The sequence below is a fragment of the Rugosimonospora acidiphila genome (assembly GCF_039543385.1).
Taxonomy (GTDB): Bacteria; Actinomycetota; Actinomycetes; order Mycobacteriales; family Micromonosporaceae; genus Rugosimonospora; species Rugosimonospora acidiphila.
On the sequence record NZ_BAABJQ010000012.1, the window covers coordinates 1 to 115,343 of the forward strand.

103 protein-coding genes, 2 tRNA genes and 2 pseudogenes (1 of these 107 running past the window's edge) are annotated in these 115,343 nt (G+C 70.9%); 44 read left to right on the forward strand and 63 right to left on the reverse strand.

What is annotated here, in order from left to right; translation table 11 throughout:
- Positions 1–271: hypothetical protein (locus tag ABEA87_RS20390; protein ID WP_345631747.1), on the forward strand; the 271-nt coding region annotated here is incomplete at its 5' end.
- Positions 272–386: 115 nt separating this feature from the next.
- On the opposite strand, the gene ABEA87_RS20395 is transcribed toward ABEA87_RS20390, so the two are convergent.
- Positions 387–1,307: a PASTA domain-containing protein gene (locus ABEA87_RS20395; RefSeq protein ID WP_345631748.1), complete on the reverse strand. Its 921-nt coding sequence runs from the start codon at positions 1,305–1,307 to the stop codon at positions 387–389.
- Positions 1,308–1,397: 90 nt separating this feature from the next.
- On the opposite strand from ABEA87_RS20395, the gene ABEA87_RS20400 reads away from it, so the two are divergent.
- Positions 1,398–2,594: a hypothetical protein gene (locus ABEA87_RS20400; RefSeq protein ID WP_345631749.1), complete on the forward strand. Its 1,197-nt coding sequence runs from the start codon at positions 1,398–1,400 to the stop codon at positions 2,592–2,594.
- 15 nt (positions 2,595–2,609) lie between these two features.
- Here ABEA87_RS20400 and ABEA87_RS20405 read toward each other — a convergent pair whose 3' ends face one another.
- Together ABEA87_RS20405 and ABEA87_RS20410 are read right to left on the reverse strand one after the other, a co-directional pair.
- Positions 2,610–4,088 (reverse strand): glutamate--cysteine ligase, encoded by a 1,479-nt coding sequence (locus ABEA87_RS20405; RefSeq protein ID WP_345631751.1) that lies wholly within the window; start codon positions 4,086–4,088, stop codon positions 2,610–2,612.
- 209 nt (positions 4,089–4,297) lie between these two features.
- Complete coding sequence (locus ABEA87_RS20410; protein WP_345631753.1) at positions 4,298–4,885, reverse strand: YceI family protein; 588 nt, start codon at positions 4,883–4,885, stop codon at positions 4,298–4,300.
- A 100-nt stretch (positions 4,886–4,985) separates the two neighbouring features.
- Between ABEA87_RS20410 and ABEA87_RS20415 the strand changes: the two genes are divergently transcribed.
- Positions 4,986–5,468 (forward strand): MarR family winged helix-turn-helix transcriptional regulator, encoded by a 483-nt coding sequence (locus tag ABEA87_RS20415; RefSeq protein ID WP_345631755.1) that lies wholly within the window; start codon positions 4,986–4,988, stop codon positions 5,466–5,468.
- A 51-nt stretch (positions 5,469–5,519) separates the two neighbouring features.
- Here ABEA87_RS20415 and ABEA87_RS20420 read toward each other — a convergent pair whose 3' ends face one another.
- Complete coding sequence (locus ABEA87_RS20420) at positions 5,520–6,443, reverse strand: alpha/beta hydrolase family protein (RefSeq protein ID WP_425570930.1); 924 nt, start codon at positions 6,441–6,443, stop codon at positions 5,520–5,522.
- Positions 6,444–6,689: 246 nt separating this feature from the next.
- On the opposite strand from ABEA87_RS20420, the gene ABEA87_RS20425 reads away from it, so the two are divergent.
- Positions 6,690–7,310: a TetR/AcrR family transcriptional regulator gene (locus tag ABEA87_RS20425; RefSeq protein WP_345631759.1), complete on the forward strand. Its 621-nt coding sequence runs from the start codon at positions 6,690–6,692 to the stop codon at positions 7,308–7,310.
- Positions 7,311–7,477: 167 nt separating this feature from the next.
- On the opposite strand, the gene ABEA87_RS20430 is transcribed toward ABEA87_RS20425, so the two are convergent.
- From ABEA87_RS20430 to ABEA87_RS20475, 10 genes are all read right to left on the reverse strand, one after another.
- The gene (locus ABEA87_RS20430; RefSeq protein WP_345631761.1) at positions 7,478–9,880 is read right to left on the reverse strand and encodes an ATP-binding protein; all 2,403 of its coding nucleotides are present in this window, start codon (positions 9,878–9,880) and stop codon (positions 7,478–7,480) included.
- Positions 9,881–9,975: 95 nt separating this feature from the next.
- Complete coding sequence (locus ABEA87_RS20435) at positions 9,976–11,124, reverse strand: acyl-CoA dehydrogenase family protein (RefSeq protein WP_345632125.1); 1,149 nt, start codon at positions 11,122–11,124, stop codon at positions 9,976–9,978.
- Between the two features lie 13 nt (positions 11,125–11,137).
- Entirely contained in the window at positions 11,138–12,667 is a 1,530-nt protein-coding gene (locus ABEA87_RS20440) for an acyl-CoA carboxylase subunit beta (protein ID WP_345631763.1), read from the reverse strand.
- A gap of 222 nt (positions 12,668–12,889) precedes the next feature.
- Positions 12,890–13,786 (reverse strand): hydroxymethylglutaryl-CoA lyase, encoded by an 897-nt coding sequence (locus ABEA87_RS20445; protein WP_345631765.1) that lies wholly within the window; start codon positions 13,784–13,786, stop codon positions 12,890–12,892.
- A gap of 2 nt (positions 13,787–13,788) precedes the next feature.
- Complete coding sequence (locus tag ABEA87_RS20450) at positions 13,789–15,132, reverse strand: acetyl-CoA carboxylase biotin carboxylase subunit (protein WP_345631766.1); 1,344 nt, start codon at positions 15,130–15,132, stop codon at positions 13,789–13,791.
- Between the two features lie 197 nt (positions 15,133–15,329).
- On the reverse strand, positions 15,330–15,914 hold the full coding sequence (locus tag ABEA87_RS20455; RefSeq protein ID WP_345631767.1) for a TetR/AcrR family transcriptional regulator: 585 nt from the start codon (positions 15,912–15,914) through the stop codon (positions 15,330–15,332).
- Between the two features lie 98 nt (positions 15,915–16,012).
- Positions 16,013–19,012: a tetratricopeptide repeat protein gene (locus ABEA87_RS20460; protein WP_345631769.1), complete on the reverse strand. Its 3,000-nt coding sequence runs from the start codon at positions 19,010–19,012 to the stop codon at positions 16,013–16,015.
- Positions 19,009–20,784 (reverse strand): HSP90 family protein, encoded by a 1,776-nt coding sequence (locus tag ABEA87_RS20465; protein WP_345631771.1) that lies wholly within the window; start codon positions 20,782–20,784, stop codon positions 19,009–19,011. The genes ABEA87_RS20460 and ABEA87_RS20465 overlap by 4 nt, the downstream gene beginning before the upstream one ends.
- Positions 20,785–20,851: 67 nt before the next feature.
- Entirely contained in the window at positions 20,852–21,760 is a 909-nt protein-coding gene (locus ABEA87_RS20470; RefSeq protein ID WP_345631773.1) for a sulfurtransferase, read from the reverse strand.
- A gap of 282 nt (positions 21,761–22,042) precedes the next feature.
- Positions 22,043–22,807, reverse strand: a complete 765-nt coding sequence (locus tag ABEA87_RS20475; RefSeq protein ID WP_345631775.1) for an SGNH/GDSL hydrolase family protein — start codon at positions 22,805–22,807, stop codon at positions 22,043–22,045.
- A 186-nt stretch (positions 22,808–22,993) separates the two neighbouring features.
- On the opposite strand from ABEA87_RS20475, the gene ABEA87_RS20480 reads away from it, so the two are divergent.
- On the forward strand, positions 22,994–23,422 hold the full coding sequence (locus ABEA87_RS20480; protein WP_345631777.1) for a SufE family protein: 429 nt from the start codon (positions 22,994–22,996) through the stop codon (positions 23,420–23,422).
- Positions 23,419–24,249 (forward strand): aldo/keto reductase, encoded by an 831-nt coding sequence (locus ABEA87_RS20485; RefSeq protein WP_345631778.1) that lies wholly within the window; start codon positions 23,419–23,421, stop codon positions 24,247–24,249. The genes ABEA87_RS20480 and ABEA87_RS20485 overlap by 4 nt, the downstream gene beginning before the upstream one ends.
- Before the next feature lie 28 nt (positions 24,250–24,277).
- Here the strand turns inward: ABEA87_RS20485 and ABEA87_RS20490 are convergent, their stop codons facing one another.
- On the reverse strand, positions 24,278–24,811 hold the full coding sequence (locus ABEA87_RS20490) for a YbaK/EbsC family protein (protein WP_345632127.1): 534 nt from the start codon (positions 24,809–24,811) through the stop codon (positions 24,278–24,280).
- A gap of 580 nt (positions 24,812–25,391) precedes the next feature.
- Complete coding sequence (locus tag ABEA87_RS20495; protein ID WP_345631779.1) at positions 25,392–25,592, reverse strand: hypothetical protein; 201 nt, start codon at positions 25,590–25,592, stop codon at positions 25,392–25,394.
- Between the two features lie 636 nt (positions 25,593–26,228).
- Between ABEA87_RS20495 and ABEA87_RS20500 the strand changes: the two genes are divergently transcribed.
- A complete protein-coding gene (locus ABEA87_RS20500) occupies positions 26,229–26,654 on the forward strand; it encodes an NUDIX hydrolase (protein WP_345631780.1) in 426 nt (141 codons plus the stop codon).
- A gap of 196 nt (positions 26,655–26,850) precedes the next feature.
- Here the strand turns inward: ABEA87_RS20500 and ABEA87_RS20505 are convergent.
- From ABEA87_RS20505 to gyrB, 6 genes are all read right to left on the reverse strand, one after another.
- Positions 26,851–26,923: transfer RNA gene (locus ABEA87_RS20505), tRNA-Ala, on the reverse strand.
- A gap of 19 nt (positions 26,924–26,942) precedes the next feature.
- Complete coding sequence (locus tag ABEA87_RS20510) at positions 26,943–27,071, reverse strand: DLW-39 family protein (RefSeq protein ID WP_345631781.1); 129 nt, start codon at positions 27,069–27,071, stop codon at positions 26,943–26,945.
- Between the two features lie 63 nt (positions 27,072–27,134).
- A tRNA-Ile gene (locus ABEA87_RS20515) sits at positions 27,135–27,208 on the reverse strand.
- Between the two features lie 107 nt (positions 27,209–27,315).
- The gene (locus ABEA87_RS20520) at positions 27,316–28,233 is read right to left on the reverse strand and encodes a DUF3566 domain-containing protein (RefSeq protein ID WP_345631782.1); all 918 of its coding nucleotides are present in this window, start codon (positions 28,231–28,233) and stop codon (positions 27,316–27,318) included.
- Between the two features lie 3 nt (positions 28,234–28,236).
- Positions 28,237–30,762: a DNA gyrase subunit A gene (gene gyrA, locus ABEA87_RS20525; protein ID WP_425570921.1), complete on the reverse strand. Its 2,526-nt coding sequence runs from the start codon at positions 30,760–30,762 to the stop codon at positions 28,237–28,239.
- Between the two features lie 111 nt (positions 30,763–30,873).
- Positions 30,874–32,820, reverse strand: coding sequence for a DNA topoisomerase (ATP-hydrolyzing) subunit B (gyrB, locus tag ABEA87_RS20530; RefSeq protein WP_345631783.1), 1,947 nt, complete (start codon positions 32,818–32,820; stop codon positions 30,874–30,876).
- A gap of 416 nt (positions 32,821–33,236) precedes the next feature.
- On the opposite strand from gyrB, the gene ABEA87_RS20535 reads away from it, so the two are divergent.
- Both ABEA87_RS20535 and ABEA87_RS20540 read left to right on the forward strand, forming a co-directional pair.
- A complete protein-coding gene (locus ABEA87_RS20535; RefSeq protein ID WP_345631784.1) occupies positions 33,237–33,794 on the forward strand; it encodes a hypothetical protein in 558 nt (185 codons plus the stop codon).
- 235 nt (positions 33,795–34,029) lie between these two features.
- Entirely contained in the window at positions 34,030–35,514 is a 1,485-nt protein-coding gene (locus tag ABEA87_RS20540; RefSeq protein WP_345631786.1) for an MFS transporter, read from the forward strand.
- Here ABEA87_RS20540 and ABEA87_RS20545 read toward each other — a convergent pair.
- The 5 genes from ABEA87_RS20545 to dnaA all read right to left on the reverse strand — a co-directional run bounded on the left by ABEA87_RS20545 (position 35,511) and on the right by dnaA (position 41,811).
- On the reverse strand, positions 35,511–36,140 hold the full coding sequence (locus tag ABEA87_RS20545) for a DciA family protein (RefSeq protein ID WP_425570922.1): 630 nt from the start codon (positions 36,138–36,140) through the stop codon (positions 35,511–35,513). The two genes, ABEA87_RS20540 and ABEA87_RS20545, sit on opposite strands and share 4 nt — an antisense overlap.
- On the reverse strand, positions 36,133–37,254 hold the full coding sequence (gene recF / locus ABEA87_RS20550) for a DNA replication/repair protein RecF (protein WP_345632133.1): 1,122 nt from the start codon (positions 37,252–37,254) through the stop codon (positions 36,133–36,135). The genes ABEA87_RS20545 and recF overlap by 8 nt, the downstream gene beginning before the upstream one ends.
- Before the next feature lie 97 nt (positions 37,255–37,351).
- On the reverse strand, positions 37,352–38,230 hold the full coding sequence (gene gnd / locus ABEA87_RS20555) for a phosphogluconate dehydrogenase (NAD(+)-dependent, decarboxylating) (RefSeq protein WP_345631788.1): 879 nt from the start codon (positions 38,228–38,230) through the stop codon (positions 37,352–37,354).
- A gap of 29 nt (positions 38,231–38,259) precedes the next feature.
- Positions 38,260–39,390 (reverse strand): DNA polymerase III subunit beta, encoded by a 1,131-nt coding sequence (gene dnaN, locus ABEA87_RS20560; RefSeq protein WP_345631790.1) that lies wholly within the window; start codon positions 39,388–39,390, stop codon positions 38,260–38,262.
- 756 nt (positions 39,391–40,146) lie between these two features.
- Positions 40,147–41,811, reverse strand: a complete 1,665-nt coding sequence (dnaA, locus tag ABEA87_RS20565) for a chromosomal replication initiator protein DnaA (protein WP_345631791.1) — start codon at positions 41,809–41,811, stop codon at positions 40,147–40,149.
- 564 nt (positions 41,812–42,375) lie between these two features.
- Here dnaA and rpmH point away from each other — a divergent pair.
- From rpmH to ABEA87_RS20615, 10 genes are all read left to right on the forward strand, one after another.
- Positions 42,376–42,513 (forward strand): 50S ribosomal protein L34, encoded by a 138-nt coding sequence (gene rpmH / locus ABEA87_RS20570; protein WP_344085791.1) that lies wholly within the window; start codon positions 42,376–42,378, stop codon positions 42,511–42,513.
- Between the two features lie 19 nt (positions 42,514–42,532).
- Positions 42,533–42,898 carry a ribonuclease P protein component gene (rnpA, locus tag ABEA87_RS20575; protein WP_345631792.1) on the forward strand — a complete coding sequence of 122 codons (366 nt, stop codon included), beginning with the start codon at positions 42,533–42,535 and terminating at the stop codon, positions 42,896–42,898.
- A gap of 11 nt (positions 42,899–42,909) precedes the next feature.
- The gene (gene yidD, locus ABEA87_RS20580) at positions 42,910–43,161 is read left to right on the forward strand and encodes a membrane protein insertion efficiency factor YidD (protein WP_345631793.1); all 252 of its coding nucleotides are present in this window, start codon (positions 42,910–42,912) and stop codon (positions 43,159–43,161) included.
- An 18-nt stretch (positions 43,162–43,179) separates the two neighbouring features.
- Positions 43,180–44,430, forward strand: coding sequence for a membrane protein insertase YidC (gene yidC, locus ABEA87_RS20585; protein ID WP_345631795.1), 1,251 nt, complete (start codon positions 43,180–43,182; stop codon positions 44,428–44,430).
- Positions 44,431–44,557: 127 nt separating this feature from the next.
- Positions 44,558–45,118, forward strand: a complete 561-nt coding sequence (locus ABEA87_RS20590; protein WP_345631796.1) for a Jag family protein — start codon at positions 44,558–44,560, stop codon at positions 45,116–45,118.
- A 3-nt stretch (positions 45,119–45,121) separates the two neighbouring features.
- Positions 45,122–45,892: a 16S rRNA (guanine(527)-N(7))-methyltransferase RsmG gene (gene rsmG / locus ABEA87_RS20595; protein ID WP_345631798.1), complete on the forward strand. Its 771-nt coding sequence runs from the start codon at positions 45,122–45,124 to the stop codon at positions 45,890–45,892.
- Between the two features lie 384 nt (positions 45,893–46,276).
- Positions 46,277–47,338 (forward strand): ParA family protein, encoded by a 1,062-nt coding sequence (locus ABEA87_RS20600; RefSeq protein WP_425570931.1) that lies wholly within the window; start codon positions 46,277–46,279, stop codon positions 47,336–47,338.
- Positions 47,335–48,384 carry a ParB/RepB/Spo0J family partition protein gene (locus ABEA87_RS20605; protein ID WP_345631800.1) on the forward strand — a complete coding sequence of 350 codons (1,050 nt, stop codon included), beginning with the start codon at positions 47,335–47,337 and terminating at the stop codon, positions 48,382–48,384. Before ABEA87_RS20600 ends, ABEA87_RS20605 begins: the two co-directional genes overlap by 4 nt.
- A 144-nt stretch (positions 48,385–48,528) precedes the next feature.
- Positions 48,529–49,293: a GNAT family N-acetyltransferase gene (locus tag ABEA87_RS20610; RefSeq protein WP_345631802.1), complete on the forward strand. Its 765-nt coding sequence runs from the start codon at positions 48,529–48,531 to the stop codon at positions 49,291–49,293.
- Between the two features lie 34 nt (positions 49,294–49,327).
- Complete coding sequence (locus tag ABEA87_RS20615; RefSeq protein WP_345631804.1) at positions 49,328–50,221, forward strand: hypothetical protein; 894 nt, start codon at positions 49,328–49,330, stop codon at positions 50,219–50,221.
- An 849-nt stretch (positions 50,222–51,070) separates the two neighbouring features.
- Here ABEA87_RS20615 and ABEA87_RS20620 read toward each other — a convergent pair.
- Positions 51,071–52,030, reverse strand: a complete 960-nt coding sequence (locus tag ABEA87_RS20620) for a D-alanine--D-alanine ligase family protein (protein ID WP_345631805.1) — start codon at positions 52,028–52,030, stop codon at positions 51,071–51,073.
- Between the two features lie 67 nt (positions 52,031–52,097).
- Entirely contained in the window at positions 52,098–53,441 is a 1,344-nt protein-coding gene (locus tag ABEA87_RS20625; protein ID WP_345631807.1) for an aminotransferase-like domain-containing protein, read from the reverse strand.
- Positions 53,442–53,637: 196 nt separating this feature from the next.
- On the opposite strand from ABEA87_RS20625, the gene ABEA87_RS20630 reads away from it, so the two are divergent.
- Entirely contained in the window at positions 53,638–54,297 is a 660-nt protein-coding gene (locus ABEA87_RS20630) for a GNAT family N-acetyltransferase (RefSeq protein WP_345631809.1), read from the forward strand.
- 56 nt (positions 54,298–54,353) lie between these two features.
- On the opposite strand, the gene ABEA87_RS20635 is transcribed toward ABEA87_RS20630, so the two are convergent.
- The 7 genes from ABEA87_RS20635 to ABEA87_RS20665 all read right to left on the reverse strand — a co-directional run bounded on the left by ABEA87_RS20635 (position 54,354) and on the right by ABEA87_RS20665 (position 61,706).
- Entirely contained in the window at positions 54,354–55,514 is a 1,161-nt protein-coding gene (locus ABEA87_RS20635; protein ID WP_345631811.1) for an N-acetylmuramoyl-L-alanine amidase, read from the reverse strand.
- 325 nt (positions 55,515–55,839) lie between these two features.
- Positions 55,840–56,163: a thioredoxin gene (gene trxA, locus ABEA87_RS20640; RefSeq protein WP_345631813.1), complete on the reverse strand. Its 324-nt coding sequence runs from the start codon at positions 56,161–56,163 to the stop codon at positions 55,840–55,842.
- 97 nt (positions 56,164–56,260) lie between these two features.
- A complete protein-coding gene (trxB, locus tag ABEA87_RS20645) occupies positions 56,261–57,193 on the reverse strand; it encodes a thioredoxin-disulfide reductase (protein WP_345631815.1) in 933 nt (310 codons plus the stop codon).
- A 112-nt stretch (positions 57,194–57,305) separates the two neighbouring features.
- Entirely contained in the window at positions 57,306–58,310 is a 1,005-nt protein-coding gene (locus ABEA87_RS20650; RefSeq protein WP_345631817.1) for a hypothetical protein, read from the reverse strand.
- Entirely contained in the window at positions 58,307–58,930 is a 624-nt protein-coding gene (gene sigM / locus ABEA87_RS20655) for an RNA polymerase sigma factor SigM (protein WP_345631819.1), read from the reverse strand. Before sigM ends, ABEA87_RS20650 begins: the two co-directional genes overlap by 4 nt.
- Positions 58,931–58,975: 45 nt before the next feature.
- A complete protein-coding gene (locus tag ABEA87_RS20660) occupies positions 58,976–60,517 on the reverse strand; it encodes a protein kinase family protein (protein ID WP_345631821.1) in 1,542 nt (513 codons plus the stop codon).
- Positions 60,518–60,935: 418 nt separating this feature from the next.
- Positions 60,936–61,706: a DeoR/GlpR family DNA-binding transcription regulator gene (locus ABEA87_RS20665; RefSeq protein ID WP_345631823.1), complete on the reverse strand. Its 771-nt coding sequence runs from the start codon at positions 61,704–61,706 to the stop codon at positions 60,936–60,938.
- Positions 61,707–62,106: 400 nt separating this feature from the next.
- Here ABEA87_RS20665 and ABEA87_RS20670 point away from each other — a divergent pair, with 400 nt between their 5' ends.
- From ABEA87_RS20670 to ABEA87_RS20690, 5 genes are all read left to right on the forward strand, one after another.
- Positions 62,107–63,444, forward strand: a complete 1,338-nt coding sequence (locus ABEA87_RS20670; protein ID WP_345631825.1) for an ABC transporter substrate-binding protein — start codon at positions 62,107–62,109, stop codon at positions 63,442–63,444.
- Between the two features lie 9 nt (positions 63,445–63,453).
- Entirely contained in the window at positions 63,454–64,395 is a 942-nt protein-coding gene (locus tag ABEA87_RS20675) for a carbohydrate ABC transporter permease (protein WP_345631827.1), read from the forward strand.
- Positions 64,392–65,321 (forward strand): carbohydrate ABC transporter permease, encoded by a 930-nt coding sequence (locus tag ABEA87_RS20680; protein WP_345631829.1) that lies wholly within the window; start codon positions 64,392–64,394, stop codon positions 65,319–65,321. Before ABEA87_RS20675 ends, ABEA87_RS20680 begins: the two co-directional genes overlap by 4 nt.
- 152 nt (positions 65,322–65,473) lie before the next feature.
- Positions 65,474–66,949, forward strand: coding sequence for a CCA tRNA nucleotidyltransferase (locus tag ABEA87_RS20685; protein ID WP_345631831.1), 1,476 nt, complete (start codon positions 65,474–65,476; stop codon positions 66,947–66,949).
- The gene (locus tag ABEA87_RS20690; protein ID WP_425570923.1) at positions 66,906–67,682 is read left to right on the forward strand and encodes an FAD:protein FMN transferase; all 777 of its coding nucleotides are present in this window, start codon (positions 66,906–66,908) and stop codon (positions 67,680–67,682) included. Before ABEA87_RS20685 ends, ABEA87_RS20690 begins: the two co-directional genes overlap by 44 nt.
- A gap of 27 nt (positions 67,683–67,709) precedes the next feature.
- Here the strand turns inward: ABEA87_RS20690 and ABEA87_RS20695 are convergent, their stop codons facing one another.
- The gene (locus ABEA87_RS20695; protein WP_345631833.1) at positions 67,710–68,978 is read right to left on the reverse strand and encodes an MFS transporter; all 1,269 of its coding nucleotides are present in this window, start codon (positions 68,976–68,978) and stop codon (positions 67,710–67,712) included.
- Positions 68,979–69,138: 160 nt separating this feature from the next.
- Here ABEA87_RS20695 and ABEA87_RS20700 point away from each other — a divergent pair, with 160 nt between their 5' ends.
- Entirely contained in the window at positions 69,139–69,687 is a 549-nt protein-coding gene (locus tag ABEA87_RS20700) for a methylated-DNA--[protein]-cysteine S-methyltransferase (RefSeq protein WP_345631835.1), read from the forward strand.
- 67 nt (positions 69,688–69,754) lie between these two features.
- On the opposite strand, the gene ABEA87_RS20705 is transcribed toward ABEA87_RS20700, so the two are convergent.
- The 4 genes and pseudogenes from ABEA87_RS20705 to ABEA87_RS20720 all read right to left on the reverse strand — a co-directional run bounded on the left by ABEA87_RS20705 (position 69,755) and on the right by ABEA87_RS20720 (position 72,595).
- Positions 69,755–70,258, reverse strand: a complete 504-nt coding sequence (locus tag ABEA87_RS20705) for a DUF6584 family protein (protein ID WP_345631837.1) — start codon at positions 70,256–70,258, stop codon at positions 69,755–69,757.
- Positions 70,259–70,310: 52 nt separating this feature from the next.
- Positions 70,311–70,643 (reverse strand): hypothetical protein, encoded by a 333-nt coding sequence (locus ABEA87_RS20710; protein ID WP_345631839.1) that lies wholly within the window; start codon positions 70,641–70,643, stop codon positions 70,311–70,313.
- A 194-nt stretch (positions 70,644–70,837) separates the two neighbouring features.
- Positions 70,838–71,917: an inositol-3-phosphate synthase gene (locus tag ABEA87_RS20715; RefSeq protein WP_345631841.1), complete on the reverse strand. Its 1,080-nt coding sequence runs from the start codon at positions 71,915–71,917 to the stop codon at positions 70,838–70,840.
- Positions 71,918–71,921: 4 nt separating this feature from the next.
- Positions 71,922–72,595, reverse strand: a pseudogene (locus ABEA87_RS20720) (PadR family transcriptional regulator).
- 141 nt (positions 72,596–72,736) lie between these two features.
- On the opposite strand from ABEA87_RS20720, the gene ABEA87_RS20725 reads away from it, so the two are divergent.
- The 3 genes from ABEA87_RS20725 (at position 72,737) to ABEA87_RS20735 (ending at position 78,055) form a co-directional block, all read left to right on the forward strand.
- Positions 72,737–73,165 carry a DUF5318 domain-containing protein gene (locus tag ABEA87_RS20725; RefSeq protein WP_345631843.1) on the forward strand — a complete coding sequence of 143 codons (429 nt, stop codon included), beginning with the start codon at positions 72,737–72,739 and terminating at the stop codon, positions 73,163–73,165.
- A gap of 779 nt (positions 73,166–73,944) precedes the next feature.
- Entirely contained in the window at positions 73,945–76,371 is a 2,427-nt protein-coding gene (locus tag ABEA87_RS20730; RefSeq protein ID WP_345631845.1) for a transglycosylase domain-containing protein, read from the forward strand.
- 223 nt (positions 76,372–76,594) lie between these two features.
- Positions 76,595–78,055, forward strand: a complete 1,461-nt coding sequence (locus ABEA87_RS20735; RefSeq protein ID WP_345632137.1) for a glycosyltransferase family 87 protein — start codon at positions 76,595–76,597, stop codon at positions 78,053–78,055.
- Positions 78,056–78,367: 312 nt separating this feature from the next.
- Here the strand turns inward: ABEA87_RS20735 and ABEA87_RS20740 are convergent, their stop codons facing one another.
- The 4 genes from ABEA87_RS20740 to ABEA87_RS20755 form a co-directional block, all read right to left on the reverse strand.
- Positions 78,368–80,923 (reverse strand): hypothetical protein, encoded by a 2,556-nt coding sequence (locus ABEA87_RS20740; RefSeq protein ID WP_345631847.1) that lies wholly within the window; start codon positions 80,921–80,923, stop codon positions 78,368–78,370.
- Positions 80,920–81,696 carry a deoxyribonuclease IV gene (locus ABEA87_RS20745; protein ID WP_345631849.1) on the reverse strand — a complete coding sequence of 259 codons (777 nt, stop codon included), beginning with the start codon at positions 81,694–81,696 and terminating at the stop codon, positions 80,920–80,922. The genes ABEA87_RS20740 and ABEA87_RS20745 overlap by 4 nt, the downstream gene beginning before the upstream one ends.
- 89 nt (positions 81,697–81,785) lie before the next feature.
- Positions 81,786–82,088, reverse strand: a complete 303-nt coding sequence (locus ABEA87_RS20750; RefSeq protein WP_345631851.1) for a hypothetical protein — start codon at positions 82,086–82,088, stop codon at positions 81,786–81,788.
- A gap of 30 nt (positions 82,089–82,118) precedes the next feature.
- Positions 82,119–82,484 (reverse strand): hypothetical protein, encoded by a 366-nt coding sequence (locus ABEA87_RS20755; RefSeq protein ID WP_345631853.1) that lies wholly within the window; start codon positions 82,482–82,484, stop codon positions 82,119–82,121.
- A gap of 377 nt (positions 82,485–82,861) precedes the next feature.
- Between ABEA87_RS20755 and rpsF the strand changes: the two genes are divergently transcribed.
- From rpsF to rplI, 4 genes are all read left to right on the forward strand, one after another.
- Complete coding sequence (gene rpsF, locus ABEA87_RS20760; RefSeq protein ID WP_203916861.1) at positions 82,862–83,152, forward strand: 30S ribosomal protein S6; 291 nt, start codon at positions 82,862–82,864, stop codon at positions 83,150–83,152.
- A gap of 114 nt (positions 83,153–83,266) precedes the next feature.
- Positions 83,267–83,791: a single-stranded DNA-binding protein gene (locus tag ABEA87_RS20765; protein WP_345631859.1), complete on the forward strand. Its 525-nt coding sequence runs from the start codon at positions 83,267–83,269 to the stop codon at positions 83,789–83,791.
- A 20-nt stretch (positions 83,792–83,811) separates the two neighbouring features.
- Positions 83,812–84,051, forward strand: coding sequence for a 30S ribosomal protein S18 (rpsR, locus tag ABEA87_RS20770; RefSeq protein WP_203916859.1), 240 nt, complete (start codon positions 83,812–83,814; stop codon positions 84,049–84,051).
- A 14-nt stretch (positions 84,052–84,065) separates the two neighbouring features.
- A complete protein-coding gene (gene rplI, locus ABEA87_RS20775; protein WP_345631862.1) occupies positions 84,066–84,515 on the forward strand; it encodes a 50S ribosomal protein L9 in 450 nt (149 codons plus the stop codon).
- A gap of 123 nt (positions 84,516–84,638) precedes the next feature.
- Here rplI and ABEA87_RS20780 read toward each other — a convergent pair whose 3' ends face one another.
- The gene (locus ABEA87_RS20780; RefSeq protein ID WP_345631864.1) at positions 84,639–85,130 is read right to left on the reverse strand and encodes a hypothetical protein; all 492 of its coding nucleotides are present in this window, start codon (positions 85,128–85,130) and stop codon (positions 84,639–84,641) included.
- A 340-nt stretch (positions 85,131–85,470) separates the two neighbouring features.
- On the opposite strand from ABEA87_RS20780, the gene dnaB reads away from it, so the two are divergent.
- The gene (dnaB, locus tag ABEA87_RS20785) at positions 85,471–86,952 is read left to right on the forward strand and encodes a replicative DNA helicase (RefSeq protein ID WP_345631866.1); all 1,482 of its coding nucleotides are present in this window, start codon (positions 85,471–85,473) and stop codon (positions 86,950–86,952) included.
- Between the two features lie 5 nt (positions 86,953–86,957).
- Here the strand turns inward: dnaB and ABEA87_RS20790 are convergent, their stop codons facing one another.
- From ABEA87_RS20790 to ABEA87_RS20800, 3 genes are read right to left on the reverse strand one after another with little or no spacing between them, the layout of a single operon-like run.
- A complete protein-coding gene (locus ABEA87_RS20790) occupies positions 86,958–87,581 on the reverse strand; it encodes a phosphoribosyltransferase (protein ID WP_345631867.1) in 624 nt (207 codons plus the stop codon).
- Positions 87,578–88,849: a glycosyltransferase 87 family protein gene (locus ABEA87_RS20795; RefSeq protein WP_345631868.1), complete on the reverse strand. Its 1,272-nt coding sequence runs from the start codon at positions 88,847–88,849 to the stop codon at positions 87,578–87,580. The genes ABEA87_RS20790 and ABEA87_RS20795 overlap by 4 nt, the downstream gene beginning before the upstream one ends.
- Positions 88,850–88,893: 44 nt before the next feature.
- On the reverse strand, positions 88,894–91,416 hold the full coding sequence (locus ABEA87_RS20800) for a putative bifunctional diguanylate cyclase/phosphodiesterase (protein ID WP_425570924.1): 2,523 nt from the start codon (positions 91,414–91,416) through the stop codon (positions 88,894–88,896).
- Positions 91,417–91,961: 545 nt separating this feature from the next.
- Here ABEA87_RS20800 and moaC point away from each other — a divergent pair.
- The 4 genes from moaC to ABEA87_RS20820 all read left to right on the forward strand — a co-directional run bounded on the left by moaC (position 91,962) and on the right by ABEA87_RS20820 (position 94,657).
- Positions 91,962–92,438: a cyclic pyranopterin monophosphate synthase MoaC gene (moaC, locus tag ABEA87_RS20805; RefSeq protein WP_425570925.1), complete on the forward strand. Its 477-nt coding sequence runs from the start codon at positions 91,962–91,964 to the stop codon at positions 92,436–92,438.
- On the forward strand, positions 92,435–92,917 hold the full coding sequence (locus ABEA87_RS20810) for a MogA/MoaB family molybdenum cofactor biosynthesis protein (protein ID WP_345631872.1): 483 nt from the start codon (positions 92,435–92,437) through the stop codon (positions 92,915–92,917). The genes moaC and ABEA87_RS20810 overlap by 4 nt, the downstream gene beginning before the upstream one ends.
- 97 nt (positions 92,918–93,014) lie before the next feature.
- Positions 93,015–94,250, forward strand: coding sequence for a molybdopterin molybdotransferase MoeA (locus tag ABEA87_RS20815; RefSeq protein WP_425570926.1), 1,236 nt, complete (start codon positions 93,015–93,017; stop codon positions 94,248–94,250).
- Positions 94,247–94,657: a molybdenum cofactor biosynthesis protein MoaE gene (locus tag ABEA87_RS20820; RefSeq protein ID WP_345631874.1), complete on the forward strand. Its 411-nt coding sequence runs from the start codon at positions 94,247–94,249 to the stop codon at positions 94,655–94,657. Before ABEA87_RS20815 ends, ABEA87_RS20820 begins: the two co-directional genes overlap by 4 nt.
- Before the next feature lie 110 nt (positions 94,658–94,767).
- On the opposite strand, the gene ABEA87_RS20825 is transcribed toward ABEA87_RS20820, so the two are convergent.
- From ABEA87_RS20825 to ABEA87_RS20840, 4 genes are all read right to left on the reverse strand, one after another.
- Complete coding sequence (locus ABEA87_RS20825; RefSeq protein WP_345631876.1) at positions 94,768–96,120, reverse strand: glycosyltransferase 87 family protein; 1,353 nt, start codon at positions 96,118–96,120, stop codon at positions 94,768–94,770.
- Positions 96,121–96,502: 382 nt separating this feature from the next.
- Complete coding sequence (locus ABEA87_RS20830) at positions 96,503–97,045, reverse strand: DoxX family protein (RefSeq protein WP_345631878.1); 543 nt, start codon at positions 97,043–97,045, stop codon at positions 96,503–96,505.
- A gap of 98 nt (positions 97,046–97,143) precedes the next feature.
- The gene (locus ABEA87_RS20835; protein ID WP_345631880.1) at positions 97,144–98,340 is read right to left on the reverse strand and encodes an ATP-binding protein; all 1,197 of its coding nucleotides are present in this window, start codon (positions 98,338–98,340) and stop codon (positions 97,144–97,146) included.
- A 101-nt stretch (positions 98,341–98,441) separates the two neighbouring features.
- Complete coding sequence (locus ABEA87_RS20840) at positions 98,442–98,813, reverse strand: LppU/SCO3897 family protein (RefSeq protein ID WP_345631882.1); 372 nt, start codon at positions 98,811–98,813, stop codon at positions 98,442–98,444.
- Positions 98,814–99,189: 376 nt separating this feature from the next.
- Between ABEA87_RS20840 and ABEA87_RS20845 the strand changes: the two genes are divergently transcribed.
- Positions 99,190–99,870, forward strand: a complete 681-nt coding sequence (locus ABEA87_RS20845) for an A24 family peptidase (RefSeq protein WP_345631884.1) — start codon at positions 99,190–99,192, stop codon at positions 99,868–99,870.
- Here the strand turns inward: ABEA87_RS20845 and ABEA87_RS20850 are convergent.
- From ABEA87_RS20850 to ABEA87_RS20875, 6 genes are read right to left on the reverse strand one after another with little or no spacing between them, the layout of a single operon-like run.
- Positions 99,863–103,162: a UvrD-helicase domain-containing protein gene (locus ABEA87_RS20850; RefSeq protein ID WP_425570927.1), complete on the reverse strand. Its 3,300-nt coding sequence runs from the start codon at positions 103,160–103,162 to the stop codon at positions 99,863–99,865. The genes ABEA87_RS20845 and ABEA87_RS20850 overlap by 8 nt on opposite strands.
- 29 nt (positions 103,163–103,191) lie before the next feature.
- Positions 103,192–103,896 carry an HAD family hydrolase gene (locus ABEA87_RS20855; RefSeq protein WP_345631887.1) on the reverse strand — a complete coding sequence of 235 codons (705 nt, stop codon included), beginning with the start codon at positions 103,894–103,896 and terminating at the stop codon, positions 103,192–103,194.
- The gene (locus ABEA87_RS20860) at positions 103,893–104,186 is read right to left on the reverse strand and encodes an MTH1187 family thiamine-binding protein (RefSeq protein WP_345631889.1); all 294 of its coding nucleotides are present in this window, start codon (positions 104,184–104,186) and stop codon (positions 103,893–103,895) included. The genes ABEA87_RS20855 and ABEA87_RS20860 overlap by 4 nt, the downstream gene beginning before the upstream one ends.
- Positions 104,187–104,190: 4 nt before the next feature.
- A complete protein-coding gene (locus tag ABEA87_RS20865) occupies positions 104,191–104,430 on the reverse strand; it encodes a MoaD/ThiS family protein (RefSeq protein WP_345631890.1) in 240 nt (79 codons plus the stop codon).
- A gap of 1 nt (position 104,431) precedes the next feature.
- Positions 104,432–105,436: a GTP 3',8-cyclase MoaA gene (gene moaA / locus ABEA87_RS20870; protein WP_345631892.1), complete on the reverse strand. Its 1,005-nt coding sequence runs from the start codon at positions 105,434–105,436 to the stop codon at positions 104,432–104,434.
- Positions 105,433–106,392 (reverse strand): fructosamine kinase family protein, encoded by a 960-nt coding sequence (locus ABEA87_RS20875; protein ID WP_345631894.1) that lies wholly within the window; start codon positions 106,390–106,392, stop codon positions 105,433–105,435. The genes moaA and ABEA87_RS20875 overlap by 4 nt, the downstream gene beginning before the upstream one ends.
- Before the next feature lie 273 nt (positions 106,393–106,665).
- Between ABEA87_RS20875 and ABEA87_RS20880 the strand changes: the two genes are divergently transcribed.
- Positions 106,666–107,652, forward strand: coding sequence for a DUF4192 domain-containing protein (locus tag ABEA87_RS20880; protein WP_345631896.1), 987 nt, complete (start codon positions 106,666–106,668; stop codon positions 107,650–107,652).
- On the opposite strand, the gene fdhD is transcribed toward ABEA87_RS20880, so the two are convergent.
- Positions 107,625–108,449: a formate dehydrogenase accessory sulfurtransferase FdhD gene (gene fdhD, locus ABEA87_RS20885; protein ID WP_345631898.1), complete on the reverse strand. Its 825-nt coding sequence runs from the start codon at positions 108,447–108,449 to the stop codon at positions 107,625–107,627. The genes ABEA87_RS20880 and fdhD overlap by 28 nt on opposite strands.
- A gap of 229 nt (positions 108,450–108,678) precedes the next feature.
- Here fdhD and mobA point away from each other — a divergent pair, with 229 nt between their 5' ends.
- On the forward strand, positions 108,679–109,413 hold the full coding sequence (gene mobA, locus ABEA87_RS20890) for a molybdenum cofactor guanylyltransferase (protein ID WP_425570932.1): 735 nt from the start codon (positions 108,679–108,681) through the stop codon (positions 109,411–109,413).
- Positions 109,413–109,640, forward strand: coding sequence for a DUF6457 domain-containing protein (locus ABEA87_RS20895; protein WP_345631901.1), 228 nt, complete (start codon positions 109,413–109,415; stop codon positions 109,638–109,640). Before mobA ends, ABEA87_RS20895 begins: the two co-directional genes overlap by 1 nt.
- On the opposite strand, the gene ABEA87_RS20900 is transcribed toward ABEA87_RS20895, so the two are convergent.
- Positions 109,551–110,807, reverse strand: coding sequence for an MFS transporter (locus ABEA87_RS20900; RefSeq protein ID WP_345631903.1), 1,257 nt, complete (start codon positions 110,805–110,807; stop codon positions 109,551–109,553). The two genes, ABEA87_RS20895 and ABEA87_RS20900, sit on opposite strands and share 90 nt — an antisense overlap.
- Positions 110,804–113,164, reverse strand: a complete 2,361-nt coding sequence (locus ABEA87_RS20905; RefSeq protein ID WP_345631905.1) for an FdhF/YdeP family oxidoreductase — start codon at positions 113,162–113,164, stop codon at positions 110,804–110,806. The genes ABEA87_RS20900 and ABEA87_RS20905 overlap by 4 nt, the downstream gene beginning before the upstream one ends.
- A 190-nt stretch (positions 113,165–113,354) precedes the next feature.
- Here ABEA87_RS20905 and ABEA87_RS20910 point away from each other — a divergent pair, with 190 nt between their 5' ends.
- Complete coding sequence (locus tag ABEA87_RS20910; protein ID WP_345631907.1) at positions 113,355–114,497, forward strand: T3SS (YopN, CesT) and YbjN peptide-binding chaperone 1; 1,143 nt, start codon at positions 113,355–113,357, stop codon at positions 114,495–114,497.
- A gap of 110 nt (positions 114,498–114,607) precedes the next feature.
- Here the strand turns inward: ABEA87_RS20910 and ABEA87_RS20915 are convergent.
- A pseudogene (locus tag ABEA87_RS20915) lies at positions 114,608–115,078 on the reverse strand (Lrp/AsnC family transcriptional regulator); the annotation flags it as partial.
- Between the two features lie 67 nt (positions 115,079–115,145).
- Between ABEA87_RS20915 and ddaH the strand changes: the two are divergent.
- On the forward strand, positions 115,146–115,343 hold the 5' portion of the coding sequence (gene ddaH / locus ABEA87_RS20920) for a dimethylargininase (RefSeq protein ID WP_345631908.1). Its footprint extends 645 nt past the window's final position; only the first 198 of its 843 coding nucleotides appear in the window; the start codon lies at positions 115,146–115,148; its stop codon lies beyond the right edge, outside the window.

The window sequence follows — 115,343 nt, forward strand, 5'->3', positions numbered from 1 at the left end:
GGGTCCGGGCCTACCCGACGCCGGCCGGGCCGGGACGGCGGCCGACCGCGGCAGCGTCGACGGCGGGGCCACCGCGTCGACGTCCGGTGCCCCGGCGGCCGACCAGCCGCTGCCCGACCCGCCGACGCCCCAGTGGCGCGGCGCGGCGAAGCCGGTCGCCGACGATCTGGTCGGGGTCGTGCCGGAGGCGCTCATCGTCTCCGGGCTGGCCAGCCTGATCATCTCCGCCGCCGGGCTGCTGATCGTGGCCCGCCTGCGCCGGCAGTGGTGAGCCGCGCCGGCCAGCCCGCGCACCGGCGCCTCGCGGCCCGCCGGGGACCGGCCCGCAGGGGACCGGCCCGCAGGGGACCGGCCCGGCCGGGGAACGGCCCGCCGGGAACGGCCGGTCAGGAGGGGGCCGGGCTGGCCGTGGGCGGTCCCACGCTGAACGACGGTGAGGGGGACGGGGGCGGGGCCGAGGCCACAATCACGACCACCGTGCTGCCGGCCGGCACCTGTGTGCCGCCGTCCGGCTGGGTACTCACCACGGAGCCGAGCGGCACCGTGTCGTCCGGCTGGGGCTGCAGCTGGACCTTGAGACCGAGGCCCTCCAACGCCTGCTGCGCGTCGGCCGCAGGCACGCCGCGCAGCGAGGGCAGCATGACCAGGGCCGGCGGCGGGCTCGGCGAGGGTGAGGGCGGGGTGGGAGACGGCGTGGGGGACGGCGAGGGCGCCGGGCTGGGCGACGAGGCGCTCGGGCTGCTGGTCGGGCCCGGTGCCGGCGGCGTACCGCCGTTGCCTCCCAGGCCCAGCCAGAGCCCCAGGCCGATCAGGCCGAGCAGGATCAGGATGAGCAGACCGATCAGGATCGGCATCCACCAGGCCCCGCCCCGGACCTCCTCCACCGCCAGCCACTCCTGCCGCGAGCCCTCCCGCGACCCGGTCGGCGGCACCCCGGCCCGCGCCGACCAGCGCCGCGCCGGGTCCTCGGGCCCGCCGGCCGGCGGCATTACCGAGGTCGCGTTCGGATCCAGTGGCGGCAACGCGCTGGTCTCCTCCGGCGCCGCCGGATGGATCACGGTCTGGTCGCCGCCCGACCACGGATCCTGGGCCTCGCCGGCCTCGGCCCCGGCCCACCATGGGCCGGTCGGCTGTTGCTGAGGGCTGGTGGTCTCCTCCCACGGCCCGACGGGCTGCTCGGGTGTGGGTTGGTCCGCCGCGGCAGGGCTGTTCTCGTCGGGCTGGCCCGACGAGGGCGGCCAGGCATTCTCCGGCCGCTGTTCCTGTCGCCGCTCATCCGGATCAGACCGGCCAGCATCATCGACCACACGACCATCTCACCATGCCGGCGCCGCACCCCCGGTCAACCTCGCCCGCTGGACTCGCCCGGCCGCATGGATGGCGTTAGGCTGCGCGACATGGCCGTACGTGGCTGGGGAGGATCGGTCGCACTCGCGGTCGGGGTTGCCGCTGGCAGCGCCGCCGCCCAGCTGGGCCTGGGCTACGGCCTGGGCGTCCTGGTCTGGACGTCGGCCACCGACACGACCGGCGTAAGCGCCTGGCTCGCCAGTCTCGCGTGGACCACCTGGATCGCGGCGACCTCCACGGTGCTCGGTGCGGTCGCCGCCGACCGGCTGTCCGCGCCCCGGCCCGGACCGGCGGCGCCGGTGCACCGCTCGACCGCCGATGATCGGGCCCGGCCCGGACTGATCGCCACCACCGCCTGGCGGCTGGCGCTCGCGCTCACCGCGGCGGTCGGCAGCCTGATCACCGTGCCGCTGGTCGCGGTGCCGGCCCGTGCCGCGCACCGGCCCGACACGTTCTCGCCGCAGACGATCGCGGGCGGGTACGCGATCGTCGGGGTGGCGGTCGGGCTCCTCGTGGCGGTCGCGGCCCTGTCGTCCCGGGCGGTCGCCACGAACGTGATGGCCACCACCACCTGGCTGTGGGCGCTGGCCGTCGCCTCGGCGCTGTACGGGATCGCCGGCGCGCAGGGCTCGACCACCGCCCAGCTCGGGGTCTGGCGGTTCGGCGGCAGGTACTTCCTCGAGAAGATCTTCTCGCTGCCCGGGGCGGCGCTGATGATGGGCGTGGCGCTGGTCATCGGGGTGCTCGCCGCGCTGCCGGCCGGCCGGCGTGGCGACAACCGGGTAGGTGTCGCGGTGTCCGGCGCCGCGGGGCCGCTCATGGTCGCCGCCGCGTATTTCCTCGCCGCCCCGAGGCTGGTCGGGGTGCGGGCGGACGAGCAGCTTTCGGCGTACCTCATCGCGCCGTACGCGGTGATCGCCGGGCTCGCCGGTTCGGTCCTGCTCTCCGGCGTCATCGCGCATCGAGAGCAGCGACGGGCGCCCGGGGCAGAAGTCATCGTGCCGCGCCAGCCCGACCCACCGCCCGTTGGCGTGGCCTGGCTCGGCGAGGGCCCTGCCCACGCGCAGCGTGACGGCGGGGCGCCGGCGCCGGTCGCGCGGCCGACCGCCGATCTGCCAGTGATCGGGCGGGTTCCGGCCTGGCCAGGTGGCGCCGACGAGCCGGAGACCGTGCGGATGACCGAGGTGCGGATGACCGGCCCGGACGCGGCCGCCGGCCCGGCCGCCAGGAGCGGCAGCCTCGGCTGATCCGCTCGGTGGCGCTCAGTCCAGGGGCCAGGTGTGCACCGGGGCGTTGCCCGCGAACAGCTCTGCGTACCTGCGCAGCATCTCCCGCAGCGCGGCCGGCCGGTCCAACCCCCGGTCGTTCTCCAGGCGCTCGACCACCGACGTCTGCCACGACGCGCCGTTGATGCCGGTCCGGCACCGATCCTCGATGATGCCCAACAGCCGGTCGCGGATCCGTGACGGCACGCCGAACCGCTCCAGGCCGCCGTGCGCCAGCGGCAGCAGCCAGTCGAGCACCAGGTCGGTGGCCGGCAGCGCGCCCAGGCGCGGCCAGAACAGCTGCGCGGAAAGCCCATCCCGGGCCGCCATGTGGAAGTTCTCCTCGGCCTGACCGAAGGTGAGCTGCGTCCACACCGGACGGTCCGCCTCGACCAGTTCCCGGACCAGCCCGAAGTAGAACGCGGCGTTGGCCAGCAGATCCAGCACGGTCGGCCCGGCGGGCAGCACCCGGTTCTCCACGCGCAGGTGCGGCCGGCCGTTCATGATGTCGTAGACCGGCCGGTTCCACCGGTAGATGGTGCCGTTGTGCAGCCGCAGTTCGGGCAGCCGGGGAACCCCGCCGGAGTGCAGCACCTCGACCGGGTCCTCGTCCGCCATGATGGGCAGCAGGGCCGGGAAGTAGCGGACGTTCTCCTCGAAGAGGTCGAAGATCGAGGTGATCCAGCGCTCGCCGAACCACACCCGGGGCCGGACGCCCTGGGTCTTCAACTCCTCCGGCCGGGTGTCGGTGGCCTGCTCGAACAGGGCGATCCGGGTCTCCGCCCAGAGCCGCTTGCCGAACAGAAACGGGGAGTTGGCGCCGACCGCGAGCTGCGCGGCCGCGACGGCCTGCGACGCGTTCCAGTAGTTGGCGAACTCCTCCGGCGCCACCTGAAGATGAAACTGGGCGCTGGTACACGCCGCCTCGGGCGCGATCGAATCGGTGATCAGTTGCAGGTGCTCCGCACCCCGGATGTCCAGCACGAACGACTCGCCCCGGGCGCTGGCCAGTTGCTCGTTGAGCACCCGGTAGCGCGAGTCGGTGGACATGTTGTCGAGTACCGCGTGGCGCTGAGTGATGGTGGGCAGGATGCCGATCAGGATGACCCTCGCGTCGGCCTTGGCGGCCCGGTCCTCCGCGCGTGCGAGTTGGTCGGTCAGCTCCGCCTCGTACTGGTCGAAGCCGGCGCCCGCGAGCAGCCGCGGCGCCCCGTTGATCTCAAGGTTGAACTGCCCCAACTCGGTCTGGAACGACGGATCCGCAAGCTCGGCCAGCACCTCGGCGTTGCGCATCGCCGGTGCGCCATCCTTGTCGATCAGGTTGAGCTCCAATTCGAGGCCGGTCATCGGCCTATCCGCGTCGAACCGGAGGTCGTTGAGCATCAGGGCGAAGACGTCCAGGCATTGGCGGACCTTGTACCTGTACCGCACTCGGTCCTCGCGCGTGAACTCGGAGAGGGACACATCCTTGCCCATGGGTCCTTCCCGTCCAGCGTTTCGTTGCAGGTTCGCGTGAGCACGCGGAAGCACACTGCGATTGAGACTCCACGTTATGTGGGGTCAGGCACTTCAGGCTAGGGACAAAGCAGGCGGGTTGAAAGCGCTATGTGAGGGAAAACGCACGGTAGGTATGACATTGGCCCCCACCTCGTGAGTGGGGGCCAATGCGGCGAAACTGGTCGAGGTCAGTCCTCCTTGAGGGCCTCTCCCTCGATCTCGATCTTGATGTTCTTGCTGATCATGACGCCGCCGGCCTCAAGCGCCATGTTGTAGGTCAGGCCGAACGCCTCACGGTCGATCTCGGCGGTCGCGCTGAACCCGAAGACGGGCTTGCCGTAGGGGTTGGTGGTCACACCCTCCAGCTCGACCTTCAGGTCGACCGGCACGGTCACGTCCTTGATGGTCAGCTCGCCGGTGAGGAGGAACTCGGTGCCGTTGAAGGACTTCACGCCGGTGCTGCGGTACTCCAGGGTGGGGTACTTCTCCACCTCGAGGAAGTCGCCGCTCTTGAGGTGGCCGTCGCGCTGCTCCTGGCCGCTGGTGATGCTCCCGGCCTGGATGGTGGCGGAGACCGAAGACTCCAGCGGGTTCTCGGCGACGGTGATGGTCGCGCTCGCCTCACCGAACCCGCCGCGGACCTTGCTCACCATCATGTGCCGGGCGACGAAGCCCACGCGCTTGTGTGCCTGGTCGAGCGTGTACGTACCGGCGGCGGGAATCTGGACACCGTTGTGGTCCCGGGACGCGAGTGATGAGCTGGTCGTGTCGGTCATCGGAGGAGGTCCTTCCAAGGTGTGTGGTTATTCAGATGTCTGCTCGAACAACTATAGACCTGTCAATTATTTCCGTGTCAAGCTCTGGTAGGATAGAGGTGTGACTGAAGATCTAGTGCGGGACGAGCGGATCACCGCGATCGGCCTGCTGAGCGAGGTGCTCAGCGGGCTGACGGCTCAGTTCTCCGCGCAGATCGCCGAGCACGGGCTGGCACTCATCGAGTTCGAGGTGCTGATCCGGCTAGCCCGGTCGTCCGACTGTCGGCTGCGCATGACCGACCTCTCCGCCCAGACCAGTCTCACCACCAGCGGCGTGACCCGGGTCGTCGACCGGCTGGAACGCGACGGCTTCGTCTGCCGCACCGCCTGCCCGACCGACCGACGCAGTTCCTACGCCGTGCTCACCGAGGCCGGCCGGGAGCGGCTGGGCGCCATCCTGCCGGGCCACCTGGAGACGATCGACCGCCTGTTCACGGGCCTGCTCCCGGCGGAGCAACTCGGGCCGATGATGGCCGGCCTGCGGACCATCCGCGACGCGGTGCGCCCGGGAGCGACCGCCGGCGCGACCTCGACCGCGGCCTGATCCGTCACTACCGCGCGGAGCCGAATCCCTCCCCAGGAGCGCCCATGCGCCCTACTTGCTCCGTACCTGCCCCAGCGGCCGCGGGTCCTCCTCGAGCGCGGCTCGCGCCGCTGACCAACTGGGATCCTCGGGGTGCAGAGCACTGCGCAGGAATGCCCAGCTGAGCCGCTGGATGAGGGCGACCCGTTCGGGGCTCTCGTCGGTCGTCTCCGTCACGCTGTAGCCGGGGATCCCGCCGAGCGAATGCTCCGCCCCGTACAGGGTCAGCAGGCTCTTGGCTCCCGGGCTCAGGAAGTACGGGTCGGTGAACCAGTCGGGACCCCGGACGGACAGGGCAGACTGGTCCCGGTCCCCCGCGACCACGAGGGCCGGCGCGGTCATGCCGTCGAAGGACGGGTTCATGAACGGAAAGTGCTCGGCCGCGAACGGGGACAGGTCGGCGCCCCCCGGCCCCGGCAAGGCCAACAGCACGCCGGCCGCGACCCGGGGGTCGGACATGTCCTCCCCAGGTACGCCCTCGGAGTCGAGCACGCGCGCGCCCAGCAGCATGCTCGCCGTCTGGGCTCCCCACGAGTGCCCGGCCACCGCTATGCGACTGGAATCGAAACGCCCGGCCAGGCCCGGCACGGCGGCTTCCAGGAGGTCGAGCCGGTCGAGGACGCGCTTCAGATCCTCGACCCGATGACGCCAGATCAGCGGCGTACGGGGGTCGTCGGCGGGAAGATCGAGCGTCCTCGAATCGAGGTGGGTGGGCCGCACGACCACGAAGCCGCGGGCGGCCCAGAAGTCCGCCAGCGGTGCGTAGCCGTCCATCGACCAGCCATAGCCGTGCGAGAAGACGATGATGGGCAGGTCGCGCCCTGTCGTGGGCGCCGACACGCGGACTTCTAGATCCGCACCACGGCCCGGGGCGGGCAGGGCGATCGGCTTCACGGACACGACCGGAGACGGCGTGGTCCCGGTCGGGTAGGTCATCACGCTGGTTGATTCGGACATGAAAGTGCCTTCTGTTCTGTTGTTCCGAGTCTGCTTGGGCGCCCCGCGAGCGACCGCCGGGCGCCTGGCCATGCCATCCGTCGCCCGTCTACCATCGAGGCAAGACGGAACAACGTTCCGGATAACCATAGCGGAACAATGTTCCGTTTGCCAACGCCGAGACACCGGAGGCCGAGGTGTCAAAGCCGAGGAGGGGACGCTGTGGAAGGCGACGAGGTGACGGACATGGCGGAGCGACCGCCCCGGCGGCGGGCCGATGCCCAACGCAACGAGAAGACCCTGCTCGACGCCGCCGCGGCGGCGTTCGTCGCCTCGGGGATCGAGGCGCCGGTGCGCGACATCGCGGCCAGGGCGGGTGTCGGGGTGGGCACCGTCTACCGCCACTTCCCGACGCGAGCGGACCTCGTCGTCGCCGTGTACCGGCATCAGGTCGAGGCCTGCGCCGAGGCCGGCCCGGCCTGCCTCGCCAACGCGACCACCCCGTACGCCGCGCTGGCCCGGTGGATCGACCTGTTCGTCGACCTCCTGGTGACCAAGCACGGGCTGGCCGCCGCGCTGCGGTCGGACGACACCCAGTTCGACGCCCTGCACTCCTACTTTCTCGATCGGCTCCTGCCCGTGTGCAGCCAGTTGCTCGACGCCGCGGCCGGCTCGGGCGAGATCCAAGCCGATCTGGCTGCCTACGAGCTCCTGCGCGGCGTCGGGAACCTCTGCATAGGCGCGGAGAGCGATCCCCGCTACGACGCGCGCCGACTGGTCGGGCTCCTCATCGCCGGCCTGCGCCAACCCGGCGGACCGGCAGAAGTACCGGCAGAACCAGGCCAGCAGGCGGACAAACCAGGTTGATCAAGGCAAGCCCCGGCCGGGTACGCGACTAATCTCCAGCGCAGGGGAGGCGCCGGTCACGGGTTCGCGACGGGCGGAGGAAGGTGGGGCGTTACGGGGGACTTCGCCCACCGGGCCCTCAGCCGTGGTGGTGGCGGCATGGTCGCCGCCACCACGGCCGGCGGTAATCACCCGCCGAGCAGGGCCCTTTCCCGGGCCAGCAGGCTGACCGCACTGCGCTGACACAGGTCGTCCAGTTCGGTCAGTGCCTGGCGGCGGCGCTTCGGGTCATCGGTACTCGACGCGACGCCGACCAGCGCCTCCACCACATCGCGGACGTCGTGGCGGCCGGCCAGCGTCTCGGCCGCCATCGAGAACCGCTCGGTGGCGGCCGTCCGGTCGCCCTCGGCCAGGGTCAGGTACGCCTCGATCAGCTCGACCACCGGCGGGTCGCCCACCTCGACCATCGTCTCCCGGGCCTCGGCCACCCGTCCCGACTGCGCGAGCGCAAGCGCGACGCACCCGAGTACCCGCCACTTGTGCCGGGGATCGCCGAGCTGGTCTACCTGCGACAGGGCGCGCCGGCCGATGGCGACCGCCTCCGCGTACCTGCCGTCGAGCCGGGCCACCTCGGCGAGGTTGGCGTGGGCCAGCGCGCGCAGCCGGTCCTCGCCGACCCCGGCGGCCAGCCGCTGCACGGTGACCAGTCGCCGGCGCGCGCCGGCCAGGTCGCCGACCCGGATGTCGTGCCAGGTCAGGTTGTTCTCGGCGACGACCACGTCGCGGGTACGCCCGTACCGGGTGGCCAGGCGCAGTACCGCCTCCCCGTGCTCACGGGCGGCCTCGTAGTCGCCGTTGGCCTGGTGCAGGATGCACAGCTGGGTACGGGCGGCGAGCTGCCCGGTGACCCGACCGAGCCGGGTGAAAGTGGCGAGCGCGGCCTCGACCCCGCCCAGTTCGGCCAGCCCGTCGCCGTGCTCCGCGGCGAGCTGGGCCAGGCCCAATCCCGCCCACGCCCGGGTGGTCGGGTCCGCGCGCTGGTTGTCCGGGTGGTCGAGCAGCCGGCGCAGCCAGCCGCGGCCCTCCCGGTCGTTGCCGCGCAGCCGCCACCACCGGGGCAGCTTCGAAGCCAGGTACAGCGCGGTCCGGGGATCACGCTCCCCGGCCCAGACCAGCGCGGAGCGCAGGTCGCTGTTGAAGTCGTCAAGCCGCGTGGCGGCCTCGCGCAACGCCCCTCCGACCAGCTCGGGCGCGGTCCGGGCGGCGTACCGGGCCATCACGACCGCGTGCCGGTCGCGGAAGCTCGCCAGTTCGCCCTCGCCCTCGCTCTGCTCGACCGCGAAGTCCCGCACCATGTCGAGCATGCGGAACCGGGTGGGCCCGGTGCCCCGCACACTGACCAGCCCCAGTTCGACCAGCCGATCCAGCAGCGCCACCACGTCGCGTTCGCCGCCGGGATCCGGTTGCGGGTGGTTGTCGGCGAACAGCTGCTCGGCCAGCTCCACCGACCACCGGTGGTGGAACTGGGCCAGCAGCCGCAGCGCCGCGCGCTCGGCCGGTTCGAGCAGCCGGTAGCTGCCCGCGATCGCCTCGCGCAGCGTGGTCGCCTCGCCGTCCCGGGGCTCTCGGCGCAGGTCCAGGACCCGGTCGCCGTACCGGTCGAGGATCTCGCTCACCTCGAGAATCCGGCCGCGGGCCGCACCCAGTTCGAGGGCCAGCGGCAGGCCGGCCAGCCGCCGTACCAGCTCACCGACCGTGGCGGCATCGGCCGGCGCCACGTCGGCGTGGCCGACCCCGCGCAGCCGCTCCAGGAACAGCTCGGCGGCCGGATAACCGGCGATCTCCGGCAGCTCGATGAGGCCGGGCGGCGGGCACTCCAGGGGCATCACCGGCCATACGTACTCGCCGGCGACCCCGCTCGGACGCCGGCTGGTCGCGATGATCCGCAGGCTCGGCGTGTTGTTGCGCAGCCACAGCATCGCGGTGACGGCCGATTCGGCGGATCGCTCCACCGCGTCGACCAGCAGCAGCGCGGGGCGACCGGCGAAGCGTGCGGGCAGGTCGCTGGCCCGGCCGACGCCGAACACGCCGGCCACGGTGGCGAGGGTGTCGGCCTCGGTGGACACCTCGGTGACCACGATCCCGGCCACGCCGCCCGGGTGCCGGGCCGCCACCCGGTGCGCCGCGGCCCAGGCCAGGCTGGTCTTGCCGACCCCGGCGACGCCGACCAGGGTGACCACCGCCGCGTGCCGCAGCACCGTGGCCAGGTTGGTCAGCTCCGGCTCGCGCCCGATCAGCACGGGGGCCGGCGGCAGGTTGATCCCGGAAGGGTCCGGCTCGCCGGACTCGCCGCGGCGCGCCGCGGCGAGGAACTCGTCCCGCGCGGCGCCCCGCAACCCGAGCGCGGCGACCAGTAGGTCGACCGTCGCACGCTGCGGCCGCGACCGGCCCCGCTCCAGGTCCCGCAGGGTACGCACGCCCACCCCGGCCTTGGCGGCGAATTCGGCCTGGGTCAGCCCGTTGCGGCGCCGGTGCTCACGCAGCAGCACCGCGAATGTGCTGCCCGATACCGCACCGACCGGCCGAGCCATGGTCACGAAGGTTAGGCGGTGGCGGCGTCCTGCGCGAGAAACGAGTCAAGATCACGACGGGAGTTGGGCCGATCTACGACAGTGGGTGAGCCGTCTCACACACCCAGGTCGCGGGCGATGATCATGCGCTGGATCTCGGAGGTCCCCTCGCCGATCTCCAGGATCTTGGCGTCCCGCCAGAACCTCGCGACCGGCGTCTCGTTCATGAACCCGTACCCGCCGTGCACCTGGGTGGCCTCCCGCGCGTTGGTCACCGCTATCTCGCTGGCGTGCAGCTTGGCGATGGCCGCCTGCCGCTTGAAGTCGGCGCCGGCGAGCATCCGCGCGGCCGCGTCGTAGTACGCCAGCCGGGCGGTGTGAGCCCGCGTCTCCATGTCTGCGATCTTGAACTGGATCGCCTGGAAGTTGCCGATCGGCTGGCCGAAGGCGTGCCGGTCGTGGGCGTACCGCACGGACTCGTCCACGCAGCCCTGCGCCAACCCGGTCGCCAGCGCCGCGATCGCGATCCGCCCCTCGTCGAGGATCCGCAGGAACTGGGCGAAGCCCCGCCCCCGCTCGCCGAGCTGGTTGGCCGCTGGTACCCGGACGTCGTCGAGGTGCAGCTCGTGGGTGTCCGAGGCGCACCAGCCGACCTTCGAGTACCCGGGCGCGACGGTGAAGCCCGGCGTACCCGACGGCACGATGATGGCGGTGATCTCGGGCGAGCCGTCCGGCCGGGTACCGGTGCGCGCCGTGACCGTGACGAAGGCGGTGATGTCCGTACCCGAGTTGGTGATGAACGCCTTGCTGCCGTTGATGACCCACTCGTCCCCGTCCAGGACGGCGCGGGTCTGCGTCCCGCCCGCGTCCGACCCGAAGCCCGGCTCGGTGAGGCCGAATCCGGCCAGGGCCTCGCCGCTGGTCAGCCGCGGCAGCCAGGTGGCCTTCTGCTCGGGGGTGCCGAACCGGTGGATGGGCATGGCGCCGAGGCTGATGGCGGCCTCCAGCGTGATCGCCACCGACGAGTCCACCCGGGCCAGCTCTTCCAGGGCGACGCACAGCGCGAAATAGTCGCCGCCCATGCCGCCGTACTCCTCCGGGAAGGGCAGTCCGAACAGGCCCATCTTGCCCATCTGCCGGATGATCTCGTACGGGAACGTGTGGCGCTCGTAGTGCTCGAAGGCGGCCGGCGCGATGACCTCCCGGGCGAACTCCCGGACCGTGTCGCGCAGCGCGGCGTGCTCCTCGTCCAGCGCAAAGCTCACCATTTCGGCCCCCTCAGACGGGCGTGACGCCGTGCCGGCGCCGGGAGAAGTGACGATCCTTGCCGGCCGCCGCCGCGAACCTGATGACCAGCTCGGCGCGCAGCGCCGACGGTTCGACGATGGTGTCCACGACCAGCTCGCTGGCCAGCCGCACGATGTCGATGTCGCGCTCGTACTCGGCGCGCTTGTCGGCCACGAACGCCGCCCGGGCCTCGTCGTCCGGCAGAGCGGCAATCTTGTTCGCGTAGACGGCGTTGACCGCGGCCTCGGCGCCCATGACGGCGATCTTCGCGGTGGGCAGCGCGATGGTGGCGTCCGGAGCGAAGCCCGGCCCGGCCATCGCGTACAGCCCGGCGCCGTACGCCTTGCGCACCACCACGCAGATCTTCGGCACCGTCGCCTCGCTGATGGCAGTGATCATCTTGGCGCCGTGCCGGATGATGCCCTGCCGCTCCACCGCGCTGCCCACCATGAAGCCGGGCACGTCGGACAGGAACAGCAGCGGCACGTTGAATGCGTCGCACAGCTGCACGAACCGGGTCGCCTTGTCCGCCGAGTCGACGAACAGCACGCCGCCCTTGTGCAGCGAGTTGTTGGCCACCACGCCGATCGGCGCCCCGTCGAGCCGGCCGAAACCGACCGTCACCTCGCGCGCCCACAACGCCTGGATCTCGAAGAACTCACCGCCGTCGAGCAGCGCGCGGACGACCTTGCGCATGTCGAAGGCCTGCCGCTCGCTGGCCGGAATCAGGGCGGCGACGTCCACCTCCGGTGCCGGCACCGCCTCGGTGACCGGGGGCGCCGACTGCCAGTTCGAGGGCAGGAACGACAGGTACCGGCGGATCGTCTCGATCGCCTCGGCCTCGGTCTTGCACAGGAAGTGCCCGACCCCGGACTCCGCGCAGTGCACCCGCGCGCCGCCCATCGCCTCCAGCGTGGTCTTCTCGCCGGTGACCATCTCGACCATCCGGTCGCTGCCCAGGTACATGCTCGCGTTGCCTTCGACCATGGCGACCACGTCGCAGAACGCCGGGATGTAGGCGCCGCCCGCGGCGGACGGCCCGAACAGCGCGCAGGCCTGGGGAATGCTGCCGGACGCCCGGACCTGGTTGTAGAAGATGTTTCCGGCGCCGCGCCGGCCGGGGAACAGGTCGACCTGGTCGGTGATGCGGGCGCCGGCCGAGTCGACCAGGTACACCATGGGCACGCCGGTGGCGTAGGCGCGCTCGATGATGCGGATGATCTTCTCGACGGTACGGGCGCCCCACGATCCCGCCTTGACCGTGGAGTCGTTGGCCATCAGGCAGATCCGGCGCCCGTCGACCTCGGCGACACCGGTGATCACACCATCGGCGGGCAGCCCCTCGGCCTGGGCGTTGGCGTACCGGCCATCCTCCACAAAGGACCCCTGATCCACCAGCAGGGCGATCCGGTCGCGGGCGAACAGCTTGCCCTTGGCCGCGTTGGCGGCGTGGTAGCGCTCGGCACCGCCGACCTGGACGCGCTTGCTCAACTGCTCCAGTGACTCGTGGTCAAGGCTCACCGCGGCTCCCGTTGGTCTGAGGTCTGCGATTCCAGGCTACTTAACGATCGTTAGGCTACCACGCCGGATCGCACCTTGATCGGCTCAGAACTTCCCCGGGCGTCGACCCTCCACGCCCGCCGATGGTGGCGCGGTGCCGGCGGGCGGACGCGTCGTGAACGGTCCGCCGCCGGTACCGGGGGCCGGCGGCGGACCTGCCTGGCGGCGGTCGGTATCCGCGGGTCAGCTCGCGGCGACCAGCCGGGTACGTGGGCCGGCGCGCAGCACGCCGGAGGGCAGGGTACGGCCGACGATCCGCTCGGCGAGCTCGGCCGCCTCCAGCAGGGCGTCCAGGTCGATGCCGGTCTCCACGCCCATGTCGTGCAGCATGTGCACCACCTCCTCGGTCGCCACGTTGCCGCTGGCGCCCGGGGCGTACGGGCAGCCACCGAGGCCGCCGATGCTCGCGTCGAACTCGCTGATCCCCAGCTCGAGCGCGGTCAGGATGTTGGCCAGGCCGGTGCCCCTGGTGTTGTGGAAGTGCAGCAGGATCGGCGCCTTGCGCGACACCACGCCGAGCAGCTCGGTGACCCGGCGGGGGGTGGCCATGCCCGTGGTGTCGCCGAAGGCCACCCGATCGGCGCCGTCGGCGAGCACGCGATCCACGATCGTGGCGACCCGGCGCGGATCGACGTCTCCCTCGTACGGGCACCCGAAGCTGGTCGCCACGATGACCTCGACGGTCCCGCCGGCCCGGTGAACCTCGTCAATGAGCGCCGAGATGTCCTCCAGCGACTCGGCCGTCGACCGGTTCAGGTTCTTCCGGTTGTGCGTATCGCTGGCGGAGACCACCACCTCGATTTCGGTGAAGCCCGCCGCCAGGGCGCGCCGCGCGCCGCGCGAATTGGGGACCAGGGCCGAGTAGCGCACCCCGGGCGCCTTGGTGGCCGCCGCCCACACCTCGTCCGCGTCCGCCATCTGCGGGATTGCCCTGGGATGCACGAACGACACCGCCTCGATGCGCCGCACTCCCGTGCGGGACAGCGCGTCGAGCAGCCGCACCTTGTCGGAGGCCGGAACCGGATCCTCGTTCTGCAGGCCGTCGCGCGGCCCGACCTCACGGATCGAGACGTTCGCCATGTTCACCGCCCCCGCATCCGGCCGATGATGCCGGTGTCGTAGTCACCGGTCACGAACTCCGGGTTGTCCAGCAGCTCCGCGAAGAACGGCAGGTTGCACTTGGGGCCGGCGATCTCGAACTCGGCGACCGCCCGACGGGCCCGCTCCAGGGCCGTGGCCCGATCGGGGCCGAAGATCACCAGCTTGGCCATGAGCGAGTCGTAGTGCGGGGTCACCGTCATGCCGGCCGCGTACCCGGCGTCGACCCGTACCCCCTCGCCGGCCGGCTCCACCCAGGTGCCGATGACGCCCGGGCCCGGCAGGAACCGCTTGGGGTCCTCGGCGTTGATCCGCAGCTCGACCGCGTGCCCGGACGGGCGCAGCGCGTCGGGGTCGAAGTTCGGCGGCTCGCCGGAGGCGACGCGCAGCTGCTCCTCGACCAGGTCCACCCCGTACACGCACTCGGTGATCGGGTGCTCGACCTGCAGGCGGGTGTTCATCTCCAGGAAGAAGAAGTCGTTGGTGGTCGGGTCCAGCAGGCACTCCACCGTGCCGGCGTTGCGGTACCCGACCGCCTCGCCGGCGCGTACCGCCGCGGCGCACAGCCGCTCGCGCAGCTCGGGCGAGACCGCGGGGGACGGCGACTCCTCCAGTACCTTCTGGTTGCGCCGCTGCACCGAGCACTCCCGCTCGCCCAGCGCGACGACCCGCCCGTCGGCGAGCCCGAGGATCTGCACCTCGATGTGGCGCACTCGGGGGAAGTAGCGCTCGATCAGCACCGATTCGTCGCCGAACATCCGCCCGGCGAACGCGTGCACCTTTTCGTACTCGGTGCGCAGCGCGGCCTCGTCACCGGCCGCCGCCATGCCCATGCCGCCGCCGCCGGCCGCGGCCTTGACCATCACCGGGTACCCGATCCGCTCCGCCTCGGCGATCGCGGCCCCCACGGTGGCGGCCGGGTCGGTGGTGCCGGGCGCGACCGGTACCCCGGCCGCCGCCATCAGGTTCCGAGCGTTGATCTTGTCGCCCATCGCGCCGATCGCGTCCGGGCCGGGCCCGACCCAGATGATGCCCTGATCGACGACCGCGCGGGCGAAATCCGCGTTCTCCGACAGGAACCCGTACCCGGGGTGGATCGCCTGCGCCCCGGTCGCCTTCGCGGCGGTCAGGATGGCGTCGGCGTTCCGGTACGACTGGGCGGGGTTGGCCGGGCCGATCAGCACGGATTCGTCCGCCTCCGCGACGAACGGGAGGTTCGCGTCGGCGTCCGAGTACACCGCGACGGTGCGGACGCCCAGCCGGCGCGCGGTACGGATGACCCTCCGGGCGATCTCGCCTCGGTTGGCGACCAGCAGCGATTCGATCATAGATGTCCTCCCAACCGTACTGAACGATCGTTAGGCTACTCGACCCCTGCCGGCACGGGAACAGGCCCGGGCGGGGAGCGGACCTGGCGACTGTCCGGATCGCCGGGCGACGTCAGCCCCGCCGAGCCAGCCTGGTCGGCGGCTGGTCCGGTCGTCGCGTGGCGTCAGCCCCGCCGAGCCGGACCAGTCGAGGTGGATCAGCCGAGCAGTGCGGCGAGCGTGGCGGCGCGCAGCAGGTCGGACCGGCGCTCCCGGTCCACCTCTCCGCCGGAGAACGGCGTCGAGTTCATCAGGCCGAACGCGGCGTGGGCCAGCACCCGCGCCTCCGCCGGAGCCAACTCCTCACGCAGCGTGGTCAGGGTCTGCACCCAGACCTCGACGTAAAGCCGCTGCAGGCGACGAATGTGCCGGCGGGGCTCCTCGGGGAGGCGGTCCAGCTCATGCAGGTGCAGCGCGATCACGACCGGGTTCGCCAGCGCGAACGCCACGTGGAACTCGACCAGGGACTCCAGCGCGGCCTTCGCCTCGTCCGGGTGCTCGGCGACCCGGGCCCGGCCGCCGGCGAGCAGGCCCTCGCTGACCGGGTTGAGCGCCGCGACCAGCATCGCCTCCTTGCCGGCGAAGTGGTGGTACAGGGCCGGACCGGTGACCCCCGCGGCGGCTCCGATGTCGTCCATGGAGACACCGTGATACCCCCGCGCGGCGAACAGGCCCATGGCGATCTCGAGGATCTCGTCCCGCCTGCTGCGCCGTCGTGTCCGCTCTCGCTGCTCCACCGCCATTCGGCCATGCTACTCAGCGGTTATCCCGCCGCTCACCATCGGTTCACCTAGCGAGATCGACTTCTACCGCTCCGGGCCGCCCGCCGAGCCCGGCCGCCTCACTGACCTGGCCCGCCTTCCCGGACCGCCCTCGCCTCGTCCGTCCGGCCCTGCGCGTCGAGCGCGGCGGCGAGCAGCCCGCTCATCCACTGGCGGTGGTCGGCGTCGCCCGATGACATGATCGCCTCGCGCGCGGCCCGCTCCGCCTCCGGCGGCCGGCCGGCGTCCAGCAGTATCTGTCCCCGCAGCCGCTCCACCTGCTCCCGCGGGAGCACGGCACCCAGCCGCCCGAACGCGGCGATCGCCCGCGCGGCGCGGTCGAGAGCGTCGTCGATCCGGCCGGCACCGTTGCACACCCGCGCCGCGTCGTAGTCCAGCGTCGCCCGCTCCCAGGCGACCGGGTCGCCCTGCCCCTCGGCCCCACTGGAGCCCTCGGCCTCACTGGAGCCCTCGGCCCCACTGCGACCCTGCGCGCCGCCGTCCGGGAGCTCGGCCGCCAGCCGGTCGACCTCGGCCAGCCGGTCGACCGCCGTGCCCGCGTCGCCGGCCCACATCAGCGACATGCACTGCCGCCGCCGCGCCCGTACCTCGTCCAACCGCAGCCCGGCGGCGCGGTACGCGTCGGCCGCGGCACCGAACCGGCGGGCCGCCGCGGCGTCATGGTCCCGCTGGTCGAGCACGACCGCGATCTCCTCCGCGAAGCGCCCGGCGGCCGCCTGGTCACCCCGCTCGACGCAGTCCGCCTCGATCGCCTCCAGGCAGGCGATCACCTCACCCGGCTGGTCGAGCCGGCGGTACGCCTCGGCCAGCGCGTGGCGCACCTGCATGGCGGGCGGCCCGGTGAGCACGGCGAGGGCGTCCTCACCGGCCTCGGCCGCGTCGACCGGGCGGCCGGCGTTCAGGTAGGCGACCATGAGGTGGTACCTGGCCTCGGCCGCGTCCTCGTCGCGCCCGGACGCGGTGAACCGGGCCACCCACTCCACCAACTCGTCGATGGCCTCGGTGGCCCGGCTCGAGGCGGCGAGCAGGTTGGCCCGCATCCGCCGGGCATCGTCCCGTAGCTGGTCGATCGGGGCGTGCGCGATCACTTCGTCGTACGCCGCCAACGCAGCCTCGTCGTCGCCGAGCATCAAGGCCGCGCTGGCGGTCATCCAGGCGGCGGTCGACAGGGTCAGATGATCGTCGTCGGCACACAGCCGCCGGGCCTCCCGCGCGGCGGCCAGGGACTGCTCCAGCGCGCCGGCCTCACCGAGCATCCGAGCCCGGGTCAGCGCCAGCTTCACCGGGCGCGCGCCCCGCGGTTCGCCGGCCTCCGCCGAATACAGGGCGCCGATCTGGTCGAGCGCGCCGAGCGCGTCGGGGAACCTGCGCAGCGTGCGGTAGGTGAAAGCCAGCCGGAGCAGGGCGCTCTCCTGGTCGTCGCGCTCGTCGTTGGCCAGCGCGTACTCGGTCGAGGAGCGGACCAGCGGCAGCCCCACCTCGGCCTCGCCGAGTTGGCAGTGCGCCTGACCGAGCCGACCGAGTGCACGCTGGCGGCGCCGCTCGTCTCCGGCCTGCGCGTACCCCTCGATCGCCTGGCGCCACAAGTCCACGGCGGCCCGCGGATCGTTGTTGTTGGCCCTCTCCACACCGCTGCCGTCCGCCCGGCGCGCACGCTGGAGCACCGTCAGGTCGGCCGGGCCGTACCGCTCGTCGAACGCCTGCCACGCGGCGAACGCGCCGGTCACGTCCTCGGCCCGGTACCGGGTCGAGGCCAGGTCGAGCAGTTCGTCGGGGCCGGCCGTCTCCGGCACCTCAGCGGGTCGCTGGGTCGGGGGCACCGGGCCACCGGCCGACGGGGTCGCGGCCTCCGCCGGCTCGACGGGTTCGACCGGCTCTACCCGATCGGCCCCCGGTGCCGGCGTGGTCGGAGGGGTCCGTGGGGTCGGCACCGCGCGCCGGCTCGGCGTCGCCGTCAACGGCAGGTAGTCGACCAGCGGCTCCGCGGCGATGATCTCCTCGATCAGCTGGCCCTGCCGCTGCGTGCCGTTGCGCGCGTCGAAGCGCGCCGCGATCGACCGGGCCTGGGCGGCCAGCTCGGCGGCGAGCGCGTCGACGCGGGGCGCGGCGGCCGGCCGATCCTGGTGGGCCGGGCGCCGGATGGTCGCGTCGGCGTACCCCGCGCCGGCCGCCCGGTCGAGCGCGAGCGCCGCGCCGGCCGCGAACATCATGCCGGCGTACGGCGACGGGGCGCGGTCCAGCCAGGACAGATGCCGCTCGATGATCTCGAGGGCGCGGGCGTGGTTGCCGGTACGCGCGCAGAACCGGATGTGCTCGCCGATGCTCGACAGGTCCGCCAGGTTGGGCCGGTGGCGCAGGTACGCCTGCCGGTGCGCGTCGCGCGCCTGCTCGAGCCGGCCGGTGCGCAGGTACGGGACGAGCAGGGTGGTGAGCATTTCCTGCGGCTGCTCGCTGCAGGTCAGCCGGCCCGCGAGCACCGGTTCGGCCAGCGCCACGGCCTCCTCGTCACGGCCGACCGTGGACAGCCACGACGCCTGCGAGCTCGGGTCGCAGCCCACGCAGTCGGACAGGTCGTCGCGGGGCGTGGCGCGCCACTTGTCGAACCATTCCTGGGCCGCACCCAGGTCGCCCAGGTGCTCGGCCAGGTGGTGCCGGTACGCGTAGATGGCGTGCGGCCCGTACCCGGCGTCGCTCCACCGGCGCGCCATGTCGTCCAGGATCGGCCGCACCCGCTCCAGCGGTACCTCGGGGAACTGCTGCACGTTGCTGACCATGTACTTGAAGTGCCACAGCAGGTCGGGGTAGGCGCTCTGGTACCGGCTGGGGTCCCGGTCGAACTCGGCCAGGCACCAGGAGAAGGTCACGAACGACCTGACCGGCTCGCCGCCGTACTGGTACGCCGTGGTGGCGATCATTCGGGCGTGGAACGGCAGGTCCCCGGCCCGCTTCGCGTCGGCCTCCGACATGATCGTCTCCGCCAGCGCGATCTGGGCCGTCCCGAAGGGCATGTTCGATGCCTCGCGCAGCAGGTCCCACAGCTCGTCCGCGGTGTGACTCACGACGTCTCCTCCCCTGGTACGGCGTGGTTGAGCAGGCCAAGGAACGACCTGTTGAGCAGGGCCGCGTCCGCCGGGCGGATCGGGTGGTACCCGAGCAGCAGCGCCTGCCCGTAGAGCGCCTCGACGGCGGTGCCGACCAGCGCCGCGCTGCCCAGCGCGGTGATCCGCCGCACCAGCGGGTTGCGGTGGTTGAGCACGAGCTGCGGGCGCACGTCCCCGCCGCCCTCGTCCAGCGCGGACAGCACCCCGGCCCACACCGGGTCGGCCCGCTCCTTGGTCGCGCGCAGCTCGCCCCGGAACGCCGTGGCGCGGTCGACCAGGTACAGCGCGGGGAGCCCGGACGGTTCGAACCCGCGCAGCACCACCTCGCAGCCGAGCGGGTCCAGGGCGCGCTGCGCGGTGGCCACGAACGACCGCAGGCTCAGCTCGATGCCGGGGTCGAGCCCCTCGAACCGGGCCGCGAGGTCGGTCGGCTCCAGCCGCTCCACCCGGATCTCGGGGTCCAGCACCGGCAGCCGCTCGATGATCTCGCTGTCGTACGTGTACCCGCCGTTGACCAGCGCCACGTTCTGCGCCGCCGCCACCGCGGCGAGCTGGCGGAACTCGTCCACCTTCGCGGTGTAGCGCACCACGCCGTGGCGCTGCCGGAACTCGGCCAGCGTCATCCGGCCGACGTTCGTCTCCATCTGCCACCAGCGCTCGACCAGCCGCAGCATCTCGTCGTCGTGCAGGGCCAGCGCCTTGACGCCGAGGTGGTGCACGTCGAGGAACTCGGCCAGCCGCCGCGGCTGCTGGGTGGCCAGCCGCACCAGCCAGCCGCGCAACTGGTCGCCGAGCGCCTCCCGCACCTCGTCGAGCAGGCCGTCCTGGTACAGGGCCTCCCGGCTGGCGGTCGGGCGCAGTTCGGTGGCGTCGACCACGCACCGGGCGAAGAACGCCCAGTCCGGCAGCAGCCCCTCGGCGTTCTCGGCCAGCAGCATGCGCTTGAGGTAGACCCGGTGGCCGGCGTGCGCGACCGGGTTCGCCGGCACGGGAAGCACCATCGCGACGCCGGTCAGCCCGGCCGCCGGCACCCGCAGGTCGACGACCGCGAACGGCTCGAAGCCCAGAATCTCTCGGGCGTAGCGCCGCACGCTGCCCTCCGGGTCGGAGCTGTGCCACGGCGGCGGACCGGAGGTGACCGTGACCTCGCCGACCCGCACCTCCACGGGCAGCAGGGAGCCGTACAGCCGGGCGAGTTCGGTCAGGGTCGGGCCGGCCAGCCAGTGCTCAGTGCCGCGACGCGGCACCAGCGTGACGGTGGTACCGATACCCGGGCGCTGCTCGGCCGGCAGCGTCACCGCGTACCGGCCGTCGGCGTACCCGGTCCACGCCACGGTCGGCGAGTCCTCGGCCCTGGTGAGCACCCGGATCTCGTCCGCGACCATGAAGCACGACAGCAGCCCGATGCCGAACTGGCCGAGGAACTCGTGCCGGGCGAACCCCAGCTCGTCCCGCTTGGAGCTGCGCCCGATGGTGGCCAGCAACTCGTGCACCTGGGCTTCGGTCAGCCCGATGCCGCTGTCGTGTACCCGCAGCGTGCCGTCGCCGGTCTGCTCCGCCGGCTCGAACCGGACCTCGCCCGGTGCCAGCGGATCGTCGACCCGCCGAGCGGTGATCGCGTCGACCGCGTTCTGGAGCAGCTCCCGCACGTAGACCCGAGGGCTGCCGTACAAGTGGTGACTGAGCAGGTCGACGACGCCGCGCAGGTCAACCTGAAAGGTGTTGTCCATCGCCGGAGAACGCTACCGGCGAGGCCGGACTCGCGTCGCCCCCGTTATGGCCGGCGTCCGGCGTCGGTCAGCTCGCCGGGGTGATGCCGCCGGGCTCCGGACCCCGGGCGACCGGCGCGCGCACCAGGTTGCCCCACTCGGTCCACGAACCGTCGTAGTTGCGCACCTGGCCGAAGCCGAGCAGGTGGGTCAGCACGAACCAGGTGTGCGACGAGCGCTCGCCGATGCGGCAGTACGCGATCACGTCGTCGCCCGTCGAGAGGCCCAGCTCGTCCTGGTAGATCACGCGCAGGTCGCCGGCCGGCTTGAACGAGCCGTCATCCTGGGCGGCCTGCTTCCACGGCTTGCTGACCGCGCCCGGGATGTGCCCGCCGCGCAGCGCGCCCTCCTGCGGATAGTCCGGCATGGACAGCATCTCGCCGGTGTACTCGCCGGGCGAGCGCACGTCGACCAGCGGCCGGCCCGCCGCGATGTGCGCCATGACCTGGTCGCGGTACGCCCGGATCGGGGTGTCATTGCGCTCGACGAGCGGATAGCGGGTGGCCGCGCGGGACGGGCGGTCCCGGGTCAGCTCACGCCCCTCGGCCGCCCACTTCTGCCGGCCGCCGTCGAGCAGCCGGACGTCGCCGTGCCCGAACAGGGAGAAGACCCAGAGGGCGTACGCGGCCCACCAGTTGAAGTTGTCGCCGTAGAACACGATCGTGTCGTCGCGCGCGATGCCCTTGGCCGAGCACAGCTCGGCGAAGCCGGCGCCGGTGAGGTAGTCCCGGGTCACCTGGTCGTTGAGCTCGGTGTGCCAGTCGACCTTGACCGCGCCGGGGATGTGGCCGGTGTCGTAGAGGAGCACGTCCTCGTCGGACTCCACCACGACCAGCCCGGGCTCGCCCAGGTGCTCCACGAGCCAGCCGGCGGTGACCAGGCGCTCGGGGTGGGCGTACTGCTGGAGGGCTGGCGCTGGGTCGGGACCTACCGGCATGCCATCACGCTAGTGCACGCCACCCGACACGCGGGTTGACTGGGCAGGTGATCACTGTCGCCAGTCCGACTTCCCGGCCGCGTTTCGACCATCACGCGACGGGCCGTGTGCCCGATCGTCCCTCCAACGCCGATCGTCCCCTCGGCCGCGCTTCGGCCACGCCGGGTCGGGACGGCACCGGATGGCTGGGACGGGGCGGCCCGAGGGGAGTCGGCCGGCCGGGGCGGACGGGTTGAGGCAGGGGCGGTCGGGGCGGCTGCGCCGGTCCCGACGGGTGCGGGGTCAGTCGAGTGGGGTGAGCGTGGGCCGCTTGGCGACGACATGGTCGCCGGACGACCGTCCGGTGAGCCGCCGCCTGACCCACGGCGCGAAATGCTGGCGCGCCCAGCGGGCGTCGGCCGCGCGCCGCGCCGCCCAGGACTGCACGGGACCGGCCAGGGGCTCGACCCACCAGTCCGGGTCCGGCTTCACGTCCAGCGCGGTGAGCACGTGCGCGGCCACCCGCCGATGGCCCAATTCGTTGAGATGCAAGCGATCCACGCTCCACAGCAGCGGGCTGTAGAACTCCTCGTCGGCCCACAGGTCGACCAGCTTGGCGCCGTGCCGCCGCGCGCTGACACCGATGGCGTCGTTGAGCGCCTGGGCCCTGGGCAGGACGAGGCGCCGGCCCGGCAGCCGGCGCGTCACGTCCGCGAACCGGAACACGATCACGTCCGCGCCGGTGGCGCGCAGGGTGCGCACGACGTCATCGAGGCGCTTGGTCAGCGCCGGCCCGTCGAAGCCGCGCCGCAGCGCGTCGTTGCCGCCGGCCGCGAAGCTGACCAGATCCGGCCCCACCCGCAGGGCCATCGGTACCTGCTCGTCCACGATCCGGTCGAACAGCCGCCCGCGCACGGCCAGGTTGGCGTACGTGAACCCCGGCTCGTCCTCGGCCAGCCGCTGGGCCACCAGATCGGCCCAGCCCCGGTACACGGTGCCGTCCGGATACAGATCGTCCATTCCCTCGGTGAAGCTGTCCCCGATAGCGACGAAACTGCGCCAGCCCATGCGTTCTCCCGTGCCGTTGTCCAGCTAACGGAAAACTACTCATCAAGGTCGGACAACGAAAGTCGCGCACGGCAAAAGGTGGCGCAGGCAACGGCGGAGGCACCCGCCCGAGCGGGCAAGATTTCGGTACCCGCCGCCGTCGCGGTCGGCCGCGGAGCCGCCGGGCGGCCGGATAGTGTCGAACCGATGGATATGCCACCGAGGCTCGCGGAGATCGTCGAGGAGTTCGCGTCGGCGCCGCGCGAGGTAGTTCTGGAAATGCTGCTGGAGTACTCCGACGCGGTGCCACCGCTGCCGGAGGAGTTGGCCGGGCACACCGGGATGGAACAGGTACCCGAGTGCCAAACACCGTTCTTCCTGCGCGCCACCGTCGCCGCGGACGGGACCGTCGCTACCTGGTTCGACTGCCCGCCCGAGTCGCCGACGACCCGGGCGTTCGCGGGGATCCTCGCCGAGGGACTGGCCGGCGCGACCGCCGACGAGATCCTCGCGGTGCCGGACGACCTCTACCAGAGGATGGGGCTGGCCGGCGCGATCAGTCCATTGCGGGTTCGCGGGGGCAACGCCATCCTGGCCCGCCTCAAGCGCCAGATCAGAGAGGCGACACGAGAATGACAGCCCCGCTATTCGCCCTGGGCGGCGACCTGAACGTCAACCGGTTGGGCTTCGGCGCGATGCAGCTGACCGGCCCGGGCATCTGGGGTGAGCCGCGCGACCGCGACGAGGCGCTCCGGGTGCTGCGCCGGGCGGTCGAGCTTGGCGTGAACCTCATCGACACCGCCGACTCGTACGGCCCGGTGGTGAGCGAACAGCTCATCCACGAAGCCCTGCACCCGTACCCCGAGGGCCTGGTCATCGCCACCAAGGCCGGCCTGGTCCGCACCGGACCCGGCGAATGGCACCCGGTCGGCCGCCCGGAGTACCTGCGCCAGCAGGCCGAGCTGAGCCTGCGCCGGCTCGGCGTGGAGCGCATCGACCTGTTCCAGCTGCACCGGCCCGACCCGCAGGTGCCGCTCGCCGACTCGGTCGGCGCGCTGGTCGAACTTCAGCGCGAGGGCAAGGTCCGACACCTCGGCCTGTCCAACGTGACGGTCGAACAGATCAGGCAGGCCCGCGAGCACGCCACGATCGTGAGCGTGCAAAACCTGTACAACCTGGCCAACCGGGAGCACGAGGAGGTCCTCGACTACTGCGCGGCGGAGGGCATCGCCTTCATCCCGTGGTTCCCGATCGCCACCGGTGAGCTGGCCCGGCCGGGCGGCCCGCTGGACGTGCTCGCCCGGGAGACCAACGCCACTCCGGCTCAGCTCGCCATCGCCTGGCTGCTGCACCGGTCGCCGGTGACGCTGCCGATTCCGGGTACCTCGTCGGTGGCGCACCTAGAGGAGAACCTGGCCGCCGCGTCGGTGCGGCTGACGGAGGAGCAGTTCAGCCGGCTGTGACGGTTGGTTGCACGTGAAACAACATCGATCAGCTTGGTATCCCCAGGCCCTCGATCACCAGCGCGCCCGGCAGGTCCGCCAGGGACTTTCCGGGCAGCGCGATCTTGCTGCCCCGGATCCCCGACCCGATGATCACGTTCGGCGTGGCTGCCACGGCGGCGTCGACCAGGATGGGCCAGGCCCCGGGTAGCCCGATCGGCGTGATGCCGCCGTACTCCATGCCGGTCTCGCTGGTCGCCGCGTCCATCGGCGCGAAGCTGGCCTTGCGCACGTCAAGCTGCCGGCGCGCCACACCGTTGACGTCGGCCCGGGTGGTGGCCAGGACCAGGCACGCCGCGTACCGGACGACACCCTCCCGCTTACCGGCGATCACCACGCAGTTCGCGCTGACGTCCAGCCCCACCTGGTACGCCTCGCAGAACGCGGCGGTGTCGGCCAGCCCCGCGTCGATCGGCGCCACATATACCTCGCCAGCCCGGTCCCAGCCGCGCAGCGCCTCCAGCACGGGTGCGGCGAGCAACTCCGGGTGATCGAGGGCCGGCGCGGTCTGCAGAGTACCCATCATGGAAGCCATCCTGCCCCATCCGCCCGCACCCCCGGCCGCCCGCACCCCGGACCCCACAGGGGCTCAGCGATACCCGCCGCACCCCCGCCCGAGGGCCCGCGGCGTGCGGCCTGAACACCGAGCCCGGGAGGCAGGCGCGGCCCGGCACGGGGCCGCCGGCTCCGGGGCGATCCGGCAGCTCAGCCGGCCCCTGGGCATCGCCCCGGCCGGCACGTGGGGCCATCACCCGCCAGGGGGATCCCGGGACTCCACGCACCCCTATACCCCTATGTCCGGGGCTGCCCCCGCGAATTCCGTTGCCGCCACCGTGATCGCGTGGTTAGTGTGGTGGTACACGGGAAGGGAGGTGGTCCGAAGTTGTATAAGCGTTGGACTCGTGAGGTGACTGTCCGCTAGCCGTTGTCCGCCTGGACTCGCATCGCCGAGACCGCACAGCGGCCCAGCGAATACGAGGCAGTTACCCGACCCTCGGGGTGCCGGCTTAGTCCAGCCGGTTCGCGCTCACCGCGCGAAAACCCCGGGGGTCGTTCCTATTCCGGGGCCTTCTCCCCGACCGGGCCGGCCACCACCGGAATTGTCAGGCGAGTACCTGATCGAGCAGCGCGGCGACCGCCACCGCGGCCGTGATGGCCGGTACCAGGCCGGCGACGCTGTTCACAGAGAATCCGACCAGCCCGACGGCGATCATGATCACCGCCCAGCGCAGCGGCAGGGGCGATCGGCCGTCCTCCCGCCGCTCGGGGACCAGGCTGCGGGGGCGGCGTCTTACGCTGTGCATGGTTCCGGCTGCCTTTCGTGCGCATCGTCCCGGTCGGGGGCCGACCGGCGGATCGAGCCGGACGCCCTCGGGTGGCGCCAAAGCGGACACGCCGACAAGTTCCGGCATCTCCGACTCCCTCCGCTCTGTAATCCTCCGAGGCTTGTGGCCCGATTAGACCTCCGGCCGGGGGCCCATACAATCCCCGATCCGAGCGACACGAGACCCCTCGGACCTGTGGATTCTCGCGCTCCCGGGGACAAAACGGCGCACGCATCCGATGCGGAGGGCGCCGTCACCCGGCCTGGCCCGGCCGCGCCCGGCGCCGACGCGAGTACCACCGCCAGGCCCACCTCAGCAGCGCCAGGCCCGCCGTGAAGGCGACCCGTCTCAACAGCCACAACACGGACCACAGGTACCCAGCGGCCCGCCGACGATGCCGTCGCCCGACTCCGGAGGTGCACGGCGGTAGGTTCCGCGGCGGTGTGCGGTGTGTGAGGTCGGCCGGTGTGTGAGGTTGGCCGGTCGCGGTTGCGGGCGGTGGGCGGTTCCGCGGCGGTCGGCGGTTGGCGGTTGGCGGGGTCGGGAGGCGACCGGGTCCGGCGCGGGCCGGAATCTGGGATTCCGGTCTCACCGGCACTCGGTTAACGTCGATGCGTGCCCTCGATCCGCCCCCTTGCCCTGGCGGTGCCGCGCCGCGGCGAGGATCTGCTCGTCTTCGAGGGCCACGACCCGACGAAGGGCAGCACCTTCTACCGCCCGCTGGGCGGCGGTATCGAGTTCGGTGAGACCGCCGAGGAGGCCCTGCACCGCGAGCTGTGGGAAGAACTCGCCGCCGAACTTCTCGACGTACGGCGGCTGGGCGTGCTGGAGAATATCTTTCACGCCTTCGGCGGGCCGGGGCACGAACTCGTGTTCGTCTTCGGCTGCCGGCTGGCCGACGAGACTCTTTACCAGCGGGATCTCGTGGGCGAGGTTCTCGACGACCCCGGTACGAAGGTGATGTGGCGACCGCTGAGCGGCTTCAGCGCCGATCGCCCGCTGTACCCGGCCGGCCTCGGCGACCTGCTCCGCAGCGGCTGAGGCCGCGCGATCGGCCCGATCGCGCCACTCGGCCCGGCGAGAGCGTCATTTCCATCGGGTGGAGCCGCGGGAACTCGTGGAGTCGGCTCTCACCGCAGCGTTCCGGTCATTCAGCACGGGACCGAAGCAGAGTCACGCCCGATCCGTCCCCCGATGGTCTTGCCCGGACGGACCTATCAATCAGACGCCCAAAAAGTGGAGACGAGGGGACTTGAACCCCTAACCCCTGCCTTGCAAAGGCAGTGCTCTGCCAGTTGAGCTACGCCCCCCGGCCGGGAAGGCCAGGAACTAACGGAGGTCCTGCGAGGTGGTTGCCTCGTGCCACAGCGACCGCTCGTCGTTGGCGTCCTTGACCTTCTTCGCAACGTATACAGCGGCGCCGAGCACACCGGCGAGGATCAGCAGCTTCTTCACCATCGGACAGGCCCCTTCGTGATCGGGCTTGGTGGCCGCCAGCCTGGCGGCCCAGGTTTTGTTAAGTGGGGCTAGATGGAATCGAACCATCGACCTCAGAGTTATCAGCTCTGCGCTCTAACCGACTGAGCTATAGCCCCGTAACGCGACGAGCAAGGTTATCGCACCGGGTCCGCTTCGCTCAAACCGGTACCCCCGGACATGAGGTTGGCCCGCGAGATCGCGGGCCAACCAGGCGATTCGACCGTCAGTCCTTCTCCGACAGGGTGACCTCGATGCCACCCACCAGGTCGGCGCAGACGTTGTAAATGAACGCGGACAGGGTGGCGAGGGCCGTGAACAGCACCACGTTGACCAGGCCCAACACGCCCGCCGCACCGATCACAGCGCCAGCGGTGATCTTGAAGCCGGACTTGCCGCCGTTGCCGATCATGTCCGCCAGCGCCTTGTTCACGCTGTCCCACACGCCCATGGCGTCCAGCGCCAGGTAGAGCACCGCAGTCGCCACGATCGCGACGAAGAAGAGCACGAAGGCGACCGCGAACGAGAACTTCATCACGGACCACGGGTCGATCCGCTTGACGAACAGCCGGGCCCGGCGCGGACCGCGGGCCGCCGCGGAGGACACGGTCGCCCGGGCCGCACGAACCGCCTCGGCGACCCGGCCGCCGGCGATACCCGCGCCACGTGCCGCGGCCGCCCCTGTGCCGGCCGCGGCAGCCGAGCCGCCCGTCCTGCCCGCCGCCGCGTCGTTCGGCGCCGCGCGACCGTTGGGGACGGTCGGCGCAGCCGGCTTGGCCGAGCCGCGGATGCTGGACGGCACCGATGCACGGCCGGTGCTCACCTGCGGGGAGCCGATGCCGCCGGGCGCCGTGCCGATCGTCGCCGTCGCGCCGCCGAAATCGGGCATCGCGGCCGTCTTGTTCGACTCCGCGCCGGCGTCGCCGTCCTGCTTCTGCTCGGTCGGCGCCTCGGGCGGCGGTGGCATGCCGGGCGCCCTGGTGTACTTGGGAGCCGGCGTCTCGCCGGGGACGCTCGCGCGGCCGACGACCGCCCGACCCGCTGCGGAGCCGTTGCCTGCGCCCTCGGCGCCCTCGGCGGCCTCGCCATCGGTCGGGGAGGTCGAGGTCGCGGCGGACCCCGACGTCGCCTGTGTCTCCGTCATCAACTAGTCCTGTTCGTCAGGCTCGTCGGCGTTGCGAGCAATGGCCACGAGGGTCACGCCCTCCGGAAGGTCCATGAGCTTGACACCCATTGTGTTCCGATCTCGCGTTCGGCGTACAGGCTTCACCGGAGTCCGGATAACGCCTCCGTTAGACGTGATCGCGAATAGTTCATCGTCGGGACTGATCACGACCGCACCTACCAGTCCACCACGTCGTTCCGTGATTTTCGCGGTGAGTACGCCCTTGCCGCCCCGGCCCTGAACAGGGTACTCGTCGATGGGCGTGCGCTTGGCATAGCCACCGTTGGTAGCTACCAGTACGTCCATTTCCTCGCGCACAACCTCCATGGCCAGCAGCTCATCGCCCTCCGTGAAACGCATCCCGATCACGCCGGACGTGGCCCGGCCCATCGGCCGCAGTGCGTCATCCGTGGCATTGAACCGGATGGCCTGGGCGCTCTTGGACACCAGAAGAAGGTCATCCTCCGGCCCGATCAGGGACGCACCGACGAGTTCGTCGTCCTCTCGCAGGTTAATGGCAATGATTCCCCCGGCCCGGTTCGAGTCAAACTCCTCCAACCTGGTCTTTTTCACCAGGCCGTTCTTCGTCGCCAGGACGAGGTACGGGCTCACCTGGTAGTCGGCGATCTGGATCACCTGGGCGATGTGCTCGTCCGGCTGGAAGGCGAGCAGGTTGGCCACGTGCTGTCCCTTGGCCGCGCGACTGGCCTCAGGCAGCTCGTAGGCCTTGGCGCGGTATACCCGCCCCTTGTTGGTGAAAAACAGGATCCAGTCGTGGGTGGAACTCACGAAGAAGTGGCTGACGATGTCGTCCTGGCGCAAAGTGGCACCGGAGATCCCCTTACCGCCACGCTTCTGGGACCGGTACAGGTCGGTCCGGGTGCGCTTGGCGTAGCCGGTACGGGTGATGGTGACCACAACGTCTTCCCGGGCGATGAGGTCCTCCATCGAGACCTCGCCGTCGAACGGGACGATCTTCGTGCGCCGCTCGTCGCCCCACTTCTCGACGATCGCGGCCAGCTCCTCGGAGATGATCCTCCGCTGCCGCTCCGGCTTGGCCAGGATGTCCCGCAGATCGGCGATGTCGACCTCGATCTTGGCCAGTTCGTCGATGATCTTCTGGCGCTCCAGTGCGGCGAGCCGGCGCAGCTGCATGTCCAGGATCGCGGTCGCCTGGATCTCGTCGATCTGCAGCAGCTCGATCAGGCCGGTACGGGCCTCCTCGACCGTGGGTGAGCGCCGGATCAGGGCGATCACCTCGTCCAGGGCGTCCAGCGCCTTGACCAGACCGCGCAGGATGTGCGCGCGCTCCTCGGCCTTGCGCAGGCGGTACGCGGTGCGCCGGACGATGACCTCGATCTGGTGCGCCACGTAGTAACGCAGGAACTGGGCCAGGTTCAGGGTGCGGGGCACCCCGTCGACCAGGGCCAGCATGTTGGCGCCGAAGGTCTCCTGGAGCTGGGTGTGCTTGTACAGGTTGTTCAGTACGACCTTGGCCACCGCGTCGCGCTTGAGCACCAGCATCAGCCGCATGCCGGTCCGGCCGGAGGACTCGTCGCGGATGTCCGCGATACCGGTGAGCTTGCCCTCCTTGACCAGCTCGGCGATGCGCTCGGCCAGATTGTCGGGGTTGACCTGGTACGGCAGCTCGCTGACCACCAGGCTGGTGCGGCCGCGGTTGTCCTCCTCGGCCTCGACCACCGCCCGCATCCGGATCGAGCCGCGCCCGGTCCGGTACGCGTCCTGGATCCCCGCCATCCCCACGATCAGGCCGGCGGTCGGGAAGTCCGGGCCCTTGACGATCTTGATGAGCTCGTCCAGCGTGGTCGCCTCGTCGAGCTCCGGGTTGGCCAGGCACCACTGGACGGCTTCGGCGATCTCGCGCAGGTTGTGCGGCGGGATCTTGGTGGCCATGCCGACCGCGATGCCGTCCGAGCCGTTGATCAGCAGGTTGGGAATGCGCGCCGGCAGGATGTTGGGCTCCTGCGCCCGGCCGTCGTAGTTGGGCACGAAGTCGACGGTGTCCTCGTCGATGTCGCGCAGCATCTCCATGGCCAGCGGATCGAGCTTGGACTCCGTGTACCGCATAGCGGCGGCCGGGTCGTTGCCGGGCGAGCCGAAGTTGCCGTTGCCGTCGATGAGCGGGTACCGCAGCGACCAGTTCTGGGCCATCCGGACCAGGCTGTCGTAGATGGCCGCGTCGCCGTGCGGGTGGAACTGACCCATGACGTCGCCGACGACCCGGGAGCACTTGACGTACCCGCGGTCGGGCCGGTACCCGGAGTCGTACATCGCGTACAGGATCTTGCGGTGCACCGGCTTGAGCCCGTCCCGCACGTCGGGAAGCGCCCGCCCGACGATCACGCTCATCGCGTAGTCGAGGTACGAGCGCTGCATCTCGACCTCAAGGCCGACGGGTTCTACCCGACCGCCCACGTGCAGTTCTATCGGTTCGTCCTGCCCGGCGCCCGAGTCGCCACCCGGGTTGACCTCCGGATTGTCAGTCACAGTGAGCCCTCATGAGTTGTGGAAAAACCTGTGGATGCTGGGGATAACCTGCGAACCTCCGGCCGGCGCTGGTCAGCGCCTGCCGGGGCCCGACCGGCGGGGGTGGCGCTGTCAGATGTCCAGGAATCGCACGTCCTTCGCGTTTCGCTGGATGAACGAGCGCCGGGCTTCCACGTCCTCACCCATAAGGACGCTGAACAACTCGTCCGCGGTTGCCGCGTCGTCCAGACTGACCTGACGCAGGGTCCGGGTCCCCGGGTTCATCGTGGTCTCCCACAGCTCCGGGTAGTTCATCTCGCCGAGACCCTTGAACCGCTGGATGTCGTCGGGCTTGGCGTTGGGCTTGGACTCCTGGCGCAGCCGGATCAGCCCGTCGCGCTCCCGGTCGGAGTACGCGTACTGCGCGTCGTCGCCCTTCTTGTTCCACTTGATCTTGTACAGCGGCGGTGCGGCCAGGTACACGTGGCCCAGCTCGACCAGCGGCCGCATGAACCGGAACAGCAGAGTGAGCAGCAGCGTCTGGATGTGCTGGCCGTCCACGTCCGCGTCGGCCATCAGGACGATCTTGTGGTACCGCAGCTTCTCGATGTCGAAGTCGTCGTGGATGCCGGTACCCAGGGCGGTGATCAGCGCCTGGACCTCGTTGTTCTTCAGCACCCGGTCGATGCGGGCCTTCTCGACGTTGAGGATCTTGCCGCGGATCGGCAGGATTGCCTGCACCCGCGGGTCGCGACCCTGCTTGGCCGAGCCGCCGGCCGAGTCACCCTCGACGATGAAGACCTCGGACTCGCGAGGGTCGGTGGACTGGCAGTCGGCCAGCTTGCCCGGCATCGAGCCGGACTCCAGCAGCGACTTGCGGCGGGCGAGCTTGCGTGCCTGGGCCGCGGCGATACGGGCCCGGGCCGCCTGGGACGCCTTGGTGATGATCACCTTGGCCTCGCTCGGGTTGCGCTCCAGCCAGTCGGCCAGCCACTCGTTGCAGACCCGCTGCACGAAGCTCTTCATGTCGGTGTTGCCGAGCTTGGTCTTGGTCTGGCCCTCGAACTGCGGGTTGGCCAGCTTGACCGAGATGATCGCGGCCAGGCCCTCCCGGATGTCCTCGCCGGAGAGCCGCTCGTCGCCCTTGAGGACCTTCTTGTCGGCGCCGTACTTGTTGATCACGCTGGTCAGCGCGGCGCGGAAGCCCTCCTCGTGGGTGCCGCCCTCGTGCGTGTTGATCAAGTTGGCGAAGGTGTAGACCGACTCGCCGTAGGACTCGTTCCACTGCATGGCGATCTCCACCGCCATGCCCTCGCCCTCGGCGTCAAAGTCGATGACCGACTTGTGGATCGGGGTCTTGGTCTGGTTCAGGTGCCGAACGAAGTCGGAGATGCCGGCCTTGTAGAGGAAGGTCACCTCGCGCTTCTCGGCGGTCGCCTCGGCGCGCTCGTCACGCAGCACGATGGTCAGGCCCCGGCTGAGGAACGCGTGCTCCTGCAGCCGCCGGTACACCGTCTCGTAGGAGAACTCGACGGTCTCGAAGATCGAGGCGTCCGGCCAGAAGGTGACGGTGGTACCGGTCTCCTGGGTGGACTCGCCCTTCTCCAGCGGGGTGGGGTTGGAGTTGTGGTACGACTGCCGCCAGACGTACCCGTCCTTCTTGATCTCAAGGTCGACCCGGGTGGAGAGCGCGTTGACCACCGAGATGCCGACGCCGTGCAGGCCGCCGGAGACCGCGTACGCCCCGCCGCCGAACTTGCCGCCGGCGTGCAGCATGGTCATGACCACCTCGACGGTCGGCCGCTTCTCCACCGGGTGCATGTCGACCGGGATGCCCCGGCCGTTGTCCACGACCCGCACCGCGCCGTCGGCCCTGAGGATGACCTCGATCGCGTCGCAGAAGCCGGCCAGCGCCTCATCGACCGCGTTGTCCACGACCTCCCAGATCAGATGGTGCAGACCCCGCTCGCCGGTCGTACCGATGTACATACCGGGACGCTTGCGGACGGCCTCCAGGCCCTCAAGGACGGTGATGGACGACGCGTTGTAGTCGCCCGGCTGCTGCTTCGGCGCTGCCACTTCCCTCGATCGCTTTCTCGTCCGGCGCGCGAGCCCTGGACGGGGTCAGGCGGTGTCACCCAGGCACGGGGCACGCCACGGCCCGCACGCCTGGCGGGGCGAGGAATGGCGCGCCGGTCTCCTTGGGGGCCCGCTGGTCGTGATCGGCTGATCTGTTCCGTCGTCAATCCTACTGCGCCGGAGCCATAGAAGCCGCCCGCGGCACCCCCTCAAATCGCCGTAGCCAGGAGAATCGGACCGGGCGCAACCTCCCCCACACGCCCAGCGCGGCTGGCGCTGCCTTCACGCCGAGGGGGGCTTTAGATCTTGCTGGGCCGGGATCGACCGGCTTCGCCGGCCCAGGGGTCGCGCCGGCACCCCTTCGTGCCGTACCCTCTCCGCCGCATTCGCTTATCCATACCAGGAATGGGGCAAAGATGGGCCTGGACAACGTCGCCGTACAGTGGCCGCGTACGGGCCGCTTCTACGAGCCGGTCGCGCCCGCCGAGTTCGTCGACTTCGCCGAGGTAGGGCGGCAGGTGCCCAGGATCGCCGGACCGGCCGCGGCGCTCGCCGAGCACATCGCCCAGACCGGCACGGTCCGCGCCACCGGCTACACCGCACTCGTCGATCTACTGCTCGGGCTCGATGGTGTGCTGTACGCCACTGACGCCAATGCCGAGGACGAGGACCCGGTGATCGACCCGGACGGCTGCGCGTGGGTCGCGGGTGGGCTGGAGCGGTTCGTCGTCGGGCACCGGGAGTACGGCGAGGAGGTCACCTTCGACTCGGTCACCGACGTCCTGCGCAAGGCGATCTCCGCGGGCCGCCTCGCCGACCAGCAGCTGCGCTGGCTGGACGGCCGCCTCGCGGCGCTGCGCGACGAGGACGGCTTGGCGCCGCAGTGGAGCTTCACCCTCACCGAACTGGCGGTGCTGGCGAGCTTCTACCGGCGGTGCGCGGAGCGCGGCTTCGCCGTCTACGCCGACTTCTAAGGCCGGCGGCGGCGCTCACGGTGACGTCTTGCGGCCCGGCCGGTACCGGGCGACCGGGACCGCGGGCATCACTATCGGTGATCAGATCTAGCCGTTGCGTGAATCACCTCACGATCCGTGACGATCGCCTTGAGCAGAAGCGACACTTGGCGAGGTCAGCTGACAGTCGCTGACCTCGGGCAAGGCGGTGTCCACCCCCATCGGGCTGCCGTCAGCGATCGAGGAGACGGTAACCGTGCGCAGCACTTTCGCTGCCCTACGGCAACGCAATTTCCGCATCTGGATCTGTGCGGACCTGGTGTCGGTCACCGGCAGGTGGATGCAGACCCTCGCCATCAGCTGGTTCGTACTCCAGCTGACTGGCTCGACCACCCAGCTGGGCTTCAACCTACTGCTGCAGGCGCTGCCGGTACTGCTGCTCAGCTCCTGGGCGGGCGCGCTGGCCGACCGGTTCCCCGGTCGTCGGCTCCTGGTCTGGACCCAGTCGGCCCACGCCCTGTTGTCCGTCTGCCTGGCCATGTGCGCCTGGCACCACGTCGGCGGCATGTCGATGATCTACGTGGTCTCGGTACTCGCCGGGGTGGTCAGCGCCATCGAGGGACCGGCCCTGGGCAGGTTCACCTCCTCGACCGTGGACGCGAAGACCCTGGGCAACGCCCTGTCGTTGGGCTCGCTGTCCAACTCGGCCGGCCGGATCATCGGGACGAGCCTCGGCGGCGTGGCCGTCGCGATACTCGGCCCGGCGCCCCTGTTCGCCGGCAACGCGGCGGGCTTCGTAGCGGTGATCATCGCGCTGTTCCTCATCCGTACCCACGAGCCCGTCGACGTCGACCCGGCCGTGCCGGAGAAGCGGGGGGTACGCGAGGGCTTCAGCTACCTGTTCCGGCAGCCGATAGTCTTGATCACCCTCGCGCTGGCCACCGTGCTGGGCAGCATCGGCCGCAACTATCAGGTGACCATGGCAGCCATGGCCGACGGGCCGCTGCACTCCGGGGCCGCCGGGTACGGCATGCTCTCCACGGTCTTCGCCGTCGGTACCGTCTTCGGCGGATTCATGGCCGCCCGGCAGCGCCGGCTCGGGTACCCGACCCTGATCGTCGCCGGTGTCGTGGGCAGCGGCCTTCAACTGTTCGCCGGCCTCTCCGGCGGCCTGTGGACCTTCGCCGCCGCGATCCTGCCGATCGCGGCCGCCGCCGTGCTGATCGACACCACCGTGTCCACCCGGGTGCAGCTGGACACCCGCGCCGACATGCGCGGCCGGGTGCTGGCCGCGCTCGCCATGACCAGTTCACTGTCCAGCGCCCTGGGCGCCCAGCTGCTCGGCTGGATGTCGGAGGCCGTGGGTCCGCGCACCACGCTGGTGATGGCCGGCACCGTGACCACGGCCGCCTGCGCTGTCGCCGCCATTGTGCTGTCCCGCCGCGCGGAGAAGCCGCTGTCCTCGGCCGGCACGGCGCGCGGCCTGCTCACCGGGGTACGCGGGTCGGCGGCGCGCGGCGTGGCGGTACCGCGCCGGCTGGCCGTGTCCGGGCGCCTGGCGATGTCCCGCGCGCTGGTCTCCCGGGAGCACCCGGCCACGGCTCGGCCGGGCCCCACGCCCGCACACCCGGCGGTACCGGGCCAGCGGGCCAACCGGCCGGTCGGCCACCCGACGGCGGGCCGCTCCGTGCCACACCCGGCGACCCGGCAGCCCGAGGACGCCGGGGCGCCGCTCAACTAGCCGTAGGTGTCGCGCGGCCCCCGGCCGCGTACCCGGCGGGTGCCGCGGGTCCACGACGGGGCCGCCGGGCCGTGGATGTGCAGCTTGGTCACCACGTTGTGGCCGACCTTGGCACCGATGCCCGCCAGCAGCCGACCGGAGAGCAGCCTCAGCTGCGTCGCCCACGCGGTGGACTCGGCCTCGATGGTCAGCTCGCCGTCCTCCAGCTTGGTCGGGCGGCAGTGTGCGGCGATGTCCTCGCCGACCACCTTGGGCCAGTCCCCGAACACCGTGGCCTCGGCCGCCGGCCGCTGCCAGCCGCGGCTGCGGACCAGCTTGGCCAGTACCGAGCCGAACGGCTGCGGGTCGCGCGGGTCCGGCCCCGGCCCCGAGTACCCGCGCAGCCGCCGGGTCACCGGCCGGCCCTGTTCGTCAACGGGGCGGGGCCGGCGCGCCGACCGGGCCGCCTCCCGGCGCACCTTGGCCGCGTCGAGCACCGCCCGCGCCAGCTCGGGTCCGTTCACCGCCTGGCCGTCCGGCTCGGCTCCCGCCGGTGCCCCGGCGTCCGGTCCGGTCGGGGCCGGCTTCCCGGCGCTCTGGTCGGGGGCCTGCTCGCCGCGTGGCCGCGGGGACCGCCTGTCAGGCACGGTGCACCTCACCCTCGCTGACCTCATACCGGGCGCCCCGCAGCGCCGCCGGCACATCCTCCGCCACCGCACAGGTGATCAGCAGCTGCCCGGCCGAGCCGACCAGCCCGGCGAGCCGCTCCCGGCGCCCGGCGTCCAGTTCGGCGAACACGTCGTCCAGTGCCAGGACCGGCTCGATGCCCTCGGTGCGCAGCAGCTCGTACGCCGCCAGCCGCAGCGCCAGCGCCATCGACCAGGACTCGCCATGGCTCGCGTACCCCTTGGCCGGCAGCTCGCCCAGGGTCAGCAGGACATCGTCGCGGTGCGGCCCGACCAGCGTCACGCCCCGCTCGATCTCGCTGGGCCGGGACTCGACCAGCGCGGCGGTCAGCCCCGCCGACAACGACTCGCGGTCGATCGCCCCGATCGGGATCCTCGACCGGTACGCGATGCCGGCACCGCCGCGCCCCGCGGCCACCGCGTCGTACGCCTTCGCGACGTGCGGCCCGAGCGCGGCGCACAGCTCCAGCCGCGCGGCCAGCAGCTCCGCCCCGTGCGAGGCGAGGTGCACGTCCCAGACGTCGAGAGTGGACAGGTCACGCGCCCCGGCACCGGTCTTGCGAGCCAGGTACGCGGTGCGCAGCAGGGCGTTGCGCTGCTTGAGTACCCGTTCGTAGTCGGCGCGGACTCCGGCGTACCGGGGCTGCCGGGCGACCAGAAGGTGGTCGAGGTAGTCGCGGCGCTCGGCCGGATCGCCGCGTACCAGCGCCAGGTCCTCGGGGGCGAACAGCACCATCCGCAGCGCACCCAGCACGTCACGGGCCCGCCGGACCGGCGAGCCGCCGAGCCGGGCCCGGTTGGCCTTGCCCGGCTCGATGGCCAGCTCGACCGACAGGGATCTGCCCTCGTGCACGATCTCGGACCTGATCACGGCCGAGGTGGCGCCGGCCCGCACCAGGGGCGCGTCGGTGGCCACCCGGTGGCTGTCCAGCGTGGACACGTAGCCGAGCGCCTCGACCAGGTTGGTCTTACCTACCCCGTTCGGGCCGACCAGCACGCTGCACCCGGGGTCGAACTCGACGACGCACCGCGAGTACGAGCGGAAGTCGACGAGTTCGAGCCGCCTGACGTACAAAATCACCCCCGAGCCGCAGCCGCCCGCCCGCGGCACCCTGTCCTTCACCGGCACCGCCGGTGGGCCGACCTTGGCGGCGCCACCGGCGGTCGGCGGGTTAGCGGGTTTCCTTCTTGACGGCGTGGCCGCCGAACTCGTTGCGCAGGGCGGCGACCGCCTTCATCGCCGGCGAATCCTCCTGCCGCGAGGCGAACCGGGCGAACAGCGAGGCGCTGATGACGTTCAGCGGCACGGCGAGCCGGATCGCCTCCTCGACGGTCCACCGGCCCTCGCCGGTGTCCTCGGCGTAGCCCCGCAGCGCGTCCAGCTTCGGGTCGGCCTCGAGCGCCCGGTCCAGCAGGTCCAGCAGCCAGGACCGGATGACCGTGCCCGAGCGCCAGGACTTGATCACGGCCGGCACGTCGGTGACGTACTCCGCCGCCTCCAGCAGCTCGTACCCCTCCGCGTAGGCGTGCATCAGCCCGTACTCGATGCCGTTGTGCACCATCTTGGCGTAGTGCCCGGCGCCCACCGGGCCGGCGTGCGCGAAGCCGAAGTCACCCTCGGGCTTGAGCGCGTCGAAAATCGGCTGAGCCTTCGCGACGTCCTCGTCGGAGCCGCCGACCATCAGCCCGTACCCGTTCTCCAGGCCCCAGACGCCGCCGGAAACGCCGACGTCGAGGTACCCGATGCCGTGGCCGGCCAGCCGCTGCGCCCGGGGCTTGTCGTCGACGAACTTCGAGTTCCCGCCATCGATGATCAGGTCGCCTTCGTGCAGCAACTCGATCAGCTTGTCGATCGTGTCCTCGGTGACCTGCTGCGGCACCATGATCCAGATGACCCGGGGCATGGTCAGTTTCGCCACCATGTCGGCCAGTCCTGGAACATCGCTCCTCTGCGGGTCCGGGTCGTAACCGATGACCTCATGCCCGGCGCGGCGAAGCCGCTCGCGCATGTTGCCGCCCATCCGGCCGAGGCCAACCAGGCCAAGCTGCATGGCGTGTTCTCCCTTGTTGCGTTGTTGGACTAAGCACCGATCCGAATCGGCATGATCAGATACCGGTACCCGGGGATGATCTCCCCATTCTCACTGGCCGGCGCCAGCACCGCAGGCTTGCGGGGGTCGGTAAGGGAGAGCACCGCGGTCGGCCCGTCCAGCGCGCCGAGCCCCTCCAGAAGGTACCCGGGGTTGAACGCGACCTGCATCGCCTCGCCCTCGTACGTGCAGTCCATCGCCTCACTGGCCCGCGCGTCCTCGGTGCCGCCCGCCTCGACGACCAGCCCGTCCTCGCTGAACGACAGCCGCACCGGAGTGGTCCGCTCGGCCACCAGCGCGACCCGGCGGACCACCTCGACCAGCGCCGAGACCTGGAACCGGGCCTGCGCGCTGTGGTGATCGGGCAGCAGGTTGCGCACCTTGGGGAACTCGCCGTCGAGCAGCCGGCTGGTGCTGCGGCGGGCGCCACCGACGAAGCCGATCATGCCCTCGCCCATCCCGCCCCGGGCCAGCGCGACCGTCACCTCGCCGCCGATGGGGCCGAGGGTCTTCGCCGTGTCGGCCAGCGTCTTGGCCGGCACCAGCGCCTGGAGGCTGGCGTCGGAGGTGTCCGGACGCCACTCCAACTCCTTGATCGCCAGCCGGTACCGGTCGGTGGCCAGCAGCGTCATCGTGGAGCCCTCGAGCTCGACCCGGACGCCGGTCAGCAGCGGCAGCGTGTCGTCACGGCCGGCGGCGACGGCCACCTGAGCCACGGCCGAGGCGAAGGCAGCGGCGTCCACGGTGCCGGCGGTGGCCGGCATCTCCGGCAGCGTCGGGTAGTCCTCCACGGGCATGGTCGGCAGGGTGAACCGGGCGCTGCCGCACACCAGCTCCAGGTGCGCGCCGACCGCGGCCACGTCGACCGGCTTGGCCGGCAGCGCCTTGGTGATCTCGGCGAGCAGCCGGCCGGAGACCAGGGCGGCGCCGTCCGCATCCGGCGCGACCTCGACCGAGACCTGCGTGGAAACCTCGTAGTCGAAGCCGGACACGACCAGCTGGCCGCCGGCCACCCGCAGCATCACTCCGGCGAGCACCGGGACGGAGGGGCGGCTGGGCAGGCTCTTCGCGGTCCACGCGACCGCGTCGGCGAGCGCGTCGCGCTCGACTCGGAACTTCATCTCGTGCCCTCCCGATCCAGGCTGGCGGCATGGTGGTCAGCGGCGGCCGGGGCCGCCCTGCGGTTGAACTCCATCGTTTGCCCTTCGCACTGTATGGCGAACCGACTTCGGGCGTGCACCGACCCCGGCAACTTTGGCACCCGGTCCTTTCCACACGCTGATGATTGTTTTTGGTTTTCTTAGAAGATCTAATTCATAGTCTTCTTCGGTCCTGTGCGTTCTGTGGAGAAGTGCCGTTCCTGCTGTTCAGACGTTGTTTCCACACGTGAGGAACTTGTGGAACAAGGGTGTTGAGAACGCCTACTTGTCCCCAAGGCGGCCACCTCGGTCGAGGTTGTCCACGGCTGTCCACCGGTTGTCCACCGGTTATGCCCAGGATTTACCCCCAGCTGTGGGGAAACGTCGTGCACAAGCCGTCCACCGGTAATCGGACACGTCCACATGACGTCCACACCATGTCCCCAGGGTCGGTCCACAGTCTGTGGACGAGCGTGGCTCATTGTGGATGGCAACGCACAGGGTGTGGATTAGTTACGACACCTGTTGACGCCGTCCGGGGCGTCCGGCCGGGACGCCCCACCGGCCGTGGACGCACGTTGCCCGTTCGTGCGGTCGCACATCGTGTCGCGTCCCGCCGCCGCCGCGTCGGCAGAGGCCGTCGGAAGGAGAGCCGACGGCGACCGCTAGAGAGAAACAAGTACGCCCGGACGCGGGCCGCCACGGCGACTCCCCGCGGGGCCGCGTCCCGGAGGCTCGTCAGGGAGTCTGCTTGATCCGATTGGTTAGCTCTGCGATCTGGTTGTACAACGACCGCCGCTCGGCCATCTGTTGGCGGATCTTCCGGTCGGCGTGCATCACCGTCGTGTGGTCGCGCCCGCCGAACGCCTGGCCGATGCGCGGCAGCGACAGGTCGGTGAGCTCCCGGCACAGGTACATCGCGACCTGGCGGGCGTTGACCAGGACCCGGGAACGGGAGTGCCCGCGCAGGTCCTCGAGGCTGACCCCGAAGTAGTCGGCGGTCGAGGCCATGATCTGGTCGGCGTTGATTTCCGGGCTGGTCCCGTCCGGGATGAAGTCGCGCAGCACCTCCTCCGCCAGGGAGAGCTGGACCGGCGAGCGGGTCAGGCTCGCGAACGCGGTGACCCGGATGAGCGCGCCCTCGAGCTCCCGGATCGAGTTGGAGATCCGTGACGCGATGAACTCCAGCACGTCCGCGGGGGCGGACAGCCGCTCCTGGGCCGCCTTCTTCTGAAGGATCGCGATACGCGTCTCCAGGTCCGGCGGTTGGATGTCGGCCAGCAGGCCCCACTCGAAGCGGGTGCGCAGCCGGTCCTCCAGGGTCGCCAGCTGCTTGGGGGACCGGTCCGACGTGATGACCAGCTGCTTGTTGGAGTTGTGCAGGGTGTTGAAGGTGTGGAAGAACTCCTCCTGGGTGCGCTCCCTGGTCTCCAGGAACTGGATGTCGTCGATCAGGAGGATGTCGACGTCCCGGTACCGGCGCTGGAACGCCTGGGTCTTGTCGTCGCGTAGGGAGTTGATGAAGTCGTTCGTGAACTCCTCGGTCGACACGTAGCGCACCGACTTCGCGGTACCCAGCGTCGTGGCGTAGTGCCCGATCGCGTGCAGCAGGTGGGTCTTGCCGAGCCCGGAGCTGCCGTAGATGAACAGCGGGTTGTACGCCTTCGCCGGAGACTCGGCGACCGCGACGCTGGCCGCGTGTGCGAACCGGTTCGAGGACCCGATGACGAACGTCTCGAACATGTACTTCGGGTTGAGCCGGTTGCCACCGTCGCTCGACGGGATCGGGGAACGCCGGTCGTCCCGGCCGGTACCGCCTCCTCCCGACGTCAGGGCGGGCGGATGCATCGGCACCGACGGACTGGTCGGGGCGCGCTGCATCGGTGGGGCGGGCGCCAGGCTCTGGTACGAGTTGGGCTGCGCCGGCAGGGGTCGCCCATACCTCTGGTCGTACCCGAGCTCGTATCCGCTGCGCGGCGGTGGGATCGAGGCCTCTTCGGTGAGCTCTCCGCCGATCCCCGGGTCGCGCAGCAGCGCCGCGTCGAACAGGGTCGGCTCGGAGACCCGAGCCGTCGGTACCTGCTGGACGTACGCCGGTACCTCGGGTACCGGCGCGGGCATCGGCACCGGTTGGGGCGCCGGGCGCGGCGGCTCCTCGGGGGCCCGCACGGTGACCGCGACCTGGATCGCGCGCCCGAGCCGCCGGGACAGCGCCTCGGTGATGGCGGGCCGCAGCTTGGACTCGATGACGTCGCGGGTGAACGCGTCCGGCACGGCCACCAGGGCAGTGTCCTCGACAATCGCGCGCAGCCGAGTCAGACGCAGGTAAGCACGGTGCTGAGCCGAGACGATCTCATCCGTCGCCGCCGCCCACACAGCACCGAGGTCATCTGCATCCGCCACTGCTGAACCCCCTGTTATCCCCACGCCAATCCCCCACGGCCTTACACATCGCGTCCACAGTTCACGCGAGTCGTCCACAGCTTTTCCACAGGCTGTGAATCGACTTACCAGCAGCGTGGAGAGCGATCTCCCCGGCCGTTCAAATCTGATCGCCGCACCCGTCGTCGCCGCGCCTACCTGGGCGATTCCTCATTCGTCCGGCTCAGTCTCCGCTCGGCGCGGGCCATGCCTCGTCGACATCACCGGCAAGCGGGCAGGTTAACAGCGTTGTCCACACCCACTCAACCGTTGTCCACATGCTTGTGTCACGCTTGTCCACACCTGGGGGCTATGCGGGTGCGCCAAGTTGTGCAGGACACACCGTTCGTTTTTGCCCGGTTACCGGACGTATGGGCGGCCGTCGCGGTACGCGGCCCGGCCGGGGTACCGTTTGGGCTGATCAGGGGTGCGGCTGGTACGCTGACTCAGAAGCGTGCCCGCAAGTCGGTCACGCCGAATTGTTTCTGCACCTTACGGACTCCGTCCGGCGACGTGTCGCCGGACAGCCTTGAGACGGAGCTCGACGTGAGCAAGCGCACGTACCAGCCGAACAACCGCCGGCGCGCGAAGACCCACGGCTTCCGGCTGCGCATGCGCACCCGCGCCGGGCGCGCGATCCTCTCGGCGCGCCGGTCTAAGGGCCGCGCCCGCCTTTCGGCCTGAGGGCCGCTAGGAGCATTGGGTGTTGGCCGCCGCCCAGCGGCTCCGCCGCCACGGTGAATTCACCGCGACGGTTCGGGGTGGTGGGCGCGCGGGACGCGGCGCGATCGTCGTGCACCTGATGCACCCGGAGGTCGGCAATGAACCGGTGCGCCCGGCGCGTGCCGGTTTTGTCGTGTCCAAGGCCGTCGGCATCGCCGTTGTCCGGAATCGCGTGAAGCGGCGACTGCGGGATTTGGTCCGTGAGCGGATCGGCGACCTGCAACCCGGAACAGACCTTGTAGTGCGGGCGTTACCCGGAGTGGCCACCCGTTCGTATTCGCAGCTAGCGGCGGACCTGGACGGCGCACTCGCCGCCGCCAGTGCCCGCGGGAAGGTGCGACGATGACCGTCCACCACATGCCTGCGAGATCAGGGCGGACCAGGCTCGGTGCGAAGGTGCTGACAGTACCCATCGTCGCGTACCGTCGTTGGATAAGCCCGGCACTGCCGGCCCGCTGTCGGTTCTACCCATCTTGCAGCGCGTACGCCCTTGAGGCGATCGCGACACACGGTGCGCTGCGTGGACTCCGGTTGGCGACCTGGCGGCTGCTGCGGTGTCAACCGTTTAACCCCGGCGGGTACGACCCGGTGCCGCCGATCCGACATTGACGTAACTGGAGTATCGACGTGCTGGATCCGCTCTACAGGGCGATCTCCTGGATTCTGCTGGAGTGGCATGCTCTGTGGAACCTGGTGTTCCACGGCAGCTCCTTCCTGGGCACAACCTGGGAATGGGTGCTGGCGGTCGTCTTCCTGGTGCTGACGATCCGGGGCATCCTCTTCCCGGTCTTCGTCAAGCAGATCAAGTCTCAGCGCGCGATGCAGGCCCTGGCCCCGCAGATCAAGGAGCTGCAGGCCAAGCACAAGGGCGACCGGGAGACGCTCCAGCGGGAAATGATGGAGCTGTACCGCAAGGAGAAGGCCAACCCCCTGATGGGCTGCCTTCCGATGGTGGTCCAGATCCCGGTCTTCATCTCGCTGTTCCACGTCCTGCGGCACGTCAAGCCGTCCATGCCGGTGGCGCTGCAGACCCTGTACGGATGGAGCGTCTCGCAGTTCCAGAGCGCCTCGCACGCGAAGCTGTTCGGCGCACCGATCGCCGCGTCGTTCCGGTCCAGCCACTCCGACCTGATTGCGATGCACGCCAACGGCACGACGGTCAAGCTCGTGGCCGGCGTCCTGATCGCCACCATGATCGTGACGACGTTCATGACGAGCCGTCAGATGATCCTGAAGACGGGCTGGTCCGAGGATCCCCAGCAGAAGATGATCCAGCGACTGATGCTCTTCGGCATCCCGGTCTCGCTGTTGATCTCCGGCACCCTGTTCCCCATCGGTGTCGTCATCTACTGGACCACCACCAACCTCTTCTCGCTCGGCCAGCAGTTCTGGGTGCTGCGCAAGTACCCGCCGCCGCCGAACGCCAGCAAGGCGGCGGCGGCTGCTGGTAAGCCGGGCGCGGCCAAGACCGCCAAGCCGGGCGTGAAGACCGTGCCGACGGCGGCGGCCAAGGCGCTGGCCCCGAAGCCGGGCGCGAAGCCGATGGCGAAGAAGGCGGGCACCCCCGGGGTGAAGAAGGCCGCCGTGCCGGCCCCCGCCGACAAGGTCGACACCCCCGTGGACACGCCGGTCGACACGCCCGCGGTCAAGAAGACCGGTACGCCGAGCGTCGCCAAGAAGACCGGCACCCCGGGCGTCGCCAAGAAGATGCCCGCCCGGCCGAGCCGAGCCGCCGCGGCGGCCAACGGCTCGAAGCCGGTGAACGGCGCGTCGGGCACCAATGGGACCCCGGTCGATGACGCTCCGAGGCTGGGCCAGAAACCTGGTGCCAAGCCGGTGAACCCGAAGAAGGGGTCGGCCAGGCGCCTCTCGGGTTGATGCGATGCGGCCCGCGGACCCAGCGGTCCGCGGGCTACGCGGCGCTCCCCGAGCGAACAGACATCCTCGAACCGGTGCTCGATCGGCGGCCGGGGGTAGTGGATCTCAGTAATCCGGAGATGACAACGTGACCGAAACAAGCAGCCCTGCCGCGACGGATACGGAAAACGCGGGGGACGCGGAGATCGCCGAAGTGACCGAGGAGTCGACCTCGGCTCCGACCGGCGAGGGCGACCTCTTCCGTCAGAGCGAGATCGCGGCCGACTACGTCGAGGGCCTGCTGGACATCCTCGACTACGACGGCGACATCGACGAGCTCATCCAGAACGGGCGTCCGGTCGTCGAGGTGGTCGGTGGGCGGCTGCAGGCGCTGGTCGGGCAGCGCGGTGCCACCCTGGAGGCGCTGCAGGAGCTGACCCGGCTGGCCATCTTCCGGCAGACCGGCTCACCCAGCCGCTTGCTGCTCGACGTGGGCGGGTACCGCGCCGCGCGGCGCAAGGAGCTGGGCGCGATCGCGAAGAACGCGGCGGAGAAGGTCAAGGAGTACGGCGAGCCGGTGCGGCTGGAGCCGATGTCGGCGTTCGAGCGCAAGTGCGTGCATGACGTGATCAACGCGCTGGCCGGTGTGGAGAGCGAATCCGAGGGCGTTGAGCCGAGCCGGCGGATCGTGGTCAGCCCGTCGGCATAACCGGTGTCTGATACTGATCTTCCCGAGTCGCCGTTGCCCCTTCCCGAGTCGCTGTTGCCGGCGGCTCGGGCGCTCTTCGGCGATCGGCTGCCGTTGGCCCGCCAGTACGCCGATCTGCTTGCCACCGACGGTGTGCTCCGCGGCCTGATCGGACCGCGCGAAGCTCCCCGCATCTGGGACCGGCACCTGCTCAACTGCGCGGCCATGACGGAGCTGATCCAGCCCGACGCGCTGCTGGTGGACGTGGGCTCGGGCGCCGGCCTGCCGGGCATCGTGCTCGCGGTGGCGCGCCCCGACCTCACTGTCGCGCTTGTCGAGCCACTCGCTCGGCGAACGGTGTTCCTCGACGAGATGGTCGACAGACTCGGCCTTGGGGCGCAGGTGTCCGTGCTGCGCGGTCGCGCCGAGGAGTTCGTCCGAGGTCCGCTGTCCGGGCGGCTGTCGCCCGCCGACGTCGTCACCGCCCGAGCCGTCGCTCCGATCGATCGGCTTGCCGCGTGGTGCCTGCCGCTGAGCGCGATCGGTGGGCGACTACTCGCGATCAAGGGCGCCTCGGCCGCCGACGAGGTCGAGGAGCACCAGGACGCGGTGGGCCGGCTCGGCGGCGGCGCGCCTCTGGTCCGCCGGTGCGGCGTCGGGCTCCTCGATCAGCCGGCGACGGTAGTGGAGATCGTCCGGGAGAGGGCGGTCGGTGGAACCGGCCGTGCACGCGCGGCGAGCGGACGCGGTGACCCGCCCCGTGGGCGACGGGGTGGCACGGCGCGATCGCGCTGACGGGTCGTTGAGAATGGACGTACCGCCACCCGATTGCTTCCGGGAGCCTGAGGCGGCCGGTAGTGCCAAGAGCGGAGCGGGAGTGGCGTGGAAAACTCGGACAGCGGGGTCGAATCGACCCGCCGGTCGGATGGGACCGGCTTCCCCGCACGACCGGGTGATTCGAATGATGGCGTCGATACCGGCGGACTCTCGGACATCGGTGGCCTCTCGCACACGTCAAGCCGTAGGCTTGCCGCGCACCGCCGCGTTTATTTCCGGCGTGGTCCACGAGATCGTCGGTCAGGTCCATCCACAGCGGGCAGGGATGACAGCGTGCACGAGACTGGTTCTTTCAGCTCACATGGCACCGGCTCTCCGGAGCCGGAGTACGACGGCTGGGCGGTGGGTGCCGGGGGCGATCCGCAGGTCGATTCCCGCCCCCGTTCTGACACCGGGTACTCCGGAGGGGCCGCCGCGACCGTTCCCCCGGCGTACGACTCGACTCCGCCGGTTCCGTCTCCCCGGGCGGCGCCCAATGGGACCCCTCTCGGCGCCGGGGCGCCCGACGCTCAAGCGAATGTTTCACGTGAAACCGATGACCCACCCCTTGCTCAGGAGGCCGAACGGGCTGTGAAGGTACTCAACCCGAGCGGCGAGATCACCATGCCGCGGCCCGCTCATCGCCGTGTCATCGGAGTCGCGAACCAGAAGGGCGGGGTGGGCAAGACCACCACCGCGGTCAACATCGCCGTCGCCCTGGCGCTTCACGGCAACCGGGTACTGGTCATCGACCTCGACCCCCAGGGCAACGCGTCGACCGGACTGAACGTCCCCCACCACGTGGGTGTGCCGGACGTGTACGACTGCCTCATCGACAGCGCGCCGCTCGCCGAGGTCACCCAGCAGGTGGATGGCATCCCGAACCTGTCGTGCGTGCCGGCGACCATCGACCTCGCCGGCGCCGAGATCGAGCTGGTCTCCGTGGTCGCCCGCGAGTCCCGGCTGGCGCGCGCCATCCAGGCGTGCCAGACCGAGTACGACTACGTCTTCATCGACTGCCCGCCCTCCCTCGGCCTTCTGACCGTCAACGCGTTGGTGGCCGCTCAGGAGGTACTGATCCCGATCCAGTGCGAGTACTACGCGCTCGAGGGCGTGCAGGCGCTCACCAGCAACATCGCTTTGGTGAAGTCGCACCTGAACCCGGCGCTGGACATCTCGACCGTGCTCCTCACCATGTACGACCGCCGGACCCGGCTCGCCGACCTCGTCGAGCAGGATGTTCGCGCGCACTTCGGGGACAAGGTCCTGCACGCGGTGATCCCCCGCAACGTCCGGGTGTCAGAGGCGCCGAGCTACAGCCAGTCGGTCATGACCTACGATCCCGGGTCCAGGGGTGCGATCAGCTACTTCGAGGCCGCTCAGGAGATCGCCGAGCGGGGAGCCCGGGTAGGAGGACTGGCATGAGTAAGCCAAGGGGGGGCCTGGGCCGGGGGCTCGGGGCCCTGATACCCACCGCCGCCCCCGTGCCGGCCGCACCGCCCCCACCGGCCGATGTCCCGGTACAGCCGGCCGGCGCACCGGATCCGCAGCCCGAGTCTCCGGCGTCTCCGGCCGTCGAGTCCGGCCAGCCGGCGCCGGCTGGTCCTGCCGCCCGGGTCGAGGTCGTCGCGGACCAGGACGGACTGGCGCCGGTACCGGGTGCCCGGTTCGCCGAGGTTGCGGTCGACGCGATAGTGGCGAACCCGAAGCAGCCCCGGACCGTCTTCGACGACGAGGCGCTCGACGAGCTGAAGGTGTCGATCCAGGAGGTCGGCTTCCTTCAGCCAATCGTGGTCAGAGAGATCGGGCCGCAGAAGTACGAACTCGTCATGGGCGAGCGTCGGTGGCGGGCCGCCCAGGCGATCGGTCGCGAGGCGATACCGGCGATCATCCGGGACACCCGCGACGACGCGATGCTCCGGGACGCCCTACTGGAGAACATCCACCGGGCGAACCTGAATCCGCTCGAAGAGGCGGCGGCGTATCAGCAGCTGCTCGACGAGTTCGGCGTGACACACGAGGAGCTGGCCCGGCGGATCGGCCGCAGCCGGCCGCAGATCTCCAACACGATCCGGCTGCTCAACCTTCCGGCTCAGGTCCAGCGGCGGGTGGCCGCCGGGGTCCTCTCGGCCGGGCATGCCCGGGCACTGCTCGGCATGGAACACCGCGACCGGCAAGAGGAGCTCGCCACCCGGATCGTGGCCGAGGGACTGTCGGTCCGGGCGACCGAGGAGCTGGTCGCGCTCGCGGCGTCGGAAGGCCCCGCCAAGCCGGCGGCCAAGCGGCGGGCCAAGGCACACGCCCCGGCCCTCACCGATCTGGCGGAGCGGCTGTCCGATCGCTTCGACACCCGCGTGAAGGTGGACATCGGTCGGAGCAAGGGGAAGATCACGATCGAGTTCGCGACCGTCGACGACCTCGAGCGGATTGTCGGCATCATCGGCGTAGAGGGCCGCGGCGGCCAGGGCTGACGCGACCACAAACTGGAGGCCCGCCGTTTTCGGCGGGCCTCCGTCTGTCCACAGAAGTTATCCACAGGGCGCTCCGTTTCACGTGAAACCGCGCGTAAAACGGGGTGAGGGCCTGTGGACGACGGTTTGGGAGACTGCCCAGTCATGGTGGGTTACGAGATCCATGCGAGGAACGCGGCGGCGATGTGGTGGGCGCTGGCGGACGGGCACGGCGAGCTGCTCGCGTGGACGCGGCAGCTTCGGATCTTGCGCGCCTCCCCGTACCACGCGCTGCGGGGCATCGTCCTCGACGCCGGCCACGCGTCGGCGGAGACCAAAGCGAGGGTCAGCGCCCTGATGCTCCCACGCGTCGAGCTGCCCCGCCGGATCGTGGAGGATCCCAGCGGCACCCTGGACCTCGAACCCTTCGGATTCGAGCGGCGATTCCGGATGCCCGTGATGGTGCGCCCCCCGGAGGCTCGGTCGGTTGACGGCGAGCGGAGCCCGGGTCCGGTGGAGATCGTGGGCGACCCCGATACCCTCGGCGCAGCCGAGCAGATCATCGCGGCGGTGTTTCCGCCGGCGCGGCTCGAGCCGGAGATGTTGGGTCGCACCATGCCGCCGCGGGTGCTCGGCATCCCCGGTTGGCAGGTGTGGCTCGGTCGGCGCGCCGACGTACCGGCCGGGGCGGCGTACACGTACCACGACGGGACGAGCCTCGGCGTGTATCAGGTGGCGACTCTGCCCGAGCACCGGCACTACGGAGTCGCCCGGGCGCTCATGGAGAGCATCCTCTCCGCCCATCCGGACGTGGCCGTGACGCTCACCGCGACGGAACAGGGGCGTCCCCTATACGAGAGTCTCGGCTTCCATGCGGTCAGCGAGGCGGTCTGGTGGGTTCCTTCCTCTGTCGGGTGCCCCATCGGGTGACGACATCGGCGCCCGGCTCCGCTAGGTTTGTCTCGTGCCCGACACCCCTGCCAAACTCCCGGACTTCGTTTCCTGGCCAAGCTTTCCGTTCGAGGGCGACCTGCGGGTCAAGCCGCTGGAGCCGATCGCCGATCATGAGCCCCCACGACAAGGCGAGGACGCTGGCAGCTGCCTCGCGTGTAGCGCTCCGGACGAGGCCTACATCTGGGTGAGTGAGCGCTGGCGGGTGCGCGCGATGGATCGCCCCACCGGTCTGCCCATGGTTCTCATCCTCGAGTCGCGCTCGCACCTCGACCTGGGAGACCTGCCGAACCTGCTCGCCGCCGAGCTCGGCGTAATGACGGTCCGCCTGGAGCGTGCGATCCGGTCGCTGGACGGCGTGGCCCGGGTTCACGTGAACCGCTGGGGTGACGGTTCGGCTCACCTGCACCTGTGGTTCCTGGCCCGGCCGCTCGGCCGGCTGCAACTGCGCGGCTCGTTCCTGTCTCTCTGGGACGAGATCCTGCCGCCGATCTCCGAACCGCAGTGGCGGGAGAATCTCGCGCTCGTCGCCGCCTGGCTCGCCGAGTTCGGTGGCCGCCCGTTGGCCGAGCCGCCGCGGATCGAGTGGCAGGCACCATCGACGTTCAAGTCCGAGATCGTGGCCGACACCCCGGGCCCGTCCGGGCCCGAGATCGTGTCGAGCGCCGAGGGCTCCGGCGCGACGCCGGCCGAGGACCGATCCGGTGAGGCTCGAGTGCTTCCCGGCGCAGCGCCCGGGGACACAGCATCGACCGAAGGGGCCGGCGTGGCGACCGGGAGCGAAGCCGCCCCTCGTAACCGCCCGACGCCCGGCATCCCGAAGCCCGTCGTTCCGAGCACCGTGCCCTCTCCGGGCAACCCGCCGACCCCGGGTCCCCACCCGGCCGCGTCTCCCGCGGTCTCCTAGCGGAACCTCGGCCGGGCCGGCGGACCGCAGGGGCTGCGGCCGCCTCCGTCCCGCCGGGTCGACGGGCCCGCCGGTCCTTCGGGAGTCGTCGGGGCCTGCCGAAGTCGCCAACCCTTGGGAGTCACCGGACTCTGGAAAGTGGCCGGGCCTGGCGGGATCGATCGGGCCGCCGGAATCGCCGGGCCGATTCGTCCGTCGGATCGTGGGAGCCTGAGCTTCGCCCGGCAGGCCCGACCCGCCTGATCCGCACCGCCACTCCATCGGTCCCGCCCGGCCCGCCACACCGGCCCCGCCCGGCGGCGAACCACGCACGCCCCGGCGGCGCGGTGGGCGGCCGGCCGACGCTGTGGCCAGACCTCGCCTAGGTCTCGCCCGGATGCGCCGACCCGATGGGCTGGTCGGACACCGAATCGCGAGGATCGAGTTCGGTCAGGACTCGGCGCCGCCGGACGACACTCCGCCGGATCGCGAGGGCCGAGTTTCGCCAAGGCGCGCATCGTCACCGGGCCGATCGTCCGGCGGTCCGCACCGGCTGAGCGCTGCCTCTCCTCGACGGAGCCCGACCGCCTGACGAAACCCGACGGACTCGACGGCCGGCGGGCGCAACGGGATCGGTGGGCCCGGTGACCCAACGGATCGACGACTTCGGCGGGCGATCGGGATCCGGGCGCGATCGGGATCGCGGGCAGCGCCGAGGCGCGTGACCGCCGCGTTCTGGGCCAAGGCTCTGAATTCGGTTCTGGCGACACACCACCGTCTGCCCCGGCAAACCAACATCCCGCCGAATGTTTCACGTGAAACGGCCCCGCTCTCAGAGCGGGGCCGTTGTCGTTTCTGTCGAGGCTTGCCCTACGCCGGGCCGTCGGCTCCCCGCTCGATCGCGCGGTTCACCAGAGTCGCGAGCAGCTTGCCGAGGTCCAGCCCGGCGGCCCCGACCGCGAGCGGCAGGAGCGACGTCTCCGTCATTCCGGGTGCCACGTTGACCCCCAGCACCTGCACCTCGCGGCCCTCGCCGACGATCAGGTCGACCCGGGAAAGGTCCCGCAGCCCCAGCGCGGTGTGCGCGGCGACCGCCAGGTCTGCCACCGAGGCAGCGAGCTTCGGCTCGAGCCGGGCGGGCGCGTGCCAGGTCGTGAGCCCCGCGGTGTACCGGGCGGCGTAGTCGTACACCCCGTTCTGCGGAACGATCTCCACGGCCGGAAGTGCGGTCGGCCCCTCGCCCGTGTCGATGACCGACACCGCGATGTCCACCCCGGGTACGTACCGCTCGACAAGCGCCGTCTGGTTGTACGCGAAGCAGCCGACCATGGCGGCCGGCAACTCGCCGGCCTCCCGGACGACGGCCGCGCCCAGTCCGGAGCCGCCCTGCGCCGGCTTCACCATCAACGGCAGGCCGAGCCGGTCGACGATGCGATCGAGCACCGCAACCGCACCGAGTTCGGAGAACCGGTCGTGCGGCAGGGCTACCCAATCCGGCGTGGGGATGCCGGCTTCCCGTAGTACGGCCTTGGCCGACGGCTTGTCCCAGGCGAGCCGGGACGACCGCGCGTCGCAGCCGACGTACGGCACCCCGCACAGGTCGAGTACTCCGCGCAGCGAACCGTCCTCGCCCGGCGCTCCGTGCAGGGCGACGATGACCGCGTCCGGGCGATCGGCCGCCAGCGCGGGAAGCAGCGTCACGTCCGCGTCGCTGAGTACCGCCTCGATGCCGACCGCCCGTAGCGCGTCGAGTACCCGGCGCCCGGAGCGCAATGACACCTCGCGCTCGTACGACAGTCCGCCGGCAAGGATCAGAACATGCGTGTCCATGGCTCTCCTGACTCCGGTCGCCCGTCCGCCGGCATAACACGGCGCGCGCCGGGCGACCGGAGGTCGATCATTCCAGACCGGGTGCGGGATGGTTCGCGGCCGCCGCGTTGAATGTGGCGGCGGGCGTCCATGACACGGCCGGCCGGGTACCCGGAGAGGCGGTGCCGAACACCTCGCGCATCTTCATCTCCTCGTCGAGGACGCCGGCCAGCCGCCGTACGCCCTCGCGGATTCGCTCCGGAGTCGGGAAGCAGTAGGACAGCCGCAGGTGCGATCCTCCCGACCCGTCGGCGTAGAAGCCGGTACCGGGGACATACGCGACCCGCGCCGCGATCGCCCGGGGAAGCATCTCCTTGGAGTGCAGCCCCTCGGGCAGGGTCAGCCACACGTAGAAGCCGCCCTCGGGGCGGGTCCAACGGGTGCCGGCGGGCATCATGTCGCTCAGCGCCGACAGCAGCGCGTCCCGGCGCTCCCGGTAGATCTCCCGGAATGACTTGATCTGCTCGCGCCAGGGCATCGTCGCGAAGTAGGTGGAGATCGTGGTCTGCGCGAACATGCTCGGGCACAGGATCTGCGCCTCGGACGCGATGACCAGCTTCTCGCGTACCGCGTGCGGGGCGAGCACCCAGCCCACCCGCATGCCCGGCGCGAACGTCTTGGAGAACGTGCCCAGGTACAGCACGCCGTCGCGGCGCCGGGAGCGCAGCGCAGGCACCGGCTCCCCGTCGAAGCCCAGCAGCCCGTACGGGTCGTCCTCGATGACCAGCAGGCCGGCGCGCTCGGCGATCGCCAGGATCTCCTCCCGGCGCGCTTCGGAGAGCGTCACACCTCCGGGGTTCTGGTACGTGGGCACGGTGTAGAGGAACTTCGCCCGCTTGCCCGCGCTCGCCACCGTGGCCAGGGCCTCGGTCAGAGCGGCCGGGATCAGCCCCTCCTCGTCCATCGGTACGTGCACCACGTCGGCCTGCGCCGCCTGGAACACGCCGAGCGCGCCGACGTAGCTCGGCCCCTCGGCGAGCACCACGTCGCCGGGGTCGAGGAAGACTCGGGAGACCAGGTCCAGCGCCTGTTGGGCGCCGACCGTCACCACCACGTCGTCGGGAGAGGCGCCGTTCGAGGCGTCGATGCCGGCCAGCGACATCACCTCGCAGATCCGCTCGCGCAGGGCGATGTCGCCCTGGCCGCCGCTGTACTGCAGGGTGGTGGCCCCGTGCTGCGGACCGCCGAGGCGGCCGAGCATCTCGCCGACGGCGTCGAGTGGAAGTGCGGAGACGAACGGTGCGCCGCCGGCCAGGGAGACCACCTCGGGTCGGCTGGTAACGGCGAACAGAGCTCGGATCTCCGACGCCGTCATGCCACGTACGCGTTGCGCGTAGCGATCGGTATAGTCGTCAAGCGTCGTGCCCGTCACGTGCCCTCCCTTGCGGCGCGGGGGCGCCGCGCTGGTCAGCGGCCGCGCTGCCACCGTACCTGCGGCCAGGCGCCAGGTGCGTTGATCGTACTCCGCTCGACATCTCCCGCAGCAGTCGTTTCCAGCGTACGATTCTGGACTTGGGACAAAGGGGGCGGCGCCTTGTCGAACTCGAAGGGTCCCGAGGGATCTGCCGATGTCGCGACGCCTGGTCAATCTGACCCTAGACACGCTGGAAGATCTGCCGCGTCCCTGCCGGCGCTGCGTCTACTGGGAACTCGACCCGGTGGCCGCGGAGCGCGCCCGCGAGGCCGGTGACCCGGGCCTGGAGAAGGAGGCCTGGGTGTCGCAGACCCTGCTCGAGTGGGGTTCGTGCGGCAAGCTCGCGTATGTCGATGGCATGCCCGCCGGTTACGTGATGTTCGCGCCGCCGGCCTACGTGCCGCGTTCCATGGCGTTCCCCACGTCGCCGGTGTCGGCGGACGCGGCGCTGCTGATGACCGCGAACATCGTCGCGCCGTTCGCCGGTGGCGGGCTGGGCCGGATGCTCGTACAGGGCGTGGCGCGCGATCTGACCAAGCGCGGGATCAAGGCCATCGAGGCGTTCGGCGACGCGAAGTTCGGCGAGCTGCCCGAGGGCGGGGGCGGCTGCCTTGCCCCCGCGGACTTCTTCCTGTCCGTGGGCTTCAAGACGGTGCGCCCGCACCCCCGGTTTCCCCGGCTGCGGCTGGAGCTGCGTACGGCGATGTCCTGGAAGTCCGATGTGGAGTACGCGCTGGAGAAGCTGCTCGGCTCGATGAGCCCGGAGTCGCTGCTGCGCCCGGTCCGCCCGGCGACAAGGTCCACCTCGTCCTGAGCCGCCGACCCTCGTTCTGAGCCGACCTCGTTCTGAGGCCGCGAGGCCCCGGAACGTCAGGGCGTGGCCGCGACCGTGGCGCGCAGCGACGAGACGTCGATCGACCCCGTCGGCACGTCGTCCTCGACCGGGTAATACATGCGCTGCACGGCAGCGACGATCGCCTCGACCACCCGCTCCCGGAACAGCGGATCGATCAGCTGCGCCCGGTCGGTGGCCGAGGAGAGGTACCCGACCTCCACCCGCACCGCCGGCATCCGGGTCAGCCTCAGCAACTCCCAGGTCTTGGCGTGGGTACGGCAATTCTGCATGCCGGTGCGCATCACGATCTCGCGCTGCACGAGGCCGGCCAGTCGCTCGCCGACGGTCGAGTTCACTCCGTTGTCGGAGCCGTAGTGGTAGGTGGCCACGCCGCACGCGTCCTGATTCTCGTTCCCGTCGATGTGCAGGGAGATGAACAGGTCGGCGTTCAGGTCATTGGCGAGCTGGGTCCGCTCGCGGTCGCCCAGTTCGGCCGCTGGCGCCGGTCCCCGGGTCAGGTACACCCGCATACCGGCCGCGCCCAGCCGGCCCTCCAGGCGGGCGGCGAGGTCGTAGGCGAGGTCGGCCTCGGTCCAGCGGAGCACCCCGTCGGGGACCACCACGCCCAGGTCGGGGCCGCCGTGCCCGGGGTCGATAACGATGGTCTTGTTGATAAGGGCCCGGCCCGACCCGTGCAGTTTCGCCATCTCACGCAGCGCCAGCGGGGCACCGCCGACCACCTTGCGACCGAGGCGGCGCAGCGCGTGCATGGTGTGCGGGCCGCAGGCGCCGTCCGGGGGAAGCCCGACCTCGCGCTGGAACGTGGCCACCGACCGGGCGGTTCGCGAGCCGTAGATGCCGTCCGCGCGGCCGACGTCGTATCCCATCTCCAGCAGGCGCTCCTGGAGTTGCCGGACGTCGTCGCCCACCAGCGGGTCGGGCACCGACTGGTAGAGGGTGCGGGCACCCAACCGCCACCGGGCGGCGTCCAGCGCGCGCCAGGTCTCGTCCCCTACCTGGCCGTCGACGGACAACCCACGGCTCTGCTGGAAGGCCCGTACCGCTATCTCGGTCTGCTCATCAAACTCAGCCCGAGCGCTCAGCTCCTGCTGTGTCGGCAGTAACTCCAGGCTACGCAGGATCGAGCGGATCTCCGCGACCGCGTTGCCACGGTCGCCACGCCGGATCGCACGCATCCTGCTCCCCTCGAAAACACGATCGGGCCCGGCCCGATCAGCGTTCAGTGGCCGTCTCTCGGCGCGATCCAAACCCCGCCCGCGCCACCCGGCCTCTCTACTTTCGGTGATACCCGCAAGCCCACCGGAGCGTACCCCCGTCACCCCACCGTCGCCCTGTATTGCGCGGCTTTCCGATCCCGCCGGAGGCCCGCCGCGTCCCCATACCCGGTGACGTCCGGCACACACGCTGTAACGGAGCGGAGACCGGGGCGCCCGGCGAGAGGCGGGTGCGGGATCGATAGGCCGCCGGCGTGGCGGGGCGCGGCTGGCGTCGAGGCGTGGATCAGAGGGCGGATTCGACGAGGCGTACCAGGTCACCCTTTGCGCGGGCGCCGGTCACCGACTGTACGGGCCTGCCGTCCTTGAATACGATCAGTGTCGGTACCGACAGCACTACGTAGGCGCGCGCAGTGTCCGGGTTGGCGTCGATGTCCAACTTCACGACCTTTACCCGGTCGCCCATCTCGCTGGCCACCTCGTCCAGCACCGGCGCTACCCGCCCGCACGGAGGGCACGACTCTGCCCAGAAATCGACCAGCACGGGCATCTCGGACCGCAGGACCTCGTCGGCGAAGGTCGCGTCGGTGACCATTCTGCTGGCTGCCATGGGACTGTCCTCTCGGTGTCTGACATCACCACGTCGTCTCCGCCGTCCGGCCGCTACCGGGCCCGATGCCCGGAACGGCCGGACCGCGGGTGGTCGGTCAGCCCTCCAGCGAGGCGATGAACCGCTCGGCGTCCAGGGCCGCGGCGCAGCCCGTCCCGGCGGCGGTGATCGCCTGACGGTAGGTGTGGTCGACGACGTCACCGGCCGCGAACACGCCGGTCAGGTTGGTGCGGGTACTGGGGGCTTCTACCCGGACGTACCCGGACTCGTCCACCTCCACCTGGTCGCGCAGCAGCTCGCTGCGCGGGTCGTGGCCGATCGCCACGAAGACGCCGGTGACGTCGAGGGTCGTCTCCTCGCCGGTCAGCGTGTCGCGCAGGCGCACCGCGCTCACCTTGCCATCGGTGCCCAGCACCTCGGTGACCGCCGAGTTCCAGGAGACCTTGATCTTCGGGTTCGCCAGCGCCCGTTCGGCCATGATCTTGCTGGCCCGGAACTCGTCGCGCCGGTGCACGATGGTCACGCTCTCCGCGAACCGGGTGAGGAAGCTCGCCTCCTCCATCGCCGAGTCGCCGCCACCGATGACCGCGATGTGCTGGCCGCGGAAGAAGAAGCCGTCACAGGTGGCGCAGGACGAAACGCCCCGCCCCAGGTACTCCTGCTCGCCGGGGACGTTGAGCGGCCGCCAGGCCGAACCGGTAGCCAAGATCACCGCTCGCGCCTGGTACTCGGTCTCGCCGATCCAGGCCCGCTTGACGTCGCCCTCCAGCGCCAGCCGGGTGACGTCGTCGGTGATGAACTCCGCACCGAAGCGTTCGGCCTGCTTACGCATGCTGTCCATCAGTTCGGGGCCGAGGATGCCGTCCGGGAAGCCGGGGAAGTTCTCCACCTCGGTGGTGGTCATCAGTGAGCCACCGGACGCGGCACCCTCGATGATCAAGGGCTTGAGGTTGGCGCGGGCCGCGTAGACCGCGGCCGTGTACCCCGCCGGTCCGGAGCCAACGATGATCAGATTGCGGATGTCAGTCAACTTCGGCTCCTTGTCCAGGACTCTCGCACACGCGCAAACGCCATCGTACGAACAGGAAATTCCCGGGAGAACGGCGCGGTGCGCCAGGTCACCCCGGCGCCTGGACGGGGCCCTACGGCAGGCTGTCGAGCAGCGCGGCGCCCCGGCCCGGCGAGCCGCAGTCCGGCCCGGCCGCGACCACCCGGGCGGAGCCGCCGGCCAGCACCACTATCACCGCGGGCTGCCCCTGGTAGCGGGCGTACTCGACGCTGGCCGGCCGGCCGCCCTCGGCGGCCATGATTGCCGCCAGGCAGCCGTCCAGAGCGGCGGGCTCGGCCAGGCGGGCCAGCCCGGTCGGCAGGTTCGGCACGGACTCGGCCTGCCGACTCGCGGCCGGTCGGCCGGAGGCCGTGGAGCCGGCCAGTGCCAGCGTGTCGTGGGTGTAGTCGGTCCCGGTGGCCGTGGTCGGCACGGCGGCTGGGCCTTGCCCGCCTCGGACGGCGGGGGCCGCCTTCGCGCCGCTGGAGGAGGAGGACACCCCCGGGTCCTTCGCGTTGTTGAGCAGCGTCAGGCCGCCGAAGCACGCCGCCACCACCGCGGCGGCCGTGGCGGCGCCGACGGCCATGCGGCCCCAGCGCCGGCGGCGAGCGAGGGATACAACCGTGGCCACGCCGCCCCCCGGCGCCGGAGCCCCGCCCGGGATTGCCTCGGGCCCGACCCGGCGCGGCTCGGTCGTGGGCGCCGGAGAAGGCGCGTTCTCCCGCGGCGCGGCCGCGGCCGGCAACGCGCCGGCACCGGCCTGCCGTGGCGCCACGCGGGGCGCGCCAGCTGCCCCGTCCGCCCCGATCGGAACCGACCCAACCTCGTGCGGACCGACCCTCCGGGCGGCCAACTCGCCGGCTGTGGCCGCGATCGCGAGATCGAGCCTGGCGGCCAGGTCCGCCGGCATCGGCTCCCCAGCGAGCCCGGAAAGTGCCTCATCCAGCCGCGGCTGCGCCGCCGACAGCCGGGCGTGCGCGCGTGCCCATGCCGGTTCACCGGCGATGAGCCGCTCGACCTCGGCGGCCTCGGCGGCGTCGAGCACTCCGGCGGCGTAGTTCGCCAGCCGGTCGAGATCGTCTTCGCTGATCGGGCTCACCCCGCCCCCTTGCCGCTCGTACCCGTCTCCGATCGGACGGTCCGGTCCGGTGCCGGGTTCCGCAGGTGGCCCAGGAGTGCCGCGAGTCTCGCCCGGCCGCGGGCGCAGCGGCTCTTCACGGTGCCCTCGGCCACTCCCAGGATCGCCGCCGCCTCGCTGACCGGGTAGCCCTCGACGTCGACCAGGATCAGGGCGAGCCGCTGCTCCTCCGGCAGTCGGGCGAGCGCGGCCCGCACGTCCAGGGCGGTGTCGGAGTCGACCGCCGGGGTGGGGACCGGGTCGGAGTCGGCCAGCGCCACGGTTGGCCGGGCCTGGCGCCGCCGGATCCGGTCAAGGCAGGCGTTCACCACTATCCGGTGCAGCCAGGTGGTGACCGCCGCCTCGCCCCGAAACCGGTCGGCCGCGCGCAGGGCCGAGATCATCGCGTCCTGGAGCGCGTCGGCGGCCTCCTCGCGGTCGCCGAGGGTGCGCAGGGCCACCGCCCAGAGCCGGTCGCGGTGGCGCCGGACCAGCTCGCCGAAGGCGGCGGGGTCGCCCGCGACGTGGGCGGCGAGCAGCGCCCCGTCGTCGAGTACCGCCGGGTCATCCCCGGGCTGTAGCGTTCCGGCCGGTCGCGCCATCACGACCCCTTAGCGTCAGTCCGCCAAGGTCGGCTTCGCCCAGGCTCAGTTCGCCAGGACCTGGAGCTCATCGATGCCGACCTGCCACTGGCCGGGCTTGTCCGTCGACTCCGGCAGCGAGGTGATCCAGACCAGCAGGTAGCGGACGGCCTGGCCGTCGCCGTCGACGAAGGTGGTGGTGGCCGGGGCGTCCGTCCTCACCTGGCCGATCGTCTTGTAGTTGGACACGGTCGACGCGTCGCCCTCTCTGGTGGAGGGGTAGTTCTCGTTGCCGGCCTTGAGCTGAACCGTGGCGCCAGGGATCGTGAAGTCGACCTTGACCAGATCGACCTTCTTGGGCGCACCCAGGTCGATCCAGACACCCATGCCGGACTTGTCATTACCGAAGTTGGCACTGTGCAGGTAGTGCTGGGTCTTCCAGGCGGTGTCCGGGTTGCCGTCGACCATGTTGGCGGCGTTGTCCAGCTCCTCCCCGTCACCCTGCGGGTCGATGATCCGAACCTGACTCCCGCTCAGCGCCACCGGTGTCGGCTGGCCGGCCGGGGGTGAAACCGCGGCGCTCGGATGGTTGGTGCCCGACGTCGCCGCCTGCGTCTGGCTGTCGTTGTCGTTGCCCGAGCCGGAGAAGACCTTGGTCGAGATCAGTAGTCCGATGAGGGCGAGCACGACCAGAGCGGCGACGCCGATCGCGAGCTTGCGACCGACCGGGCGGCGGACCTCCGGCGCGGCGGGGTCGGCGTACCTCGGCTGATTGAAGTCGAGCGGGCCGCCGTCGGAGAAGAACTCATTCTCCCGATGTTCATTGTCCAGCCGGCCCAGCTCTGCCGCGAGCACGTCCGCCGAAGGCGGCGCGAGCTCCGGGTCGAGCACGTCGGTGGCAAGGTCGGAGAGGTGTCCGGGCACCCCACCGCGGACCTGGCGCGGGGGCACCAGCACCCCGGCCGGATCGCGCACGGCGTCGGGCAGGCTGTTGGGGCCGGCCTCGCGTTGCGGCCAGTGGCAGGTCAGCGCGCAGTAGAGCACGCCGCCGATGGCCCGGACGTCGCCGTCGATCGTGGCGTTCTCGTCGGCCCTGGCGTCGGCGAGCACTACCCGGCCGTCAGTGCCGATCAGCACCGTGCCGGGATGCACGTTGCCGTGCGCCATGCCGGTGGCGTGCACCGCGGCCACCGCGCTCGCGACCGCGCTGGCCACCGACGTGGCCCGGTCCGGATCCAGGGGCGCCTCGGCCACCAGCTCGCGCAGCGAGCCGCCGTCCACCCACTCCCGGACCACATAGGCGCGGTTGCCCTCGTCGATCGCGTCGTAGACGTCAACCAGGTGCGGGTGGACCACCCGACTGGCCGCGACCGCCGCGTCGAGCATTTCGACCGCTGCCTCGCCGCCCGGGTATCGCAGCACCACCGCGACCGGTCGGCGCAGGATCACGTCGATGCCGCGCCAGACCTGCCGGCCGAAGGCGTCGTCGTTGATGTGTTCCTGGAGCTCATACCGTTCGGCGAGAACTTCACCAACCGTTGGCACACCAAAGGTCGTCAATATCCCCGGCACGCCGGGCGAGTCGGGACCCTCGTCGACCTGGGTCACCAGTCCTCCCCTCCCCGGTTGAAAACGCGCTACGCGATGCCCACAGAACAGCCTAGGCGCTCAGAGCCAGTGCCGCGTACGACCTTACCTGGGTCAAGTGACGCACCTGGGTGGCCATTCTTCGCTGTTTGCCCGTTGAGTGCCAGTCTGATCATCGGGATCTCGGCGTGCGTGTGCTCTCATCGTAATTGTCGACAAAAGGACGCGTGGGGCCACCTGTGGGTGACGCCGATGACCGGTCGACGTCGGCGGTCGGTAGCCGTGCGGTGCCGCTCAGTGCCACCGGCGGCCCGAGCTGCGGCGGTCGGGCTTAGGGGGACCGTGCTCGCCTCCGCCAAGGACCGGCTCCGGCTGCGCTCGGTCGGGCCGATGGGGACCGTGCTCGCCTCCGCCAAGGACCGGCTCCGGCTGCGCTCGGTCAATCGGCGACCAGCAACTCGCCGACCTCGGCGGCCAATTGGTCGCGGGCCGCCCCGGTCAGGCCCGAGTCTGTGATCAGCGTATGAGCGTCGTGCAGGGCGGCGATAGTCGAGATGCCGACCAATTCCCATTTGGTGTGGTCGGCGCAGACCACCAACCGCCGGGCCGCCGCGACCAGGGCCCGGTCCGTCTCGGCCTCCATCAGGTTTGGGGTGGTGAACCCGGCATGGGTACTCATCCCATGTACGCCCATGAACAGAATGTCCACGTTCAGCGACCGGATGGCGTTGACGGCGAACGGGCCGACCAGCGCGTCCGACGGGGTGCGGATGCCGCCGGTGAGCACGACCGTCTGGTCGGCGCGATGGGCTCGGTAGAACGCGTCCGCGACTGGTACCGAATTGGTCACAACTGTCAGCCCCGGCACGTCGAGCAGCAGCCCGGCGAGCACGCAGGTGGTGGTGCCGGCGGACAGCGCGATGGCGGTGCCGGGCGGCACCAGGGTGGCGGCCCGGGCCGCGATGGACTCCTTCTCGGCCCGCTGCCGCACCAGCTTGGCGGCGAACCCGGGCTCATCGGTGGAGTGCTGGTCGAGCGTTGTCGCGCCGCCGTGCACCTTGGCGACCAGTCCGCGTTCGGCGAGCGCCTCGAGGTCGCGGCGGATTGTCATGTCCGATACGCCGAACTCCCGAACCAGATCGCCGACCCGCACCCCGCCGAGCCGCTGGACCATCTCGTGGATGGCCTGCTGGCGCTGCGCGGCGAGCATCACCCCTCCTCGGGGGGAGGGACGGGGTGGTTCGCGGGGTCGAGACCGGCCGCGTCGCGCCGCCACACCGGCCCGGGCTCGCCTTCCGAAAGGTGATCGCCAGATCGGACTGCGCCAATGTGGTGAGCGAGTGACGACATGCCAACAGGGTGCCGTCTGGTTTCACCACTAGTCAACAAGAGAGGACACCTTTCCGCTCATCACCGGGTCAACGGGAATCTTCGCGACTCCCCGGTCAGGTGCCGGTAGCTGGCCCGACACGGGCGTGTCACGGAGTCGACACGAATTGGCGGGCAAGCCTTGACATGCGTCGATGTCGGCGCTGGACTGTGGTGAGTTTTGAACGGTTCCGTTGGAATCTTTGATCCAACCGCATCCCGTCAACGACTAGGAGGGGCACATGACGCAGTCACCGCCCGACCAGCCGCTCCGCCCGGTTCCGTCGAACGTGTCCCGCACCGTGTCGCGCCGCAGCATGCTGCGCGGCACCGCCATCGGAGCCGGCGCGCTCGCCATCCCCGGTGCCCTCGCCGCCTGCGGGAAGTCCGGTGGTTCGTCGGGTAACAGCAAGACCGTGACGTTCGGTTCCAACTACTCCGACGCCATTCCGAAGAAGGGCATCGCCGCGGTTATGGCGGCCTACCAGAAGTCGAGCGGCGTCAGTGTCAAAACCAACACCCAGGATCACAACAGCTTCCAGGAGAACATCAGCCGATACCTGCAGGGCAACCCGGAGGACGTGTTCAGCTGGTTCGCCGGCAACCGCATGAAGTTCTTCGCCGCGCAGGGGCTGGCCACCGACATCTCGGACGTGTGGGCGGGGCTGACCGGCTTCAGCGACGCGCTCAAGAAGGCGTCCACGGGCGAGGACGGCAAGCAGTACTTCGTGCCCCTCTACAACTACCCGTGGGCGGTCTTCTACCGGCCGAGCGTCTGGCAGGCCAAGGGTTGGCAGGTCCCCAAGACGCTGGACGACCTGACGGCGCTGTGCAAGACCATCAAGTCGTCGGGGATGGACGCGTTCGCCTTCGCCGACAAGGACGGATGGCCGGCGATGGGCACCTTCGACCAGATCAACATGCGGACGAACGGGTACGACTTCCATATCAGCCTGATGGCCGGCAAGGAGTCGTGGACCGATCCCAAGGTCAAACAGGTCTTCTCGACCTGGGCGAGCCTGCTGCCGTACCACCAGCAGGGCGCCAACGGCCGGATCTGGCAGGACGCGGCGAACTCGGTGCAGCAGAAGAAGTCGGCGATGATGGTGATCGGCTCCGGCCAGATCGCCCAGTCGTTCCAGGGGTCCGACGCCACGGATCTGGACTTCTTCCCCTACCCGGTGATCAATCCCGACTTCGGGCAGGACGCCGTGGAGGCGCCGATCGACGGCTTCATGGTCGCCAAGAAGGCGAAGGACATCGACGCCGCGAAGGCGCTGATGAAGTTCCTCGGCTCCCCGGCGGCGGAGAACGCCTACCAGTCTGTGGACGGTGGCAACATCCCCACCAACTCCGGCGCGGACACCTCGAACTTCACGCCGTTCCAGAAGAAGTGCCAGGAGTACATCGCCGGGGCCAAGCAGATCTCGCAGTTCATGGACCGCGACACCCGGCCCGACTTCGCCTCCCAGGTCATGATCCCGAGCCTGCAGAGCTTCATCAACAAGCCCTCCGACATCGACGGGTTGCTCAAGAGCATCGACGCCCAGGCGAAGAGCATCTTCGCCCAGGACAACTGAGGGCGCCCGGTGGCGTCGCCTCCCGTCAGCGCTCAGGCGCCGGCCACCCGGGCCTCCGCGGCCCGCAGGCGCCGGCGCCTGAGCCGCTTCACCCGCCGAGACCTGGTCATCCTGGGCCTGCTGATCGGCATCCCGGTGCTGCTGGACATCGTGCTGATCTGGGGCACCACGCTGACCTCGATCGGGCTGTCCTTCACCGACTACAACGGGTTCACCTCGCCCAAGCTGGTTGGGCTGCGCAATTACCACGAGATCGTGACCATCTACGAGCCGTTCTGGCGGGCGGTGCGCAACAACCTGCTCTGGTTGGGCGTGCTGGGGTTCATCGCCACACCGCTCGGGCTGCTCCTCGCGGTGCTGCTGGACAAGCGGATCCGGTTCACCCGGGTGTACCAGAGCATCTTCTACATGCCGGTGGTGCTGTCCCTGGCGGTGGTCGGCTTCATCGCGCAGCTGGTCTACTCCCGCGACTACGGTGCGCTCAACTCCGTGCTCGGGCGCACCTCGCACCCGATCGACTTCCTCGGCGACCCCAGCATCAACATCTGGGCGATCCTCGCGGCGGCGGCCTGGCGGCACGTCGGGTACGTGATGATCCTGTACCTGGCGGGCCTGAAGTCGGTCGACCCCGCGCTCAAGGAGGCCGCCACCATCGACGGGGCCAACGAGCGGCAGACCTTCTTCCGGGTGGTCTTCCCCACGCTGCGCCCGATCAACGTGATCGTCCTGGTCATAACCGTGATCGAGGCGCTGCGCGCGTTCGACATCGTGTACGCGGTGAACTCCGGCCGCAACGGCCTCGAACTGCTCTCCGTCCTGGTCACCGCGAACATCGTGGGCGAGGCGAGCCGGATCGGCTTCGGGTCGGCCATCGCAGTGATCCTGCTGGCGACCTCGCTCGGATTCGTGATCGCGTACCTGACCCAGATCCTGCGGGAGGACCGGCGATGACCACGACCACCACCGCGCCCCGCGACACGGTTGGCGGCGGGCCGCGGGAGGGCTCCCGGCCCAACCGCAGGCCAGTGCGCCCGGCCCGGATCCTGCTCTACGTCGTGCTCACCCTGGTCGCGCTGGGCTGGCTGGCGCCGCTGCTGCTGGCCGTGTACGCCTCGCTGCGCCCGTACGCGGAGACCGCCAAGTACGGGTACATGTCCCTCCCGCATCACCTGTCACTGCGGTACTACTCGCAGGCGTGGAGCCAGGGAGGAATGGGCAAGTACTTCCTGAACACGCTCATCATCACGGCGCCGGCGCTGGTGCTCACCCTGTTCTTCGCGTCGTTCATCGCCTTCGCGCTGGCGCGGTTCCGGGTCCCGGGCCGCAAGACCCTGCTCATCCTGTTCACCGCCGGCAACCTGCTCCCGCCGCAGGTCATGGTGACGCCGCTGTACACGCTGTACAACAAGATCCCGCTGCCGTACTGGCTGTCGGACTCGGGCACGGTCTACGACTCGTACCTCGGTGTGATCGCGATCCACGTGGCGTTCCAGACCGGCTTCTGCGTGTTCGTGCTCTATAACTACATGCAGACCATCCCGTCGGAGCTGACCGAGGCGGCGGTCGTCGATGGTGCCGGGGTGTGGCGCCAGTACTGGCGGGTCATCCTGCCGCTGTCCCGTCCGGCCCTGGGCGCCCTGGCCACTCTCGAATTCACCTGGATCTACAACGACTTCCTCTGGGCGCTGGTCTTCATGTCGACCGGCGACAAGCTGCCGATCACGAGCGCGCTGAACAACCTCCGCGGAGAGTTCTTCACCGACTACAACCTGTTGGCCGCCGGCTCGATGCTGGTCGCCCTGCCCACCTTGATCGTCTTCTTCGCGCTGCAGCGGCAGTTCGTGTCCGGGCTCACCCTCGGCGCCAACAAGGGCTGACTCCGCCCGGCCCGCAGAGCGCGGGGTGCGGCCCGCCGTCCGCGCCCCGCGCGGCGGCACGGGCGCGTGGCGGTCAGTGGGCGGGGCGTGGCGGCGTGGCCGGGACCGGGGCGTTCGCGCCGGGTACGGCTACGGATAGGCTTGCCGGCGCCATGACCGATTCCCCTGCTCCGAGCCACGCCCGCGCCCTGTCCCAGGCCCAGCGCCGGGCGCTGAGTGAACTCGTGCGCGTCTTTCCGGTCATCGACGAGATCGGTGAGCGGTTCGACCGCGCCGGCCACGAGCTGCACCTGGTCGGGGGCTCGGTCCGCGACGCGCTGCTCGGCCGGCTCGGCAACGACCTCGACTTCACCACCAGCGCCACCCCGGACCAGACGCTGGACCTGCTCAAGGGCTGGGCGGAGACCACCTGGGAGACCGGCCGGGAGTTCGGCACCATCGGCGCCGCGCGCCGGGGCCTACGCCTGGAGATCACGACCTACCGCGCCGAGGCGTACGACGGCGTCAGCCGCAACCCGGTCGTCGAGTACGGCACCGGCCTCGAGGACGACCTGCGCCGGCGGGACTTCACCGTGAACGCGATGGCGGTGTCCGTGCCCGGCCACGCGTTCACCGACCCGTACGGTGGGCTGGAAGATCTCGCGGCCGGCGTCCTGCGCACCCCGGGTACCCCCCGGCAGAGCTTCGGCGACGATCCGCTGCGCATGCTGCGCGCCGCCCGGTTCGCCGCGCAGCTGGAGTTCGACGTCGACCCGCCGGTCGTCGCCGCGATGACGGAGATGGCCACCGACCTGCGGCGGATCACGGCCGAGCGGATCCGGGACGAGTTCACGAAGCTGCTCGCCGGCGAGGACCCGGTCGCCGGACTGCGGCTGCTGGTCGACACCGGGCTGGCCGACCAGTTCCTTCCCGAACTGTCCGGGCTCAAGCTGGAGATCGACGAGCACGCCCAGCACAAGGACGTGTACGAGCACACGCTGATCGTGCTGCGCAACGCGATGCGGCTGGAGAAGGACGGCCCGGACTTCGTGCTGCGGATGGCCGCGCTCATGCACGACGTGGGCAAGCCGGCCACCAAGGCGATCGGCCCGGACGGCCGGGTCAGCTTCCACCACCACGAGGTCGTCGGCGCCCGGCTGACCAAGGTGCGGATGAAGGCGCTGAAGTACCCGAAGGACACGATCAGCGCCGTCGTCGAGCTGGTCAGCCTGCACCTGCGCTTCTACGGGTACGGGCGGGGCGAGTGGACCGATTCGGCGGTGCGCCGGTACGTGACCGACGCCGGCGACCTGCTGTCCCGGCTGCACCTGCTGACCCGCTCGGACGTGACCACCCGCAACCGGCGTAAGGCGGCCGCGCTGGCCGCCGACTACGACGCGTTGGAGGAGCGGATCGCCCGCATCCAGGCCGAGGAGGACCTGGCCAGGGTGCGGCCCGACCTCGACGGCAACGCGATCATGGAATTGCTCGACATCCCGGCAGGCCCGCTGGTCGGCAAGGCGTGGCGGCACCTCAAGGAGCTGCGCCTGGAGCACGGCCCGCTGGACCACGACGAGGCGGTGGCTGAGTTGTACCGGTGGGGCCGTGAGCACGGCATCGAGGTCGACCGCCCGGCGGGCACCGGCTGACGCCGCCGTGCGCCGGGTCGAGCACGTCATGGGCATGCCGGTCAGCCTCCAGCTGCCCGACCTGCCCACGGCCGGCGCGCTCGCCGAGGAGGCGTTCGGCTGGCTGCGTCACGTGGACGCGGTGTTCAGCACGTACCGCGAGGACAGCGAGGTGTCCCGGCTCAACCGGGGTGAGATCCGCTCCCCGGGTCCGGAGGTGGCCGCCGTCCTGGATCGGTGCGCCGACCTGTGGCGCCAGACCGACGGGTACTTCGACGTGTACGCCACCGGCCGGCTCGACCCCTCCGGGTACGTCAAGGGGTGGGCGGTCCAGGTGGCCTCGGACCGGCTGGTGGCCGGTGGCGCGGCCGACCACTTCCTGAACGCCGGGGGCGACCTGTGCGCCCGGGGCCGGGCCGCGCCCGGGGCGGGCTGGCGGGTGGGCGTCCAGCATCCGTTCGAGCCCGACGGGGTGGCCTGGGTGCTGGAGGTGACCGACCGGGCGGTGGCGACTTCCGGCAGGTACGCCCGGGGCAACCACATCATCGACCCGCGTACCGGCCGGCCGGCGACCGCGCTGGCCTCGGTCACCGTGCTCGGCCCGGAGCTGGGTACCGCCGACGCGTACGCGACCGCGGCCTTCGCGATGGGCGAGGCCGGCCTGGGCTGGCTGGCCCGGCTCGACGGCCATCCGAGCGCCGTGATCACGACCGATGGCAGGGCGTACCGGTCGGATGATCTCCCGGTGGCCTGACCGCGTCGCGGCTGCCCCGGATCACGCTCACCGCGAGGCGATCGCCAGCCGGGCGGCCCGGTCGGCGGCCAGCACATACCAGCCGGCCAGGGCGAGATAACAGGTCGACACCAGCACGACCGCCAGCACCGAGTGGCCGTCCGCCGGCAGCGCCAGCGCGGCGATGAACAGCCCGATCACGAAGAACAGGTTGAACGCCGTGTCGTTGACGCTGAACACCCGACCCCGGTAGTCGTCGTCGCACTCGCGCTGGATGGCGGTGTCCACCACGATCTTCGTGCCCTGCGAGGTGATGTTCACCCCGAACGTGGCGATCACCAGCAGTACCGGCTGGAACGGCAGCCCGAGCAGCACCAGGATGCCGGCCCCGCCGAACAGCCCGGCGATCCACCGCGGGCCGCCGATCAGCCGCACGACCCGCGGGGTGATGAAGGCCGCCACCAGGGAGCCGAAGCCGCCGGCCACCACTATCTGGGCGAGGCCGGTCAGCGCCTTGTCGGAGTTGGCGCCATAGAAGTAGTGGCGGTAGAGCAGCAGGGTGGCCAGGGTGAGCACGCCGTAGATGCCGCGGTGCAGGGACTGGGCCAGCATGGCGTAGGCGGCGTTGCGCCGTGACGCCAGGTGGCGCAGCCCGGCCACGGTACCCCTCGCGACCTCGATCGCGGCCTGGACCACCGACTGCTGCCCCGTGGTGTCCTCCGGCCCGAGCTCATCGCGCTCGAAGGCGAACCGGACCAGCAGGGCGGAGCCCGCGTACCCGAGCGCACCGGTCACCGCGAGCACCGCGTACCCGTGGAAGCCCTTGTGCAGCGTGACCTGCAGGATGAACGCCGCCGCGCCGAGTCCGAGGGAGTAGATCAGTGTGCCCAGCGTGGTGGCCAGCGCGTTGGCCGTGACCAGCCGGCGTTCGGGTACCACGTGGGGCATGGCCGCGGAGAGTCCCGCGAGGAACAGCCGGTTGATGCCGATGATCAGCAGGGCGAGCAGGATGTACGGCGCGGATTCCCGCCCGAACCAGATCAACAGCGCGGCGGGCAGCACGAGCAGCGCCCGGATCAGGTTGGCCGTGAAGATCACGGTGCGCCGGCTCCACCGGTCCAGCACCACGCCGACGTACGGCCCGACGATGGAGTACGGCAGCAGGAGCACCGCGAACCCGCCGGCCACGGAGAGCGCGCCGGTGGCCTGCTGGGGGTTGAACAGCAGGCTGCCGGCCAGCGCGGCCTGGAACGCGCCGTCGCCGAGCTGGCTGGCGAGCCGGGCGTCCAGGAGCCGGCGGAACCCTCGACTGCGCACGATCGCGCGGAGGTTCCCCCGAGCACCCGACGATGGCACGGATCGAGCCTACGGGCGATATCGGACTAGAGCGGGCGATCTACAGGTACCGGGAGTAAGCGCCCCAGATGTACCGGAGGGCCACGGGTTATCTGTCGTACCCGGGGGTGAGAATGGGCCGATGCGATGGCAGGAGCTGAGCACACCCATCGGGGGCCTCGGAGTGGCCGTGGACGGCGATGGCGTTTGCCGGATTCGCTTCGGCGGGGCGCCTGGCGAGGCCGAGGCGCAGCGGTCGGCCGGCGCGGCCGAGCAGCCCCCACGCCCACCCGAGGCGCCGCCCGGCGGCACCGCCGGAGAGCCGGAGCCGCTACTCGACGCGGCCGCCGATCAGCTCGATCGATACTTCTCCGGGGTGCTGACCGAGTTCACCCTGCCGCTGTCGGTGACCGGCGGTTCGGACTTCGAACGCTCGGTCTGGCGGGCCATCGCCGCCATACCGTACGGGCAGATGCGCACGTACGGTGAGATCGCGGCCGACGTGGGCGACTCGGGCGCGGCCCGAGCGGTCGGGATCGCCTGCAACCGCAACCCGCTGCCGCTCGTGGTGCCGTGCCACCGCGTGGTGGGCGCCGGCGGCAAGCTCGTCGGCTTCGGCGGCGGGCTACCGCGCAAGCGGTTCCTGCTGGAGCTGGAGGCCCGGGTGCGGATCGAGCGGGACTTCGCGTAGGCCGCCCGTCGCGAACGCGGGCCGGAGCGGGCCGGATTCGCGGTGGCGAGGGTGGTCCGGCGGAGGGCTAGAGGTGCCAGAGCCAGATCACCGATCGGTACACGCCGATGCCGGCGAGCACCGCGAACACGGACAGCGCGACGATCACGAAGAGGCAGGGCACCGTGATCCCGCGCCGGCCTGGCCGCTCCGCCGTCGCCGGCCCGGTCCAGGCGTCCGGCGGCCCGATCCGCGCGGCGTCCTCGGTGAGCGACATCAGTCGCGTGCGGGCGTCCTCGCACAGGATCTTCGGGTCGGCGGTGAACTGCAGCAGCCGGAGTTGCAGCCACGGCGACGGGTTGGTCCGCTCGAACGCGGCGATCTCCTCGGCCCGGACGTCGCGGGTGAGGTAACCCCAGCGACCCGCCTCGGACAGATTGCCGGTGCCGCGGTAGATCGAGGCGAGCGTGCGGCGCACCTCGAGGTTGTGCGGCTCGGTGGCCAGGAAGGTGCGTAACCGCTGGGTGGCCAGCCGGGTACGGCCACGTGCGAGGTCGACTTGCACCCGGGCAAGGATGTCGGGCTTGGCCACACTTCGATGGTGTGCCAATCGAATCAAGGCGCGCCAGTGGCGACTGTAACGATCAGCCCACGATCCACTGGACGACGGTGACGGCACCCAGTACCGCGAAGGGCAGCGTGATCGCGGTGGCCACGATCGCGTACCAGCGCAGCCTGCGCAGTCGCGCGGCCGCCAACGGGTGCGCCCGGATCTCGTCGGAGCCGGCGTGCGGATAGCGCCGGCGGTATGCCTCGATGAGGTCGGGTATCACGCGGCGCACCGCGGCGAGCCGCGCGCGTGGGGCGGGGTCGGTCGGATGGCCCGCGACCGGACTGCCCGAGCGCTGGATCGCCGGCCGGGTGTGACCGTGCGCGGGGTCGGTGGCGACCGTGTCGAGAACGTTGGCCTTGGCCATCCACCCACTATGACCAGCGCGGCCTGCCTGGTCCAGACCATCTATGCCTGCAAAAGGGATGGGAGATTCTCCTTGTACCGGGCAAAAGACTACATCCACGGGCATAGATCGAGGCGCGGATGGGCCCACGGAAACGCGGCGGGGTCCGGTGCGCCCGGACCCCGCCGCGTTCACATGCCGATGGGCAGCGCCGGCTACCGCTCGACCTCGCCGCGGATGAACTTCTCCACGGCCTCCTTCGCGTCCGAGTCCGCGTACTGGACCGGCGGGGACTTCATGAAGTAGCTGGCTGCGGAGAGCACCGGGCCGCCGATCTTCCGGTCCATGGCGATCTTGCACGCGCGCAGCGCGTCGATGATGATGCCGGCCGAGTTCGGCGAGTCCCAGACCTCCAGCTTGAGGTCGACGTTGAGCGGGACGTCACCGAACGCCCTGCCCTCCAGCCTGATGTGCGCCCACTTGCGGTCCAGCAGCCACGGCACGTGGTCGGACGGTCCGATGTGGACGTTCGCCTTCTCCATCTCGTGCGGGATCTGCGAGGTGACCGACTGGGTCTTGGAGATCTTCTTGGACTCCAGCCGGTCGCGCTCCAGCATGTTCATGAAGTCCATGTTGCCGCCGAAGTTGAGCTGGTAGGTGCGCTGCAGCTCGACACCGCGGTCCTCGAACAGCTTGGCCAGGGAGCGGTGGATGATGGTCGCGCCGACCTGGCTCTTGATGTCGTCGCCGACGATCGGCAGGCCCGCGTCCTCGAACTTCTTCGCCCACGCCGGGTCCGAGGCGATGAAGACCGGCAGCGCGTTGACGAAGCCGCAGCCGGCGTCGATCGCGGCCTGCGCGTAGAACTTGTCAGCCTGCTCGGAGCCGACCGGGAGGTAGGAGACGACCACGTCGACCCGGGCGTCACGCAGCGCCTGCACGATGTCGACCGGCTGCTCGTCGGACTCGGTCACCGTCTCGCGGTAGTACTTGCCGAGCCCGTCGTACGTCGGCCCGCGCTGCACCAGCACGCCGGTCGGCGGCACATCGCTAATCTTGATGGTGTTGTTCTCGCTGGCGACGATCGCCTCGGCCAGGTCCTGGCCGACCTTCTTGGCGTCCACATCGAACGCCGCGACGAACTCCACGTCGGAGACGTGGTAGTCGCCGAACTTCACGTGCATGAGACCGGGGACACGCTCGCCCGGATCGGCGTTGCGGTAGTACTCCACCCCTTGTACCAGGGATGAGGCGCAGTTACCGACGCCGACGATGGCCACGCGGACCGAACCCATTTGATCAGCCTCCTTCTTCATCATCTTCAGGCCGCTCCGGCGAATGTCTGGATGATCCAGGCGGAGGCGGTTTTTGATTGGACTCCCCGGTCCGCCGGGGCCTCACCCCTCGCGGCCCTGACCGGGTTGGCCGCCGGAGCGTTCCGTCGCGATCAGCTCCTCCAGCCAGCGAACCTCGCGTTCACAGGCGTCGAGCCCATGTCGCTGCAGTTCAAGGGTGTACGCATCGATTCGCTCGGCGGCACGGGTCAGCGCGTCGCGCAGCCCCTCGCGGCGCTCCTCGATCCGCCTGCGCCGTCCCTCCAGGATCCTCAGCCGGGTGTCCTGATCCGTCCGGGAGAAGAACGCGAAGTGCACGCCGAAGCCGGCGTCCTCGTACGTCTCCGGGCCGGCCTGGGCGAGCATCTCCAGGAAGCGCTCCTTGCCCTCGGCGGTGATCTTGTAGACCACCCGGCCGCGCCGGCTCGTCAGCGCCGGTACCTCGGCGCCGGATGCCGGCTCGGTCGCGGCTCCCTCCGTGATCAGCCCGGCCGCCTGCAACCGGCGCAGGGTCGGGTAGAGGGACCCGTAGGAGATCGCCGCCCGGATCGCTCCGAGCTTGGCGCCCAGCTGCTTGCGCAGCTCGTACCCGTGCATCGGGCTTTCGTGCAGGAGGCCGAGAATGGCGAGATCCAGCACCCGGCCTCCCTTCGATGTATCGGGCCGATACATCGCACGTTACCGCCAAGCGTCGAGCCGGGCAATTCAACTTCTGGGATTGCCGCCTCACACAGAGTCACCAACTCGCCCGGGGGGCCCGAGGCGCGTACCCTCGTGCGCATGCGCACCCAGCGGCAGGTGGTGGACTACTCGCTACAGAAGCGAGCACTGCTGCGTGAGGTGCACTCGGGGCGGATGGGCACCTACGAGGTCTGCGATGCCTCGCCCTACCTGAAGAACGCGGCTCGCTTCCACGGTGAACCGACCGAGACCCGGTGCCCCGTGTGCCGGCGCGAGAACCTGACGCACGTTCACTATATCTACGGCGACGAATTGAAGCAGTCGGCCGGGCAGGCGCGGTCAAAGACCGAGCTGCCCGTGCTCGCCATGACGTTCCGTGAATTCCAGGTGTTCGTGGTCGAGGTCTGTCGCGGCTGCGGCTGGAACCACCTCGTCGAGCAGTACCTGCTCGGCCGGGATGGTCTCGGCGAGTCCGGGCCGAACGCGCCGAGTCCGTCGACGCGGCGGCGACGCGAGGCGGCCGAATGAGGCTGGCTCGCTTGGCTGGTGTCCCGCTATCACGGCCCGCGAGTGAGTCGCACTTCCAGAAGCAAATTTGTCCCAATTCTACGGGCGCGCCAGCGTTGTCGCGTCCGTCCGACCCGCCTGAGTGGTGCGACGCCCCCGCGGCGACGCCGGTGCGCGCCGCAGACCCGCGGCTCCGGCGGCGCTACTCACGGCAACCGGGTGGTGCAGGTTCCCCCACCACCCCGACCGGCAGGGTGTGACAGATGAATCCGTCCTACGGCGACTCGAACAATGCTGCCCATGGCCGGGCCCGGATGCCGGGTTCCGCCGATGGGCAGGACGGTCGCGCCGACCGTTCGCGTAGCGGGTACGACTCGTACCGTGACTCTGGGCAACGATCCTCCTCGGGTCGGGCCTCGGTAGGCGGTTCCGCGAGCGTTCCCGTCTCGCCACCGGACGGAGGCGGCTGGTCGGGGTCTGCAGACCAGGGCCGGTCGGGTTCATCGAATCCGAGCGACTGGTCGGGCCGGCCCGGTCGGGCCCCGGTGCGGTCCGCCGACGGGTACGGGGAGGACTATCCCGCGCCGACCGGCCGGGCGTCCTCGGGCCGGGCCTCGGCTGGCCGGGCGCCAGCGGGTCGAGCCTCGGCGGGTCGGGCGTCGGTGGGCAGCGCGTCGGTCGGGAGCGCCTCGGTCGGCAGCGCACCCGCGGGTCGGGCGTCGGTGGGCAGCGCGCCCGCGGGTCGCGCCTCGGTCGGCAGCGCGTCGGTGGGCAGCGCCTCCGTGGGAGGTCGGGCGACCGTGGGTCGCGCCTCCGTGGGCGGGCCCGGCGATGGTCCCGGCGCGGGCGGCCCGGGCGGTCCCGGTGGGCCCGGGCGCGGCGACCGTGGCCGCGCGGGTGGCGGCGGCGGCCGGAAGAAGCTCGGCAAAAAGGTGCTCCGCCGCAACATCATCCTGTCGGCCTGCGCGTTGCTGGTCATCATCTCCGGCGGCATCGTGGTCGGCGGCACCTATTACTTCGACAGCGTGAAGATGCCCGACGCGCTGCCGACCGAGGCGCAGACCACCACCATCTACTACTCCGACAACGTCCACGTCATGGCCAAGATTGGCGATGAGAACCGGACCAACGTCGGGCTCAACCAGATCCCGAAGTACGTGCGGGACGCCTTCCCGGCGGCCGAGGACAACTCGTTCTACACGAACGAGGGCGTGGACTTCAAAGGCATCCTCCGGGCCCTGGTCAACAACGTGACCGGTGGCGACCGGGAGGGCGCGTCGACGATCACCCAGCAGTACGCCAGGAAGATGGCCGACCTGGAGGGCATCTCCTACGCGCGTAAGTTGCGCGAGGCCGTGATCGCCATGAAGCTCACCAAGAACTACAGCAAGAACGACATCCTCCTCGCCTACCTGAACACCGTCTACTTCGGGCGGGGCGCGTACGGGATCGAAGCTGCCGCCCAGGCGTACTTCCACAAGGACGTCGGCAAGCTCACCATCGCCGAGGGCGCGGTGCTGGCGGCCGTGGTCAAGCAGCCGGAGCCGGCCGACCCCAACAACCCGAAGGTCTCGCCCGGGTACGACCCGCAGTACGGCCTCGCCCAGTCCAAGGACCGGGTCGAGAACTACATCATCCCGAACATGGTGAAGCTGAAGTTCATCACCGCGGCGCAGGCGGCGAGTGACGGTGCGAAGTACCCGACCGACTGGGTGCCGACGTCGCAGGACAACGCCGACGCCGACCAGAACGGGCTCACCAAGCCGACCGGGTTCGTGGTCCACCACGTGATGGACGAGCTGAGCCACCAGACCGACGTGAAGGCGCTGGCCAGCACCAAGACGTTGAAGACCGGTGGCTACCGGATCGTCACGACGATCAACTACAACATGGAGCAGGCCGCGATCGACACCGCCGACGACACGGTCAAGGGTTCGGTGATGAACGGCCAACCGAGCAACCTGCAGGCGTCACTGGTCTCCGTAGAACCAAAGACCGGGAGAGTGCTCGCCTACTACGGCGGCAACAACGGTGCGGACCTCGACTATGCCGGCATCTACCGCGACCCAGTGCTGGGCGACGGTGGCTGGACCGGTGCCCACTTCCCGCCCGGCTCGACGTTCAAGATTTACACGCTGGCCACGGCGCTGAGCCAGGGCATCTCGATCGACTCGTACTGGCACGGCCCACCGAGCCTGAACTTCCCGGACCGGACCCAGGCCGGCCCGGTGACCAACGCGGACGGTAAGAGCGACAGTTGTCCGGAGAACACCGAGCCCGTCTCGTACGTCTGCACCCTTCAGGACGCGCTCCAGCAGTCGATGAACACCGTGTTCTACGGCGTCGGTGAGGTGGTCGGCGCGGCCAACATCATCAACATGGCCAAGGCTATGGGCATCCAGCACCTCTGGGCGCCGGTGAACGGCGCGGACCAGCGGTTCGACCTCGCCAACTACACCGGCGCGCAGATCTCGCCGAGGTACTTCGCCAACGAGGTCTCGATCGGCCAGTACGGCACCACGGTGCTGGACAACGCCGACGGCGTTGCCACCCTGGCGGCCCGCGGCATCCAGGCGCCGGCGCACTTCGTGGACAAGGTGTTCCAGGGCAGCAACCTCGTGTACGAGGCGGCGCTGCGGCAGACCAACGTGACCAACACCGCGCACCTGACCTCGCAGGAGATCGACGACGAGACCTGGGCCATGTCCACGGTCATCGACAAGGGCCTGTCCAAGAACAAGCTGGACAACGACCGCCCGGCGGCGGCCAAGACCGGTACCTGGCAGTACGCCGACACCTCAGCGAACCAGGACGCCTGGTATGCGGGGTTCGTGCCGCAGTTGGCAACCGTGGTGCACATCGGCAGCCGAGATCCGAAGCAAATGAAGATCCAGTACAGGGACAGCAACGGCCTGCACAACATCAACGGTGCTGACCTTCCGGGCACGCTCTGGAAGACGTACATGGACAAGGCGCTCAAGGGCTCGCCGGTGGAAGCCCTGCCGTCCGCCAAGCACGTCGGCGATCCGACCAAGGGCAACGAGCCGTCGCCGCAGCCCAAGGTGGTCGCGCCCCCGCCCGCGCCACCGGCGAACCCCCCGGCTGACCCGAACCACGGGCAGCAGCCGTGCCTCATCCCGCAGCTCTGCGCGACGCCGCCGGACCACGGTAGGCACGGTGCGCAACCGCCGACGACCGCGCCGGCGGCGCCACCCACGGCCGGCTAACCAGCTCGACGCCCACCGACGGCCGCGCCACCCGGCGCGGCCGTCGGCGTTCCGGCCCGGGAGCCCGTCCGGCTCCCGCCGTCCCGGGCCGTCCGGTTCCGCGGGCGGCCCGATCCTCGGGTGGGCCTCGAACGCAATTCAAATCCCGATCGGGCTTTGCAGCCACCACCTCACGGGGCAGGATGTACCGGTGACGCTGAGCGTGGAGCCCGACCAGCCTTCGATGGATGCGCCGTCCCGCTCCGACGAGTTCGTGCGGGGCATCTCCGAGGTCGTCGGCGGCCCGATGGGGACGCACGCGACCGGCGGGCGACGGCGTGGGAGATTCTGGACGGCCACCCGGATCGTCCTGGCCCTGGTCTGCCTGACCCTGGCCCTGCACTGGGTGCAGAAGTCGCCCTGCCAGGACGGTGCGTGGGGGAACGGCTACAAGCAGTATCGCGAGATGTGCTACACCGACGTGCTCGCGCTCTACTACGCGGAGGGCCTGTCCGACGGCCAGGTGCCGTACGCCGACCACGCGGTCGAGTACCCGGTGCTCACCGGCGCGTTCATGGGCCTCATCGGCCTGCCGGTGCACGCGCTCGGCGTCAAGCACCCCGGCCTCAACCAGGGCGAATGGTTCTACAACGCGAACGTGGTGGTGCTCGGCGGGCTCGCGGTCGCCAGCGTCGTGGTGTTGATCTCGCTACGCCGGAAACGACCATGGGACGCCGCCCTGTTCGCGGCGTCGCCCGCCCTACTGGTCACCGCCACCGTGAACTGGGATCTGCTCGCCGTCGGGTTCGCGATGTTCGGCGTGTACGCCTGGTCCAAACGACATCCGGTCCTGGCCGGTGTGCTGCTCGGGCTCGGTACCGCGGCGAAACTGTGGCCAGGTTTCCTGTTCATCCCGCTTCTGCTGCTCGGGCTGCGTGGTCGAAGATTCCGGGACGCGTTCGTCGCCAGCGTGACCGGCCTGATCACCTGGATAGTGGTGAACGCGCCGGTGTACCTGCTGTACCGGAAGTCGTGGGACCAGTTCTTCCACCTCAACTCGGTACGGGCGATCGACTGGGGCACCTTGTGGTACCTCGGGGTGCACTTCCCATTCGTGGGTACGCTGCCCGGTTTCGGCCGGCTCCAGAACGACATCCCGGCGGTCAACTTCCTGCAGTACGGCCTCTTCGCCGTGTGCTGTGTGCTGATCGGGTTGTTGATCCTCACCGCTCCGCGCCGGCCCCGGCTTGGGCAGGTGGCCTTCCTGGTGGTCGCCGCGTTCCTGGTCTTCTCCAAGGTGTGGTCGCAGCAGTACGTGCTGTGGCTGCTGCCGATGGCCGTGCTCGCCCGGCCTCGCTGGGGTGCCTTCCTGGCCTGGCAGGCCGCGGAGGTCGTGTACTTCTGCGCCTTCTACGGCGAGCTGCTGGGCGCGTCCGGCAAGGGCATCTTCCCGGAGACCGTATTCGACCTCGCCGCGCTGCTCCGGCTGATCATGGTGTGCGTCTTCGCCGGGTACGTGGTGCGCGACATCCTGCATCCGGAACGTGACGTGGTCCGGGACACCTACGCGGACGACCCGGAGGGCGGTGTCCTCGACGGCGCTCCGGACGCCCCGTGGATCGAGCGATGGCGGGTGCCGGTCAAGCCCGACCCCGCCAAGCCCGAGGCCGCCAAGCCCGTGACGGCTGAGCCGGCGACGACTTAGCCCCGCCGGGGACCGCGGGGCCGCGCCGGTCTTCGCAGCCTCCACCGATCTTCGAAGGGCCTGTCGGCCTGTAAGGGCCTGTCGGCCTGCAAGGGCCTGTCGGCCTGCAAGGGCCTGTCGGCCTGCGCGGGGCTCGGCTGGTGTCGGCCGACCTGGCCGAGTCATCCTCGGCCGGCCGGGTCTTGGCCGCTGGCCGTTGGGCGGCTCATACGCTCAGCTGGATCAATACGCGCCGGGCGGCCTACCGGCCGCCGGACTACGCGCCGGGCACCGGAATGACCGGGCCCGGCGGTTCGTCTTGAGCGCGCGCGGTCACTGAAGCTCGTAGACGATGGTGTCGCCCATGTCCTGGCGGGTGATGCCGAGCCCGTCGATCGGTACGTCCGGCGCCGCCGCCTTGGCGTAGTCGGTGGAGTTGAGCGCCTGCGCCTTCAGCACCACCACCGCCCGGATCCCGAGGCCGCGCAGGTAGTCCACGCTGGGCTGGTCCGGGAACGACTTCGCGATGTTCCGGGTGTTCTGTTGATCGGCCGGGTAGAAGCCGCTGCCGCCGTTGACGATCTTCTGGAACTTGGTGGTCGACCAGAACATCACGTTCTCGTCGGTCAGCGCGTCGCTGGGTAGCACCAGCATCGGGCCCTGCACCGTGCGCATCGCCGCCGGCTGGGCCGGCACGACCGGGTGCTGCAGGGAGTGCCAGTTGGTGCCCTCGGCCAGTACCAGCACCAACGGCAGCAGGGTGGCCAGTCGCAGCAGCAGGCCGGGTCGGGTGGCGACCGGCCCCCGTTCGGCGGCGACGTCGTAGGAGCGGCCGACCAGCGCACCGATCGCGCCCGCTGCCAGGATGCCCAGCAGCAGAGTCGTCCAGATGATCAGGCGCCCAGGGGTGCGGCTGGACGAGAAGAACGGCAGGTACTTGTAGAGCAGCACGTAGGTGTACTTGCCGCCGCCGTAGAACTGGGTGCCCTCGGCGAGCGCGACGCTGAGCAGGGTGCCGGCGAGCAGCCAGAGCCGGGTGCGCACGGACCAGATCGAGAAGAACAGGCCGGCGGCGGCGAGCCCGTACAGCATGAAGCCGGGCAGCAGCGTCATCTCGGCGGGCGCGGTCATCGTGGCCCGGGCTGCGGCGTGCGCGGCACCCCACGGGAGCGACTGCTGGGGGGCGGTGATGAACGAGCGCAGGCTCGGCGAGAACTCCGCGACCTCCGCGAGGCTGCGTTTCGCCTCCGGGTGCTGCTTGATCACCTGCAGGTACGGCAGTCCCATGAACAGCCCTACCGCGCCGAACACCACCACGCCCACACCGTCGGCGAGCAGCAGCCGGCGGCCGAGCGCCGGACGACCCTTGATCAGCCAGCGGACGGCGGCCACGATGACGACCGCGATCAGCACGTACGCGAAGGGAAGCCCGATACCGAAGCCGAGGCTGATCTGCCAGGCGGCGACGCACCAGCCGGCGACCGCCCAACCCGGCCGGGTGCGCTCAGGGCGGTAGCCGCGCGTGAACGAGAAGCCGTGTCCTCGGGCGAGCATGGCCAGGGACAGCGCGATCCCGCCGACCGACAGCACGTGCATGTGCCCGGCCTGCGCCCAGCGCCACGGGGCGTACGCGAACGCGGCACCCGCGACGGCCGCGGCGGTGCGCCGGGCGCCGAGCTGGCGCACCAGCGCGTACGCGCCGATGAACGCGAGCGCCTCCAGCAGGATGAACAGGATGTTGTACCGGACCAGGGCGGCGGTCGGCCCGGTGCCGATCAGCGCGAACGGGAAGTAGCCGAACAGCGTGTCGGAGAACGCGAAGCTGTACGAGTCCGGGTAGAACGCGTTGGCGTTCCACAACTGCGAGGGATCGTGGAGCAGCGCGTGCCCGGCCCAGGCCAGCTGCCACGCCTGCAGGGTCGGGTCCCAGATGTCGGACGGGATGGTGCTGGCCGGATGCCAGGCGCTCGGCCAGGTCATCACGACGGCGAGCGCGGTCGCGGCCAGGCAGACGATGGTCCACTCGTGCGCCAGGAACCGCCCCAGCGCGCGCATCGTGCGACGGAACGGACCGGCGTGCTCGGACCGCGGGCCGAAGTGCGTCCACTTATCGGCGGCGTCGTCCGAGCCGGTGGCATCGGTCCCGCCCGTCCGGTGTTTACCCTCCGCCGTGGTGGCCTTGTCCTGGGTGGCGGTGCCATCCTTCGCCGGCCCGCCCGCCTCGGCAGCACCCTCCTCGGCCGTGCCGGTCGTCGAACCTCCGGTCGCCGCGACGCCGGTCGCGACGCCGTCGGTCGCCGGAGCGTCCGTGCCTGCGGTCCCGCCGTCGGCGCCACCGGTAGCGGTGGAGCTCTCGCCCCCCGTCTCCTCGCCCGCGATCCCGGCCTCGGCCGTCTCGCCGTCGGTGGGCCCGTCGGCGGTGGCGTTGTCGGCGGTGGTCGTGCCACCTCCGGCCCCGTCATCCGCGGTCCCGTCATGGGCGATCGCGGCAGGGGTGGTCGCGGCGACGGTGGTCTCGGCAGGGGTGGTCTCGCCGACTGTGGTCTCGCCGCCGGTGGAGCCCTCCCCGGTCGATCCCGCGTCGGTCGGCGCGGCCGACCCGTCGCCGGCTCGATCGCCGGCCGGGAGACCGATCGCCGGCCGGCCGCTCGCCATGGGGCTGCCGGCCCAGTCGGCGATGGGCCCGCTGGCGGTGGGGCGGTCGAAGCTGGGTTGGTTGCCCGCCACCTCCGGTCCGGCTGGGGTCTGTCCGGACGTGCCGGTCTCGGCCGAGCCCTCCGCGGTGGTGCTCGCCGGCCCGTGCGCCGCGTCGGCCTGTCCAGTGGGTTGCTGGCCGGCCGTTCTCCGCGCCGCGGGCTCGTGATCCGCCCGTTCCTGATCCACGCTCATCCGTTCAACCGCTCCCGCAGGTAGGCGATGTCCGCCGACTGGCCGGTCACCCCACCCGGGGTCTCGACCACCGCCGGGGCGCCGGCGGCCCGGATGGCCGCCACGACCAGGTCGGGGTCGATGTTGCCCGATCCGAGGTTGTCATGTCTGTCCCGACCCGAGTCGAAGCCGTCCTTCGAGTCGTTGGCGTGGATGAGGTCGATCCGCCCGGTGATCGCCTTGACCCGGTCGACGACGTCCACCAGGTCCTCACCTCCGGCGTGGGCGTGACAGGTGTCCAGGCAGAAGCCCACCCCGAACTCGCCGATCACGTCCCACAACCGGGCCAGCGCGTCGAACCGGCGGGCACAGGCGTTGTCGCCGCCGGCCGTGTTCTCGATCAGGATCTGCGTGACGAAACCGCCACTCTCCGCGGCGTACGCGAAGGTCTTGCGCCAGTTGTCGATGCCGGTGGCGAGATCGTCGCCCTTGTTGACATGCCCCCCGTGAACAATCAGTGCCCGGGCGCCGATCGCCGCCGCCGCGTGTGCGTGGCTCACCAGCAGCTTGCGGCTGGGAATGCGGATTCGATTGTTCGGGGTCGCCACATTGATTACGTACGGTGCATGGATGAATACGTCGATGTCGCTGTCTCGCAGCGCTGCGGCGTCCTCGCGGGCCTGCGGATCCTTCCACCCCTGAGGATCGGCCAGGAAAAACTGGACCACCTCGGCGCGACGGGCAGCGGCCTCGGCCAGCGGGTCGGCAGGATCGACGTGGGCTCCGATTCGCATGCCGCCGAGCCTACGTCGTGCCGCCGACGATATCGTGCAGACCTGGCGCAAGGCGGCGAGCTGCCGCAGAATCACGACGAGCGTCCCCATCACAATGCGTCGCTCGTTGATACGTCCGGAGCAGTGCCCACATCAACCTGGGGAGTCTCTGCAATGCGGGTGTTATCCCGACCGAGAATCGTTGCGTCACTGACCTTGGCGGCCATAGCCGGAGCGCTGATCGCGCCCGAGGCGGCCAGCGCGGCATCACCCACCGTCACCTTCACCGGCGGCTGCGCGGTCCTCGGGATTGGCGCCTCCTCGCGCCCCAGCGCCAATTCGGTAAAGATCCCCGCCAATACGTCGGTGACCTTCGTGAACCACCTCAACGGCTCCGCGCAGCTGTTCGTCAACGGCGCCTCCCAGGCCACGCTGAGCCGCAACTACCAGGTCTCGGTGTCCTTCCAGGCGTCGGCCGCCGTGTCCCTGGTGCCCTCGTGCCTGCTCAACACCGGGGGCGCCGGCACCGTCTCGGTCCAGGTGGCCGGGGCGTCCGGCAGCCCCTCGGGTGCCGCGCCGACCCAGACGGCCCCGACCACCGGCGCGGGCTCGCCGACCGACCAGCCGCCGAGGTCGACCGCCCCGTCCGCCAGCCGTCCGCCGGCCAGCCCCAGCAGCCCGGCGAGGCCGTCCGTCCCGGCACTCGGCGTCGCCCCGTCCGGCCCGGTTGGGCCCTCCGGGCCGGCGGCGGCGGTCGCGCCGACCGGCGCGCCCAGCGGCCAGTCGGTGGTGGCGGTCGGCGCGGCCACACCGGCATCAACTGGACATCAAGGACCAGACCGACTTCTGGTCATAATCGCGTCTGTTTGCATAATCGGGGTCACTATCGCCCTAATCCGCGCTATCGTTGCTCAACGTGCAATCCGGATGGTAGCGGCGTAAGATTTCAGCCATAAGCTCCGCGGGGCGTCAGTCATCCAGCTCGTCGGTGTGGTCGTTCCTCCCCAGGTCCCACCCAGGTAGGCGGATGGGGCGCCCCGCGGCTCCGTGTTCCGGGCGAGTATCCTTTGCCGAGTTCATCGATGGTGCGGCGCCGGTCAGGCCGGCACCGACCCGCGGTGAACGGACGCTAGACCTCCTGTCGCGGAAGGACCGCGACCGCTAGCCCAGAGGAGGTGAGCACGTCTTGCGTCATTACGAAATCATGGTGATCCTCGATGCCAGTCTCGAGGAGCGCACCGTCGCCCCGTCGCTCGACACGTACTTGAACGTGATTCGTACCGCGGGTGGCTCGGTGGAGAAGCTCGACGTCTGGGGCCGCCGGCGCCTGTCGTTCGAGATCAACAAGAAGACCGAGGGCATCTACGCCGTCATCGACCTCCAGGCATCGCCGGAGGCCGTGGCCGAGCTGGACCGGCAGCTGCGACTCAACGAGTCGGTTCTGCGTACCAAGGTCATCCGGCCGGACGTCCGCTAAGGCGCCCGGCGCTCCCGCGATCTGTCGTACCGGTGTGACAGTCTGACAAACGCCATCAGATCGGTGCGGCCCTGGGCCGGCCACGACGACGCGGACCGAAACGAGGAGTAGGCGATGGCAGGAGAGACCACCATCACGGTCATCGGCAACTTGACCGACGACCCTGAACTGCGCTTCACCCCATCCGGGGCAGCGGTTGCCAAGTTCCGCGTCGCATCGACGCCGCGGACCCTGGACCGCGCATCCGGAGAGTGGCGGGACGGCGAGCCGCTGTTCCTGTCGTGCACGGTCTGGCGGCAGGCGGCGGAGAACGTCGCCGAGTCGTTGCAGCGTGGCGCCCGCGTGATCGTCTCAGGTCGGCTGCGTCAGCGGTCGTACGAGACGAGGGAGGGCGAGAAGCGCACCGTCATCGAGCTGGAGGTCGACGAGATCGGCCCGTCGCTGCGCTACGCCACGGCGAAGGTGCAGAAGATGTCGCGCAGCTCGGGCGGCGGTGGGTTCGGCTCCTCCAGTGGTGGCGGCGGTGGCCAGGGCGGCGGCGGTGGCGGTTTCGCCAACGACGACCCCTGGGCGACGGCCGCGCCGGCTCCCAACGGCGGCGGTGGCGGGAGCAACTTCGACGACGAGCCACCCTTCTAGGTAATTACGGAGTAAGAGTCATGCCGAAGGCTGCGGCGCTTCGCAAGCCGAAGAAGAAGGTGAACCCGCTCGACAAGGACGGGATCACCTACATCGATTACAAGGACACCGCGCTGCTGCGCAAGTTCATCTCCGACCGCGGCAAGATCCGCGCTCGTCGGGTGACGGGCGTGAGCGCCCAGCAGCAGCGCCAGATCGCGCGTGCGGTCAAGAACGCCCGTGAGATGGCGTTGCTGCCGTACACGGCCACGGCTCGCTGAGGGGAGGCCCAGACATGAAGATCATCCTTACGCAGGAAGTCTCCGGTCTCGGTAGCCCCGGCGACATCGCCGAGGTCAAGGACGGCTACGCGCGCAACTACCTGCTCCCGCAGGGCTTCGCGATCCTGTGGAGCAAGGGCGCGGAGAAGCAGATCACGCTGATCAAGCGTGCACGGTCGGCCCGGGAGATTCGCGACCTCGGCCAGGCCACCGAGGTCAGGTCGCAGCTCGAGGTGCTGAAGGTGAGCCTCTCGGCGCGGGCGGGCGAGGGTGGCCGGCTGTTCGGTTCGGTCACCCCGGCCGAGGTTGTCGCGGCGGTCAGGTCCGCCGGCGGCCCCGATCTGGACCGCCGCCGGGTGGAGCTGCCCGGGCACATCAAGACGACCGGGTCCTACCAGGTGCAGGTCAAGCTGCACCCCGAGGTCACCGCGAAGTTCTCGTTGAACGTGCTCGCCAGCAAGTAACGATCCCGCGAACGGCCGGGGCAGGCTACGCCTGCCCCGGCCGTTCGTCGTTCTGGCCCGGCGACGGCTCGTTCGAGCCCGGCCGGCCGGCGATTCGATCGGGTCCGGCCGGCGACGATCCGATCAGGTGCCGATCGCCGAGAACAGCAGGGTGGACGCTCCGGCACCGATCACCGCCGCGGCGAACGCCGCCGTCACCGGGCGCCACGCGCCGCTGCCCAGCCGGATGAGCAGGGCCGACAACAGGCTGATCATGAGTGCCGCGCAGAGCTGGGGCAGGCCGTTGGTGAACGCGCCCAGCACGGCCGAGGGTACGGACGGGCAGGACCCGTCGACCTGGCCGTAGCACGCGGGTCCCGAGTCGTCGGCGAACAGCATGGTCCAGCCGGTGAACAGGGCGAGCGGCACCACGTACCAGGCCAGCGTCCAGGCGATCGTCCTGCCGTACCGCTTCTCGCCCTCGACCGGCTCCAGGTCCTCCCGCTCCGGCGAGTGCCGGACCACCCGCCAGTCGCTGCGGCGCCGGGGCGCCGGACCGGGCTCGTGATCATCACCGGAGCCTGGCGGGCTGTGGCCGGTACCGGGGGTTCTGCCCAACCACCTGTCGTACGACACGGTAGGAGCTTCCTCGGCTTCGCGGGCCCAGACGATCGGTTGGGCAGACAGATCTCGAGTGGGTCGCGACACGCCGGCCTACTTTCTCGGCTCCACATCGTGTGGGCAAGGTTTCCGCACGTAGGAGCCTATCTCGCGGGCAATCCCCAGACTTGTCCACAGGATGTGCACAGCACCACGCACATGCCAAGGGCACCCAGTCCACAGGTTTTCCCGAGGCTCATCCACCGGTCGATTTTGCGCCGGGCCCGGCCTTCCGTACCGTGGCCAGAATCCCCGGGGGAAACTGTCGTAACCGTTGCGGACTATCGACAGTTGGGGCACAGGGTTGGGGGCGCCGGTGTCGATCAGCGAGAGCACGGGGGTTGGCGGACGCCTGGCCGGCGGCGCCGACCGCGATGGCCGCCCGCCCGAGCAGCGCGGGGGCGAGCCCCGCTATCCCGAACCGCGGTTCGGCGACGCGCAGGCGGAGCCCCGACAGGCCGACGGCCAGTTCGATCGTTCACCGCCGCAGGACGTGGCGGCGGAGCAGTGCGCCCTCGGCGGGATGATGCTCTCCAAGGACGCCATCGCCGACGTCATCGAAATTCTCAAGCCCAACGACTTCTACCGGCCGGCCCACGCGACCATCTTCGACGCGGTCCTCGACCTCTACGGCCGGGGTGAGCCGGCCGACGCCATCACCGTGGCGGCCGCGCTGGCCGACTCCGGCGACCTGGGCCGGGTCGGTGGTGCGCCCTATCTGCACACGCTGATCGCGAGCGTGCCGACCGCCGCGAACGCGGCGTACTACGCGCGGATCGTGAGCGAGCGCGCCGTGCTGCGCCGGCTGATCGAGGCCGGTACCCGGATCGTCCAGCTCGGGTACGGTTCGACGTCCGGTGGCGGCCGGGACGTTGACGATCTGGTGGACCTCGCGCAGCAGGCGGTCTACGACGTCACCGAGCGGCGGGTCAGCGAGGATTTCGCGATCCTCTCGGACCTGCTGCAGCCGACGCTCGACGAGATCGAGGCGGTCGGCGCCCAGGGCGGGATGATGACCGGGATCCCGACCGGGTTCAGCGACCTCGACCGGCTGCTCAACGGGTTGCACGCCGGCCAGCTGATCATCGTCGCCGGCCGGCCCGGTCTGGGTAAGAGCACGGCCGCCATGGACTTCGCCCGGGCCGCGTCCGTGAGGCACAACCTCTCCAGCGCGATCTTCTCCCTGGAAATGAGCAAGGTCGAGATCGTCATGCGGCTGCTGTCCGCGGAGGCGCGGGTGCCGCTGCACATCCTGCGCTCCGGCCAGCTCTCCGACGACGACTGGACGAAGCTGGCCCGGCGCATGGGTGAGATCAGCGAGGCCCCGCTGTTCGTCGACGACACCCCCAACATGAACCTGATGGAGATCCGGGCCAAGGCGCGCCGGCTCAAGCAGCGCAACGACCTCAAGCTGATCATCGTGGACTACCTGCAGCTGATGAGCTCGCCGAAGCGGACCGAGAGCCGACAGCAGGAGGTCGCGGAGCTGTCCCGGGGGTTGAAGCTGCTGGCCAAGGAGGTCGAGTGCCCGGTGGTCGCGGTCAGCCAGCTCAACCGCGGTCCCGAGCAGCGCACGGACAAGCGGCCCCAGCTGTCCGACCTGCGTGAGTCGGGCTCGATCGAGCAGGACGCCGACGTCGTGATCCTGCTGCACCGTGACGATTACTACGACAAGGAGTCGCCCCGGGCCGGGGAGGCGGACTTCATCGTGGCCAAGCACCGTAACGGCCCCACCGACACCGTCACGGTCGCCGCGCAGCTGCACCTGTCCCGGTTCGTCGACATGGCGATCAGCTGAGGTGATCAGTGCAGCAGCTCGACGACCTCGTCGTCGGTCACCTGCTCGAACGAGCGGTAGAACCGGCTGACCGCGCCGAAATCCTCCGGTACCAGCGGGCAGCACACCTCGTCGGCGAGCCGGCTCAGCCAGGCGATGGCCTCCGGTGCGCCGACCGGCGCGGCCAGCACGGTCCGGGCCGCGCCCAGCTGGCGTACCACTGTCGCGGCCGCCGCGGCGGTGGCGCCGGTGGCCAGTCCGTCGTCCACCACGATGGCGACGCGCCCGAGCAGATCCAACGGCGGCCGGTCGGCCCGGTACCGCAGCTCCCGGCGGGTGAGCTCGGCCTGCTCGTACGCGACCACCGCGTCGACCTCGTCGACTCCGATCCGTTCGGGCACTCCCGGGTTGAGTACCCGTACCCCGCCCGGCCCCAGTGCGCCGAAGGCGACCTCGGGCGACCAGGGCACCCCTAGCTTGCGGACCACCAGCACGTCCAGCGGTGCGCCCAGCGCCTGGGAGACCCGGGCCGCCACCGGTACCCCGCCCCGGACCAGCCCCAGCACGGTCACGTCGGATCGGTCAGCGTAGCCGGACAGCGTCCGGCCCAGCAGGTCGCCGGCCCGCTCCCGGTCCCGAAAGGCCCTCACTGCTCCAGTGTGGTCCGAGTGAGCAGCGCAGGTGCCCAGACCGCGTACGCGATCGGGTAGAGCAGGTACCCGAATCGGGTCGCCGGGATCAGCAGGATCGCGATGAGCAGGCCGGCCGCGCAGACCAGGGCGGCGGTGAACGCGTCGCGGGGCGGACGGCGTAGCAGCCAGGCGGCGATGGCCAGCCCGGCCAGCACCAGCAGGATGGTGGCGATCGTGTGCCCGCCGGGCAGGTGAGCCGCGATCAACTGTCCGGGGAACGGGCTCTCCGCCGGGGACTGCACGAGGCCCTTGCCCAGCGGAAAGCGGATGACGTTCTCCGTGGCCGCCCCGGCGTTGACCAGGAAGGCCGGGATCAGGGAGAGCACCGGCAGGCCGATCGCGCCCAGGGCGTAGCGCGGCCCCCGCCGGTGCACGATCGCCAGGGCGAGCAGCACCAGGGCAACCGGCCAGGCGAACAGTTTCATCGCCCCGGCGACACCCACCGCCACGCCGGCCAGCCCGTACCGCCGGGTGGCCGCGAAGGCCAGCGCGAGCAGGCACAGCCCGAGCACCGGGAGGTCGTCGCCGCCGACCGCCAGGGTCAGCGTGCACACCGGCACGACGGTGGCGGCCTGCAGCGCCCGTACCAGCGGGGGTGCGCCCACCCCGGCCCGCCGCAACATGAACAGGGCGCCGGCCACCGTGGCGGCCGTGACCAGGGCGAACCACACCCGGGCATCGGTCCACCAGGCGGCGCCGGCGATCGCCCGGGGCAGCCCCAGCAGCACCATCCCCGGCTGGTACGGCAGGTAGCCGAGCAGGCGCTCGTCCGGGGGCAGCGCGGCGATCGCGGCGTGGCTGAGGTACGGGGTGCCCGTGTCCAGCAGCCGCTGCGCCCCGTGCTCCACCACGATCACCTCCTCCTGCGCCCGATCGGTGCGCCCCGAGGCGCGCTGGGCGGCCTCGATCACGAGCGGGAGCAGGGCGGTGGCGGCCCAGGTCAGCGCCGTGAGCCAGGCCCGGGCGGCGGTGCCGGCGAGGCGCGGCCACCGGCGGCGGCCGGCGAGCTGGACGATCACCAGGAGCGTGGCGGCGGCGTACCCCCAGATCGCGATGCGTCCCCAGGCGCCGTGCGGCGGCAGCGTCGCGGTCAGCGCCGTGAAGCCGGCGAACAGCAGGGAGACCAGGTAGAGACCGAGATCGACGGCGAGACCACCGTGGGCCTGATCGGCGCTGGCGAGTCGGGGCCGGCGACCGGTTCGCGCCGGTGCGGGGGCGTCGAGCACGGGTCAGCCTAGCGCGTCCGGGAGAAAGGCGGCCGGGACGGCCGTCAGCCGAGGTCCTGGCGGGCGCCGGGCCGCCGGACCGGCATCCTGATCACCTCGCCGGACTCGTGCAGCGACGGCGCCAGCGCCCCCGGCCGGCCGTCGTACCCCCGGCGCAGCGTGGCGAGCAGCCGGTGCACCGGCATCGGCCGGCCGAACAGATGCCCCTGGCCGGCCGGGCAGCCCAACTCCCAGAGCCGGCCGCGCTGCCGCTCACTCTCCACGCCCTCGGCCACCACCAGCAGTCCCAGGCTGCGGCCCAGGTCGATGGTCGAGCGGACAACCGCGGCCTCCGCCGAGCCCTCCATGGCCGCGACGAACTCCCGGTCGATCTTCAACTCGTGTACCGGTACCCGGGCCAGCGTCGCCAGCGAGGAGTATCCGGTGCCGAAATCGTCCAGCGCCAGCCGGATGCCCAGATCGCGCAGGGCGCCCAGTACCTCGTCGACGACGTCGAGCTGGCTGAGCGTCAGCGACTCGGTCAGCTCGATGATCAGCGTCTCCGCCGGTACCGCGGCGACCTCCAGCCGGCTCGCCACCGCCTCCGGGAAGCTCGGGTCCAGCAGGCTGCGGGGTGAGATGTTGACCGCCACCGGTACCGCGAAACCGTCCGCGTTCCAGGCCGCGGCGGCCCGCAGCGCCTGGTCGAGCACCGCTTCGCTGAACGCGGCGAGCAGCCCGGAGCGCTCCACGTAGTCGAGGAAGCGGTTCGGGTTGAGGTCGCCACGCTGGGGGTGGTGCCAGCGGGCCAGCGCCTCGGCGGAGATCATCTCGCCGGTACCGAGGTCGACGACCGGCTGGAAGTTGACCGTGAACTCGTGCTCGGCGACGGCCCGCGGCAGCTCGACCGACAGCGCCAGCCGCCCGATGTCGGCGGTGTCCCGGGAGCGGGCGTACATGTCCACCGGTCGGCCCTCGCGCTTGGCCTGGTACATCGCGACGTCCGCGCGGCGCAGCAGCTCATCCACGCCGCCCCGGAACGGGGCGAGCGCCACCCCCGCGCTGGCCTCCACCACTATGCGCATGCCGTCCACCTCGATCGGTGGGGTCAGCCCGGCCAGCACGGCGTTCGCCCGTGGCAGGGCCAGGGCCGGCGCGGCGATGCCCGAGAACAGCACGGCGAACTCGTCGCCGCCCAGCCGCACCACCAGGTCGTCGGGCTCGGCCGAGGCGGCGAGCCGGTGGGCCACCTCGGCCAGCACCTGGTCGCCCGCGGCGTGCCCGAGGGTGTCGTTGATCTCCTTGAAGTGGTTGAGATCGACCAGCATCAGGCCCAGCTGCCCCTTGGCGCCGCTGGACAGCAGCTTCGCGCCGACCTCGTAGAGGTGCCGACGGTTGGACAGGCCGGTGAGTGGGTCGTGGCTGGCGGCGTACGCGTGGTGGTCGGACAGCCGCTGCGCCTCGGCGAAGGCGGCGGCGTTGCGGATGGCGGTGCACAGCGCGGCGGCGAAGGTGCGCAGGGTGTACTCCTCGCGCTCGTTCAGCGTCACCTTGCCGCGGAACCGCAGCCGCAACTCACCGATCGAGGTCGTGCCGCCGTGGCTCTCCAGGGCGGTGGCGATCACGTGGCCGTCCGCCGGCGGCGCTCCCTGCACGGCGCCGGAGTAGCCGATTCCGGTGGAGTCGCCCCGGACCAGGCGGTCCGGTACCGAGAGGTTGGCGATCTCCACTTCGGCCTCGTCCGAAGAGAACAGCTCCGAGGCCCGGGTGACCGCGGAGCTGAGTACCGCGCTCAGGTCGACCTCGTTGAACTCGTCGGTGGCCTGGGCGAGCTTCTGCCAGGCGGCCCGCTCGGCCCGCGCCCGCAACTGGTTCGCCGTCATGATCTGCAGGCCGACGATGACCAGCGGGACCACCACGATGAGGGCGGGGTATCTGGAGAACCAGAACAGCCCGAACGTGGCCAGCGCGAGCCGCAGGACCATTCCGCCGACCCGGACGTCGACGTTGGCGCGGAAGAGGGTGATCAGTGGGGTCCGGGTGGCCAGGGCGATTACGGGAAGGGCGAGTGCCTCGTCGACGACGATGATGGCCAATGCCGCCGCGATGATGGCCGGGAGTTCGTCGCGGGTTGTCGAGAACGGCCCGGAAAGTCCGAACACCCCCGCGGTTCCGACGGCCGCGGCGACGACAGCGGTGTTCTTCGCGGTGTTGAACAGTTGCTTGACCACCGGGGTGCGGGTGGTGGCCTTCGCAATCGTGATGGCAACCGCGGTGCAGAGCACGAGCCACGGACCGGGAAGCAGCATCAGCCCGACGAGGATTACCGCTTCCTGCATCCCCACGACGTGATGACTGTCTTTGATGCGGATCTGAATCGTCGCCCGGTCCGACAGACCGAGCATGGCCGCGACGGAAACGATCCGGAACCAGGGCGCGGGGACGGTGGCGTCGAGGACCGACGAGACCGCCCACGCGACACAGGCAACCCCTATCACGACGACGAGACCGACGGTCAGATTCAACCGCCGGTCGGTCTCGTCGTTGCTCGTGTTACCCAACCGTCGTCCTTGCTCGGCATCGGTCATGGACGCGGGTTCAGCGTAAGGCGACATGCCTCTATCGACAAACAGGGTTCGATGTCAACTTCGACTCTGGGGTATTCAGGCAATCTCGGTGATGCGACCATCAGCCCCACTCGCTCAGGCGGATGCCGTTGCTGTTGCGGACCTGGATGCGGCTGCTCATCATTCTTCTCTCCCATCCCTGCGGCTTTGTCGGGGAAGAGATTAGGTTGCAGATGGCAATTTGCAAATCCAAAAATGTCGCTCATTTCAGGATGAGCGAAGGTTGACAGAATTGACCACTTTGGGTGAGCACGCAATCGCGTTTAGCAGTGCCTCTGAGCAGGCATTTCGGGGGAGATCAGGCATTAGCCATCTACTGCCCATGAGAGCCGCTTGAATCGGGATGCGTCATTATCTTTTTGTCTTTGGCGCAATTCGTTCACCCCCGGTAAAGTCAAGGGGCTCCGTTGGCACGATACGCGTATCCAGACACGCGGGCCTGGCGGGATCGGTCGGGGCCACCGGGGGTAGGGCCGAAATTCTCAGCTCGTACGCTGCTTGTTGTGGTGGACGCCAAGTTGACGCATGTGGACGCGCACGGTGCGGCGCGCATGGTGGACGTGTCGGAAAAATCGATCTCCGCTCGCCGGGCGAGCGCCGCGGGCGAGGTCCGGACCACCGGCGAGGTGATCGACCTGCTGCGCCGGGAAGCGCTGCCCAAGGGCGACGCGCTCGCGGTCGCCCGGGTGGCCGCGATCATGGGTGCCAAGCGGACACCCGATCTGGTGCCGCTGTGCCACCCGATCGCGCTGCACGGCGTCGACGTCGAGCTGACGCTCGGCGAATCGGCGGTGACCATCGAGGTCACCACGAAGACGGCCGATCGCACCGGGGTCGAGATGGAGGCGCTGACCGCGGTGGCCGCCGCCGGCCTCGCGCTGATCGACATGATCAAGGCAGTGGACCCGGCCGCGACCCTGGACGGGGTACGGGTGCTGCGCAAAGAGGGCGGCAAGACCGGACTCTGGGAGCGACCGGCGTGATTCGGGCACGGGTGATCGTGGCGTCGAATCGGGCGTCGTCCGGCGTGTACCGGGACACCAGCGGGCCCCTGCTCGTCTCCGGCCTACGCGAGTTGGGCTGCGAGGCGGAGGAACCGGTGGTGGTACCGGACGGGGAGCCGGTGGGGCGGGCGTTGCGGGAGGCGGTCGACGCCGGCTTCGACGTGGTGCTGACCAGCGGCGGTACCGGCCTGAACCCGACCGACCGCACGCCCGAGGTGACCCGGGAGGTGCTGGACTACGAGGTGCCGGGCATCGCCGAGGCGCTCCGCGCGCACAGCCGGGACCGGGTGCCCACCTCCGTGCTGTCACGGGGGCTGGCCGGCGTCGCCGACCGTACGCTGATCGTGAACCTGCCCGGCTCCACCGGCGGGGCCCGCGACGGGCTGGCGGTACTCGGCCCGATCCTGGCCCACGCCGTCGACCAGCTGAGTGGCGGGGACCATCCTCGGACATCGTGAGGCCGCCGGCGGCCACCATGATCCCAGCCGTCGCTCGGCAAGATCGGACTTTGTCTCGTCGGGGCGAGATCGGCAAAACAGGGCCTAGGCTGTCGGAGTGACCGCACAACCATCGACGGCCAATCCCCCTGGGCAGACCGGCCCGCTGCCCTGGGCGCGGGCCCGGGCGGCGGCGTACGCGGCCGGTGTCGAGGCCGCCGCGCCGCCCGTCGAGGTGCCGCTCGCCGACGCCGACGGCGCGACCCTGGCGAATCCGCTGCTCACCCGCACCGACCTGCCCGCCTTCCCCACGTCCAGCGTGGACGGTTACGCGGTGCGCGGCGACGGGCCCTGGCGGGTGGTCGGTCGGGTGCTCGCCGGCACGATGCCGAAACCGTTGACCGAGGACGGCACGTGCGTCGAGATCGCCACCGGGGCCGCGGTGCCGGAGGGTACCGCCGCGATCGTGCGGACCGAGGACGCCGACCGTACCCAGGACGGCCGGGTCAGCGGGGTGCCGCGGGGCATGCCCGAGTGGCGCGAGCCGGGTGAGGAGGCCAGGCTCGGCGAGCAGTTGCTGCCGGCGGGTACCCCGGTCAACCCGGCGGTGATCGGCCTCGCCGCCTCGTGTGGGTACGACACGTTGGCCGTGCGGGCCGCACCGACAACGGCCGTGCTGGTCTTCGGCGACGAGCTGCTGACCGCCGGGCTGCCCGGCGACGGCCGGGTCCGCGACTCCCTCGGCCCCTCGGTGCCGGCCTGGCTGCGGCGTCTCGGTGCCGCCGCGGGACCGGTGCTCGGCCCCGTCGAGGACACCCTCGACGCGCACGTGGAGGCGCTGAACCGGGCGCTGACCGGCGGCGCCGAGCTGATCTGCACCACCGGCGGCACCATGAGCGGCCCGGTCGACCACCTGCACCCGGCGCTCGCCCAACTCGGCGCGCGGTACCTGGTGAACACCGTCGAGGTGCGTCCCGGCTTCCCGATGCTGCTGGCCAGCGTGCCGCGGCCCGGCGGCGGTACCGCCCTGGTCGCGGGGCTGCCGGGCAATCCGCAGTCGGCGATAGTCGCGCTGGTGTCGCTGGTGGCCCCGGCAGTGGCCGGGATGTCCGGCCGGCCGATGCCGCCGCTGCCCAACATCCGGCTGACCGGGCCGGTCGGCGGCCGGGGCGGGTACACCCACTTGGTGCTGGTCGACGCGGACGGGGTCGCCGTTTCGCACGCCGCGTCGTCGATGCTGCGGGGGATGGCCGGGGCGGTCGGCTTCGCGGTGATCCCGCCGAACGGCCAGGCCTCGGCCGGGGACGAGGTCCCGTTGGTGCCGCTGCCACTGCTGGCGGGCGAGCGGCCATGATGATCGCTGTCACCACCGAGCCGCTCGACGTGGCGGCCCACGAGCGCGCCGTGGCGCACCCGGCCGCCGGCGCGGTCGTCGCCTTCCAGGGCGTGGTGCGCGACCACGATGATGGCCGCGGCGTGTCGGTACTGGAGTATGAGGCGCACCCCAGCGCGGAGAAGATCCTCGACGAGGTGGCCGCGGAGATCGCGGCCCGGCCGGAGGTCTACGCGGTGGCCGTGTCGCACCGCGTGGGGCTGCTCGAGGTCGGCGAGATCGCGCTGGTCGCGGCGGTCTCCACCGCGCACCGGGCGGAGGCGTTCCGGGCCTGCGCGGACCTGGTCGACGAGGTGAAGTCCCGGCTGCCGGTGTGGAAGCGGCAGGCGTTCGCGGACGGCACCGAGGAGTGGGTCAACAGCCCCTGATGACGGCCCGCGGCCGGTGCCCCGCCGGTCGAGGATCTGGTCGACTCAGCAGTTCACAGGGTTCAGCGGTTCCAGGATTCTGTGGTTCCAGGATTCAGCGGTTCCAGGATTCAGCGGTTGACCAGCGCGGCCCGGCGGGCCAGGGCCGGCTCCAGGTAGAACGCCGGTTCGGCGCCGGGCCGCCACGGCAGCAGCACCACCAGCGTGATGACCGCCAGTGCCAGGGAATTCTCCCAGAACGCGCCGTGCAACCCGTCCGCGTAGTGCGACACGGCCGGGAACCTGTGCTCGTACCGCCAGATCGGCGACACCACGAACAGCACGTATACGCCGATCGCGGCCGCTGCCCTGGTCAGGCCGGCCAGCGCCGGCACACCCCCGGGTCCCCACGCCCACATGTCCCGGGCCGCCAGGCCCCGCGCGGCCCGGTGCCGGCGCAGCGCCGAGTCGCCGAGCACCACCAGCGCCGGGATCAGGAACACCAGGTGGTGCGACCAGGAGATCGGGCAGATCGCGTTGCCGGTCAGCCCGACGATGGTGAACGCCGCCAACTCGTCGCCGTCGTTGTGCGCCGCGCTACCCCGGATCATGCCGACCGCGAACACCAGCGCGGCGAAGGCCAGCCACATCAACGTCGGCGTGGTGCTCGAGTCGTAGAGGCGGGCCAGCACCCCGGCGAGCGACTGGTTGGCGGTCGAGTCGACCGCGCCCACCCGGCTGGTGTCGAAGACGACCGAGGTGAAGTACTCGGTGGCCGCCTTGCCCGCCACCATGAAGGTCAGCAGCGTCACCCCGACCGTGGTGGCGGCCGAGACCAGGGCCGCTCGCCACTGCTTGGTGACCACGAAGTACGCGATGAAGACGCCGGGCGTCAGCTTGATCGCGGTCGCCAGCCCGACCCCGACGCCGGCCAGCGCGCCCGTGCTCCACAGCCGGCGCAGCAGGCCGGTGCGGACGGCCTCGACCGGCTCGTCCCGCGCGGTCGCCGCCGCGCGGCCGGCGAACCTGGCCGCGACGGAGGCGAGCCTGGCCCGGTTGCGCAGCGCGACGAAGTCGGCGTAAATGAGGATCGCGAGCAGGATGTTGACCTGGCCGAAGCCGAGCGTCTCGCGGATCGGCTCGGTGGCGCCCGCCAGCGGTACGGCGAGCGCGACGACGAACCAGCGACGCCAGCCGTACCGGTCGGCGATGGGCACCAGCAGCCAGGCCAGCAGCACGATGAGCGCGGCGACGCTGACCACCGTGTTGACCCAGCCGGTCGCGATCGCGGGCAGCGCCGCCATCGGTGCCATCACGAGCGCGGCGAACGGCGGGTAGGTGAAGCCCAGCGTGGTGTTGGGCGCGATGAACTCGTAGAGGTTGCCGCCGTGCGTCCACCACACCATCGCGCCGTGGTAGATGTTCATGTCGAAGAACGTGTAGTGGCGGCCGTACCTCTTCACCGCGCGAATCGCGGCGAGCACGGTGAGCGCGACGATACAGAGCCGGATCAGTGTGCCGCGGTGTGCCCAGAGGAAACGGAGCCGAACCCTCAGTCGACCGATGAGCGGGCGTTGGTGGTCTTCAATGGCAATACGCGGTCGATCCTTGACGGTCGCCGGCATGCTGTCGACACCCCCGTGCTCCATGCGTGTTTCCCACCCCGGTTCATCGAGGAGCCTAGAGCGGCGCGCCAAGGACGCACCTCCTGTTTATCCGAACGTGTCTGATCCCACACTGCTTCGTCATATTTCATAGGGGTTAACGTCGGCCGGCTGATTCAGGTGATTGATGCGGTTGTCTTGCGCCGCCTCGACCGGTCTGACCTCGGCAAACGTTGACGATGACAAGAAGAGGGCCTCCGGATCAGGAGACCAGTCGTCGCCCTATGGAGTTGTGTCGTGCGGCGAGCTGGAACCTGGTACGCGTGTCGCGGGCCCCCCGGCGCAGCGACCGGTTGGCGTCCGACGCCAGGTGCGCCGTCCGCCAGCGCATTCCAGGACGCCCCTCGGTGTCGAGCGCGGCCAGAATCAGCCCACCCATCAGACCCAGATTCTTCATCAGGTGAGCCGCCTGATTCCTGCGATCGCCCGGATCCTCGACTTCCCAGAAGCGGTGAGCGGCCAGGGTCGTCGGGATCAGCGTGGTCAGCAGCGCGACCGCGGCCGGGCGCCGCAGCGGGGTCACCAGCGCGAGGCCCGCCACCAGCTTGACCAGCAGGTCAAGCTGCACCAGTGCGCGCGCGTCGCTCGGCAGCGCCGGGTGGATCCGTCGCACCATCGGTGAGACCCGGTCGGTAATCCGCTTCGCGGTGGGTACGTGAGGGTCGGGCTTCGCGACTCCCTGCGCTCCGCTCGCCACGAAGATCCCCGCCAGCATGGCGCGGGCCGCGGTCCGAGCAAGACTCATGCGCCGGTACTACCCACGGTCGGACGCTTTACACCGTCTGACCGGAGTTTGGCGCTGTGCCGCCGGACGGGCCGGTTCTCGCGCGATCGGCGGTCGGACTACGCCGGCTGGGTTCGCAGGTACCGGCCGAAATGCGGAACCGTGAACGCCACGGTGCCGCGCTCGCCCGAGTAAATGAGTCCCTTCTTGATGAGCGCGTCCCGGGCCGGGGACAGCGAGGCCGGCTTCCGGTCCAGGCTCTTGGCCACCTCGGCGGTGGCCACCGCCTCGCCCTCGGCATCGGGCGTGGCCAGCGAGGCCATCGCGCGCATGTACTCCCGCTCGGCCGGGGTGGCGCGTTCGTACCGGGAGCCGAAGAAGCCGACCGCCAGCTCGGCCTCCGCCTCCGGCGCGCCGACCCGTACGTCGGCCGCCGTGATCGGGGTACGGGGCGCGTGATCCCAGGTGGCCTTCCCGTACGCCTGGACGAAGTACGGGTACCCGCCGCTGGCCTCGTACAGCGCGTCCAGCGCCTTCGCCTCGTACTCGACCTCTTCGCGCTCCGCCGGCGCGCACAGCGCCAGGTCGGCCGAGATGCGGTCCAGCCGGTCGATGCGCTGGTACCGGAAGAGGCGCTCCGAGTAGGACTTGGCCGCGGACAGCACCGCGGGCAGGTGGGGCAGGCCGGCGCCGACCACGATCAGCGGCGCCCCGGTCTGGGACAGTTCGTGGCAGGCGGCGCAGAGCGCCGAGACGTCCTCCGGCGACATGTCCTGCATCTCGTCGATGAACAGCGCGATCCCGGTACCCACGTCGGTGGCGATGCTCGCCGCGTCGGTGAACAGCTCGACCAGGTCGATCTCGATGTCGCCGGAGTCGGCGCGGCCGCTGGCGGCCGGTACGTCGATGCCCGGCTGCCACCGGTCGCGAATCTTTCCGCTGCTGTTGGCGCGCAGCGCGAACGCCTTGAGGACGCCGAGGAACTCGTCGATCCGATCGGGGGCGCGATGGCGCGGGGCCAGCTCCCGGACCGCCATGTGCAGCGCGGCCGACAGCGGCCGGCGCATCGGCTGGTCGGGGCGTGCCTCGATCTTGCCGGTGCCCCACAGCCGCCCGATGGCCTGCGAGCGCAGCGTGTTGAGCAGGACGGTCTTGCCGACTCCGCGTAGGCCGGTGAGGACGAGCGACCGCTCGGGCCGATGGCGGGCGACCCGCTCCAGCACGACGTCGAAGACTTCCAGCTCGCGGTCGCGCCCGGCCAGTTCGGGCGGCCGCTGGCCGGCACCTGGCGCGTAGGGGTTGCGTACCGGATCCACGATGGCACCGTATCGGGCTATCTAGCGTCATCGCTAGAAACGCCACGCGTTTATCCGTCGGTCTAGCGCTATCTAGCGTCTGGGCTAGATAGCGCAATAATTCACTGTTGCTTGAGGCAGAGAACGAAGTCCGAGGTGCTCGGCGCGGTCTGGTAGTAGAACTCGTGGGTCGAGCCGGGGATTATCGTACACCTGTTCGTATCGCTCGTGCCATCCAGTCTGGCCAAGACCAAATAGGAGCCCGGGGCGCAGGCGACCACCCGCAGCTTCGGGGCCTCCACGGTGCCGTCGTTGGCCACGCACTGGCCCCTGGCGATCGCAGCAGGATCATAACCGGGGCTCGCCGCCGCGCCCGACGGTGTCGCGGTCGGCGCCGACCGCGCGGCCGCCGCCGGGCCCTGGCGCATCAGGTACAGCGCCAGCGTGCCGCCGGCGCACACCACCAGGACAACGACCGTGACCAGCGCAACCACCAGGCCGAGCGGTTCCCTTCCGGCCGGGCGAGGTCCGCGGGCGTCCGGCTGCTCCGGACAGGATCCGGCGGCGTCCGGTTGCCCTGGGCGAAATTCAGCGGCGCCCGGCTCCTCGGGGCGAGGTTCGGCGGCGCCCGGCTGCTGCGGGCGAGACCCGGCGGCGTCCGGCTCGGCGGGCAGTGGGTGGTCCGATCGCGAGCCGGCGCGACGGTGCGCGTCTGACATGTAGACCCCCTGGTGCCCCTCCCGCGGGAGCATTTTCACGACCGCCGATGGCATCGGTCACTGTGGACACCGTAGCGTGACCGCCCACCTGGCCCGCGGCCCGCCGCCGAGCGGGCGGCGCGACCGGCCGCATTCCCGCTAGCATCGCGCGGTGCTGGCGATCGCCTGTGCCGTGCTCGGTGGGCTGGTCGGCGCCATGGTGCCCGCCGTGACCCGCCGGCTGCTCGGCGTGCCGGCCGGGCCGCCGGAGATCGGCGCCGAGTGCGGCGCGGTGCGGGGAGCCGGTGGTGGGACCGGGCTCGCCCCGCCCGGGTGGCTCTGGGTGCCGCTGGGCGCGCTGGTGTTCGGCGGGCTGGGCTGGGCGCTGGGCCCGGGTCCCCTGCTGGTCGCGGCCCTGCCAGTCGCGGCGGCCGGGCTGGCGCTGGTCGCCACCGACCTGGCCTGCCTTCGGCTGCCCGATCCGTTGATCGGCGGCGCGTTCCTCGGCGCCGCGGCGGTGCTGGGCGTGACCTCGATCGCGAACGGCGACGGCCGCCCGCTGCTGCGGTGCGGGCTCGCCGGGCTGGGGTGCGCCGCGGCGTACTGCGTCGGGCTCGCGGTGCCGCGGGCCGGGCTGGGCATGGGCGACGCGAAGCTGTCCGGGCTGCTGGGGTTCCTGCTGGGCTGGCTCGGCTGGCCGGCGGTGCTGCTCGGGCTCGCGCTGCCGTACGTGTGCAACGCCCCGGTCGTGCTCGGGCTGTTGCTGACCCGCCGGGTGCGCCGGGGCACGCCGCTGCCGTTCGGCCCGGCGCTGCTGGCCGGGGCGTACCTGACGATCCTGCTGGTCAGATGAGGCGCAGCTGCCGGTCACGCGGGCGGCGGGGGGCCTCGTCCCCGCGCCGCTCCAGCAGGCCGGGGTCGATCGCGGCGAGGAATGGCGACGCGACCATGTCGCGCTCGGCGCCGTACCGGGTCCGCCGCCGGGCGTGGCTGATGTACAACCGGTCCTGCGCCCTGGTCAGGCCGACGAAGAACAGCCGTCGCTCCTCGTCCACGTTCGAATCCTCCCTGGCCGTGGACCCGCCGGGGAAGCGCAGCGGCAGCAGGCCGTCCTCGCAGCCGACCAGGAAGACCACCGGGAACTCCAGGCCCTTCGCGGCGTGCAGGGTCAGCAGGGTGACCGCCTGGGCGCGCGGATCCAGCGCGTCGACCTCCGCGCCCGTGGCGATCTCGGCCAGGAACTTCTCCAGATCGTCGCCGCAGCGCACCGCGAGCGGCGTGAGCAACTCGATCGCCGTGTGTACGTCCTGTGGGGCGAGCCCGCCGTCCGCGTCCAGGGTCGGCCGCTCGGCGAGCAGTTGCCCGGTCAGCCGCACCCGAGCCGCCAGCGATCCGGCCAGCCCGGTGGCGTAGCGCAGTTCGCGGGCGATCGCGGCGACCCCCGGCCGGTCGCGCAGGCGGTCGTGCGACCGCTTCTGCGCCGGGATCCCGGCCCGGGACAGTGCGTCCACGATCACGCCGGCCTGCGCGTCGGTGCGGTACAGCACGGCGATGTCCGCGAAGCTCATCGAGCCCGCGGCGGCGTGCGCGTCGATCCGGCCGGAGTCCAGCGACCGGTGCGACAGCCCACCGACCAGCTCGTCGATGGTGCGCACCACGAAGTCGGCCTCGTCGGCGGCCGACGCGGCGGTGTAGAGCCCGATCGGCACCGCTTCCGGATCCAGCCGGGCCGGGTCCAGCCGCCGCCCCGGTACCAGCGAGGTCGGGGCGATCGCCTGCACCGCGGCCGCCACGATCGGTGCCGAGGAGCGATAGTTGCGGGTCAGCCGGACGGTCCGGGCGTCGACGAAGTCCTGACCGAAGCGCAGGAAGAACGACACGTCGGCGCCGCGGAACGAGTAGATGGCCTGGTCGGGGTCGCCGATCGCGCACAGGTTCCCGTCGGGAGGTGCGAGCAGCCGCAGCAGCTCGTACTGCACCGGATCGACGTCCTGGTACTCGTCCACGAACACCCACGACCACCGGGCCCGGTAGCGATCGGTCAGCTCCGTGTCCTCGCGCAGCAGCGAGACGGGCAGCGTGACCAGGTCGTCGAGGTCGACCAGGTCGCCCTCGCGCAGACCCTTGACATACCGTTCGCGCAGCTCCTCGTCCACCCCCTCGCGCAGCATCCGGCGCGCGGCCGTCTCGTCCGCCGCCCCGGCGACCACGAGGGCGGCGATCCGCTCGGCCTCCTCGGCGATCCGGAAGGTCGGGGACAGCCCGGCCTGTTCGGCGTGCTCGCGGAGGATGGCCAGGCCCAGGCTGTGGAAGGTGGCCACCGTGACGTCCTCGGCCGAGTCGCCCAGCAGTCCGTCGAGCCGCTGGCGCAGTTCGTCCGCGGCGCGGCGGGTGAAGGTGATCGCCAGGCACTCCTCGGGCAGGACGTGCATCTCCGCGCAGAGGTAGGCGATCCGGTGGGTGAGGGTACGGGTCTTGCCGGTACCCGGGCCGGCCACGATGAGCATGGGCCCGCCCGGTGCCGAGGCGGCCACCCGCTGAAGGGCGTCCAGCCGGTCGAGCAGCCCGGTACCGACCTCCTCCATCCCGGAGAGCATGGGCTCGAACGGCTCGTGGGGCGACGGCTCCGGCACGATCGGCGGCGGCACCGCCTTGGCCGGCGACGGCCTCTTCGCCTTGGCGCCGGAGCCCGCCCCGGTGCTCATCGGGGCGTCCGGGTCGGTGGCCGTCGCACCCCTGGTCGCCTTCCGCGGCGTGGCCGCGCCGGCCTTCCGCGGGGTGGCCGCGCTCGCCTTGCGGGGTGCCGGCATCACCGGCACGTCGAACAGCATGTCCGACGACCCGTGCGCTACCGAGCTCAGCTCGGCCGGTTCGAAGAGGCGAATCACGCCGTACTCGCCGTCAAAGCCCGCGGTGCGGCGCACCTGACCCCGCCGCAGTCGGGTGATGGCCTCGCCGATCAGCTCACCGCCGGCCCGGGTGATGTCGTCGGTCGGCACCTCGCGCAGGATGGACAGCTCGGACCCGAGCGCGCTCACCAGCGTCGCGAGCTTGCCCTCGACCGTCTTGGACCGGGCGCCCACGCCATGGATCTCGCCGAGGATCTCGGAGAGCTGGATCAGGTGGGTCACCTGCTGCGTGACCCCCTCAGGCCGCTCGCCGGCGGTCCGGTCGGCCAGCGCCTCGACCCGGGACAGCACCCCCACCGTCAGCGGCTTACCGCACTCCGGACAGGCGCCGTTGTTGGCCCTGGTACGCGCCGGCTCCCAGTTGACGCCGCAGGCGCGGTGCCCGTCGGCGTGGTACTTGCCCTCCTCGGGGAAGAACTCGATGGTGCCGTCCAGGCCCGTACCCGTGCGCAGCGCCTCACGCACCGAGAAGTAGTCCAGCCCGCTGGACAGGATCGTGGCCTCCCGCGCCAGGGCGGGGGCGGAGTGCGCGTCCGAGTTGGACACCAACCGGTACCGGTCGAGGCTGGACACCCGCCAGTTCATCTCGGGGTCGGAGGACAGCCCGGTCTCCACGGCGAAGATATGGTCGGCCAGGTCCGCGTAGCAGTCGGCGATCGCGTCGAAGCCGGACTTCGAGCCCAGCGCCGAGAACCATGGCGTCCAGATGTGTGCCGGCACGAGGTATCCGTCCGGGCTGGCCTCAAGCGTGATCTCCAGCAGGTCGCGCGAGTCGAGGCCGAGGATGGGACGGCCGTCCGAGCCCAGGTTGCCGATGCGCCCGAGTCGCGCGTTGAACCGCTCCGCCGCCTCGAAGTCCGGCAGGTAGATGAGGTGGTGCACCTTGCGGGTGCGGTCGTCGCGCTTGTAGATAGTGGATATTTCCACCGACAGCATGAATCGCACTTCGCGATCGGCGACGCTCGGCGGCAGCGGCTTGACGGGGCCGGCCAGGCGGTACAGGCCGGGCTCCGCCGGGACCAGGCTCTCCCGCAGGTGGTCGTGCCACGCGGGGTGGGTGAAGTCGCCGGTGCCTAGCAGCGTGATGCCCTTGCGCCGGGCCCACCACGCGAGGCTGGGCAGGTCCAGGTCTCGGCTACAGGCTCGGGAGTAGCGCGAGTGGATGTGCAGATCCGCCACGAACGTCGAGTCGTGGCCGCGGTCGGGTGCTTTTGCGGGCACGACGCATCCTTTCATGTGCGCCCCGCGACGCACGAACCGCCACGCTACCCGGGACTTGATGATTCGTTGACGCAGCGTGAACCGGTCAGGGCCCGTACCACGGCGCCGACATCGGCCAGCGACTCCAGCACCAGGTCGGCACCTGCCGAGGCGAGTTCGTCGGCGCCGGCCGAGCCGCTCGCCACTCCGACCGCCCTCGCCCCGCACGCCAGCGCCGCCGCCACATCGTGCCGGGTGTCGCCGATGACCCACAGGTCGGCGAACGTGCCGTACTTCGCCTCGGCCCGCTGCCGGCCGCGGCGTACCAGGGTGGCACGGTCTCCGTCGTCGGTGCCGTACCCGCCCACGTCCAGGTCGAGCGTGCCGGACAGCCCGAGGGCGTCCAGCTTGACCTCCGCGACCGGCCGGATGTTGCCGGTCACCACCGTCTGCGTGATGTCCGGGCGTTCCGCCAATGCCGCCAGCACCTCCGCCGCTCCGGGCAGCACACGGCCATGCCGCGCCACCAGGTCCCGCCGGGCGGCGAACGCCGCCGCGTACCGGTCGAAGAACTCCTCGAAGTCGGGCTCCGGCAGCCCGTGCACCCGGAAGATCTCGGCGGCGGTATCCAGATCGGTGCGGCCCGCGAACGTGGGCAGCACCCGCGGGGCCAGGCCGGTCATGGCGCCGAACGCCTCGGCCCACGATTCTCGCGCCACACCGCCGGCGTGCAGGAGCGTCAGGTCGACGTCCCACATCAGCAGCCTCACCGCGACAGGTACTCCTCCACGTAGGCGACCTTGCTGTTCAGCGCGTCGGTGACGCCGGGGCGCAGATCCGCCTTGAGTACCAGGCTGACCCGTCCGGCCCGCTCGGAGACCACGTCGACCGCCCGCTTCACCACCGCCATCACCTCGTCCCACTCGCCCTCCACAGTGGTGAACATGGAGTCGGTGCGGTTGGGCAGGCCGGATTCGCGGACCACGCGGACCGCCTCGGCGACCAGGTCACCGACCGCTTCACCCACCCCGAGCGGGGTTACCGAGAACGCGACGAGCATGTTTTCAACCTCCGGCGAAGGGCGGCAAGATGTCTACTGTGGACTGTGCCGGCACCGCCCTCGACCCATCCCGGCAGGCCAGTCCGTCAATGAGGAACGAGCACGATTTCAGTACCAGCGCCAGCCGCTCGCCGTGCCGCCGGCTCAACTCGTCCAGCAGTTCGTCGAGGGTGTCGGCGTCCACCCGCTCCTCGGCAACGCCGGCCGCCGCGCGGGCGGCGGCGAAATAGCGCACGGTCGGCACGTCAGCCGCCGATCGCCGACATCGGGCGGGATGGCTGCAGGAACGCGGGTTCGTTGATCCCGTGCCCGGGCAGCTTGCCCCACATCGCCGCCTGCCAGCGCGCGGCGAGCTCCTCGTCCGAGCCGCCGCCGCGCAGCAGCGCGCGCAGGTCGGACTCTTCGCGGGCGAACAGGCAGTTGCGGACCTGGCCGTCCGCGGTGAGCCGGGTGCGGTCACAGTCGCGGCAGAACGGCCGGGTGACGCTGGCGATCACGCCGACCTTGGGCGTGCCCGGGTAGCCCGCGACCAACCAGGTCTCCGCCGGTGCGCCGCCGCGCTCGTCGGGGTCGGCCAGCAGGGTGAAGGCCCCCTCCAGCGAGGCGAGGATCTCGTCGGCGGTCACCATCTGGCTCCGGGACCAGATGTGCCCGGCGTCCAGCGGCATCTGCTCGATGAACCGCTGCTGGTAGCCGTGCTCGAGGGCGAACCGGAGCAGCGGTACCGCCTCGTCATCGTTGATCCCGCGAATCAGCACCGAGTTGATCTTTATTGGGCCCAACCCGGCCTCGGCCGCCGCGACCAGCCCGGCGATCACGTCGGCGTGTCGCTTACGGTGGGTGATCTGGGCAAACCTCTCCGGGGACAAGGTGTCCAGCGAGACGTTCACCCGATCGAGGCCGGCGGCGCGCAGCTCGGCGGCCCGCCGGTCGAGCCCTATCGCGTTGGTGGTCAGCGACAGCGACGGCCGTGGGCTCAGCGCGGCGGCCCGCGCCACGATGTCGGCCAGCCCCGGCCGCAGCAGCGGCTCGCCGCCGGTGAACCTGACCTCGGTGACGCCCAGCCGGGTCACCGCGATCTCGATCAGCCGGCCGACCTCCTCGTCCGACAGCACGTCGGGGGTGGGCAACCAGGGCAGCCCCTCCGGTGGCATGCAGTAGGCGCAGCGCAGGTTGCACCGGTCGGTCAGCGAGACTCGCAGGTCGGTCGCCACCCGACCGTAGCGGTCGGCAAGCGTCGGCGAGGTCACCATTCGACCGTAGCGCGAACAGCGGACATGACTGCCCCTCGATAGGCGGATCCGAACATCGCGGTGTGTACCAGCAGCAGTTGCAGTTGGTGCAGGGGTACCCGTCGTTCCCAGCCCGGTGCCAGCGGCCACACCTGCTGGTACCCGTCGATGATCCAGTCTAGATACGGGGCGCCCCCGAACAAGGCGAGGTTGGCCAGGTCGGTCTCCCGGTGCCCGCCGTGCGCCGCCGGATCGATCAGGTACGCCCGGCCGGATGTGGCCCAGAGCACATTGCCCGGCCAGAGGTCGCCGTGGATGCGGGCGGGCGGCTCCCCGGCCGCCGGGCCGGCGTACCGGTCGATGTCGCCCAGCAGGTCCTCGACGGCCGCCACGTCGGCCGGGGACAGTGCGCCCCGGTCCGCCGACATCCGCAGGTAGGGCTCCAACCGGACGGAGGCGAACCACCCCGGCCACGGCCCGGCCGACGGCTCGTTGTCCATCGGCAGCGCGCCGATGTACCCCGGCCAGGCGGCGCCGAAGGTCTCGGTACCGCTGCCGTGCATCGCGGCCAGGCCCCGACCCAGCTCTTCCGCCGCCTGGGCGCTCGGCGCGCCGGCGTTGATCCATTCGAGTGCCAGCAGGTCCGGTAGGGCAACGATGATCTCGGGAATCGGCACCGCTCCGGCCTCGCGCAGCCAGTTGAGGCCGGCGGCCTCGGCGGCGAAGAATCCGTCCGGCGCGGCTGTGGATATCTCTGTGGACGGCTGGGACCGCCCTGTGGACGAATCTGTGGAGTGCTCGGGGGACGGTGCTGTGGACGACCAACTCTTCGTGAAGATCGAGTTGCCGTCGTCCAGCGTCAACCGGGACGCCTGACAGATCCCGCCGCCGCTCACCGGTGTCTCGCGGATGCGCTGGTGGGTGAGGAAGGTCGGCAGGTGGTGCGGATGCTGCCGGAGATATGCCAGATCCACTCCAGCACCGTACCGCCGCGGCGGGCCCGTACCGGCGGCACTGTGGCCCGCGCTCACCCCCTTCCGCCGGGCGGCCCGACCGGTCGCCGCTCGTACCCTGGCGGGCCCGCCGGCGGATCCGCGCCGTCCTCGACCCGGCATCTGGACGACCCGGACTCGGCAACCCCCGGCCGACCTGGGGAAATGTGGTCGGCCTGTGGATAACTCGACCGTCATCCACAGCCCGAAAAGTTTTCCTTCCGATCTCCACCGCGATTCGCCACCCTGGGCGCCATGCCTTCGTCGCTGAGACTGCGCAGCACCGCCGATGTCCTCGGCATGATCCCCTACCTGCTCGGATTCCACCCCTCCGACAGCGTCGTGCTGCTCGGGCTGCGGCGCGGTCGAGTGATCTTCGAGGCGCGCGGCGATCTGTCCGGCGCCGTCGACCTGGCCGACTACTACGCCGCCGTGGTCACCCGGCAGCAGGTCACCGACGTGATGGTCATCGGCTACGGTCCGGCCGCCGCCGTCACCCCGGGCGTGCTGGCCATCGATCGGGAGCTGACCGCCCTCGAAATCAACGTGCTCGACGTGCTGCGGGTGACCGGCAACCGCTACTGGTCCTATTCGTGCCGTTCGCTCGACTGCTGTCCCGCCGAGGGCACACCGTTCGACCCGGTCAGCGGCCCGATCGCCGCGGCGGCCGTCGTGGCCGGGCATGTGGCGCTGCCCTCGCGAGCCGCGGTGCAGCGCAGGCTCGCCCCCGTCGAGGGACTGGCCAGGTCCGACATGCGCCGGGCGACCGCGCGGGCCGGTCGGCGGCTGGGTGAGCTGATCGCGGTCGCGGCCGACCCTCCCACCGCCGTGTTCGCCGCCGGTGCCGCGGCGGTCGATGGTGCCATCGATCGGCAGCGCTCAAGCGGCCAGTTGGACAACGACGAGGTGGCCTGGCTCACCGTGCTGCTGTGTCACCTGGTGGTGCGAGACCACGCCTGGGAGAGGGTCGACGGCGACCTGAACGTGCACGTCGCCCTGTGGATAGAGGTCCTGCGGCGGGCCGATCCGGAATTGAGCGCCGCGCCGGCTACCTTGCTGGGTTTCGCCGCGTGGCGAGCGGGCGACGGAGTGATCGCCTCGATGGCGCTGGAGCGGGCACTGGCCGCGGACCCGGATTACGCACTGGCGAGGCTGCTCGCCGAGGCGGTGGCGGGAGGGGTGCCGCCGGAGGCGTGGGACGCGGCTCGGCGGGGTCAGACGACCCGATCGGGGCGGGTGTAGACATTCATGGTCGTACCGCGCAGGAAGCCCACCACGGTCAGCCCGACCTCCTCGGCCAGCTCGACGGCGAGCGTGCTCGGCGCCGACACCGCCGCGATGATCGATATACCGGCCATCGAGGCCTTCTGCACCAACTCGAAGCTCGCCCGGCCGGACACCAGAAGGACCTGCCCGGCCAGCGGAAGCCGACCCTCCCGCAGGCCCCAGCCGACGACCTTGTCCACCGCGTTGTGGCGGCCCACATCCTCCCGGATCACCAGGAGCCGGCCGTCGGTGGTGAACAGCCCGGCGGCGTGCAGGCCGCCGGTCGTCTCGAAGGTGCGCTGGGCCTTGCGCAGGGTGTCCGGCAGCGTCACCAGCGTCGTGGCGTCCACCTTGGCCGGGTCCTGGTCGACCGGAAACCGCGACCGGGTCCGGACCGCGTCGATGCTCGCCTTGCCGCAGACGCCGCAGGAACTGGTGGTGTAGAAGTTGCGGCTCGGGTCGGTCACCGGCGCCGGTACGCCGGGCGTGAGGACGACGTCCACCACGTTGTACGTGTTCGGCGTGTCGGTACCGGCACACAGCTGAGCCGTGCGCACGTCCTCGCTGGAGCCGATGATCCCCTCGGTGAGCAGGAAGCCGAGGGCGAGGTCGATGTCGTTGCCGGGGGTCCTCATGGTGACGGCGAGCGCGGAGCGATCCACCCGGATCTCGAGCGGCTCCTCCGCCGCCAGCGAGTCGGGGCGCCGGGTCGGCTGCTGCCCGGCCGAGGTATCGATGCGCACTACGCTGCGCCGCGCGGTGACCCTTGCCATGAGTCCATCCTGCCTCGCGCCCGGCCGAACCGCCCGCCGCTGCCACCCGGACACCGTGGGGCCCGCTTCTCCGCCGGCCCCGCCGTTCTGCCGGGCGTGCCTTTCTGCCGAGCCCGCCTTTCTGCCGGGTCCGCCTTGGGTCGGGCCCGCCCGCCGCTGTTGCCCGCCGGGCGCTCGTCGCCTCGGGGCGATGGCCGGTAGCGTCGGGTGCATGGATCCCTACGCCGCCGTGATCCTCGCTGGCGGTGCCGCTCGCCGGCTCGGCGGCGTCGACAAGCCCATGCTGATGGTGGGCGGGCGGCCCATGCTGCACCGGGTCCTCGACGCCGTAGCGGACGCCGTCGACCGGATAGTGGTCGGCCCGCCCAGCCTGCGGTTGCCGGCGGGGGTGCGGCGGGTGCGGGAGGATCCTCCCGGCGGGGGGCCGGTCGCCGCCACGGCCGCCGGGCTTGCCGGCCTGGCCGGAGCAGCCGGGCCCGCCGGCTCCGCGGTTGTTGCCGGCTCCGCGGTTGTTGCCGGCTCGGAGGTAGTTGCCGGTCCGGCCGGTGTTCGCGGCTCGGATGCGGTTGAGGGCCCGGGTGTCCCCGGTGCCTTGACGGGCCTCTCCGTGCCCGTGGTGGCGCTGCTCGCGGCCGACCTTCCGTTTCTCGATCGGGGGTCGATTCTCGCCCTCCGTGCCAGCCTGGCCGGCTCCGAGCCGGGCGGTGGCGTGCCGGCGGGGAGCGGGCCGGATGGCGTGGTGTTCCTGGACCGCGACGGACGGCGCCAGACGCTGTGCGGCGTGTGGCGGACAGATTCGCTGCGGGCGGCGCTGGCCCGGGTCGAGCCGGCGGCCGGGGTACCGCTGCGCGTACTGCTGGCCGGCCTCCGCGTCGGGGAGGTGTCGGCGACGGCGGTCGGGCCGCCGCCGTGGTACGACTGCGATGAGCCCGACGATCTGCATCGCGCGGAGGAATGGATCTGATGTCCGCACTCGACGACTGGACCGACGCGGTCCGGGACGCGCTTCACCTCGATCCGATCGATCCGACCCTGGTCCTCGACGTGGCCCGGGACGTCGCGCACGGGGTGATGCGCCCGGCCGCCCCGGTGACGGCGTACCTAATGGGCCTGGCTGTCGGTCGCGGTGCGGATCCGGTCCAGGCCGCCGCCGTCATCGGTGAGCTCGCCGCCGGCTGGTCCGGCGACTGACCGTATCCGGCGCCCGATCGTCGACCACACGATGGCGAGCAGCACCGACAGCACGAGGGTGTAGGGCAGCAACGACCCCAACCCGAGACCCTGTGCCAGCGAGCCGGCGAGCCACGGGAAGACCGCGCCCCCGATCACGCTCGCGCCGACCAGTAGGCCAACCGCCGTCGGCACCAGCCGGGCGGGAGCGAGCCGGGGGAGCACCGCGATCGTGGTCGGGAACACGGGGCCGAGGAAGAATCCGATGAGCCCGAAGCCGATCGTCACGAGTACCGAGCCCGGCCCCAGCCAGGTCAACAGGGTGGCGACGCCAACTCCGGCGAGGCAGCCGTACATCATGGCCACCACGCCGATCCCCGCCCGGGTTGCGCTGGCGTTCAGCAGGAACCTGCCCAGCGTCAGGCCCAGCCAGTATCCGCTGACCACGTACCCGGCGAGCAGCTCACCCGCGCCCTTCTGCTGGGTGAGCAGGCTGAAACTCCAGTCGCCGACGGTGACCTCGATGCCCACGTACAGGCAGAGAAACGTGGCGGCCAGCCAGACGGTCGGGTGTCGCAGGGCGGCGCTGAGTGGGGCGCGACGGCCCTCGAAGGCCGGGTGTTCCTCCTCCTCGGGGACCTGCGCGATGCGCGACGGGAAGAGGGTGAGGAAGCCGGCGAGCAGCGGCACGGCGGCCACCGCCAGCAGCAGGTACACGTCCTGCCAGGGCCGGTGCGCGTGGAGCAGCGCGGTGGCCAGCACCGGGCCGATCAGCGCGCCCACGCCGAAGAAGGCGTGCAGCAGATTCAACAGCGTGGTGTGGTTGGGCAGGGTCGTGAGGTACGCGTTGAGTCCAGCATCGAGGATGCCGGTGCCGAAGCCGAGCCCGATGTTCGCGATCAGCAGCACCACGAAGCTGGGCCGCAGTCCGATGCCGTATGCGAGGCAGCCGGTGACCGCCGCGCCCAGCGCGAGCTGCCCCCGCGCGCCGAGCCAGCGGATGAGCGAACCGTTCCCCACCCCGGACAGCACGTACCCGGCGGAGAAGGTGAAGAACATCGTGCCGATGGTGACCTTGTTGACCTGGTAATCGGCCATCTGGCTGGGAATGAGTACGCCCGCGACGCCGGAGGTGACGCCGAGCAGGATGAACGATGCGAAGGCGAAGATGAGCCGGGCGCGGCTCATGCCGGTCCAAAGGATGCCGGCGCGCTCGGCGAGGACGCGGTGGGCGTTGAGCCGGGCGTCGCGGCGGCCGTTGCCGCCGAGCCGGAGGTCGCCGGTTCGAGGTGGACGATGATGCTCTTCGAGGCCGGGGTGTTCGAACCCTCCGCGGTCGAGTCGAGTGGTACCAGCACGTTCGCCTCCGGGAAGTAGGTGGCGGCGCATCCGCGCGCGCTGGGGTAGCCGACCACTCGGAAGCCGGCCGCCCGCCGCTCGTGGCCGTCGCTCCACTCGGACACGATGTCGACGAGCGTGCCGTCGGCGACGCCCAGGGCGGCGAGGTCCTTCGGGTTCACGAAGATGACACGCCGTCCATTGTGGACTCCGCGATAGCGGTCATCGAGCCCGTAGATCGTGGTGTTGTACTGGTCGTGGCTGCGTACCGTCTGTAGCAGCAGCCGCCCCGGCGGGATCCTCGTGACCTCGAGCCGGTTGACCACCAGGTTGGCGCGGCCGGACGGGGTCGGGAACTGCCGGCGATCACGGGGCGGGTGCGGCAGGGTGAACCCGGCACCGGTGGCCACCCGGGCCTCGTAGTCGGTGAAGCCTGGTACGACGGCCGCGATCTGTTCACGGACCGCCCGGTAGTCGTCCTCGTAGGTGGCCCAGGGGATCGGTGACGACGGGAGCGTGGCGCGGGCCAGCCGGCTGACGATGGCGACCTCGGAGAGCAGGTCCTCGGAGGCCGGGGGCAGCGTGCCCCGGGAGGCGTGCACCGCCGACATCGAGTCCTCGACCGTGACGAACTGCTCGCCGGAGCGCTGGGCGTCCCGTTCGGTGCGGCCCAGGCACGGCAGGATGAGCGCGGTCCGGCCCGGTACCGTGTGCGACCGGTTGAGCTTCGTCGACACATGTACGGTCAGCTCGCACGCCCGCAGCGCGGCCAGGGTGACCTCGGTGTCCGGCGTCGCCGCGGCGAAGTTGCCGCCGAGGCCGAAGAACACCCGCACCGCGCCGTCGCGCATCGCCCGGATGGTCTCCACCGTGTCGTACCCGCGCCGGGCCGGCGGCTCGAAGCCCAGCCGTGACGCGAGCGACGGCATCCACTTGGGCGTCTCGTGCCACACGCCCATGGTGCGGTCGCCCTGGACGTTGGAGTGGCCGCGCACGGGGCAGAGGCCGGCGCCCGGCTTGCCGATCATCCCGCGCAGCAGCTGGACGTTGCTGATCTCGCGGATCGCCGCCACCGAGTCCCGCCGCTGGGTCAGGCCCATCGCCCAGCAGACGATGGTGGCGTCCGAGCTGGCCAGCATCCGGGCCGCCTCGACAATTTCCCCACGGTCGAGCCCGGTCGCATCGAGGACGTCGGACCAGTCGAGCTCGGCCAGCGCCGCACTGTACTCGTCGAAGCCCGAGGTGTGATCGTCCACAAAGGACTTGTCTACCGCGCCCCACTCCAGCAGCAGGGAGCCGAATGCCTGGAACAGCGCCAGGTCTCCGCCCACGCGGATCTGCAGGTACCGGTCGGCGAGCGGGGTGCCGTCGCCGATGACGCCCGACGGGCGCTGCGGGTTGCGGAAGCGCAGCAGGCCCGCCTCCGGCAGTGGGTTGACGGCGATTATCTTCGCGCCCTTGCGCTTGGCGGCCTCCAACGCGGTGAGCATCCGCGGGTGGTTGGTGCCCGGGTTCTGCCCGACGACGACCAGCAGCGATGCCTGGTGAATATCGTCGAGCGTGACCGAGCCCTTGCCGACGCCGATCGTCTGGGTGAGCGCGACCCCGGACGATTCGTGGCACATGTTGGAGCAGTCCGGGAGATTGTTCGTGCCGTACGCGCGGGCGAAGAGCTGGTACAGGAAGGCGGCCTCGTTGGAGGTTCGGCCCGAGGTGTAGAACGCGGCCCGGTCCGGTGAGTCGAGCCCGCGCAGCGTCGAGCCGACCAGTTCGAACGCGTCGTCCCAGGAGATCGGCGAGTAGTGGGTAGCGCCCGGGCGCAGCACCACCGGCGAGGTGATCCGGCCCTGCTGTCCGAGCCAGTGGTCGCTCCGCTCGGCCAGCGACGAGACCGGATGCGCGGCGAAGAACTCCGGGGTCACCCGGCGCAGCGTCGCCTCCTCGGCCACCGCCTTGGCGCCGTTCTCGCAGAATTCGGCGTGGTGCCGCTCGCCGGGCCCGGGCTCGGGCCACGCGCAGCCGGGACAGTCGAACCCGCCGACCTGATTGAGCTTGAGCAGGGTGCGCGCGGATCGTCGGACGCCCATCTGCGCCAGCCCGGGGGCCAGGCCGTGGATCACGCCTCCAACCCCGGCGGCACTTCGTTCGGGCCGTCGAATGGTCAGATTCTCGTCTCCGATGTCCTCGCGCGGCGCCTTTCGGACCATGCTCCGACCATAGCCCGCTTCACGGGAACTCGGCGGATCTGAATATGGCCGATGGGGCGGAACGTCCGGTCGTCGTTCGGACCTCGTACGCCGTCCAGCTAAGGTGGGCCGAACGCGCAGGCTGGACGGTCCGTTGACCGGACGGTTCGCCGACCGGGCATCGATGGGCGGTACGTAGGAGGTAGACCAGATGTCGGCTGAGATTCCGCCGGACGTCCCGCCGGAGACCCCGCCGCACGCTCCACCGGAGCCGTCGCCGGGCAAGCCCCCGCGGCCGCCCGCGGAGGCCGCGCTGCTGGACGACCTGGCCATGGGTACCGACCTGAAGTCGAAGGTCACCGAGGCGTGGCGCGACTTCGCCAGGGCGCTGGCCGAGCGCGCACCGGAGATGCTGGCCGGTACGCAGCTGGAGCTGACGCTCGACCCGACCGCATCGGGTACCGGCGACGCGATCTACGCGGTCACTCTCCAGTCGGGGCCGGATGACGCGCTCGGGGCGCTCGCGGTCGGCAATGCCTCGCTTCCGCCGGGTTACCGCCTGGATCGTGGGCAGGTGGCGGACCTGGTCGAGCTGGGCTGGTCGCCGCCCGGTGTGGTGCCGGGCTCCGGCGACGATTTCGGGCTGACGGGTACGGCCGAGGAGGCGACCCGGATAGCGGTGATCATTACCCGTACGCTGCGGGACATCTACGGCGCGCCGCACCCGGCGTTCGTCACCTACGCCGCCCGGGGCACGGACGACGAGGCGCTAACCGTCGGTCCGCTCGGCACGGCCCGCCCGGTGCTGCTGGGCGAGGGCCCGGACGCGGGCGCGGTGACCGAGCAGGACGCGGAGAACCGGGTGCTGACCGGGGCCGCGGCGGCCGCGCGTGACCTCACCCTGCCGCTGCCCGAACAGGTCGCCGCCGTGGTGGCCGGACTGCTCAAGACCCAGCCGGAGCTGTTGCAGGTGGACGGCGACGGCGACATCGGCATCCGATCGGGCTCGGCGATGGTGTTCGTCCGGGTCCGCGACAACCCGCCGCTGGTGGACGTCTTCTCGCCGGTACTGACGGAGGTGCGTCCGACCGAGCAGCTGTACGTGCGGTTGTCCGAGCTGACCAACCGGATGCCGATCGGGCGGCTGTACTGCACCGACGACACCGTCTGGGCCTCGGTCCCGGTGTTCGGACGGGACTTCCAGGCCACTCACCTGATGCTCGCGGTGCAGGTGATGACCGGGCTGGCGGACGAACTCGACGACCGCCTCGCCGGGGAGTTCGGCGGCAAGCGGTTCTTCGGGGACGAGAAGTCGGCGATCGGCGGGGGCGAGCACACCGGCATGTACCTCTGAAACAACGGGGGCTACCGCGATCGGGGCGGTGATTTCCGCGCCGTGCGACCGGGCGACGGCTTCGCCGCCGTGCGGCCGGGCGACGGCTTCGCCGCCGGACCGGTCGGCGCCGGGGCCGGGGCAAGGGTCGGCCCGGTGGTCGTCGGAGCCCCCTCGACCAGCCGGGACAGCACGATCATGCTTCGGGTCGAGGTGATGAACCGCTCCGCGCGCAGCCGCTCCAGCGCCTGCTCCAGGTGCGACATGTCCGCCGCGCGCAGGTGTACCAGCGCGTCGGCCTCGCCCGAGATCGTGTACGCCCCGACCACCTCGGGGTGCCGCCGCGCGGCCGCGCCGATCTGCGCCGGCGTGGTGCGCCCGGTGCAGAACAACTCGACAAATGCCTCGGTGGTCCAGCCGACCGATGCGGGGTCGATCACCGCCGTGAACCCCTTGATGACCCCGCCCGCGCGCAGCCGGTCGACCCGGCGCTTCACCGCCGGCGCGGACAGCGAGACCTCCGCACCGATCTCGGCGTAGGTCGCGCGCGCGTCCGCCGTGAGCGACGCAATGATTCGCTGGTCTATCGCGTCCATCTGCAACGGATAGCTCCTTTCACGCAAGCCTTTGCGCTGCCAGCGCCTTCTGAGGGTACCTACGCTTTGGATCGTGCCGAGGACGTATCTCATGTGCCCACCGGCGTACTTCGACGTCAAGTACGTGATCAACCCGTGGATGGACGCCACCACCCCGGTCGACGCCGAGCTGGCCGTCAAGCAGTGGGACCGGTTGCGCGAAACGCTGATCGAATTGGGACACCGGGTACACGTCCTGGCGCCGCAGGTCGGGCTGCCGGACATGGTGTAC

Coding starts and splice junctions, on each gene's coding strand:
- ABEA87_RS20400 (WP_345631749.1), top strand. CDS start 1,398: ATGGCCGTACGTGGCTGGGGAGGATCGGTCGCACTCGCGGTCGGGGTT.
- ABEA87_RS20405 (WP_345631751.1), bottom strand. CDS start 4,088: ATGGGCAAGGATGTGTCCCTCTCCGAGTTCACGCGCGAGGACCGAGTG.
- ABEA87_RS20410 (WP_345631753.1), bottom strand. CDS start 4,885: ATGACCGACACGACCAGCTCATCACTCGCGTCCCGGGACCACAACGGT.
- ABEA87_RS20420 (WP_425570930.1), bottom strand. CDS start 6,443: ATGACCTACCCGACCGGGACCACGCCGTCTCCGGTCGTGTCCGTGAAG.
- ABEA87_RS20425 (WP_345631759.1), top strand. CDS start 6,690: ATGGCGGAGCGACCGCCCCGGCGGCGGGCCGATGCCCAACGCAACGAG.
- ABEA87_RS20430 (WP_345631761.1), bottom strand. CDS start 9,880: ATGGCTCGGCCGGTCGGTGCGGTATCGGGCAGCACATTCGCGGTGCTG.
- ABEA87_RS20445 (WP_345631765.1), bottom strand. CDS start 13,786: ATGGCGAACGTCTCGATCCGTGAGGTCGGGCCGCGCGACGGCCTGCAG.
- ABEA87_RS20450 (WP_345631766.1), bottom strand. CDS start 15,132: ATGATCGAATCGCTGCTGGTCGCCAACCGAGGCGAGATCGCCCGGAGG.
- ABEA87_RS20455 (WP_345631767.1), bottom strand. CDS start 15,914: ATGGCGGTGGAGCAGCGAGAGCGGACACGACGGCGCAGCAGGCGGGAC.
- ABEA87_RS20465 (WP_345631771.1), bottom strand. CDS start 20,784: ATGGACAACACCTTTCAGGTTGACCTGCGCGGCGTCGTCGACCTGCTC.
- ABEA87_RS20470 (WP_345631773.1), bottom strand. CDS start 21,760: ATGCCGGTAGGTCCCGACCCAGCGCCAGCCCTCCAGCAGTACGCCCAC.
- ABEA87_RS20475 (WP_345631775.1), bottom strand. CDS start 22,807: ATGGGCTGGCGCAGTTTCGTCGCTATCGGGGACAGCTTCACCGAGGGA.
- ABEA87_RS20480 (WP_345631777.1), top strand. CDS start 22,994: ATGGATATGCCACCGAGGCTCGCGGAGATCGTCGAGGAGTTCGCGTCG.
- ABEA87_RS20485 (WP_345631778.1), top strand. CDS start 23,419: ATGACAGCCCCGCTATTCGCCCTGGGCGGCGACCTGAACGTCAACCGG.
- ABEA87_RS20490 (WP_345632127.1), bottom strand. CDS start 24,811: ATGGGTACTCTGCAGACCGCGCCGGCCCTCGATCACCCGGAGTTGCTC.
- ABEA87_RS20495 (WP_345631779.1), bottom strand. CDS start 25,592: ATGCACAGCGTAAGACGCCGCCCCCGCAGCCTGGTCCCCGAGCGGCGG.
- ABEA87_RS20510 (WP_345631781.1), bottom strand. CDS start 27,071: ATGGTGAAGAAGCTGCTGATCCTCGCCGGTGTGCTCGGCGCCGCTGTA.
- ABEA87_RS20520 (WP_345631782.1), bottom strand. CDS start 28,233: ATGACGGAGACACAGGCGACGTCGGGGTCCGCCGCGACCTCGACCTCC.
- ABEA87_RS20535 (WP_345631784.1), top strand. CDS start 33,237: ATGGGCCTGGACAACGTCGCCGTACAGTGGCCGCGTACGGGCCGCTTC.
- gnd (WP_345631788.1), bottom strand. CDS start 38,230: ATGCAGCTTGGCCTGGTTGGCCTCGGCCGGATGGGCGGCAACATGCGC.
- dnaN (WP_345631790.1), bottom strand. CDS start 39,390: ATGAAGTTCCGAGTCGAGCGCGACGCGCTCGCCGACGCGGTCGCGTGG.
- yidD (WP_345631793.1), top strand. CDS start 42,910: ATGCCTGCGAGATCAGGGCGGACCAGGCTCGGTGCGAAGGTGCTGACA.
- ABEA87_RS20605 (WP_345631800.1), top strand. CDS start 47,335: ATGAGTAAGCCAAGGGGGGGCCTGGGCCGGGGGCTCGGGGCCCTGATA.
- ABEA87_RS20610 (WP_345631802.1), top strand. CDS start 48,529: ATGGTGGGTTACGAGATCCATGCGAGGAACGCGGCGGCGATGTGGTGG.
- ABEA87_RS20620 (WP_345631805.1), bottom strand. CDS start 52,030: ATGGACACGCATGTTCTGATCCTTGCCGGCGGACTGTCGTACGAGCGC.
- ABEA87_RS20630 (WP_345631809.1), top strand. CDS start 53,638: ATGTCGCGACGCCTGGTCAATCTGACCCTAGACACGCTGGAAGATCTG.
- ABEA87_RS20635 (WP_345631811.1), bottom strand. CDS start 55,514: ATGCGTGCGATCCGGCGTGGCGACCGTGGCAACGCGGTCGCGGAGATC.
- trxA (WP_345631813.1), bottom strand. CDS start 56,163: ATGGCAGCCAGCAGAATGGTCACCGACGCGACCTTCGCCGACGAGGTC.
- sigM (WP_345631819.1), bottom strand. CDS start 58,930: ATGGCGCGACCGGCCGGAACGCTACAGCCCGGGGATGACCCGGCGGTA.
- ABEA87_RS20665 (WP_345631823.1), bottom strand. CDS start 61,706: ATGCTCGCCGCGCAGCGCCAGCAGGCCATCCACGAGATGGTCCAGCGG.
- ABEA87_RS20670 (WP_345631825.1), top strand. CDS start 62,107: ATGACGCAGTCACCGCCCGACCAGCCGCTCCGCCCGGTTCCGTCGAAC.
- ABEA87_RS20680 (WP_345631829.1), top strand. CDS start 64,392: ATGACCACGACCACCACCGCGCCCCGCGACACGGTTGGCGGCGGGCCG.
- ABEA87_RS20685 (WP_345631831.1), top strand. CDS start 65,474: ATGACCGATTCCCCTGCTCCGAGCCACGCCCGCGCCCTGTCCCAGGCC.
- ABEA87_RS20700 (WP_345631835.1), top strand. CDS start 69,139: ATGCGATGGCAGGAGCTGAGCACACCCATCGGGGGCCTCGGAGTGGCC.
- ABEA87_RS20710 (WP_345631839.1), bottom strand. CDS start 70,643: ATGGCCAAGGCCAACGTTCTCGACACGGTCGCCACCGACCCCGCGCAC.
- ABEA87_RS20715 (WP_345631841.1), bottom strand. CDS start 71,917: ATGGGTTCGGTCCGCGTGGCCATCGTCGGCGTCGGTAACTGCGCCTCA.
- ABEA87_RS20725 (WP_345631843.1), top strand. CDS start 72,737: ATGCGCACCCAGCGGCAGGTGGTGGACTACTCGCTACAGAAGCGAGCA.
- ABEA87_RS20735 (WP_345632137.1), top strand. CDS start 76,595: ATGGATGCGCCGTCCCGCTCCGACGAGTTCGTGCGGGGCATCTCCGAG.
- ABEA87_RS20740 (WP_345631847.1), bottom strand. CDS start 80,923: ATGAGCGTGGATCAGGAACGGGCGGATCACGAGCCCGCGGCGCGGAGA.
- ABEA87_RS20745 (WP_345631849.1), bottom strand. CDS start 81,696: ATGCGAATCGGAGCCCACGTCGATCCTGCCGACCCGCTGGCCGAGGCC.
- ABEA87_RS20765 (WP_345631859.1), top strand. CDS start 83,267: ATGGCAGGAGAGACCACCATCACGGTCATCGGCAACTTGACCGACGAC.
- rpsR (WP_203916859.1), top strand. CDS start 83,812: ATGCCGAAGGCTGCGGCGCTTCGCAAGCCGAAGAAGAAGGTGAACCCG.
- rplI (WP_345631862.1), top strand. CDS start 84,066: ATGAAGATCATCCTTACGCAGGAAGTCTCCGGTCTCGGTAGCCCCGGC.
- ABEA87_RS20800 (WP_425570924.1), bottom strand. CDS start 91,416: ATGACCGATGCCGAGCAAGGACGACGGTTGGGTAACACGAGCAACGAC.
- ABEA87_RS20820 (WP_345631874.1), top strand. CDS start 94,247: ATGATGATCGCTGTCACCACCGAGCCGCTCGACGTGGCGGCCCACGAG.
- ABEA87_RS20830 (WP_345631878.1), bottom strand. CDS start 97,045: ATGAGTCTTGCTCGGACCGCGGCCCGCGCCATGCTGGCGGGGATCTTC.
- ABEA87_RS20850 (WP_425570927.1), bottom strand. CDS start 103,162: ATGAAAGGATGCGTCGTGCCCGCAAAAGCACCCGACCGCGGCCACGAC.
- ABEA87_RS20860 (WP_345631889.1), bottom strand. CDS start 104,186: ATGCTCGTCGCGTTCTCGGTAACCCCGCTCGGGGTGGGTGAAGCGGTC.
- ABEA87_RS20880 (WP_345631896.1), top strand. CDS start 106,666: ATGCCTTCGTCGCTGAGACTGCGCAGCACCGCCGATGTCCTCGGCATG.
- fdhD (WP_345631898.1), bottom strand. CDS start 108,449: ATGGCAAGGGTCACCGCGCGGCGCAGCGTAGTGCGCATCGATACCTCG.
- ABEA87_RS20895 (WP_345631901.1), top strand. CDS start 109,413: ATGTCCGCACTCGACGACTGGACCGACGCGGTCCGGGACGCGCTTCAC.
- ABEA87_RS20900 (WP_345631903.1), bottom strand. CDS start 110,807: ATGAGCCGCGCCCGGCTCATCTTCGCCTTCGCATCGTTCATCCTGCTC.
- ABEA87_RS20905 (WP_345631905.1), bottom strand. CDS start 113,164: ATGGTCCGAAAGGCGCCGCGCGAGGACATCGGAGACGAGAATCTGACC.
- ABEA87_RS20910 (WP_345631907.1), top strand. CDS start 113,355: ATGTCGGCTGAGATTCCGCCGGACGTCCCGCCGGAGACCCCGCCGCAC.